The sequence below is a fragment of the Cytobacillus gottheilii genome, from assembly GCF_018582665.1.
Taxonomy (GTDB): Bacteria; Bacillota; Bacilli; order Bacillales; family Cytobacillaceae; genus Cytobacillus; species Cytobacillus gottheilii.
On sequence record NZ_CP071709.1, the window covers coordinates 2508677 to 2624019 of the forward strand.

The window sequence follows — 115343 nt, forward strand, 5'->3', positions numbered from 1 at the left end:
GTTTCAACGATTACTTCACATGGACCTGGCTATTTAAACAAGGATTTAGAAAAGGTAGTTGGTGTACAAACTGATAAACCTTTCAAACGTTCCCTGCAGCCATTTGGCGGTGTACGCATGGCTGTGCAAGCTTGTGAATCATATGGATTTGAAGCAAGCAAAGAAATGGAAAAAATCTTTACAGAATTCCGTAAAACACACAACCAAGGTGTATTTGATGCTTATTCAGATGAAATGAAATTAGCTAGAAAAGCGGCAATTATTACCGGACTTCCAGATGCTTATGGCCGCGGCAGAATCATTGGTGACTATAGACGCGTAGCTTTATATGGAGTTAACCGCTTAATTCAAGCTAAGAAAGAAGATATCAAAAATTTAAGCAGCGTAATGTCTGAAGAAACAATTCGTCTTCGCGAGGAGCTTTCAGAGCAAGTGCGGGCTCTCAATGAATTAAAACAACTTGCTGCAAGCTATGGCTTTGACATTTCAGAACCTGCAAACAATGCGGCAGAAGCATTCCAATGGCTATACTTTGGTTACCTTGCTGCCATTAAAGAACAAAATGGTGCGGCAATGAGCCTTGGACGTGTATCTACATTCCTTGATATTTATATAGAAAGAGATATCGAGAATGGTACCCTTACTGAAGTTGAAGCACAAGAAATTGTTGATCATTTCATCATGAAGCTTCGTTTAGTAAAATTTGCACGTACACCTGATTATAACGACCTATTCAGCGGAGACCCTACTTGGGTGACTGAATCAATCGGCGGTATGGCAATTGACGGCCGTCCGCTTGTAACAAAAAACTCATTTCGTTTCCTTCATACATTAAAGAACCTTGGACCAGCACCAGAGCCAAATTTAACGGTTCTATGGTCCAAAGATCTTCCTGAAGGATTTAAGAAATATTGTGCGATGATGTCAATTGATACGAGTTCTATCCAATACGAAAATGATGACATCATGCGACCAGAGTATGGTGATGATTATGGAATTGCCTGCTGTGTATCTGCAATGGAAATCGGCAAACAAATGCAATTCTTCGGAGCACGCGCCAATCTTGCAAAAGCATTATTATATGCGATTAACGGCGGCGTAGATGAAAAACTGAAAATCCAGGTAGCTCCTACCTTCTCTCCGATTACTTCTGATGTACTTGATTATGAAGAAGTAATGCAAAAGTTTGATAATGTTATGGAGTGGCTCGCAGGATTATATATCAACACTTTAAATGTAATTCACTACATGCATGACAAATACAGCTATGAGCGAATTGAAATGGCATTACATGATACAGAAATTCTTCGCACGATGGCAACAGGTATCGCTGGATTGAGTGTTGTAGCTGATTCATTAAGTGCCATTAAACATGCAAAAGTTAAAGTAATCCGTGATGAAAATGGAGTGGCTGTTGATTTTGAAACAGAAGGTGAATATCCACAATACGGAAACAACGATGATCGTGTAGACAGCATCGCGGTTGATATTGTAGAAACTTTCATGACAAAGCTTCGCAAACACCAGACATACCGCAATTCATTGCATACAATGTCAATCTTAACCATTACTTCTAACGTCGTTTATGGTAAGAAAACTGGCAACACACCTGATGGCCGCCGTGCTGGTGAACCATTTGCACCTGGTGCAAACCCAATGCATGGCCGTGACCGTAAAGGAACACTTGCTTCCTTATCATCTGTAGCAAAGCTCCCTTACGATTACGCACAGGATGGTATTTCTAATACCTTCTCAATCGTCCCTAAAGCTCTTGGTAAAGATGATGAGTCAAGAAAAAGCAACCTTGTTTCCATCCTTGATGGGTATTCCATTAAAGAAGGCCACCATTTAAATGTTAACGTATTTAACAGAGAAACACTTTTAGACGCTATGGAACACCCTGAAGAATACCCGCAGCTAACCATTCGTGTCTCAGGATACGCAGTAAACTTTATTAAACTAACAAAAGAACAGCAACTAGACGTAATCAACAGAACCTTCCACGAAACAATGTAACAAGAAAAGCGAAAGCGCCTTGCTCAGCCCCGACAAGCATAAGGCAAGACAGACGGAAGGTCGTTCTTTGACCTTTTGACTGGATTGACTTATGACCTCGAGGGGCTAGGCGCTGCAGCTAGACAACATGAAATGCGGAAGGCGCTCGCCTAGGGACGACAAGCTTAAGACAAGATGGCTAGAAGGTTGTTCTTTAACCTTCAGGACAGATTGGCTTAAGACCTCGAGTCCCTAGCGCCTGCAGCTGGACAAACAGAAAAGCGGAAGCGCTCGACCTTCTTACAATGAGAAATCAGCTTCGCCTGATTTCTCCCCTTCTATACTCTTGAATCATGAAAGGAAGATCACAATGAACGGAAATATACATTCTATAGAAACCTTTGGAACAGTTGATGGACCAGGCATTCGATATGTCATTTTTACGCAGGGGTGCCTTCTGCGCTGCCAATTCTGTCATAACGCAGATACTTGGGAGATTGGCACAGGTAAACAAATGTCTGTTTCCGAAATCATTGCTGATTTAAAGACATACCTTCCTTTCATTGAATCATCAGGCGGAGGTATTACAGTCAGCGGCGGAGAACCTTTATTGCAGCTGCCCTTTTTAATCGAATTATTCAAGGAATGCAAAAAGCTTGGTATCCATACTACTATTGACTCTTCAGGAGGATGCTATTCCACCTCCCCTCATTTCCAGAATCAATTAAAAGAAGTACTGAAATACACAGATTTAATATTGCTTGATCTTAAGCATATTGATAAAGACAAACATAAGAAATTAACTGGATTAACGAACGAGCATATTTTGTCATTTGCCAAATTTTTATCAGAGCAACAGATCCCTGTTTGGGTTCGGCATGTACTTGTTCCAACAATATCAGATTCTGAAGAAGATTTGCTCAATTTAGGCCGCTTTATTAGCACTTTAAATAACGTTAAAAAGGTAGAAGTATTGCCTTATCATAAACTTGGTGTTTATAAATGGGAAGCACTTGGATTAGACTACCCTTTAAAGGATATTGAACCACCAAGCGAAGAAGTAGCTGAGTGGGCTTATCAGCTATTAACATCACAATAATACGAAAAAGCATTCCTCTTGATCAGGAATGCTTTTTTCATACATGTATGAGTGATTAGTGTATATTTCATTTACTGTCCATTGTACAGAAAACATCAACATAATTAATGATTAATAATTAGTCTGCCGTTTTTATATTCAATATGATAACCTGTATATTCATCAAAGTTAACAGTAATGCTGGCACCTGTACGAATAGCTAGATTAATATTATCTTCCAACCCTTTGTCCTTATAAAAACTGTGTTTTTGAATGGCAAAGCTTTTATACTCCGGATCAATAGACAAACTGCCGGTTGAAAACCCACCGATTGGCTCGCCATTCTTAATCAGTGTAAATACATCAGAATTTTTAATACCATACAAGGATGCATCAATGTTTGCAGCAGCATCGATTAAATCTGCAAGATTACTATATTTTGTTTTATCTTCAATTAAATGATAGGTATCTCCTTCTGGAGATACAATTGTCTCAGGATCCTCATTTTTGTCTTCCGTCTTTCCTTCTTGCTTTTCATCATTAGCTGGCTCGGTTTCAGATTGATGATCAACTTCTTCTTTTACTGTTTCTTCTGTTTCACTAGGATCTTCCCTATTTAACTCATTATTAGATTCAGTTTCTTCCTCTTCAGTTTCAGGTACAGCATCCTGACTGTCACTTTTAATCTCCTCATTTACTTGCTCTTCGTTTGCAGAAGCATCATCTGGTCTGCCTTCATAATAAAAAGCTCCTGCAGCAGAAAAGAACAAAGCCGCTACTAAAGTATAAATCCATTTTTTCTTCAAAATCATTCACTCCTTTTTGTTGCTTTCATTTGTTTACTTATTAGACGATGCAAAAAACGTAAAAGTTGATAATTTATTTAAAAATATTTCAAAAATGTTACAAAATGATTTCAATATCTATCTATCTTTCTACATTTGACGTAATATTTGATGAAAAGTTACAGATATTTCACTTTAACCTGAATTCTTTGTCTTAAACCTATTTCATTAGGAGTTTAGATTCACCAATCAAAAATAGGACTTTTTTAAAGTACTTTTTAAAAAGGAGATGATAAGCAATCATAGAAAAAAGGACAAAAAAACCCAAACGATTTGATGGAATTAAAGACTCTCTCCAAATCGTTTGGGTTTTGCAATTACATTAAATAATATGTCACAGAATTTACTTCCACCACGTATCAAACATAGATGCTGGCACTTGTCGCTTATGTTCTGTCATCACATAGCGTTTTTCAATTTTTTCAGCAACATCTGCTGGAACTGTTTTGCCTTCCAAATAGTCGTCCAGCTGATCATAAGAAATTCCAAGCTCTGTTTCATCTGCCTGGCCGGGCTTTTGATCAAGTAAATCTGCTGTTGGAACCTTTAAATAAATTCTCTCTTCTGCCCCAAGCTCTTGAAGCAGCTGTTTTCCTTGCCGTTTGGATAAACCTGTTAATGGCAGAACGTCCGCACCGCCATCACCATATTTAGTAAAGAACCCAGTTACCGCTTCTGCAGCATGATCTGTTCCAATGACAAGCAGGTTTTTTTGTCCGCCAAAAACATATTGTGCGATCATTCTCATTCTTGCCTTTACATTTCCTTTATGATAATCCTTGAGTTCATCTCCGGCTACAGACGTGTCATAGGTTTCTTTAACTGCATCCACGGCTGTTTTAATATTAAATGAAAATTCTTGATCTGCCTTAATAAAATCCAAGGCACGCTGTGCATCATCTTCATCCAGTTGTGTACCATAAGGCAGTCTGATTGCTGCAAATGTTGCATCATATCCTTCTGAGCGCAATTCCTCTACAGCTAATTGAGCAAGGCGTCCAGCTAATGAAGAATCCTGTCCACCGCTAATGCCCAGCACATAGCCTTTTGCGTTTGTTTTTTTCAGGTAATCCTTTAGAAACTGAATACGATTTGTTATCTCTTCTTTTGGGTCAATTTCTGATTTTACATTTAATGCGGAAATAATTTCAGACTGCAAGCTCATTTTACAGCATCCTCTCTATTTTTCATTTTGTTTAACTTTCTCTTTAATAGTGGCAATATGATTCATTTTGTTTTCCCAGCAAGCAGGACTTAAATCAACAGGGTACTCTTCAGGATTTAATGCTCGGCGATATTCATCCCAAAGCAGGCTGAGATTTGCTTTTACTTTTTGCTGAATTTTATCAATCTCCGGCTTTTGATAAGTCAGTTCGCCATTACTGAAAACTTGCACATGAAGTTCTTTTGCCTCAAAATTTGTCACAAATTTACTAATATACGTGTGGACTGGATGGAACATTTTTAACCGTTCCTCCTGCTGAGGATCTTCATAATCTAGGGCAATATAATCGCCTTCTGATTTATCATTTGCCTTATTGATTATACGGTAAACTTTTTTAAGTCCTGGTGTTGATACTTTTTCAGGATTCGCACTAATTTTAATGGTATCGGTCATTTCTCCGTCTCTTTCAATACTGACTAGTTTATATACCGCTCCCAGTGCTGGCTGGTCATAGCCAGTAATTAGCTTCGTCCCGATTCCCCATATATCAATTTTAGCACCTTGGGCCTTTAAGTTCATAATGGTATACTCATCAAGATCATTAGAAGCAATGATTTTTGTATCAGTGAACCCAGCATCATCAAGCATTTTGCGTGCTTCCTTTGACAGATACGCTAAGTCACCGCTATCAAGCCGAATTCCTTTAAATCGGATCTTATCTCCAAGCTCTTTTGCCACTTTAATTGCATTAGGCACTCCTGAACGGAGGGTGTTATAAGTGTCGACTAGAAATACACAATCTGTATGGCTTTCTGCATATTTATGAAAAGCCTTATATTCATCTCCATATGCTTGAACTAGGGCATGGGCATGCGTACCAGCTACTGGTATTCCGAATTTCTTTCCGGCCCTTACATTTGATGTAGCCTGAAATCCGCCAATAAAAGCTGCTCTAGTGCCCCAAATCGCAGCATCAAGTTCTTGGGCGCGGCGTGAACCATATTCCATGGCAACTTCATCACCAACAACCTCTTTAATTCTTGCCGCTTTTGTAGCGATCAATGTTTGATAGTTAACAATGTTTAACAGGGCTGTTTCAATCAATTGTGCTTCTGCTAGTGATGCCTCCACCCTTAAAATCGGCACATTACCGAAAACCAATTCTCCTTCTTCCATACAGTTAACTGTACCTGTAAAACGCAATTCACTTAAATACGCAAGAAAATCCTCTGGATAGTTCAATGTTTCACGTAAAAATTGAATATCACTTGTTGTAAATGAAAAACCTTGCAGGTATTCAATCACTCTCTCTAAACCTGCAAAAATTCCATATCCATTTCCAAAAGGCAGCTTGCGAAAAAAGAGATCAAAAACAGCCTTATTTTCATGAATGCCGTCCTGCCAATAAGTGAAAGCCATATTGATTTGGTAAAGATCTGTGTGAAGCCCTAAGCTATCATCTTCAAAAATTGTACCCATGGTGACTCACCTTCTCCTTTAGATTATGTTTGCATTTAAAGTATTTTTAAAATGGGAAAGTGCCCACTCATGTCCTATTTCATTAAAACTTGCAACTGCATCACTATGAATATTGATTTTAAATCCTTTGTTATATGCATCAACAGCAGTATGAAGCACACAAATATCTGTACAGACCCCAACAAGAAGCAGCTCTTGAATACCTCTTTCGCGAAGCAGCAACTCAATGTTGGTTCCGGCAAATGCGCTGTATCGTGTTTTATCTTTCCATATTACATGGTTTTCCAATTTATATTTATCATACACATCTGCAAGCTTCCCATATAAATTTCTTCCTTCAGTTCCAGCTATATTGTGCGGAGGATATAATGCAGTTTCTGGGTGAAAAGGATCTCCTTCGTGATGCAAATCGATGGCAAAAAAGACTGGATCTCCTGCATTTATAAACTCTTCCGTTAATGAAGTGATTTTATCTTCAATCTTGATGGCAGGTTCTCCGCATGGCAATGCACCTGTAACAAAATCATTTGTGTAGTCAATGACTATTAAAGCTTTCTTCACACTGATTCCTCCTTCATTAATATCTTGCGGTATAGATTGGATTTACGATATCCATATCAATAAAGCGATAGAGCTTTGTTCCTTTTTTGGATGTCCGCTGTGTTGTTTTTCCATCTGCTAATTCAATAAACGGCAATGTTTTAATCTTTCTTGCAAAAGATTGCTCATTCAAAATGGCAGAATCCTCTGTGACGGTTGAGAGCACAGCTTGAAGCTCTGAATATGTGAACTCATCTGGCAGAAAGTTTTTAGCTGCGGTTGTCTGAAGCATAACCTTGGTAACCATTTCAAGTGCTTGTTTGATTATTTCCTGGTGATCAAAAGCTAATTCCGATTGCAGCACATCGGCAACTGAAAAAAGGGCAACATCTGCTGCATCATCATTTGCTTGACGGCTTTTTAATAAGTGTTCAGGCACTAGAGCGTAGAAGGCATTTGAAAGAATCCAGCCGCGCGGATCCCTTCCAGGCTGATCAAACACTCCAAAATGCTTCATATGAATATTTTGAATGCCTGTCTCTTCCATTAATTCTCTTTCAGCAGCTTCCAGTCCATTTTCACTATCTTTGACGAAACCTCCAGGAAGTGCCCACTTTCCTGCCTCAATATTTTCTGTTCCTTCAGCAGTCAATTCACTGCGCTTTATAAGCATGATTTTCAATGACATAACAGGAGGTTTAAAAGCCTCTCTTTTTTCAGTGACAATCGTGAAAACAGCAATATCAGCCGTATAGCCATCAGGTGTACGATATTTTTGGTTCATATCCAATTGTTAAAACGTCACCACCTTTTATATTTAACAAAATGTTAATTGTTAATTTTATTATATGCAATCTTCTCCAAGAAAGAAAGTCTTTTACTTTATTTTCCCTATTTTTTTTCTCTTACTCACTAATTTTTGCTTTTTCACGCCTCCCTCTCATTGTGCATAGGATGTATGGATCTTACCCACAAAGTATTGACAACTATATGCCGAAGGAGGCAAGGAACATTGAATCGAAAAAAATGGCTATCTTATGCCATCACAGCATTTGCTGCAGCGGTAGTGTCTATATTTCTATTTTCTTTTATTGATAGTAAGGAAGATCACCCAAGCGGAGAAACGCATGCCAATGAAACCGGGGAATCCGAACCAGCTAGCGGCGGAGAAAGCGGTGTTATAAATAATGTTGAAAATGATGTTAATAGCGATAAAGCAAATATAAATAATTCGATAGATAATCAAATAGAAAACGGAAACAATAATTCAATTGATAACAATATAACTAACAATATTAACGTTAATGTCGACGTAAACGTTCAAAATGATATTACAAACAATACTGATGGTGCATCATCCAATCAAGATCAAAGCATTGATGAGAGTAATGATGCTGAAAATGACCAGAATTCTAGTGAAGAAAGTTCGAATCAAAGCAGCAGCGATCAAAATGCCAGCGGTAACGGAAACGGAAGTGAAGAAGTCGTTTGGGGTGTAGACTCGGCAAGTCTAACCACAAACGACTTGCTTTCCTGTGTACGTGAAAACTTTGGTGATCCAGCAATCTGGGGCCGATATTTAGGGGAAAAGGAAGGTGTATCTGCTGGTATTACCCCTGAAGAAATTGAACTTCTTCATACTGAAGGAATTGAAATCCTAATTATATGGAATCATTTCACCAATGCCACAGGCTACGAAAATGGGCAAAACGAAGCTAGACAAGCAATTGAAGAAGCAAGGCAGCTTGGAATACCAGAAGGAGTTGCCATTTTTGCGGATATTGAACCAAATTATCCGGTAGATAGTGAATTTATTCGCGGTTATTATGAGGGAATAAGTGAATCTTCTTATGTTCCTGGTGTGTACGGGGTATTTGATTCAGAACGAGCATTATTTACAGAATATGCTGCAGCGGCTGAAAATCATTCTGACTTGCAGAATGATATGATTATTTGGACCGCCTCTCCACAGGTAGGGATTACGACGAAGGAAAATGCGCCAGCATATAATCCAGAAGCTCCTGAAGGTTCACAAATCTATGGATGGCAATATGGTCTTGACGCTCAAACATGCAATATTGATACAAACTTATTCCGTGGTGCTTTAAGCGATTATTTATGGAGTTAAATAGTAAACTTAATATAAAAATTAGTTGACTAAAAACCATCCTTTTCTTTATAATGTAAACTAACAAAGAAAGATAGTTTACATATTTAGAAAGGGAGATACATATGAACAGCGAACAAATTAAACTTAGATCAATGATTGTTACCGCTCTATTTGCGGCAGTGATCGGTGTGATGGCACAGATGGTCATTCCTATTCCTCCCGTACCGATTACAGGCCAGACACTGGCAATCGGACTTGCTGCAACTATTTTAGGGGCAAAATATGGCACTTTTTCTGTTCTTTTATATTTAATGATTGGCGCTGCTGGTGTCCCTGTCTTTGCGGAATTTTCAGGTGGGCTTTCTACCATTGTTGGACCAACTGGCGGATATTTAATTGGCTTCATTCCTGCCGTTTTTATAATGGGCTTTTATATGGAGAAAACCGCTTTTACCTTTTTACAGGCAATGATCGCCAATACAATCGGTATGCTGATCGCACTTATTTTCGGTACAGTATGGCTAAAGATTGCTGCTGATATGTCCTGGCTTGCTGCTATTGCCGGCGGATTTACACCATTCATCATTGTTGGTCTTATTAAAGCCGCAATGGCTGCATGGATTGGTGTTTTAGTAAGGAAACGGCTGCAATCAGCCAAGCTTTTACTGCCTACAGAGTATACAGCGAAGAAATCAGCTTAAATAAAACACAAAGTAAGCCAAAGCGTTCTTCAGACGCCTTGGCTTCTTTTTATTTCTGCCTATAAATTAAAGATCGTGCCTACTAGCGAGTAGACTATGACTGTTGAAAAAAGAATGGTCATATGCAAAAGCGAATAGATAAACATTGTTTTTGCCCATTTTTCCGGATCCATTTTATGATATCCGTAAATACTTAAAGCCAGCCATCCGCCTCCAAGCAGAAAAGAAACAAGTGTTAAACCCATGCTTAAAGAGCTAAAAAGAAAGCTTGTTAAGATCAATAAAACCAGATAAAAATTCGTTTGCCAATATGTCCGTTTTATCCCTTTTACAACAGGAAGCATAGGCACACCAGCACGTTTATATTCATCATGTCTGCGAATGCCAATTGCGTAAAAATGCGGCATTTGCCAAATAATCGTAATAATAAATAATCCTAATACCGCTGGATGGGTAATTTCAGGATTAATAGCAGCCCAGCCAATCAATGGAGGTGTAGCTCCAGACAGACTCCCGATTTCCGTATTATAGACGGTTCTTCTCTTGCTCCACATGGTGTATGGCACCACATATAAGAACAAGCCCGCAAAACCGATGATGGAAGCTAATGGTGAGGCTAATGCTAGCGAAATAATTCCTGCGATTGTCATAATGATTGCCAGCCATAATGCTTTAGAAAATGTTATTTCATTTGTAACAGTTGGTCTTTGCTTTGTTCTTTCCATTACAGCATCAATATCCCGGTCATACAGGTTATTAAATGCACCAGCTGCTCCCATCACTAAAATTGAACCAATAAGGGCAAAAAATATATTCGGGATTTGATCTATAAGATCTAAATCATACGTGTATATTGCCAATGTAAGTCCAGCAAACATAGGAATTAGATTCGATTTTATAATTCCTGTTTTAACTGTTGCAGCTAAAATTTTTGTCATTGGTTGTTTCTGTATTGTTATCTCTTCATGTTTATTTGCCATTACCACATATTCTTTCCTTTACATGTAATCACTATATATAAGGATTGTATCATACATTCTAAGCAGTCTGAGGAAAATATGCCTATAAGACAAAAATCATCTAGCTTCACAGAACCATTTAGGCAATACCCCTTAATTCCCTAGTTATAATTAGTTTCTCTCTTTTCAATAACGATCAAGCATGTACTATCTGGTAAAGCAACTTCTCTTCCAAACTCATCCATATACAGTATTTTCTCACCTAAATGAACGGGGTATCCTTCCTGCAAATAATGCTTTAAACAAATAATCTTTGCCTCTTCCCCTAGTGTTTTCTTAATAAATTCATCATATTCTGCCGGTGTAAAGTAGCCAAATTGCTCCTGCACTTCATGTGCAAAGGCTTCTGGTCCCCATGTTAGTGTGTACAATGCCTCCATGCTATCGTTAATCAGCATTTTCACTTCATCTTCCGCTATTATTTCATAAGTAATTTTTCTGCCTTTAAATTCTTTTGCATATTGTTCTAAATAGGTCATCCATTTCTCATCCTTAAAACGGATTCTTCTGAATTCATCTTTATTCTCCGACATGATCCCATCTCTTATAATAATTCTTCCCCCTGGCTTTAAAACTGAGAATGCACTTTGCAGGGCCTCACCAATTACCTCATGGTTAAACCTGCGGCCCTTGAACGGGATATAAGAAAATAGTTCATGTAAAATCGAAGAAAAGATAATCGTATCAACAGATTCAGCAGAAAATGTATCTGCTAACTGAAGTGCATCACCCTTCATGACATGCCATGTGTGCTGCTCTTCATCCTTTTTCTTCAGCAGATTTTCGATCACATTTTCAGCAATATCAATACCTATAATATCTTTATTCGTTGTCTCTCTTTCAATCATATCAAGCATTATGCCGCCGCCTGGACCGATATCGACTATTTTGTTTCCTTTTAAATAATCGAGAATGATCCGCTTATCATCTGCTGCTTTGTTCATACCTTCTAAATATTCCTGTTCATTGTGAAAGCGGTCATACGCATCTCTTCTTAGGCCAAAAAAGTCAAATAACATGATGGTTGCTCTGGAATGCATCAAATCCACTTTTTCTGCCTCTACGCAAAAACGGATTAAAGCTTCGCCAACATCAGAAAATGCAAAGGAAATGAAGGCGCACTGTGCCTCTTTATCATAATCCATCTTAAATGACACATGTGTCTCATCTGGTTTCATGGATTGACGATATTCCAGCAAATATTTCTCAATAACTCGTTTTCGATAAATATTTGTATGTTTAATCCCTTTATAGTCATAATGCATTTGCACCATAAATTCTCCAAAATGAATATGCCTTATCTGTAAAGAAGCTGTATGATCTGCAGCTAATTCCATAATAGTGAATATATCTAAAAGAGAAAAATCATGTAAGGCAGCTGCAGCATACCAAATATCAGCATGTTCAATTAACGCTTCAATAGAAGGGTTCATCTCTCCCTCGATATACTTGCCTTCTGTTAACCTGAAGAGACGTTCTCTGGAGGTTTGCTTTATTTCTCCATCTATTATATGGTCAATGATCTCTGCTGCTTCATCTTTTACTTCACTCCATATTTTTTCAGACACCGCCCTGATAATACACTCATTTAACATCATAAGCATTTCTCTTATTTGTTTGTCATGATAAAACTTCTTTAAGCTAACAATTAATTTTATTGAGGATTGAAGCCGGGATTCCCCTCTTATGTATTGACCAATTAATCCATGTGTGAAAATCAGCTGAAAAGTCAGATCCTTTCGTTCAGGATTTTCATAAAAAACAAGATCGTTAAAGATATGAGCAGATGCTTCATTGTGAATTTGAAGCTGATAGCCCTGATCACTCCATCTTTTCCTTTGACTGTAACTGCCGCCTTTTGAAATTTCACTATAAGCCAGAACTGTAGATAGCATGTAATAAATTTCATCCCGCTCACCTTTTATTTCCTCAAGAATAGCAAGAGTACGATAAACATAATCAAAAAGGTGAGATGAACTCATATGATTCACAGCTTCGACTGACTCATAATTTTGCGTGATCTCTTCTGCTGAAACAATCATATCAAGCCAATCGGGCAATACTCCCGTATGTTCATTATTTTTGTAAGCATGTATAATTTCAAAATGAGTTTGATGCAAAACAATTCCCCCAATGCTTTTATTAACCTTCTATTTATGTTAACTCTATAAATAATTCTTTCGCTGATTCCGAAATAGTTCATTCAAAACAAATGGAGTACTTAGAATGGCAGGAAACAAATAATAACTTAACCGGTAAAATAAAAGAATTAATAAACACAATTCCGCTTGAACTCCATAAAATTCCATCCCTATTAAAAAAACAAAATCGAATGATCCTATTCCACCTGGAATCATGCTGATAATTCCAACACATGAAGATAAAATCACAATAGGTAAAATAGAAAGAAGTGAAATATGCACACCCAAAATATTGGATATTCCCCAAATACAGATCACTACAAAGAGCCATTCGAAGAAAGAGATCAGTAAAAGCTCTCCAAGATAAGACTTTTTAACGTTTTCAAGATTCCATGTACTCTTACGAAGAGAGAAAATAACAAACAATATTGGTGTATAGGCTGCCACAGCAATGACCGCAATTTTTGCCATTTTCATTTCATTTAAAAAACGGCCGTCAAATAAGATAATTAAAAAAGATAAAATAGATAGACCGGTTAAATAAAATAATGACAGCTTGGCAATAATTTTAATATATGGAACGTCATTTTGAACATAGCGCCGAAAATACATTGAACGTAATGTTGCTCCTGCAACACCGCCAAATCCCACTAAATTCGAATATCCATTAGCGGATAACGACATCCAAAACAGTTTCCTATTTGAGATTTCGATCTTGAATAACTTTACAAGAATAACATCATAATAATACATAGGAAAAAGTGCAATGAGACCGAGAATAAAGATATAAATAATATGCTGAACAGACAGCCTGTCCATATACAAATTTAACAAACTCCAATTAAAATCCTTCATAATCCCCTGAGCTTCATAATAAATGATCCCCAAGATCACCAGCGGAATAATCACTTTTGCTATTGTTACAACGTGTTTCTTTTTAATAATAGACAAATTACTCCTCCAATTCTTCCTAGTGAACTTTCCGTCAAATAATTGCAATAAGGAAAGTCAGCCATTTAATGATATAAGGAAAACTTCCCCAATAGCAACCCTAAAAAAGGAATAAACTGATCCTTCCTAAACTGTATTGCTTTACATCTCACAGATAGCTTTTTTGTAACTGACTTTCTTTATGCACAATATAAACTCACTTATAATGGCGATCTTGCCAATCGTGTCAGCTATATCGCTTCTTGCTCCTGCCATTGTGGTTAGAGGAAAATTGCTGTATAATTTGTGATATAACAAACAAATGGTGTGAGAAAAAAGAGGTGAATAAATGACGGATTTTATATTAGAAATTAGCAACAACTATGCACATTACACATTATATGCTAGTTTATTCATCGTCTTTACTGCTAAATTTGCATGGGTTTGGAATACAGAATCCATTCATTTAAAGCCCAATAAATATCAGAAGCAGTTTTCACTTCATATAGAGGATTATATTTTAAAAATTAGTGACTCTTTAAATGTAAACTTTGAATTGCGGTTCCTATTTGTTTGTATCCGCAGAAAAGAAGCACCAAATGACGATACAGCATCACACCTCCCTATCTGTTTCAATCACTAAAATGAAAAACAGAAGGGAATTGAACATACTTGAAATTAAACAAAAAGCTTTTAATGTTTACGATGATTATTTTATCAGCAGCACTGCTTGCAGGCTGTCAATCGCAGGGAAGTGACGGAGGTTTCTTCCATACCGTCTTTGTTAACCCATTTGCTGTTTCCATTCATTATGTTGGCATGTTTTTTAATGATAATTTTGGGATTGCTATTATCATTATTACATTAGCAGTTAGGCTGTTATTAATGCCGCTGATGATGAAACAATATAAGAACCAGCAGGTTATGAAAGAAAAAATGGACCTTCTGAAGCCTGAAATGGAAAAGATTCAAAAGAAGTTAAAAGAAACAAAGAACCAGAAAGAACAGCAAAAGCTTCAGCAAGAGATGATGGGGCTTTACCAAAAGCATGGAGTCAACCCGCTTAACATTGGCTGTCTGCCTATGCTTATTCAAATGCCAATATTAATGGGCTTTTATTATGCTATTCGAGGATCAGAAGAAATTGCCACACATTCTTTTCTTTGGTTTAACCTTGGAGAGTCAGATATATGGATTACAGTATTAGCTGGTATTGTCTACTTTCTGCAATTCAAGCTTACTCAAACAAGTTTGCCTGCTGCTCAGCAGCAGCAAATGAAATTTATGGGATTGCTTTCTCCAATCATGATCGTGTTTATTTCGTTAAATGCACCTGCTGCTCTGCCGCTTTACTGGACGGTTGGAGGCATTTTCTTAATGTTCCAATCCTGGTTAGGACGCAAGCTATATCAGCAGAAGAAAGAACCATCTGGTCTAGTTAATAATGAAGCATAAACAAAAAGCGCAGAGTGATTCTGCGCTTTTTTGCTGCGATTGTATATTTCAGCTTCTCTTCTAACCAGCCATGATTAGCAGCATCCCAGTAAACGCACAACAGATGCCGCCAAAGTAGCTGATACTCAAGTAGAAGAAAAAAGAAGCATAATCTTTATGTTTAAACATGTTTACAAGCTCAATCGAAAGTGTTGAGAAAGTGGTAAATCCCCCCAAAAACCCTATTGCAGATAAGGCATAGAGATCCCCTTTCAAACCGCTGCCTGCAAGCAAGCCCAATAAAAAGGACCCAATCAAATTAACCGAAAGTGTGCCATATGGGATTCTGCTATTGGTTCTGCTTGAAAAGAATATAGACACCCAATACCGGCAAACAGCCCCTAAAAAACCACCTGCAGCAACTAAAAGGATGGTCATGAATGAGTCTCCTCCTTGCGCTTTACTACAAATTTCAATCCCAGAGCAGCTGCCAAAATCCCTCCAAGTGCGCAAGAGAAAATATAAATAAATGCAATTAATTGTTCTCCTTCAGATATTAACCTTGCTGTTTCAGCACTCACTGCTGACAAGGTTGTAAAAGAACCAATAGCTCCAGTTCCTAAGAGAAGCTGATGGTGCCGGTTTATCTTTAACCTTGCCGAATTTGTAACAAGTATGCCTAATAGGAATGAACCTAACATATTGGTTAAAAAAGTAGCAAATGGAAATGAATGAACTGTACTAAATGGCAATGACGCAATAAAAAAGCGCATTACACTTCCAATCATTCCGCCAACGCCAACATATATATACGTCAATACTAAAAACTCCTTACTATATCCCGATTGCCTTTAACTCCCACTTTAACATCTTACATAACTAAATGTATTTTACACATTCTAAAAAAGATAATGAAGAGAAGGAGTGATCCAGTTGATAAACAAAAAAGCACTAATTGGGACAGCTTTTGCAGCCATTATGCTATCAGCATGTGGTGCCAATAACAACAACCTCAATGATACTGCATTTGATGATAGAAACCTAAACGAACCCCTTCGTGTAAATTATGAAAATAATGACCGAATGAACAGAACAAATGAAAATAATGGCAATACACGATCCTATAATATAGATAATAATGGCAATCAAGAGCTTAACGACTACCGTTTAAATGGCGGCGATAGAGTTAACAATGCCGATGATGAAATCAACCGATCTATGAAGGTTGCTGATCGTGTAGCGGACAAAATTACAGATATGCAGGAAGTTGATCGCGCCAATGTCATTGTCACAGATAATAACGCCTATGTTGCAGCTTCACTTGAGGATGTCAGGAACCTAGAGACAAGAGGTACACTGGAAAATAAAATTTCTGATCAAGTTAAGTCGGTTGACCAGGATATCAATAATGTATATGTATCATTTGATCCAGATTTTAATAATCGTATGACAACCTACGCTGATGATATCCGCAATGGGGAACCAGCAGAAGGATTCTTTGATGAATTTAACGAAATGGTGCGCAGAATTTTTCCAACTCAAAATGACTGACCATCTATAGCACCATTCATTTTCCCATGATAAAAGGCAAGCTGAAGTTTTGCAGCTTGCCTTTTCTTATCATTTTAAAATAGAGATGTATATCATAACCAGATGGTTGTGTGCCACTATGTACTAAAAACAAGTACAAGCCTGCATTTTATAATCACTCATTACATCTCTTCAAAGTAATCTTTATAAAAACCGCTAACTTTTCCGGAGTTATCAACGAGGAAATAGAACTCCTCCGTTTCGTTTTTAACATCATACGTTTTTCCAGCTGTTAAGGCTCTGTTCACAATATATTTGGCTGCATTTGTATGAACACATTTTACTTTTTTAAGTGTAGGTTTTTCATTCCATGTTTGATGAATCATTGTATGACACTCCTTCATATTCCATTCTCTCTTAGTATAAAGAATATGAATCATTATCTGCAAGCTGATTTTGCGGTTGTAGAGTCTTTTGAGGCATTATTTTCATCTTTTTGCGAATAGATTGGATCTTATTTTCCTCAAATGTATACATTTCACCTGTTAACACATGTTTAAGAGTAATATATGTTATATTCTGTATGCGATCGACTCTAATGAATTCCATATTTTCATATTGCTGATGGTTGTATTCAATTTCAATTAATCCGATATCTGCAATAGTATTCATTAAATGACCTTCTTTCTAAGCTGTTGGCATCTATCTTTACCACCAGCTCAGCATGTATTAAACATTTTGCACACTGATTTTGCATGATGTGCATGTACATTTTGAATGAATAACTATGGTTTATTAAATGTCTAAACCTAAGCCTTTTAACTGCTCCTCCAGCTGTGCAAAATACTTTTCACTAAGCCTCCCTTTTGCTCCTCTCAGTATTTCTGCTGCGTAATGAAGAGGTGGTGCTATTTCTTCTTTTTTGTTGTAAACATGGAAGGTTAAGACATTTGTAATTCTCCTTCCATCGAACAAGTCTATGTCGACGAAAACCGGTCGATACCATCCCCCATAAAAACCTTCTCTCTGGAACAAATATTCAACACCATCATAGGGAATCTCATATAAAATCCCTTCCGTTTCACCGCCATTTTCCACTATATCTGCTCTTCCTCCATCAACACCTGGAAATACATATTTCATTGAATAGCCTTTTAACATACCAACTCCCCGAATGGTGCGGAAATATTGATCTGCTTTTGCTGCCTTAAAACGTTCCATATCCATGCAAGAACCATAAGCGAAATAAAATATTTTGTCTGGTTTCCTCTCCAATAGTCTATTTAGCTTCCAATCCCCATGAACGATTGGCTTAACTAAAAGATCATCTCGATTAGATACATAAACAAATGCATGTTCTATGCCTGAATCTGTATGGATTTCTTGTTCTATTCGGTTATATAAATTATCCGGATCACCAGGTATATAATCTTCCAGCTCGTCCAGCTCTTTAAATTGCTCAGGATTGATTTCATATAGCTCGCCATATACCTTATTTTCTAAATGTGATCCCTTCATTGTCGGATAGCCTAACCCAGTATCAAATAACTCTCCATATACCCATGCTTGCTGAGCAAGGCATCTGCTGCCTTCTAATAGAAAATGATTTTGTTCGTGCTTTCTCAAGGTTCCATAAACAAACAGTTTGTATTTATCACTCACAAATATAGCCCCCTTACCTTCTTCTCTTTACCTTATTCTCCAGCGTAAAAACAAAATCCTTTTAGAATATCCGCTGTTTAAAGGGGCAGAAATGAAGGTTCAGGAGCTTAATAGACAAAATAGTATTGATCTACTGAGCCATTAAGCACTTACATTGACAATAGTCAAATTTTTTTATAATAGGCAGTTTACAAAATGCAGGTTTCTTCACTTTATTTAAATGAATGTTATCGAGAATGCCCTTTAGTTCTTCTTCTCTTTCTTTTTTAAGCATTTCCATTGTAAAGATATCAATATTCATTGTGGTTGCTCCTTTCTTGCCTCAACACCTTCCATTTCATTATAGTAACGATGCATCCTGTTCACATTGGCACGAAGAATGAACATTCATACATCTTTTGGATGAGGTGAAAGGAACCTATAATGTTATAAATTTTGATGTGTCTTCTTTTCAATAGATTGCTCTCTGAGCTTATATTTTTGAATTTTACCTGAAGCAGTCATTGGATAAGATTCTGTAAATTCAATATAACGCGGAATCTTGTGGCGAGAGATACGGCCAGCACAAAAAGAACGTAATAACTCTTCATTGAGATTGGCATTCTCTTTGAGGATGATCCACGCCGCTACTTCTTCTCCATATACTGCATCTGGCACGCCAACTACTTGCACATCCAAGATGGCGGGATGAGTATATAAAAATTCTTCAATCTCACGCGGATAAATATTTTCACCGCCACGAATAATCATATCCTTAAGTCTCCCGGTTATTTTACAATATCCGTTCTCATCCATAACAGCCAAGTCTCCAGTATGAAGCCAGCCTTCTTCATCAATGGCATTCTTGGTGGCTTCTGGGTTTTTATAATAACCCTTCATTACATGATATCCTCTTGTACAAAGTTCTCCCTGCATGCCAATTGGCAATTCTTTGCTGGTACCAGGTTCTGTAATTTTCACTTCAACCATTGGCAATGCTCTTCCTACCGTTTCAACTCTTAGTTCTAGTGGATCATTGGCTCTTGTTTGCGTAATTACAGGGGAGGATTCAGTCTGTCCATAACAAATGGTAATCTCAGCTGCACCCATTTTATGAATAACATCCTTCATCACTTCAATGGGACAGTTTGAGCCGGCCATAACGCCTGTTCTTAATGAGCTAAGATTATAAGTGGCAAAATTAGGATCATTTAATTCCGCAATAAACATTGTCGGCACTCCATGCAAAGCTGTACACTTCTCTTTCTCTACCGTTTTCAATACCTCTGCAGCATTAAATTCTTGAACTGGCACCATGGCAGCACCTACTGAAACACTCGCAAGTGTGCCAATCACACATCCAAAACAATGAAAAAACGGCACAGGTATACACAATTTATCATCTTCTGTAAGCTTCATACAGCCTGCGATTTGAAAAGCGTTGTTTATAATATTTGAATGGGTAAGCATTACTCCTTTTGGAAATCCTGTTGTACCAGATGTATATTGCATATTAATGACATCATCACTTTGAAGGCTTTTCTGACGCTCCTCCAACTCTTCATCTGTAACAGCTATGCCCATCTCTATTACTTCATCCCACTTGTATGTACCAGGATAGTTATTTTCTCCTATTACAATCACATTCTTTAAATATGGAAATCTCTCAATCATTAGGTTTCCTTTTTCTGCATCTGCCAATTCAGGAACAAGCTCATATAACATCTCAATATATGAGGTATCCCGATATGTTTCCATTAATATTAGTGTTGAGGTATCTGATTGCTTCAGCAAATATTCAAGCTCCGCTTTTCGGTAATTTGTATTTACCGTAATCAACACAGCCCCCATTTTCCCGGTTGCAAACTGAGTCGTTACCCATTCGGAAATATTACTGGACCAAACTGCAAGATGATCACCTTTATTAATTCCAAGCTTCATGAATCCCTTTGCAGCTTTATTACAAGATTCATTGAATTGTTGGTAGGTAAGTCGTAAATTTCGATCAGAATAAATTAGGGCTTGCTTTTCTGGATACAGCGCAGCCTTCTCCTCAAGCAATTGCCCTACTGTTTTGTTCATCAATCCGTTCATATACCCAGCCCTTTCTTTCAATAATTTGTTTATTAAAGCGCTTTCATATTATAATATCAAAAAATTTATAATATTCAATATTTATTATACTTTCTTTGCACTTATATTCTTAATAGATTTTAAAATATCTTATACTACACAAATTATATAAATAAAAAAAATGAAGCTTTATATTCACTTCATTTTTTTGAAACCATTTATAATGGATGCCAATTACGGCTTATTCATATACTACTCCGTTTACATAAAGTGGTCCGTTTTTGAGTGGAGGACTTATTTTGATTTTACATTCTTTTATCAACGATTCTTGTCCATCTTCTGAAAACAGTTGAATTTTAGTCTTTCCAGCTGTTATCTGTGTGATTTGCATAGCATCATTTATGACCATTTTTTCTTGAAATAAAGGACTCAAAGAGCGTGCTGCTTGTTTATAATCAGGTACCGGCCATTGTATCAACTCAATATAACTATTTTCAAGTGTTGGGTGAATAAACCCTGAATTCTTTAATTCTGCTAATCTAATATCATCATTCTCGGCCCATTCGATGAAAAATGGAAATGGTATAGAAGGATCCGTCTCTTCAATAAAAAGCATCTTCCATTGTATTCGTTTTCCATCATCACGTACTCTGCTGCCATCAAATATAGGCAGTGTTTTAAGATTTTGATTGTGCAGATGCTGCTGCAGATTATTAATATTATCTGTTCTAAAGCAAATCTGCCCAATGCCTTCTTTCTTTTTTATTTTCTCTCTAAGATGTTTTACTAAAGGATTATCACTTTCTGCTGCAATTTCATCATGTTCAATTGCAAAGAATTCAATATATGAGGATGCCGTATACAGAAGACTATTGTATGTTCCCCAACTTTGATGGCTTCCTCCTGCTACAGCATGTATTCCTTTATTCTGAAACGTATCTACAATATTCTGTGGTGTTTCTGCTATAAAATGAACGACATGATCTAATGTAATATTCACATTTAGTCCCCCCTCTATTTAAAACATAATCCTTATTTTATCATTCTTAAGGCAAGCAGGATAGGATCCTGGAAATAGTGGTAATTCATTCCTTTTGTAAATTTTACGAACATATTGCTTTTCAAATCTTAACACATCCTTTACAATGAACAAAAGATAGAAAATTCAATCCATTTAACCAGGAGGTATGCACATTGAAAATTATGAGTAATGAACAGTTGGTCGTCTCGTATCGTGATGCATTAAAGTCAGGGTCTGAAGAGGAATGGATTAGAATGTTAAAGTCAGAAATTCAAAGACGCGGATTAAAGCCATTTAAAGATTAATAATACGAAAAGAACGGAAGATCCTCTTCCGTTCTTTTTTATTTTATATTTGGCCATTCTCTCTCTTTTTCTTGTTTAATGAGATATGATTTAAACTTGCAATTGAATCCAGGTCCTCTTTTGTTAAAATTCCTGCTTTTTGAAGCAGTGTACTGTATAGTACGATCTTTTCTTTCCTTCCTTTCATGATCACCACTCCTGCTTTTACTCCATTTTATGCACAACAACCAAAATGTTTCCTTAATGCAACATTTTAAAACCTCATTGATCCTTTATGTAAAACCCATTTTACTGGTTTGATGTCCAGATGGTGTACTCATACTCTAACTGAGAAGGTTTCGATCCTGATCAGGTGTCTCACACGTTTATGTTTCATATTAACAGGCAAAGTAATTAATTAGATTTTCCAAAACTATAGGTTTATAAATCTCTCATAAATAGACGGAAGAATTCCGCTTAAATCGTAAATTTGCTAAATTTGTGCTTAAATAAACGGAGAAACTCCGACTAACTGACCGAAAAACTTGTAAATCAGCGATTTTATTCAACATAGTCGGAAAAACTCCGCTTATTTCGCAATAAAATAGCTTAATTTTTGAAATAAGGGTAAAATCTCCGCTTATTTTCACCGCTACCTCAATTGCAAAACAAGAAAAATTAAAATCAGATAACTATTTCACCTCTTTATAGTGATGACCAAGAACAACAATCGCTCAGTAATGAGCCTAAAATAAAAAACGGAGGCCAAAGGCCCCCGTTTCTCTTAAGCTTCAAATAATAAAGATTCAGGATCTTCGATTAGCTCTTTCACACGCTTTAAGAACGTAACCGCTTCTTTTCCGTCAACAATTCGATGATCGTAGGATAATGCAATATACATCATCGGACGGTTTTCCATTCTTTCTGCATCAATCGCAACTGGACGCAATTGGATGGAATGCATTCCTAAAATACCCACTTGCGGTCCATTCAAAATTGGTGTTGACAGTAATGAGCCGAACACACCGCCGTTTGTAATGGTAAAAGTACCGCCCTGCAGGTCTGAAATAGCCAATTTATTGTCTCTTGCTTTTTTGCCAAGGCCAACAATATCTTTTTCAATTTCAGCGAAATTTTTACGATCCGCGTCTCTGACAACCGGAACAACTAACCCTTCATCCGTTGAAACAGCAATTCCAATGTCATAGAACTTCTTAAGCACAAGCTCATCGCCTTGAATTTCCGCATTTAGCAGCGGGCTGCGTTTTAAAGCAGCGACAACAGCTTTTGTAAAGAAAGACATGAATCCAAGTTTAACATCATTTTCTTCCTGGAATTTATCTTTGCGTTTTTTACGAAGCTCCATAACGTTTGTCATATCGACTTCATTAAATGTTGTTAGCATTGCAGCTGTTTGCTGAACTTCAACAAGACGTTTTGCGATCGTTTGTCTGCGGCGAGTCATCCGAATTCGTTCAACCGGCTTGCTGTCTGCTGAAGCTGCTGCAGGCTGGGATGGTGCTTTTGGTGCCGGTGCCGGCGCAGCTGGTACTGATTTTGCTTCAGGATTAAAACCAGATACATCTTGTGCACGCACTCGGCCTAATGGATCTGCTGTTGGCACCTGAGTTAAATCAATTCCTTTTTCTCTGGCCATTTTTCTAGCAGCAGGTGAAGCAATCGGACGCTGTTTACTGGATGCTGAAGCAGTTTCTTCAGCTTTTTCAGCAGCAGCAGGTGCCTTTTGCTCTTCTTCTTTCGGCTGTACAGCCGGTGCTTCGTCAGTTTTTGATGCAGCAGGTGCAGGCGCTTCTCCGCCTTCGCTAACAACAGCAATCGTTTCCCCAACATTTACTGTGTCGCCTTCTTGTGCTTTTAATTCTGATAACACACCGCTGTATTCTGAGATGATTTCCACATTAACCTTATCTGTCTCAAGCTCAACGATATAATCCCCTTTGTTTATTGCATCACCTGGCTGTTTTAACCATTGTGCAACCGTACCTTCCGTAATCGATTCTGCTAATTCAGGAACTTTAATTTCTGCCACCTTAATTTCCTCCCTTATTGCTTACGTGTTAATGCTTCTTCGATTATTCTCGCTTGCTCCATTTTATGCACATTTGGATCTCCCTCAGCAGGTGATGATCTCCGGCGTCTGCCTATGTAACTTACAGCGGATCCTTCAGGTGCGATCTCATTCAGACGAGGTTCAATAAATGTCCATGCCCCCATGTTCTTAGGCTCTTCCTGAACCCATATGATTTCTTGAAGGTTTGGATAGCGACTCATAATTTCTTTTATTTTTGTTAAAGGGAATGGATAGATTTCTTCAACACGTAAAACATGAAGCCAATCCATATCCTCTTTTTTACTCAGGCTTTCTGCCAGATCAATTGACATTTTTCCTGTTGCTAGAACGATTCTTGTTACGGCCTCATGATTTTCACCTAGTCCGCTTTGTTCAATAACAGACTTAAATTCACCTTCACTCAACTCGATGCCATTTGAAGCAACAAGTGGATTACGAAGCAAACTCTTTGGCGACATGATGACGAGCGGACGAACTTCCTCTTTATTTAAAATAGCCGCTTGTCTTCTTAGGATATGGAAGTATTGAGCTGAAGAAGACAGATTGGCAACAGTCCAGTTATTTTCAGCAGCTAAAATTAAGAAACGCTCTAATCTTGCACTTGAATGCTCTGGTCCCTGACCTTCATATCCGTGAGGAAGGAGCATAACAAGACCAGATTTCTGCCCCCATTTTGCACGGCCCGCAGCAATGAATTGGTCAAACATCACTTGAGCTGAGTTGGCAAAATCTCCATATTGTGCTTCCCACAATACAAGTGTTTCAGGTGCAAAAACATTGTATCCATATTCAAAACCTAGGACAGCCATTTCGGATAATGGACTATTATGGATGGCAAAGGAAGCATTTGCAGACTGCAGCTTATGCAATGGTGAATATGCTTTTCCTGTTGTATGATCATGAAGGACAACATTTCGCTGTGCGAAAGTTCCGCGTTCTGAATCCTGTCCAGTTAAACGAATCGGCGTTCCATCTGCCAGAATGGAAGCATAAGCAAGTGTCTCCGCTAATCCCCAATCAATCTTCCCATTTCCTTCTAAGGCATCTGTACGGCGTTTTAAGATTTTACCCAGCTTGTCAAAAACTTTGAAATCCTGCGGCCATGTTAACAATTCTTCATTCATTTGTTTCAATTTATCAATTGAAACCGCTGTAGAAATAAAAGGAAGCTCTTTATCAACAAATTCAGGAGGATTCATATCCTCGATTTGCACTGTTTTCTTTTTGGCTGGCACTTTTTCATACGCAGCTGTCAGTTTTGCCAGTACTTCGTCTTGAATTCCCTTTACTTCCCCTTCTGAAAGGGAGGATTCTTCTAGAAGCTGTTTTCCATAAAGCTCTTTAACCGTTGGTCTCTGATGGATAATGTTATACATCAGCGGATTCGTTGTCATAGGTTCATCCATTTCATTGTGGCCAAAACGGCGATAGCCAATTAAATCAATTAAAAAGTCCTTCTGGAATTTAGCACGGTATTCACATGCCAATCTGGCTGCTGATACAACAGCTTCAGGATCATCTGCATTCACATGAAGAATCGGGATCTCATACCCTTTTGCTAAATCACTCGCATATCTTGTTGAACGTGAATCATGTGATTCTGTTGTAAACCCGATTGTGTTGTTTGCAATTAGATGAATAGACCCGCCTGTATCATACCCTGTCAATTGACCAAGATTTAACGTTTCAGCAACTACACCCTGTCCCGGGAAAGCAGCGTCACCATGTATAATAATGGACAATGCACTGCTGAGATTTACTTTTGGATAACCGGATGCAGAGCGGTCATCTTGAGAAGCTCTAGTGTATCCTTCCACTACAGCACCTACAAATTCAAGGTGACTTGGATTATTTGCCAATGTCAGCCGTGCAACTGTTGTATTCTCAGCTTTAATTTGCTTATCAAGTCCAAGATGATATTTTACATCTCCTGTCCAGCCATAGCTTATGCCAATGGAACCTTCTGAAGGAACTAAATCTTTATTTGGCGCATGCTGAAATTCTGCGAAAATCATTTCGTATGGTTTACCAAGAACATGTGCCAGAACGTTCAAACGTCCGCGATGGGCCATGCCAATATTGATTGTTTTGGCACCATCACCTACTGATTCTGAAACAATTTCATCAAGCAGCGGCACTAGTGTATCCAAACCTTCTACTGAGAAACGTTTCTGACCAACAAAGGTGCGATGAAGAAACTTCTCAAATTCTTCTACCTCTGTTAAACGCTTATAAACCTTTACTTTCTCTTCTTTTAAAAGGGAAGCCCTTACACTATTGCTTTCAACCTTGCGGCGAAGCCATTCTTTTTCGCTGGCATCGTATACATGGTTAAACTCGAAAGCGATTGGGCCCATATAAACTGATTTTAAATAGTCAATAGCTTCTTTCCCATTTCGAAGAGGGATTTGTGCATCTGTGCAAATTACATGTGCAGGCACATTTATCAAATCATTTTCTGTTAAACCGTATGTGTTTAAATCAAATAACGTTTCTTCAACCGGACGGTCATTAAGCGGGAAAATATTCGCACCCAAGTGACCATAAGAGCGAATATTGTCAGCAAGTTTAATAGCAGCCAGACTCTTTTCCAATTGCCCGGCACTTACTGCAAGCTCTGTGTTTTGTGCAGGTTGAGATAACGTTCCAGTTTCCTGGAATGGTGATCCATTTTCTTCAAAAAACATTCTCATTTCATCGTCTACTGATTGTGGATCTTCTAAGTATTTTTCATAAAGCTCAATTACATAGCCGAGGTTTGGGCCGTGAAAACCAAGACCAAATGGCCCTTCGCCATTAGATGGCTTTTTCATGGAAAATTACCTCCATAACTCTTTTTAAATGTTTTTTATATAATATTAAAATTTTATCCTCATTAAATGGTATTCAGAAACTCCGCTTTAAAAAACACGGAAAAGATTATGAATAATATTATTTTTCAGAGGATAAAACGTTTCCATAGCCATTTTAACACGTTAAAGGCGTAGATACAAAGATAAAAACACGAAAATAGTGGAAAATAAAATATTATTTATTAGAAAAATACTTATATTGAGAAAATGAATTGTCATTCGTTTTTATTTGAATATATTTATAAATTTGAAAACTTATGGTATCCCCTAAAACAAAGAAAACTTGCCAATGGGCAAGCATAAAAATAACGTATTCTGCCTTCAAAGAAAAAGAAGCTCTGTTCTCATCCCTTTAAGGCGACTGTACACAGAATTAAAATGCTATTTTCCAGCTTAGCACATTTCTACTAAATAAAGAGGCTCTACTTTTTTCTGTACAGTCCTGGCAGTCTCTATGATTGATCTTGAATTTCCAGGATCATCAATATGACCGCTGCACATGAAACATTGATTCTGTTTGCATTGATGAGTAACTTCTATCCCATCTTCTGTAGCAATAACCATTGGATCACCCTCACCCATTAATTCCTTAGCATGAAAATGAATTTGCATGTAAAAGCCTCCATCCTTTCTTCAAACACCATTTTTTTGCACATAAAACCGTGTAACATTCAAAAACTTATGTTTAATTATAGTATAAAAATTCTGATTTTTACAGGCGTAAAGATTCAATTTCTACTAAATTTTTCCGTATAAAATACGCTTGAAATGACAAAATAACCTATATATATGAAATAGGAGGAACATCAGTGAATATTGGGCGTGCCATTGAAATATCTTCTGCTGCAGAAACCTTTAACATCACTTATATGGATGAGCCAGTCATCATCCAACATGTAGATGAAAACACTAAAACGGCTAGGATTTATTATAAGAAAGAACCTGAGCGTGAACATGAAGTTCCAGTACTTTATTTAATTGAAGAATGAGAAGTTAAAACAAATCTTGCTGCCTCTTGAGAGAAGGCTTTGGCAGGACATTGGAGAAACTTTCTTTCCATTACTTCCTGTTGATTTAATACCTCTATATCATTCGCAGCTGGTTTTCAAGCAAACAACAGAACTAACCCGAAAGATTAGACAGCCTTTTATGATGACTGCTGCTAATCCTTCGGGTTATTTATTGTTTTTCTTTAACTAAAACCTTTTGCATAACCTTGAACTTAATAGTTTACATAATATTATTATTGTTTAGTCTTTAATATTTGAATGTTTTGTAATTTATTCGTTTTTTGATCTACTCTAATTTTTATTACAATGCCAAATTCCTCTTGTCCTTTTTTCGCCCACAATTTAAATTGCTCAATTGCCGTCTCACCTTCATCAGTTCGTCCCTCATAGCGATAATCGACTATTTGAGCGTCTGGGAATTTTTGTTTCGCAGTTTGCATGGCAAGTCTTCCCCACTGTGCGTAGCCATCTTGAACCACTACGAATTGATGTGCTAACGGCTCTGCAGAGTGAATATTAGCAGAAAAGACTAATGAAAAAATCAGAAATAGACTATTTACCAAAACCATGTTGTTCTGCCTTTCTCAAATGCTCTATTTTAGCACGCTCTCTTTCTTCATCCACTAAAATATAGGCAATTTGTTCTTCTAATAAATGATGCATAATGTCTTTATCATCCATACGATTATCTTTCATCGTAAGCCTCCCATCCTTTTTATATTCAGTTTGAAGTTAGCTCTGTTTTTTTATGCGTACCGGAAAAATTTTTTACGAATTGCTTTTAAAGTATGCAAACATGTTTCTAATCTATGAATTGGTGAAATAGGGTATATATGAACAAAATGGAGATGATCATCTATGCCTGATATTTATAAATGCAAAAATTTTAGCAAGACAGGTAAAATTCAGCTTCCAAGTAAATGGCGAAAAGAGTTCGGCCTGCTGCCCGGCAAGCTTGCTGAACTTACGTATGCAAAGAAACAGGTGGTTATTCAAAAAGCGCGGACAGGTACAACAAATAATAAAAGAATTATTACCGAAGGCGGGGCAATATATATTCCGAAAGAGCTGCAGCTGCTGCTCAATGTAGATTGTGAGCATGAATATTGTCTATTCATTGATGCCATAAATGAAGCATTTATACTGCGGGTTCTTGATGCAGACTAATCAAGCTAAGCTCCACCAGCTTTAATAATTAATAAGCATAGCGGTCCTCTATCAAGAAAAAACCGCACTTATTCAAAGTCTGCATTACGAGTTTGAATAGTGCGGAACTAAATATGTAAGCTGTGTTTCGCTGGAATTTCTAATGATGTCTCAGCCAATTTTGATTGATGAATAGAAATAGGAGCTTAACAAATTCTCTTTCCGATCAATTTTGACAAGGATATACAGAAGTTTGCCCATTCCTTCGGATAAGAATCGTTACCCTTCATTTTGTATATTTTGCCTTTAGTCTCAAGTTTTACATCCCAATACGTATCTTCTAACCTTAAACCATCGTCTTCATAAAATTCTAACCAGTTCCATATGCAGTAACGATACATTTGCCTTTTAAACGCTGCAAGATTCCCTGCTCTTTTAGGAAGTATTTTTGTATTAGAATGCCTGCTCAAATGCCACTCAAAATAATGAAAATGCTGTTGTGCAAAATCTATATTAATTTTATACCAAGGCCCTGGATGACCCCCTAAAGAAACACGCAATCGAATGGGATCTTTATTTGGATCAATCATTATAGATCCATCTTGAACTTTGAATAAATCTTTTTTTCGCGTAATGACTGCCTCTACGTCAGCTATTTGTACACTTTGCCCTATATCTGCTTTTCCATTCTTATCATTTATCTCATCACATAATTCAGGCATTGAGATGGGACCTTTATCGTCTATAATATCTAATATCGTATCAAACATACTCAAACCTCTTCCCCCCAAAGCACTCCTTGGTAAATAACTTAATACTATCTTACCTTTTTTTTCTTATGATAAAACCAAAACCTCGCATGGATATTTTACGTATCTGTTAGCAAAGCTAACACAAGGAGGTGTTACAATGGATAACAAAAACATCGGGAATAATAAGCTGCCGTCGTTCACTAAGCTGGATGATCGAATAATTGCAAAGCATTCTTCAAGTCCATCACTAGTCATTCGCACGAATTTAGACGAGAAAGACGCAACAGAACAAAACCCTTATTTTAATGGATCAAATGAAAAAGAAATTAAAGAATATTTCGAGGAATAGGAAATAGAATGAAAGGAATAGTAATGTAACATCCGGAAAGTTTATCACTTACTATTTCAAAATAAAAAATATACTATTTTAAAAAATGTTTGACATCTATGATTTAATGCGTTAAATTAATAATCAAGTTTTAAAAAAACAAAATACGAACACACTTCTTATCAAGAGAGGTTGAGGGACTGGCCCTATGACACCTCGGCAGCGGAATTTAATTCTGTGCCAACTCCAGCAAGCACGGCTTGAAAGATAAGAAGAGGTCATGACGTTTATTATTTATTGCCCTCTTCTTATTTTAGAAGAGGGTTTTTATTTTAACTAAATAATATTCTTATCTAGAGAGGCGGAGGGACTGGCCCTATGACACCTCGGCAGCGGCTTCCTCCTGAGAGGCTGTGCCAAATCCAGCAAGCAGAACAGCTTGGAAGATAAGGAGAACGGATTGCAGTATTTTTTTGCAGGTCTCCTTCTTTCTTTCAAGAAGGAGACTTTTTTATTTTAAAAGGAGCTAAGGCGCTTGCGCTTTTCTTATGAAACACAACGGAAATGGAGATGAAAAGTTTGATTGAATTTCAGCAGCTCAGAAAGGTATACGAAAGTGGCGGACAGCAGGTTGCTGCGCTTAACGGTATCGACCTAAAAATCAATAAAGGAGAAATATTTGGTGTCATCGGTTTTAGCGGTGCAGGTAAAAGCTCGCTCATTCGCTGTGTGAACCTGCTTGAACGTCCGACATCTGGTCATGTCATTGTAGATGGACACGACCTTACTTCCCTGTCTGTCAAAGAGGTCAGAAATGTTAAGAAGAATATCGGCATGATTTTTCAGCATTTTAATCTATTAAACTCTAAAACTGTTTTTGCCAATGTAGCAATGCCGCTTACTTTAGTGAATACACCAAAAGACCAAATAAAAAAACGTGTACACGAGCTGCTTGAGTTTGTCGGTTTAGCTGACAAGGCAGATAATTACCCTGATCAGCTTTCAGGCGGACAAAAGCAGCGAATTGGTATTGCGAGAGCCTTAGCAACCCAGCCTTCCATATTGCTATGTGACGAAGCAACATCTGCACTGGACCCGCAGACAACAAGCTCTATTTTACAGCTTTTGAAAAAAATAAATAAAGAATACAACATTACTATTTTAATCATTACCCATGAAATGTCTGTTATTAGAGAAATATGTGATCGGGTTGCCGTCATTGAAGCCGGAAAAATTATTGAAGAAGGAACTGTTTTTGACGTCTTCTCTTCTCCAACTACATCAACAGCCAGAAATTTCGTCAGCACGGTCATGAATGATCAGCTTCCAGAATCGATCAAGGAACTGATTCAGCAGCACGCAGGCATGCAAAAAATCTTCCGCATAAATTTTGTCGGAAACAAAGCTGGACAGCCGCTATTATCGGAAATTTCCAAGAAATTTGATATTCATATTAATGTCCTTTTTGGCAATATTACAGAATTGCAGGGAACTCCGTTTGGCAACTTAATTGTAGAGTTCCAAGGTGACGAAAAAGAAATTGCCCGCACCTTAACTTATATCCAAGAAAAGGATATAAGCATTAAGGAGGTGAATGAACATGCTAGCTAATACAGATCAAATTATCGAAGCACTGATTGAAACGATTCAAATGGTCACTTTTTCACTTTTGTTTTCAACCCTGCTTGGACTGCCTCTTGGTATCTTGCTGGTTGTCACGAGAAAAGGTCATCTGCTTCAAAACTTGCCTGTCTTTAATATTTTAAATGGAATCATTAATATTTTCCGTTCAGTACCATTCATTATTTTATTGGTTGCGCTTATTCCAGTGACAAGGCTAATTGTTGGCACATCTATTGGAACAGCAGCTGCAATTGTACCTCTTGTCTTTTATGCTGGGCCATATATTGCGAGATTGGTAGAGAACTCTTTGTTGGAGGTTGACCCAGGCGTTCTTGAAGCTGCTGAAGCAATGGGCGCTACTCCATGGCAGGTCATTTCTAAATTTCTGCTACCTGAGGCTCTAAGCTCCCTCGTCCTTGCGCTCACCATCGCAACCATCGGGCTTGTAGGGGCAACAGCAATGGCAGGAGCAGTTGGCGCCGGCGGTATTGGCGATTTAGCCATTACATATGGATATCAGCGTTTTGATGAAATTACAATGATGATCACTGTAGCCATTCTTGTGGTCATTGTGCAAGGGTTACAAAGCTTAGGGAATTTTACAGCTAAAAAAATTAGACGAAGATAATTTAGGAGGAAATACATCATGAAAAAACTTATACTATCAAGCATATTATTAGCATTTGCGGGTTTTGCAGCAGGCTGCTCCAGCGACAGTTCGGAAACGGTGAAAATCGGAATTAGCGGCACGGATACGAGAACTTGGGATTTTATTGCTGAAAAGGCAGAAAAGGAAGGCATTGACATCGAAATCGTGTCTTTCTCTGATTACGTAGCACCAAACACAGCACTTGCAGAAAATGAATTAGATTTAAACGCATTCCAAACGGTTGCCTACTTTGATGTTTTTATTGAAGAGCATAATTTAGACCTTGTTCCAATTGCTACAACAGTTCTGGCTCCGATGGGTATCTATTCTGACCAATACGAAGACGTTAATGATATTCCTGATGGTGCTAAAATTGCACTTCCGAATGATGCATCGAATCAAGGACGTGCATTAATGCTACTTGAAGATGCCGGATTAATCGGACTGCCAGAAGATTTTAATTCTAACGGCAACTTAACTCAAGTAACCGATAATCCGAAAAACCTTGAATTAGTTGAAATGGTTCCTGCTCAAACTCCAAGAGCATTGCCAGACGTTGCTGCATCTCTTATTAACAATGGAATTGCACGTGATGCAGGACTTACTCCATTGACTGATGCCATCTACCATGAAAGCGAAACGGCAACACCTTACATTAATATTATTGCTGCCAACGAAGAAGACAAAGATAACGAAACCTATAAAAGAATTGCCGAGCTTTACCAGGAAGAAGATACTGCAGAATTTATTAAAGAAGAATACGATGGCAACTTAATCCCTACTTTTGTGCCACTTAGCAACATTGGCTGGTAAACCGTCACACTAAAAATTCATGGAGGTTTTTGCTTTTAGCAAGAACCTCCTCCATTATAAGGAGGAAATACAATGAGCTCATCTACTCAATCAGCAGCTGTTTTAAAAGAGAAAATTATTCAAAATGTTGAAGACAACAAATCTGTATACATAGAAACAAGTCACAAAATTCATGAGAACCCCGAAATAGGAAACGAAGAATTCTTTGCCTCTTCCCTTTTGACTGAACTGCTTGAAAAAGAAGGTTTCACTGTGGAAAAGGCCGTTGCAGGGCATGAAACTTCTTTTGTCGCACGCAAAAAAGGCAGCAAACCCGGACCATCAATTGCATTTTTAGCTGAATATGACGCTTTGCCAGGAATTGGTCATGCATGCGGGCACAATATTATTGGCACGACAAGTACAGCTGCAGCTATTGCATTAAGCAAAGTGATTGAAGAAACTGGCGGTGAAGCTGTTGTATTTGGAACACCTGCTGAAGAAGGCGGACCTAACGGCAGTGCGAAAGGAAGCTTTGTAAAACATAATCTAACAGATGGAATAGATGCGGCTTTAATGATTCATCCAAATAGTGAAACACGTTTAACTGGACCTTCTCTTGCGGTTGATCCGCTTGATTTTGAATATACCGGCAAACCTGCACACGCTGCTGCTTCTCCGCACGAAGGCATTAATGCACTAGACGCGGTTATTCAATTGTTCAATGGAATTAATGCATTAAGACAGCAGCTGACAGATGATGTGCGTATTCATGGAATTATCACACATGGCGGAGATGCTCCGAATATTATTCCTGAATATGCTAAAGCAAGATTCTTTATTCGTGCAGCAACTAGAGCAAAATTAAATGAAGTTACTGAAAAGGTAAAAGCAGTTGCAGAAGGCGCAGCCTTAGCCACTGGTGCAAAATTAAATGTTATTGCTTTCCAAAATGAAGTTGATAACCTACTTGCAAACGAAAAATATGATGAAATATTTAGAGAAGCTGCTGAAGAATTAGGAGAAACTGTCATGGGCGTACGCGAAGGGCTTGGCTCAACAGATGCAGGAAATATCAGTCAAGTGGTGCCAACCATCCATCCTTATATTAAGATTGGTTCAAGTGACCTTATACCTCATACTGTTCCATTCCGAGAAGCAGCTGCTTCTCCAAAAGGAGATCAGGCTTTGATTACAGGTGCCAAGGCACTTGCTTTAACAGCACTCAAACTCGTAACGGAGCCGGAAACTCTTGCAGCAGTTACTGCAGAATTTCATGAAAGAAAAGCCTTAGAAAACAAATAATTCTATCTAAATAATGAAAACAAAGATAAACCCGAACGATTGCAGTATTCATCTTCTGTCTAATCGTTCGGGTCTTTTGCTGCTTTAGCTTAAGCTATGTATTAAATGGAAGTGAATTTTTCTATAAAGTAACCTCTTATGTCTTTCTCGTGTGCTACAATAACGACCAAAATGATAAGGAAAAGCAAAAGAGCTTCTTCTAAAGAAATGTGAAAAACAAAATAAGCTGTAAATGGGATAAGTATAAAAGAACCAAGTCCAGCTATCGTAAAACTTTTAGAAATCGGATAAAAGATAATAAATCCTAGAATAATCAGAACCGCCATGAAAGGCTCAAAAGCAAGAATTCCTCCTATAAAGGATGAAATGCCTTTTCCGCCTTTAAATTGGAAAAGAATTGGCTTAATATGGCCAATAATAGTCAGCAGAAGTGCAAATAGCGTTTCGCTCGGCGATAACTGAAAATAAAAACATACTGCTACAACAATTGCTGCTTTTACTGCATCGCCTAAAAACGTAAAAACAAAAGCCTTTTTTCCATACAAACGTCCTGCATTTCGTGCTCCGGGATTACCAGATCCTGTTCCCCTAATATTCCCTTTTTTAAACAGACTGCTGATTAAAACACCAGTCAAAAGATTTCCAGTAAAATATGCAAACAGATAGATAATGAACACCATAATGTTCTCCTAGCGAAAATATACTTCCCGTATTATAACATGTTCCTTGCCAATTATTTTAAAATGTTTTACTTTTTCTGATCAATTGAAAACGCAGCAAGCTGTTCAATGGTCATATCATCCATAGGAGGATTATGCAGACCTGCCCTAACATCCCGGTAGTATCTTTGCAGCGGATTATTTTGTGCCAAACTATGCGCACCGACAATTCTCATAGACAAATCAACAATTTTCAATGCACTATTTGTAGCTTCATGTTTAACAGCTGATAAAATGGGTGTCATTGTATTTCGTTCCTCAGCTTCACTTTCATCCCACCCTTTTGCAGCTCCATACATGAAATAGCGGGACTTCATGATCTCTAGCTCAATCTCGCCAAGTTTTTGACGAACATTAGGCAATTCAATAATTGGCCTATTAATACTAGAAGGAGAATATTCCTTTGCAAATTGGATGGAATAAGATTGAGCTGCCCGTGCAATTCCTAGATAACACGCAGGAATATGAAGAAGCCAGCCGTTAGCCTGTTTGGGACCCTGCTGCATTTTTTCAACTAGAAAATTACGATCAATGACTACATCCTGGAAAATAACATCATGACTGCCCGTCCCTCTCATCGCTACGCTATTCCAAGTTTCTTCTATTATAATACCCTCTTTGTTTGCAGGGATAATAAAGCTTCCAACTTCCTCCGTTTCTGTAATCGTTGCTGTTACGATCATATAATCGAGTACAGGGGACATGGTTGCAAAGCTTTTCCTGCCATTTATGATCCACTTATTATTGTGCTTCTTTGCAGTTGTATGCGGTTTGCCTCCTCGTGTCGGACTGCCTGTTTGCCGCTCGGTTGCCAACGTATTTATAAGGGCACCATTCAAAACTTCACCAGCTAACCATCGAAGAATGCTTTCATCCCATGCTTTTTTCTCGAATAGGTTGTGAACAATCCCCATATGCCATCCAATTGAAAGGGCAGTAGATCCATCTCTTTCTGCTATGGTCTCCTGCAGATGCAGCAGTTCGGATAATGAGATTCCTTTACCTCCATATTCTGCAGGTACTGTCAATGCAGTATAGCCGGACCTCTTTAACTCAGTCATATTTTCAAAAGGAAACGTTCCTTCCTGGTCATGTATATGTGCCCTTGTTCGAAAGTTTTCAGCTATTTTCTCAAGATAGTGCAAACGCTCTTTGGCATCATTTGTTTGTAAAAAATTCATTATAAATCCCTCTTTTCCTGTCGGATTATATAATTATTTTACTGGATTTATTTTCTGATGTGAACTACTGTGACTTCAAGTTTGTTATCAAAGGTTGGTTTGAATTTATTTATGTTAGAATAATTTTAAAAAAGACTGCATGCCAAGATGCAGTCTCGCTTCCTTCCTAGTTGATTTCTACAAAATTTTTTCTCCTGTAGGAATCCATATCATACGCTGATATGGCATTTGGGGAAAGTGCGTAGATCACGTTGTTAATATAAACGAGTCTATCAATTGTATCTTCCCATTCTTCGTATATTGCATCTTTATCCTGATGTGTCACCATCTCTTTTATTGTAAAACCTTTCTCTACATCAATACCATAAATATAAGCACCCTGAAATGTAAATTTACTATCATACTGATTATCTTTCATGTTTTCATATACCATAATGGGAAATGCGAAAATATCTTTATTTTTATCAAAAAGTAATGCTTTGTGATCATAATTTAAAGGTGAATAGGTTCCTCTTCCGCCAATAATCTCTGTGAATTTTTCCTTCGGATTCTTCATGTCACTCACGTCAAATAGTGAGATTTTAATACCTTCAGTAAAGACGAGTGGATCGCTTCCGTTTTTGCCTGCTTCAACCCTTGTATCATAACCAAATCCAATTAAATGGTTTTCGTCATAAGGATGTAAATAGTTGCTGAAACCAGGAATCTTCAACTCGCCTAAAACTTTAGGAGACCTTGGGTTACTGCTGTCTATAACAAACAATGGATCTGTTTCTTTAAAGGTAACGATATATATTTTATCACCCATAAATCGAGCAGAATATATTCTTTCTCCTCTCGCTAGGTCCTCAAGATTACCTGTCTCATTTAAGTTTTCGTCTAAAATGTAGAGATTATTAGCTGAAGGGGTGGAATCGTTGAAAGTATTCCCTTTTGTTGTTGCTATTCTGAAATAACCATCATGCTCATCCATTGAAAATTGATTCAAAATGGTGCCGTTTATTTCGGCGCTCGCCATCATAACGGCTTTTAGACCTTCAAACTTAAATTTATAAATCGTTGTATCCGGACTAAAATCTTCAAAGCTCTCTTCGCGCAGTGGCATTAATGAATAATCAGCCGAAGCCATATAAAGATAATCTTTTGACATATACATATTGTCACCGCTGCCAATAAAGGAGGATATTACTGCTTCTTTGGTATTTTGGTTCAAATCAAAGACAGCAATATTGGTGAAGTTTTGATCTTTTGATTCTGGTATATAATTGATATTTTTTAAATCCACACGCTCAAAGGATTCCGCTTTTGCAGTATCCTTAAAAATTGGTCGAAGGTCCATATCTGGCTTCTCCTCTAACATCCAAATATCTGGATATTGACTTGTTACCATAAATACTTTTCCTTCCTTCATCCTTGCTGCTGTTAAGGAACCCTCCACTTCAACTTCTCTTATTACTTTTGGTTGTTTTTTACTTTCGATATCATAAACAATTGCTTTTACACTTTGATAATATGCGGGAAAAGAAATGTCTTGAACTTTGTTTTCAGTACCCTTTTTATTTTCTCTATAACTGTGTCCTAATACAACAAGCTGTTTTTCATGCAGAAACAGAGAATGCGGACTAAAATCATGAGTGAATTTCAGTACAGACATGACTTCCATTTCATTAACTGGATGAGCAGATACAATTTGCACTTCGCCATCTGCTGCCCGGTAAATGTATTGACCATCTGTTTTTACCGAATCTGCTTCATCAACACCTTCAACTTGGATATTTGTTTCTGAATACTGTCCGCCTTCCCCGCTGCTTTCCATACTGCTGTCCTCTGCAGAACTTGCATCGCTATAAAGTCCAAACCCTTTTGAACGCCCTTTATCTTCTAACAGTTTTAGGAAATGGTCATTTATTTGAGCAACGGATTCAGCTTTTGGCAATGTAAGCTCAACACTAAAAAGCTGTTCTTTTTGAGAAGCTAATCTTCTTCCGTTCACTGATTGAATGTCCTCTGTCAGTAATAGCTTGTATGAACCTGTTCTTGCTTTATAGCCTGATTCGGGAGGTTTAACAATGATGCTCTTTTGATCATCACTTAAGTTTATGTCAATATCTTGTTTCTCACCTTGATCGTTAATGACAGATACAGTTTGTGAATTAACTGTTTTTTGATCTAACTTTCGTGAAAAATAAATCTTCCATGTTTTATTGCTGAGCACCTCCACATTTTCATTTTCAATCTGGCTTACAACCTTTAGCTGCGTGTTCAGAATAACAGCAGCAATTGCCGCAGGAACAAGCAGCAAAATGCACATAACAAGCCATATCTTTTTCATCGCATTTCCCCCTTTATTCCTTTTGACGAGAACAATTGGAAAATGGTTACAATGAAGCAACAGAATTCTTAGCGGCTTAATTTAGCCATATATAATTGAATTCCGTGTACTCCCCTTTCTTTTCTGTTACTGCCACCACTATAAAAAAGGAGCTTCGTGATTACCGAAGCTCCTTTCAATAAGAATCCTTAATCCTAAATTTTTATTACCAATCTTGTGTACTATCAAGCAAAAGATCTATTTCTATATGTCTGATTAGATGCGAAAGATCTTCATCAGCCATATCGGATGTATCATCTAATATTTGGTCTATGTCCGCATTAAAGATTTTCATAATCAGACTCCTTGTAACATGAATGCTCCATTAAAGAATATTTTGTGACAATAAATTGAACTTTACATTTACAATACAATACGGGGTTAAAGACTTTTTTCTGGGGGTATAGATAGTTGAAAATATTTTACCCAGATATGTACATATTTAAACTGCATTAAAATGAATTTTTATAAGAAATGAATTATAGTAAAAAAACTTTAGTTGCTCTTACAATATGGGTTAAAAGAGCTTATATTACTCTAGGTTTATCGAAAATACTAATAAAAAACAGGAGTTACCAATCATTTACTAGTCTATTTATGAACTTTTTGTGACAAAAACACGTCTCCTAATCATGAACATTTTGTGACACAAATCACAAATGATTGTAATTAACATTATATGAGACTAATATAGAGACTGTTAATGTGAACAATTTATAGTTTAGTAATGATGAAAATTATATTTCATTCATTGATGAAAGGAGCACAATAATGAAACTTAAATCGGCAATCCTCTTTCTAGTTATTACTATTGCCACAGTGCTTACAGGGTGTGAACAATTAATTGTTCTGGATCCAAAAGGCCCGCAAGCAGAAACACAGGCAAATGACATTATCATCTCAGCTAGTATCATGTTATTTATCGTATTGGCTGTGTTTGGTATTTTGGCCTACATGTTAATTAAATACAGAGCTTCAAAGCAAAAAGAAGATTATGAACCGCCGCATATTGAAGGCAGCATACTCGTTGAATCAATTTGTGTTGGTATTCCTGTCCTGATTGTTGCTGTTCTCTCTTTTATGTCTGTGCAAAGCAACTATAAAGTCGAAGCAACTCCAGCGGGATATGAAGATAAAGAACCTTTAGTTGTTTATGCATCATCTTCAGCATGGAAGTGGCATTTCAGCTACCCAGAAGAAGGAATTGAAACGGTAAATTACCTATACATTCCAACTGACCGTGCTCTAGAATTCAAATTATACTCTTTTGGAACAATCAGCAGTTTCTGGATTCCGCAATTAGGCGGACAAAAATATGCTATGTCCGATATGGTTAACACTTTGCACCTTGCTGCAGATGTTCCTGGTGAATATATGGGAAGAAATGCAAACTTTAATGGTAAAGGCTTTGCTGAGAATACATTTAATGTTACAGCAATGCCGCAAAACGAATTTGACGACTGGGTAGAAGAAGTGAAAGATACAGCTTCACCTATTACTGAAGAAAAGTTTGATGAACTACTTGAACCAGGTCATCTTGGTCAATTAACCTTTACCGGTACACATCTTGACTTCCTTCCAGCTCCTGAAGGTGAACATGGCGGACATAATCACGGATCTTCTAGTAATGAAGACGATTCTGATGAAGAAAATCATGAAGATCATGATCATGAAGACCACGATCATGAGGAATCCTGAACATCATCATTAATAGGCAGATTATATATTTAAAGCTAGTAAACTTGTTTGTTATACGTGAAAGGAGATAAAATCGTATGGAATTCTTTGAACGATTCGCCATACCGCATCCAAGCCCGGCAATATACGCTTCCATGGTCGCTATTGGGTTAACCGTTATTGCCATCATCGCTGGATTAACTTACTTTAAAAAATGGGGTTATTTATGGCGCGAATGGTTAACAACTGTTGACCATAAACGAATCGGTATAATGTATTTAATTTCTGCGCTTCTTATGCTGTTCCGCGGTGGCGCTGATGCAATCATGATGAGAGCTCAGCTGTCAATGCCGGAGAACAAATTATTAGATGCACAGCACTATAATGAAATATTCACAACTCACGGAGTTGTTATGATTATGTTCATGGCAATGCCATTTATTATGGCACTGATGAACTTTGTTGTACCTTTGCAAATTGGTGCGAGAGATGTCGCTTTCCCACGTTTGAATGCTTTAAGTTTTTGGTTATTTTTCATGGGAGCAATGCTCTTTAACATCTCATTCGTAATCGGCGGTTCACCTGACGCAGGCTGGACTTCGTACTTCCCGTTAGCAGGAACCGAGTTTAGTGAGTCAGTCGGGACGAACTATTATATGATTGCCCTGCAGATTGCTGGGATCGGTACTCTGGCAACAGGGATCAACTTTATGACAACCATCTTAAAAATGAGAGCACCTGGCATGACTTTAATGAAAATGCCTATGTTCACATGGTCAGCTTTTATCACAAATATTATTATCGTTTTTGCATTCCCAGTACTAACAGTTGCTCTTGCAATGGGTACACTTGACCGTCTATTCGCTTCTAATTTCTTTACAACGAATAATGGCGGAATGGACATGTTATGGGCCAACCTGTTCTGGGTTTGGGGACATCCTGAAGTATATATTTTAGTATTGCCTGCGTTTGGTATATACAGTGAGATCATTTCAACTTTCGCGCGCAGAAACCTTTACGGCTACAAATCAATGGTCGCATCAATGGTTATTATTTCATTGCTTTCGTTCCTTGTTTGGGTTCACCACTTCTTTACAATGGGTCAAGGCGCGTTTGTTAACAGTATCTTCTCAATTACAACAATGGCTATTGCCGTCCCAACAGGTGTAAAAATCTTTAACTGGCTGTTTACACTCTGGAAAGGAAAAATTGTTATTACGACACCAATGCTTTATTCCCTGCTTTTCATTCCGCTATTTACAATCGGCGGAGTTACCGGAGTAATGCTAGGAATGTCAGCAGCTGACTATCAGTATCACAACACAATGTTCTTAGTTGCTCACTTCCATTTAGTTATTATTCCAGGCGTAGTATTCGCTATGCTTGCAGGTTTAACTTATTACTGGCCAAAAATGTTTGGCTTTATGTTAAACGAAAAACTTGGAAAATTAAGTGCGTGGATTATTTCCATCAGTACACTTGTTGCTTTCATTCCAATGTTCTTCTCTGGTCTGGATGGTCAGGCAAGAAGAATGTACACATATTCTGAACAAGCAGGCTTTACAATGTGGAATATGATTTCTTTTGTTGGAGCAGCCGGCCTTGCAATCGGTTTTGCGTTGATTGTCTATAATATTTACTATAGTATTCGTTACGCTCCAAGAGACATCGGTTCAGATCCATGGGATGCAAGATCACTTGAATGGGCTACACATAGTCCAGTACCGGAATATAACTTTGCAATTGTTCCAAATGTTGATTCAACTGAAGCATTCTGGGATGCTAAAAAGAAAGGCCACAAGCTGTTTAAAGGTGAACTCGAAAAGATTCACATGCCAAACAACAGTCCAATTCCTTTCATCATGAGCAGCATCTTCTTTGTATGGGGCTTCTCATTCGTATTTGCAATGTGGATTCCTTTAATTATTGCAACAATCGGAATTTTCGGCTGCATGGCTTATCAGTCATTTGAAAAAGATCATGGCCGCTATATCTCTGTCGAAGAAATAAAAGAAACTGAAGAAAAACTGGGAGGTCCTACCGTATGAAAATAGATCATTCACTCCCTCTTGAATACAGTACACAAGAAAATCAAATGAAGATTTTAGGCTTTTGGATTTTCCTTGGCGCTGAAATCATGCTATTTGCTACACTATTCGCTTCCTATTTTGTTCTAGCACCAAGAACTGGAAGCGGTCCTGCTGGTTCTTCTATTTTTGAATTAACACCAGTGCTGGCTGAAACTATTCTGCTTTTAACAAGCAGTTTCACAATTGGGCTTGCGATTCACGCGATGAGACTGGGAAGAACAAAACCAATGTTAGTCTTCTTTGGAATCACGCTAATTCTTGGTCTTGCGTTTTTAGGTGTTGAGATTTACGAATTTAATCATTATATTCATGTGGGTGCTGCCTTGCAGACAAGTGCATTCACCTCCATCCTTTTAACAACATTAGGGACGCATGGAGCTCACGTAACATTTGGTCTTGTATGGGGATTATTCATCATGATTCAAATTAAGAAGAATGGTTTAACACCTCAAACTGCTAATAAATCTTTTATATTCTCTCTTTACTGGCACTTCCTGGATGTAGTTTGGATCTTTATTTTCAGCTTCATCTACTTGAAAGGAATGATGTAATATGAAAGAGTTATTTCCTATAAAACAAGTTATGGGCTTTATCTTCTCTCTTGTTTTAACAGCAGTAGCTTTAGCCGTTTATTTCTTTGATATGTCTTTTACTGCGGGAATGACAATCCTGCTTGTCACAGCATTTATACAAGCAGGTCTGCAGCTGGTTATGTTTATGCATGCTGGAGAATCAGAAGACAAAGCTCATATTTACACAAATGTCTATTATGGAATCTTTATTGCCATTGTTACAATACTAGGTACTTTACTGACAATGGTATGGGGTTATGTATAAACTGCAGAAACAAAAAGGAGCGACTAATGTCGCTCCTTTTTATCTTTTGAATAAAAATCCGCGTGGCGTTTTTTCCGATTTTTCTAATGTTTCCTCTGTTGCTACAAAGAATACACCCATTAAGAAAATAAAGATCGCTCCCATTACTGTTCCGATTCCTATTGGGGTAAGAATACTGGAACCGCTTTCAAGGAAACCTATCGTAAATAGAATAATGCCAATTGATAAAATTGAAATTCCACAGTATCTAATTGCCTTTAACATGGTTCGATGTTTACTCATATCCATCACCCTCCTGTACCTCTATAATATTCTTTTGTTCACAAAATTGTCAATTTATTTTCACAAAATGTTCTATATTTATATATTGACTTTTTTCGACCTCATTAAACATCTTTCATTTCATTGGAAAATATAGGATGAAAGCTCAAAATATTTAGCTGAGTGTATATACTGCCTGCACTTAACCAATAATTACCACGTTTAAAAGCATTGTATTGCTAACACTTAGGAGACAAGTAGTCTATAATATATATAGATATATAAGGAGGTATTAGGTTGAAATCACTTTTTAGAAAAGGCTCTTCATTTCTTTGGTTAGCAGCAGCTTCAGTCGTGATTTTAGCATTATTGTTTACTTTCATGAATACGAAAGGTACAGAAACAACGATCCCATTCTCTCAAGTTGAAAATATCATTTCTGCATCAACAAATGAGTCATCCATTAATGAATATAAAAGTGGAAAATTAATCATCGCAGCCGATGATCAAGAATATATTTCACATGTTCCCCCAAATAGTGATATGGTAAACAGCCTTGTTGAAAATTATGACTTACAATACAGCTATTCAGCATCAAACCCTTACACAATTATGATTTTAATTTTTCTAGTCTCCGTTATGGCTGGATTTGGTTTTTACCTTTTCAAATCTGGTAAAGGCGGATTAGGCGCAGCTAACTCAATGAAGCAAAGTGTTTCTAAGCCGAAGGAGCTGCCTACTATTTCCTTAGAAGACGTGGGCGGTATTCAGGAGGAAATGAAAGATGAAATCCTTCAAACACTTGCAACCCTTAAAGACCCTGAAAAAGCATTACGCCTGGGAATTAAACCGCCAAAAGGCATATTATTATACGGTCCCCCTGGTACAGGAAAAACTTTGCTTGCTCAAGCGATTGCCAAAGAAATTGGCGCTACGTTTTTTAGTACAAGCGGTTCTGCATTTAATGAAATGTTTGTTGGTGTTGGTGCTTCGAGGGTACGCTCCCTTTTTCAAAATGCCAGAAAACAAACTCCTGCAGTCGTATTCATTGATGAAGTAGACTCGCTTGCAGGGAGAAGAAAACAGCATGGCGGTGAAGAAGGAGAAAAGACATTAACTGAATTGCTTGTTCAGTTAGATGGAGGTCTCTCAAACGAAGGGATCCTTTTTATCGCAGCAACGAATAGACGGGATATGTTAGACGAAGCATTTTTGCGGCCTGGCAGAATTGATTTTTCTTTCCATGTTCCTCTCCCAGATACAAAAGGACGTAAAGAAATTATTGATATCCACTCTAAAAACAGGCAGTTAGCTCCTGATGTCGCTGCGTTTTTAGGTCAGCTTGCTGAAAGCACATCTGGTTTCTCTGGCGCTGACTTACATTCTCTTTTTGAAACAGCCAGCCGACGGGCAGCTAAGTCCGGCCAAGAGAATATATCACGTGAGGATCTTGATTTTGCATTAGACAGAACCATTTTAGGAACCAGCAGCCGAGCTTTACAAGATGCCGATACAAAAAGAAGAGTTGCTATTCATGAAACTGGTCATGCTATTGTCGCTGCCATTACGAAACCCGGTTCAGTTCGTAAGGCTACTATAATCCCGCGCGGTCAGGCGCTTGGATACGTTGCTCCAATTACGAAGGAAATGCAGCTGTCCACTGCTTCAGAGCTTTTAGATCAAGTAGCAATGATCTTAGCCGGCGGAACTGCTGAGAGATTATTATTAGGTGAACACAGTATTGGAGTCAGCGGTGATGTAAAACAAGCTAAATCAATTATTGAGCAAATGGTAGACACCGGTTTGCTAGAAGACGGCTTTACACTCACATTTAGTACGAAGCAAAAAGAAGAAAAAATGCAGGAACTATTTCAGAAAGCTTTATTTAAAGCAGAAACCATTATTAAGAATAATCGTCCTCAATTTGATGAGCTTGTTGAGGCATTACTAAAATATGAAACACTTGAAGGCAATGAGGTTCAAAGAATTGCAGATCATGTCAGCACTGAGCAAACTGAACACTTAGTTATTGTTTAAATGATCTTTAACAAATTCACCAAACCGTCTTTAACATTGAGAGGTCTCCCTCTATGTGGACCCTAATCCACATAAAGCGGAGGCTTTTTCAATTGGATCAATTATATGACATTAAATCTAGTTTCATAATCTGATAAAACCTCTACTACTTCATCTCCTTTTAAAGTTAAAACAAGTCCTACTTTTCTACTATAAGGAATAAAATTACAGTTTTTTCAATTAAAAACAAGGATTTTACAGATTTATGTCTAATCCAATAAGAGTATATTCTGTAGTCGGAGGTTTTATTGTGTATGAGTTTGTTGCTGAATTAGCCTTACATTTTTTTGTTATGATGATGATTCCGTTAAGCTGCTTTATTTTATATAGAAGGTGCATGGATACCAAAACCACTATTCTATTTGCGATTGCCAATTTTGCTGCACTATTTTTAACTATGTCATTCCCTGCTAATATTTCAGGGAATATTCATTTTGATTTAAAATTTATTCCCTTATTCATCGTTTTTTTCTATATACGCCCTGCTATTGGAATCTTGTTTGTTGTATTTATTATTTTATTTAAATCCTTGGTTAATCCAAGTGAAGTGCTTTTTTTACTTTTAAACTATGGAATTGCTTCAGTCATTTTTATAATCATGTCTACTTTTTACAAAAGATTTTCTTTTATGCAAAAAATTATTTTTGGTGCATGTTTTTATATTCCAATTACACTGACAAGATACTTAGCGATTGTCAGATCTGGAGATACGGATGAAATACTGAATTTAATTTGGTTTTCCATTATGTCCGCCATAACATTAACAATGGTTATTTATCTTATCGAATTAAATAACATACAGCTATCTATGATGGTACAGCTGCAAAACTCAGATAAAATGAATGCAATTAGTCAATTAGCTGCTTCTGTAGCACATGAAATTCGTAATCCAATGACTTCTGTAAGAGGCTTTTTGCAGCTCATTAAAAGTGACAATAACCTTACAGAGGAGCAAGGAATGTTTATTTCCATTTCGCTAGAAGAATTAAAGAGAACAGATCAAATTATTAATGATTTTCTTTCTCTCGCACGCCCAGAGACAAAAAGCAATGAACTTATTTCCTTAACCAAAACAATAGAAGAAGTCTTTAGCTTTATGAAACCGTATGCAAATATTTCGAATGTCCTTATCGAATGCGATATTGAACAAGATCTCTTTATATTAGGAAATTCACATGAGATGAAGCAGGTACTCATTAATATAACAAAGAATGGTATAGAAGCGATGCAATCAGGAGGAAGCTTAACTATTAAGGTCTATCAAAGTGATGGAGAAGGTGTGGTAGATATTATTGACCAGGGGATTGGTCTTTCAGAGCAGCAGCTCACACAATTAGGACAGCCTTATTATTCAACAAAAACAAAAGGAACTGGTCTAGGACTCATGATTTCCTTTGACATCATTAAACGTATGAATGGGGAATATAAAATTAAAAGCAAAGAGAGATGCGGAACAACATTTTCTTTACTATTTCCACTCGTACCTGCCAAGGATTATCGCGGCATTTCGACAAAAATTAGTTAATATAAAAGAATATGCGACAAATTCGATTCTATTTATTGTTTATTTTACATATAAAAAGGTGTTCATGTACTAAATTGTCTGATTATGCGCTTTCCCGAGAAATAATTTTCAAATTTTCAAAAATATCCTTATGAATGTTGTTCGAAAATACTTAACCTTTAAGCATAATTTATCATAAAACGATCAATCACTGTCTATACTAATTCATGAGCCGTCCACAATCTTTCACGCAGCGACTGCGGGACTAACCAAAGTAATCTGTGGGCGGCTCTTTTTTTGTGCATAAATTTATATCCCTTTATCAATAAGTTCGTATCCGGGAATTAATTCAGATAACCGGACAATATCAGCACTCTGCTGGTAAACAGGAATATATTCCTGCAATACTTCCGCCATTTTTTTCCCGGTTATACCAACATGACCAATCGCAATTAGCTGTTCCCTTTTTACGATCTTCTCTGCTAACATATTTGCCTGTTTTGTTATATGCTGTCTCGTATATATATCATCAAAGAAAATGTTATTTTCTAAATAAGGCACCTCTAATTCTGACGCAATCTTGCCGACTACACTCTTTCCGGTCGTTTTACTATCCAAATAAAATAGCCCGTGTTCCTTGCAAACCTGCAGAACGATTCGCATAATCCGCTCATTCTCTGTCACCTTAGAACCCATGTGGTGATTCATGCCAACAGCATGCGGAACATCTTCAATTGCTTTTTCCACTCTTTTACGAATCTCCTGGTCAGAAAGATCTGTCGTAATAGCTCCAGGACCAAGCCAGCTCTTCTTCCCTTTCTTCGGCTCCATCGGCAAATGCACAATAACTTCATGACCCTTGTTAAAGGCGGTTTCCGCATCTTCTTTTGTTGATTCAAGAAAAGGCATGATGGCAATTGTAAGCGGGACTTTAAGACTTAGGATTTCTTCTGTTCCCTCCATTTTATTGCCAAGATCATCAATTACGATTGCTAATTCGTTCTTTTGTTCCTCCGCAGCAACTACTCCCGGAACGATCAGAAAAAAGAGCAGCCCCAATGTTAAACTCATTTTTATCTTTTTCATAGAATCACCTCTGATGTTTAGCTTTCCCAAATACCAGAGGAAAATTTCCATATCTTTATTTCGAATATATTGTTTGATTTACTGTGTATTTTTTTATGGTTTCACGATTTGGTTCATAACCTATCCCAATGCTTGACGGGACTTCAATTAACCCATCAACGACAACAACCTCCGGGTTAATAATGTCTTCCTCCCAATAACGTGCAGAACCGGCCGTATCACCTGGCAAGGTGAAATTTTCTAAGGAGCTGAGAGCAATATTAAATGCTCTTCCAATCCCTGCTTCAAGCATGCCTCCACACCAGACAGCAATTCCATTCTCTTTGCAGTATTGATGAATATCTCGTGCTGAACTTAGACCGCCAACTCTGCCAATTTTAATATTTATGATCTGACAGCTCCCAAGCTCTACTGCCTTTTTCACATCATCAAGACTTTGGATGCTTTCATCAAGGCAGATAGGTGTCTTAATTGCTTTCTGCAGCTTAGCATGGTTGATTATATCATCAGCACCTAACGGCTGTTCAATCATTAACAGATTAAACTCATCAAGCTTGCGCAGATGGTCAGTATCCTTTAAAGTGTAGGCTGAGTTTGCATCTGCCATTAATGGAACATCAGGAAAGCGCTCGCGGACTGCTTTTATGATTTCTACATCCATTCCAGGTTTAATTTTAATCTTGATTCTCTTAAAGCCCTCTTCCAGGTAACCTTCAATCTTTTTAAATAGTTCTTCTTTGGATTGCTGGATGCCAATACTTATTCCTGCTTCAATACTCTTCCTGGTGCCTCCAAGTGCATCTGAGAGAGAAAGATCCGATCTTTTTGCATATAAATCCCAAACGGCACCCTCGATGGCAGCCTTTGCCATATAATTTCTTCTGATTGGGGAGAATATCACTCCTACTTCATCTGGGTGGCTGATTTCTCTGTTCAATAACAAAGGAATCAAATAATCCTCAAGAATGTGCCAATTTGTTTTAAATGTTTCTTCCGTATAAGTTGGATCAGGCAATGCAACGGATTCACCCCAGCCGCTGTTCCCCTTTTCGTCAATTACCTCAATAACAGCAATATCTTTATCTTGGATCGTTCCAAAACTAGTATGAAATGGTTCACGAAGTCGCATTCGGACGTGATTCATGATGACTTTTGTAATAATCAATTGAAAACACCTCTATTATCAGCTCTGTACTTTATCAATCGTATGAAGAATGGTTCTTGCCAGTATTTCAATCCCTGTAAACATACTATCTTCATTAAACCTCATTTTTGGATGATGCAGTCCTGGCTGCAGATCACATCCTAAGCCAAGCATTGTTGCCTTAAGGTGCGGACGGTTATTTGTATAATGATGGAAGTCCTCACCTCCAGTTGTTACAATGGGAGGCATTAATTTCTCTTTACCTATCGATTCGGCAATCGCTTTTTCCATAATCTTTATTGCTTCTTCACTTTTTGTTGCTGCTGGCATTGTTGCACAAATCTGTGAATCAATTTTCACATTATGAATTAGGCTGATCCCTTCTAAAATCATGTTGATTTTAGTTATCAACTGTTTCATCATTTCATTTGTTTGTGCCCGTAAATCGATTGTAAATGAAGCACGGCCAGGAATTATATTCGCTGAATCTCCTCCAGCATGTAATTTCGTCATTTTAGCCGAATACGGAACTAAAGGGTTAATATGAATATTATTGATTTCATTCACAATAGCAGCTGCAACCTCAATAGCATTTTGTCCCAGATGCGGACGAGCTGCATGAGCATCACTTCCATTGATCTCTCCATTTAGGAACATTGAAGCTCCATGCAGAATTGCTCCGGCTGCAAATCCATCGCTCAATTCTTGAATTGGCCGCAAATGGACGCCATATAAGTAATCAACATCGTCCAATACACCTTGCTCTATCATTTTTAATGCGCCTGTGCCCTTTTCCTCTGCCGGCTGAAATATAAACTTTAATTTGATATTGTCATTATTTAATTTTTCTATTTTTTCCAGCAAGAGAAGTACACCGATCACCATGGTCATATGGGCATCATGACCACAAGAGTGGTTCGCCTTAAATACACCATCCACTTCTTGCCATAAAGCATCCATATCTGTTCTAACAGCAATACAAGTACTTCCGCTTCCAACTTCCATAACCAAACCTGTATTTTCCTTAAAATTACTTACTTTATAGCCTCTATCCTTTAAAAAGGCGGTTATAAATTTTGTGGTTTCAACTTCCTGCCAGCTAACTTCAGGATGCTCATGCAAATGCTGAAATATTTCTTTAATCTCATTTCTTAAGTTTTCAAGCTCTTTTATCATTGAACGAACCCACCTTTTTTCTCTATACTATCTATATTGTGTTAATAGCCGACCCTATTATTTAGGATCGGCTATCATTTCATTATTTCCTATGCATTTTGAATTCAAGAAACAGATCATTATAGCGAGATAGCAATCTAGGTCCCAGATTTTCATAAACCTCTAATCTGGCTGTCATTTCCTCATCTGGATAGAAGCGCTCGTCTCCTACAATTTCTTCATCAAGCAAAGCAACTGCTGCTTTGTTTGGTGTTGAATATCCAACATATTCGGTATTCTGAGCTGCGTTTTCAGCATCCAGGATAAAGTTCATAAACTGATGTGCACCATCAATATTCTTAGCTGTTTTCGGAATAACCATATTATCAAACCACAGGTTAGAACCCTCTTCAGGCACAACATATTCTAAATTATCTTTCTCCCACATAAGCTCTGCAGCTACACCTGACCAAACAAGGCCAATGCTTGCTTCATCGTTTTCCATCAGCAGTCTGATTTCATCCCCAACGATTGCTTTTATATTTGGTGTTAAGGAGTCCAATTTTTCTTTTGCTTCCATCAAATGGTCATCATTTTTATCATTTAATGAATAATGCAGGCTATTTAAGCCCATACCCATGATTTCCCTGGCACCATCGATAAGAAGGATTTCATTTTTTAAACGCGGATCCCACAGATCATTCCAGCTTGTAAGAGTCATTCCTTTCTCTTCAAGCATATCTGTATTATACACAATTCCTACTGTGCCCCAGAAATATGGAATAGAATACTCATTGCCAGGGTCGAAAGAAAGATCCATAAAACGTTCATCTATATTTTTTAAGTTTGGAATCTTACTATGATCCACAGGCAAAAGCAAATCTTCTTCTTTCATTTTTTCAATCGTATATTCAGAAGGAACAGCAATATCGTAAGTAGTACCGCCCTGCTGAATCTTTGTTAGCATGGCCTCATTGGAATCAAACGTCTCATATATTACTTTAATGCCTGTTTCTTCTTCAAACTTGTCGATCAGCTCAGCATCGATATAATCTCCCCAGTTAAAAACAGTCAGTACATTCCCTTCCGTTAAACCTTGTGCAGAATTTAATCGATTAACGATATATAACAGTATAAATGAAATCGCAAGTACCGCAACAAAAGCTCTAACTAGCTGTTTCACTGTCTCACCCCCATACCGCGAGGCTTTTCACTTTTTTTCGTAATAAAGTAATAGCCAACTACAAGAAGCATGGTGAAAACAAATAATAAAGCAGAAAGTGCATTAATATTTAGAGATACACCTCGTCTTGCCAATGAATATATTTCCACAGATAGAGTTGTAAATCCGTTTCCTGTAACGAAAAAGGTAACCGCAAAATCATCTAAAGAATACGTCAATGCCATAAAGAACCCTGCAAAAATACCTGGTGTAATGTATGGCAGAATGACCTTAGTCAGAACATCAAATCGACTTGCTCCAAGATCTAATGCAGCATAAATCATCGATTCACTCATTTCTTCCAGTTTTGGCAGCACCATTAAAACAACAATTGGCACACTAAATGCAATATGCGCAAGAAGAACTGAAATGAACCCGAGTTTAATGCCGATCATAGTAAAGAGGATCAGGAACGAAGCACCAATGATAACGTCAGGACTAACAATTAATACATTGTTTAAAGAAAGAAGTGTATTTTTAACTCTTCTTTTTCTTGCATATAAAATAGCTAAAGCACCTGCGACACCAAGAATGGTAGACACGGTAGCTGACAATAATGCAATTATGACAGTATTTAATACAATTGTAAGCAACCTGGTATCCTGGAATAACTCCCTGTACCAGTTAAGTGTAAAGCCTTCAAATTGGTACATGGTCCCACCGCTGTTAAACGAGTAGAAAATCAAATAGAAAATAGGTGCATACAAAATGAAAAAAATTAAAACCAAATACACTTTTGATAAGATTGAATTCTTTTTCATTTTAGAGTACCCCCTTTTTCCTAGTACCCGTAAAGATCATAATGAGCACCATAGCCAAAATTAAAAACACAGCAATGGTTGACCCCATGCCCCAGTCTTGCGTTACAAGGAAATGCTGTTCTATCGCAGTTCCAAGCGTAATGACACGGTTTCCTGCAATCAGTCTAGTCAGCATGAATAGTGATAGTGCAGGAATAAAGACGATTTGGCAGCCTGCTTTTACTCCATCTAATGTTAATGGGAAAATAACACGTGTAAATGTTGTCCATTGTGAGGCACCAAGATCACTTGATGCATACAGCAAAGATGGATTTAATTCATCCAGCGCATTAAAAATCGGCAAGATCATGAATGGCAGGAATATATATACCGAAACGAAAATAAAACTAAAGTCAGTAAAGAGTATTTGCTGGCTTCCAATTCCAATCACTTCTAAGATACTGTTTGCTGCCCCATATGTTCCAAAGATCCCTAAGAAAGCATAAGCTTTCAAAAGAAGATTGATCCAGGAAGGAACAATAATTAACAGCAGCCAAAGCTGCTTATGCTTTGTCTTAGTCAGTAAATAGGCAGTTGGATATGCGATTAATAAAGTAAATAAAGTGATAAGGAACGCATACCAAAATGAACTGAAGGTCATTTTTAAGTAGACTGGCGTAAAGAATTTCTGATAGTTAGAAAGCGTAAATTCTCCTTCTATATTGAAAAAAGAATAATATAAGACCAGAAACAGAGGTGCAATGACAAACAGTGCGATCCAAATCACATAAGGAATCAGGTAGAAATTACGTGATCTGTTCTTCATCCGTTTACCTCTTCGTAAGCTTCCAGACGCTTATCAAATTCTTCTTCTGTTTCACCATGTCTCATGACATGAATGGCCTCTGGTTCAAAAAATAACCCTATTTCCTCTCCAACAATGGCCTTCTTTGTTGAATGAACAAGCCATTCGTTTCCTTCTGAATCATAGCAGCTGATTTCGTAGTGTACACCTCTAAATAACTGTGAATCAACTTTAACCTGCAGCTTCCCTTTTTCCGGGAGTGTGATCTCAAGATCCTCTGGTCTGATGACAACATCAACATCTTCCGATTTATTAAACCCAGCATCCACACAATCGAAGGTTTTTCCAGTGAATTTTACAACATAGTCTTCCAGCATTGTTCCGGAGACGATGTTCGATTCCCCAATAAAGTCTGCAACAAACCGGTTAATTGGTTCATCATAAATATCTGTAGGTGTGCCGCTTTGCTCAATTTTACCGCCATTAAGAACAAATATTTCATCAGACATAGCCAATGCTTCTTCTTGGTCATGAGTTACAAAAATGAAGGTAATGCCTAAGTTCCGCTGTAATTCGCGCAGCTCATACTGCATTTCCGTTCTAAGCTTCAAATCAAGTGCTGAGAGTGGTTCATCCAAAAGGATCACTTCGGGCTCATTTACGATAGCACGCGCGATGGCAACACGCTGCCGCTGACCGCCTGACATTTCTTTAATTTCGCGATTCTCATAGCCTTCTAAGTTGACGAACTTTAAAGCTTCTTTTACTTTACGTGTAATTTCATCATTTTTGATTTTCTTAATTCTTAATCCAAACGCTATATTCTCAAACACATTTAAATGTGGAAATAAAGCATAGTCCTGAAAAACAGTATTAACTTGACGTTTATTTGCAGGCAAATTGTTAATAACCTTGCCATTAAAATAAATATTGCCTTTTGTTGGCTCAATAAAGCCGGCAATTAGCTTAAGAACAGTTGTTTTTCCACAGCCAGACGGACCAAGCAGTGTATAAAACTTTCCTTTTTCAATTTCAAAAGACACATCCTGCAGAACAGGAGAATCGTCATCATACTGTTTTGTCACATGTTCAAAACGAATTATCGTATTCTCTCCCATTTATTTCTCCTTTTTATATAAATAATTCATGATTGCTGTTTCTTCAATAAATGACAATGTTCAACAATCATACTAATATCATATTTTAGTTTAATAAAGCGTTAATATCAATAAGGATCGTAAAAAACTTGACAAATAATTGATTATTATTTAATATCGCAAACTATGTCGCTATTACGCAGTGTTTTTAAGTGATTTCCACTCCTGGGTACTGCTTTCCGGCGGGGCAGGTGCTGAGCCTCCTCGTCCGCTTGCGCTCCTGCGGGGTCTCAGCTCCCCACTCGTCCCGCAGGAGTCTCGCACCCATCCGTTCCAATCAACAGGCATATTGCTAACTAATTCTCTAGTTTTTTTTCTGACATCACACTTTTGCATATGAAAACAATTTAAAATAATATAAAATAATAGTAACAATCTTTATATTGTTGAAACATCTCTTGAGAAGTAATGAGCAAGTTGTGCTATGATGAATAAAAAGATAACACTTTCATAACTTTTAAAAGGGGATCTTATCTGCACTGGGGGAAAACAACATTAATGAATACATTTAAAGCATGGGTTGAGAATAATGGTTTAAAAAGGTTTATCATATTTGGCATTCTTGTTGTTGCTTTGTTTTTACTAAAAAGCATGATTAATGTCATTTTGCTTACGTTTATACTCTCGTTTCTCATGGACAGATTAGTGAATTTAGTTCAGAAAAGAGTGAATATTAATCGCACTGTAACGGTTCTAATACTCTATTTGTCCATTATCGGACTACTTTCTGTCGGTATAGTTAAATATCTGCCTGTAATCATCTTTGAGATTTCTCAGCTCGTTAATCAGCTTGAGCTGTTCTTTACTCAAGAGCATGATAATCCTATATTGAACTACTTAACAGAAATGCTGGCAAGAAACGAAATTACAAGCTATCTGGAACAAGGATTTACATTCCTGCTGAAGTACTTCTCTGACGTTAGCAAAATTGGAATGCACATCATGATTTCATTAATTTTAAGCTTATTCTTCCTTATTGAAAAGCCAAAACTAGTTCAATTTACAAAGAAGTTTAAGAGCAGCAAAGTAAGCGCATTTTATAATGAGATTGCTTTTTTTGGTTCAAAATTTGTTAAAACGTTTGGTAAAGTAATTGAGGCTCAATTTATTATTGCAACTGTAAACTGTGTACTGACTACATTTGCACTTTGGATTATGGATTTTCCACATCTAATGGGCTTGTCAATTTTAATCTTCTTCCTAGGATTAATCCCAGTTGCAGGAGTGATCATATCTTTATTCCCGCTATGTACCATCGCTTACACGGTTGGCGGACTAATGCACGTGATCTATATCTTAATCGTCATTATGATTATCCATGCGATTGAAGCTTATATATTAAACCCTAAGCTTATGTCATCAAAAACAGATTTACCTGTTTTTTATACATTTATCGTCCTGATCTTCTCTGAGCATTTCTTTGGTGTCTGGGGACTGATTGTCGGTATTCCGGTGTTTGTATTCTTGTTAGATGTTTTGGAGGTTCAAGAAGTCCGAGATAAAAAACCGCCAAATATCGTACAGTGATTGTTGTTAAGGTTTCATACAAAAAGCCAGATAGGTATCACCGTTAAATGGTGTTGCTATCTGGCTTTTTCTTATTATAATTACTTCATTAATATCAGTAATTGTCGCGAGCTACATATGTGCCTGCGATTAAATCATGCAAACCTCGTTTTTGTTTTCCTGCTCCTACCATGATGGCGCTGACAATCATTGATATCCCAAACGTGACCATTGTTAGCAGGTATAACCCAATCACTTCACGTAAAATCATCGTGAGCAGCGTCAGTTTTTTCCCATCCATTCTTTTGATCCTTATGCCGCAGATTCTTTTTCCAATAACATATCCTCCCCATAACACCGGCACAATCGTTAAATAAGCTTCATTGAGGAGCGTATATTCCCATGTCTCTGTCCAATCCGTGTTAATGTCTCCTGTTATTAAGAAGAAGATAAATGCAATTGGAATATGAATAATTAGACCATCAAGAAGTACAGCTCCAAGTCTGATCCAAAATCCGGCGTGTTCTCTAAAATCATGTTCGTCATTCATTATGTGTCACCAACCCCATTTATAATTACTCAGCAGCTCTAATCCTTACTATAAGCCCTATTACTCTAGTAAATATCAGCTTCAGCTCATAATCAATTCGACAAAAGCTAACAAATCCCTTTGAATTTTTTTAAGGGATTTAATTTTAGTACAATTCATCATATGATTGCTGGTTTTAACAAATCACTAAAACACATAATTAACTGATCATATTTTGCATATGCCATTCTTTTTCATAATGGCTGAAGTAGGTTGTTTTGTTTCTCTTTTTTCTCTGGCAATTATTATTTGATGGTCACTAAATATAAAAAGCCGAAGAATTCTGTTTCTACAGTGAATTCTCAGGCTTTTAAATTAATTGTACATTCTTATTCCGCGCAAATCATAAATTCTTGATCTTTTATAAGTTTAGTGATCCATATGAATGCAGCAGAAAAATTTGATTAATTTCCTAAACCATCCCATAAATTCCGTGCTTCATTTAATTCAGCTAAAGCACCGCCTTGCTCATGCGCTTGAATATATCCTTCTGATTTTTCTATACAAGTCGTAAATGAATCAAGCTCGTCTCTTTCAACACTATATTGTATTCTTTTTTTTACAATGTTATATGCTTTTTCTAGTTTTTTTAATTCTGCTGAAGCAATATCCCATTGTTCTGAGAGTATATTTGATTCAATCGCTCCGATATAAAATAAAATATCTTCATCTTTAGAAAATGGCTGTTTTAAAGTCATTCCTGACTGCATTATAGCTATAAAAAAGAGAAGAATGCATATTGGCAACAGTTTATATAAAATAAAATGTCTCATATTATTGAAGTCCCTTGTAATCACTTATATCTGTGAAATGCTGAAAATCGTCATGATAGCCGTCTATAAATAAAGAACCAGAAGGATCAAGGATCGCAAGAAATATGTCAGATGTTTTTCTGATAACCTTGTTCCCTTACTTTATCCTCCAGCCAATTCTTTGTATGTTTAACAGCCTGCAGATTATTTTCTATGATAACTCCATCATAAATCAATTCAGTTCCTAATCCTTTATAAGCTGGTTTCAAATGGACATCTTCTGCAGTTAGAGGCATATATTCCGATTTTTTCAACACAGAGATTTGTCCATCTTTCTCGATTATTGCATACTCAATCTCCGCAAGATTAAAAACGCCCTTCTCTCTTAATTGCTCCTGTAAGTCAGAAATTCGATATCTGAGTTTCTTCATCACTCCGTCCATTATTTTACCATTCATAATAACGATGGCTGGTTCTCCGTCTAAGTAAACAGAGGCTTTTCTCCATTTCAAGGTGACGACTTGGAGGATTAACACCATAAAGGTCCAAGTAATAAGTCCAATCCAATGCGGCCAAGCTTCACTTGTTAAGTCTGTCGTCAAGTTTGCCGCAATCGAGCCAATTGTTATGCCTAATATATAATCAAAGAAAGTAATCTGGCTCACTTGCTGTTTGCCGAGAAAACGGGCGAATATCAGCAGGGAACCAAACGCAATAATTGATCTCACCGCTACGACAGCTGCTTCATTCATTCTATCCACTCCATATATTGGATATAGATAGTATAAGTCATTACTTTATATTCCATTCTCTTAATTCAACAATTGTGTATAGTAAAGAAGGTTTTTTGCGAAGAAGGGGATCTAAAAATATAAAAACCACAGTTAACTACTGTGGCAAGAGGATTTACTGATGATGATAAGAGGATTTCACCAAATAACGATCTAAAATAAAATTCCCGAATGGTATAAATGCTACCGCTACCGAACTAAGAACCCAAATAAATGACCATTTTATTTTTATTGTTACAAAAGCAATAACAAAAAGATATAAAATAAAGAAAAAGCCATGCAAAGAACCGGCAATCCGCACTGCCTCTGGAATTCCAGCAGCATACTTTAAAGGCATCGCAATAAATAACAGAACTAACAAGGAAGCGCCTTCAATAAATCCCATTAAACGAAATTGACCAATTGTATCTTTAATCATCATTTCATTCTCCTTATATATCATATTCTTTAGCGTTTTTTAATAGTCGGTTCACTTGGTGTATGTACTATAATCATTAACAGTGGAAAGACGCTTTCTGAAACGTCTTTCCCTTTATTTAAGATAATTCCAACATGATGGGACAATGGTCACTGCCCATAATATCGCAATGTATATCAGCATCTATAATTTGCTCTTTAAGGCTATCAGATACTAAAAAATAATCAATACGCCAGCCAATATTGCGTTCTCTTACTTTCGCCATGTAGGACCACCATGTGTATGCTCCTTCTTTGTCAGGATACATATATCGAAAAGAATCAATAAATCCACTTGAAAGTAAGTTTGTCATCTTACTTCGTTCCTCTGCGGTAAACCCGGAGTTGCCATGATTCGATTTTGCGTTTTTTAAATCGATCTCTGCATGTGCAACATTCAAATCACCACAATACACAACAGGTTTGACTGAATTTAACTCTATTAAATATTTGCGAATTTCTTCTTCCCACTCAAGTCTATATGAAAGCCGTGTTAAATCTCTTTTAGAATTTGGCGTGTACACATTGACAAGATAAAAATCTTTAAATTCGAGGGTAATGATTCGTCCTTCCTCTTCAGAAACGTTTTCACCAACCCCATAAGAAACGGATAACGGCTTTTCTTTTGTAAAGACAGCAGTTCCTGAGTATCCTTTTCTTTCTGCATAATTCCAATATTGATGATATCCTTCTAGCTGCAGTTCAATCTGACCGTCCTGCAGTTTAGACTCCTGAATGCAAAAAATATCAGCATCCACATTTTGAAAATAATCTAGAAAACCTTTTTTTACACATGCTCTTATTCCATTTACGTTCCAAGAAACCAATTTCATGCTGTTAATAACTCCTTACTGTGCAGCTTATTTGAAGAAAACAACGGATAGATAAACTAGAGCCGGAATAAAGATAATCATGCCATAATAATAAAAAAAAGGGATGCTCCGGTCCCGCTCACCGGCAGCCTTAGCAAAAATCCATTCCAAAGCTCGCGTTAATAAAAAAACCATAACAATAAATAAAACCGTTTGTACCCTGCTGAAATCTAATAAATTTGGAATTAGAATAGCAAAAAAGAAACCAATACAAACAGCAATAAATTCTGTTAAAGTATTTCTTGTTTTAAACAACCAATCTACTAAATTCACAGGATCCTCCTAAATAACTTAACGATGTATAAAAATAGTTTACATGATAAAGAGTATTTTTAAAAGGTTAGCATTTATAATAAATTCATTAGGCTGCTTCTAATCATACAATTTTTTTCTGCACCTTCTTTTTGATATGATAATATCTACTGAAGAATCACTGTCTATATTATGAGTGGTGTTTGAAAGGAGAAGATGTAATGCTTCATGAATTTCATTTACATACAAATTGGCCAGGAACGAGGAATGACATCGGAGATTTAACAACAAAAGGGTTAACCACCAAAATTTCTATACCGCCAGAAATGGATGGACCAGGTATAGGAACAAATCCGGATGAAATGCTCCTTGGAGCTGCCGCTACATGCTATATCATTACATTAGCCGCCATGCTGGAGCGAAGCAAAATCAATAAGAAGATGCTTTCAATGGACTCAGTTGGCATGGTGGAAGTAGAAAAGGGAATTATTACTTATAAAAAGATTATTCATAAGCCGGTGCTGGTATTAGAGTCAGATGCATCGGATAAACAAAGATTATTAGCAGAAAAACTCGCACATAAAGCAGAGTCTTCCTGTATGATTTCAAGGGCTTTGAAAGGCAATGTAGAAATCGAGTTAGAGCTAACCATTAGAATTGCATAGTATAATTCACTCAAAAAAAAGCGAAAAATGCTGCAAGAAGGCATTTTTCGCTTTCTATTTTTCTATTTATTATGCAGCTGTCCGCTTCTTTGCATACACATACGTGACAGCAAGCGCCAATACAAGGACACTGCCTTTAATAATATCGAATGCATAGTAAGGAAGATTTAAGATGGTCAGTCCATTTAAGAGAATTCCAATAACAGCAGCTCCAAAAAAGGTCCCAAGTGCATTTGGTTTACCTGCTCCTAATACCGAATATCCTACAAACACTGCTGCCACAGCTTCCATTAATAGAGGGGCACCAGCATCAATCTGACCAGATCCTACTCGAGCTGTAAATAAAATGCCTGCAATTGAAGCAAAAATTCCGGACACAACATATGCAGCCAGTTTTACCCTACGAACCTTTACCCCTGACAACGTTGCTGCTTCTTCATTTGAGCCAGTCATATAAAAAATCCGGCCCCATCTCGTATGATTTAAGAATAAATAAGCTGAAGCGATCAGTCCTATCATAAGCCAAACTGGCACAGGAAGCCCCGCTACCTTGCCTTGCCCAATCCAAAGGAAGGCTTCTGAAAGTTCTCCAATAGCCGTTCCTCCAGAAGTGAGCGGCATATGATTATAAATAGAGTACCCTTCTGTATAGGTGCGATGCAGCCCGGCCACGATATACATGGTACTAAGTGTGGCAAGCAAGTCCGGAATCCCTATGACCACAATTAAAAGAGTGTTAAATAACCCAACTAATGCCCCAACTGCTATTGGCAAAATAAGAACAAGCCATAACGGCATATCATACCACACCATTAATGAGGCTGTTATAACGGTAGACAATGACATAGTGGAACCAACCGACAAATCAAATCCATTCACAACTAATGTAAAGGTCACTCCGAGCGCCAGAACGGTTACAATGGATATAGATCTTAAAATATCTGTAAAATTTCCGTAAGATAAAAAAGCAGGACTAATTATGCTAAAGTATATAATAATGAAAATAAGTAAAAGAATGGCTCCATATTTAAATAGAAATTGTATGCTCTTTTCTTTCATCTATTAGCTCTTCCCTTCCCCCGCTGGCATACAGCAGCACTTTTTCCTGTGTTGCTTGTGACCGTGAAAACTCCTTCACAAATGCCCCATCATACATAACGAGCACCCGATCACAGATGGCCAGTAATTCATGAATTTCACTCGAAAAATAAATGATTCCTTTTCCTTCCTCAGCAAGCTGATGAATCAAACTAAAAATTTCTCCTTTTGCCCCAATATCTACGCCTTTAGTAGGCTCATCAAATAAATAGATTTCAGCCTGAACAGACATCCATTTCCCAATTGCAATTTTTTGCTGATTGCCTCCGCTCAAATGGTGTAATCGTGTTTCTGTGCTGCCTGTTTTCACATTTAATGCTGATATTACTGAGCTGGCAAATGCTGATTCTTTCGCTCTCTGTAAAATTGAGCCTCTTGAAAATCTTTTTAGATTTGGAAAAGTAGTATTTATACGAAGTGACTCTTGTATAAACAAGCCTTCCTTCCGTCGCTCCTCTGGCACAAGCACAATACCTGATGTGATCGCATCTTGCGGATGTTTGTTATTCAATTTCCTGCCAGACTTTCTTAACATTCCGTTCTTTAACGGTGATGCGCCGGCTATCGCTTTGGCCAGCTCTGATTTCCCAGCTCCAACTAAACCTGCTATTCCTAACACTTCTCCCTTTGAAACAGTAAAAGACAAATCCCGGAGCTTTCTTCCATCAGAAATTCTTTCTGCCTCAAGCAAACAATCTCCAATTGATTTACCCTTTGTCTCTGCAAATTGTTCTAATACTTTTCCAAGCATAGCTTCTACTACCTGCTCTTGAGACATCGTTTTTGTTAGTCCAGAGGTTATATTCCTGCCTTCCTTCATGACTGTTATCCGATCACTGATCTTAAACACTTCCGGCAATCGATGCGAAATATAAATACAGCCTACTCCTTGTTCTTTTAAGTGAGAGATGATATGAAATAAGCGATCTGCTTCGAAGACAGATAAGGGAGCAGTCGGCTCATCAAAAATAATAATCTTTGCTTGTGAAATCATAGCCCTGGCAATTAACACCAGCTGTTTTTCAGCCAATGAGAGCTCGAATGCCGGCCGCTCTACATCAATTGTATCTGCTTGCAGCTGTGTTAAAACCAGCTTCGCTTCTTTATGCAGCTTCTTTTTCGAAACCCACATACTCTTTTCAGCTGCGAAGGTATCGAGCAAGATATTTTCAGCAACAGATAAATCAGGAACAATGGCAGTATCTACTTCCTGATACACACAAAAGACACCATGGTCTTTTGCAGATTTAGGATGTTTAAAAACAACAGCTTGGTCATGCAGTACAATGTCTCCAGCATCAGGCTCATAAACACCAGACAAGATTTTCATCAGAGTGCTTTTACCCGCTCCATTAGCACCCAGGAGAGCATGAACCTCACCCATTCTCAAATTAAAGGAAGCTTTATCTAAAGCTTTTGATTTTCCGAAGGTTTTCTCAATATGATTCATTCTCAGTATTTGTTCGTTTGCCAAAGAATTTCACCTCTACATGTAAGGAGCTGCCTACATGTTATTTTCATAGACAGCTCAGATTTAAATAGAAAGATAGTTTGTAACTATTTATTTGCCTTCCAGTTCTTTAAGATCAGCTGTGTAGCCTTGATCACTTACTCCCCAGCCATCAATATACTCGTGCAGTTCTCCAGTTGTAATAGAATGATCAGGCAGTTTGCTTTTTTCAACAAATACAGGATCTAAAATGATTTTGTCTTCTGGTGATTCTCCATTGATTTTCTGATATAAATAGCGGACTTGAATACGTCCAATATCCTTTGGATCAACAGCTGCTGTTGCTGCCCATGGGCTATTTTCTGCTTGAATCATCTGCAGGTCCTCATCACTCATGTCGATGCCATAAACTTTAATGTCCGTGCGACCTGCCTGTTCAAGCGCACGAACGGCTCCTTTGGCAAATTCATCCCAGGCAGCCCACACTGCTGTGATATCTCCTTCATTTGGAAACTGCTTTAATATTGCTTCCATTTGTGATTGAGTGTCCAGCGCTGTATTGGCAGTTGCAGCACCAAATGATGCAACTTCTTTTATGTCCGGGTTGCTTTGCATAAATTGTTCATAAGCAATTTGCCGGCGTTCCATTGGAGCAAAGCCTGCTACCCATATTTTTACGATATTCGCCTTTCCTCCAGCATCTTCTGCAAGCTTATTTAATGTCATTTCAGCCATTTGCTCATCACCCTGCTGTAAGACAGGAACTCCCTCAACCTCTACGTCAGCATCAAAAACGACTACAGGAATATTTGCTTCCTCTGCCTTTTCAATGCCTGCAGTCAAGGCTTCTTTTGTACCGTGATCAATTAAGATCCCATCAAATTTTTGGTTGATTGCTGCATCCAAATTAGAAGCCATTTTCGCCAAATCACCTTCAGAAGTAAAAACGGTCACATCTCCTCCGAATTTTTCTGCCTGCTCTTTTACACCTTCAATGTATTGAGCTGAAAATGTTCCTAAATTGATTTGCATAATGAGAGCTATTTTTTTATTGGCTAGAGGATGCTCTTTTTCATCTGCAGAAACCTTTCCGCCTGCAGGCTCACTTGCGCTTTCCCCTTTGGGCTGACACCCTGTTAATAAGACAAGTAGTGAAATAATCGTTATAAACACCAGTGTTAAAGGTTTTTTCATTGTGATACTTCCTCTCCAATTTGCTCACCAAGGGTATTGTGAATGTTTTTTTGATAATCAGGATAGATAATCCCTTTTTCTGTTATAATCCCCGTTATGTATTCATTAGGGGTCACATCAAATGCAGGGTTATATACCAGCGTTCCTTCTGGCGCAATTCTGCTTTCTCCAATATGAGTTATTTCTTTCTCATCTCTTTCTTCAATTGGAATTTGTGTACCGTCTGCAAGATTTAAGTCAAACGTTGATGATGGCGCAGCAATATAGAACGGAATTTTAAAAGCTTTTGCTAAAATAGCCAATCCCAATGTACCGATTTTATTGGCACTGTCTCCATTTGCTGCTATACGATCAGCACCTGCAATGATGGCCTGCACTCCTTTTGCCTGAATTGTGTGAGCGGCCATGCCATCGGTAATTAATGTCACCTCTACCCCTGATTGCTGCAGCTCCCAAACCGTTAGACGGGATCCTTGAAATACGGGTCTTGTTTCACATGCATAAACATGAAACTCCTTGCCAATTTCTGCACCTAAATGAAAAGGTGCCAGTGCTGTTCCATATTTTGCAGTGGCAATAGAACCTGCATTGCAAATGGTCATAACATTTCTGTAATCACCAAGTACAGACAGTGCATATTCACCAATCTTCCGGCAATGTTCCTCATCCTCTTTGTGAATAGCTATTGCTTCAGCTAAAAGGATCGCCTTTGCTTCCTCCACTGTTTTCGCAGTCTCTGCTTTTTTCATTAGTCTTTCAAGAGCCCAAAATAAATTCACAGCAGTTGGCCGGGAACCTGCTAAGTAAATGTATTGTTCATGAAGCTCCTGTTGAAAGTCCTCTAACTTTTCTGCTGAGAATTGACTTGCTCCGATTGCCAAACCATATGCAGCTGTGATTCCGATGGCAGGTGCTCCTCGAACCTTTAAACTGATAATCGCATCAAAAACTGCTTCTATTGTGTCTAAATGTATATATTCAATAACATGCGGCAGCTTTTGCTGATTTAAAATGGTTAGTTGATCTTGATTCCAAAGAATTGAAACTGGAATTGTCATGATATTTCCTCCTCCAATCTGCCAATGAGGTCTGTAATAGAAGTCCATTGGCTTCTGTTTAAGATGAGTGTCGTTCCAAGTTCAATGGCCCTTTTCTTAAACAAAATTCTTTGATCTTTAGGCTCAATTCCATCCAGGTCTTTTACATGAGATAGTCCGATTGTTCTGCGGATCAGTTCACAGCCTGCGAACCCTAAAGTATCCCTGAAAACTTTTTGTAAAAAATCCTCTTTCACTCCTTCTGTTTTAGAAAAAGGTTCAATATTATGACTTTCCCATAATTCAGAAAACGTGGAATAAAAAACATCCCAAGTCGTTCTTATGTGAGTATGAATCATGTCTCTTTTTACACCTGTTCTGACAATAGACTGAAATAGTAAGTTGCCGATAAACTGGCCGACATCAAAACCAATAGGACCATAAAAAGCAAATTCCGGATCAATGACCTTTGTTTCTGCAGGGCCCGCAAAAATACTGCCCGTATGCAAATCTCCGTGTAAAAGGGATTCTGCTTCTGTTACAAATGACCTTTTCAATTTAGCTGCTTCAACCTTTAGCTCTGTGTTTTTCCATAGTTCGTAAACTAGTTCAGCAAGCTCCGGTTCATAATCATTCGAATCATGGTTAAAGAATGGATCTGTAAAAACTAAGTCCTCCGTGATTTTACATAGTTCCGGGTTTGAAAATTGTGCTGCAAGACGTTTCTTTTCAAAAGGATGAAGTGCAAAATCAGAGGTGAAAAAAAGTGTCTTTGCTAAATATTCTCCAATATCCTGTGATAGATTAGGATACTCAGCTCCGTTGATCAGTCCAATTCTAGCTATTTCTAAATGTGATAAATCCTCTATAACGGTAATGGCTAAATGTTCATCTGCTGCAAACACTTTTGGAACTAGATGGGGCACATATTCACCATGTTTTTTTAAAGCGTTTGCTTCGATCGTTGACCTCTTAATCGTCAGCGGCCAGCTTTCTCCTACAACTTTTGCATATGGAAGTGCCTGTTTAATAATGACACTTGAGCCTGTTATCCTATCACTTATCTTGAAGACATAATTTAAGTTCCCATCACCTATTTCAATGCAAGATAACGATGCGTGTTCAGGAAAAAGGTTCAGTTCTTTTGCTAAATGAATTGCTGTATCCTCTGTTAAGCTTTCGTATGATTGTTTTGCTAATATGGCCATGCCGCCACTCCTCTCAATGTAATTGCTGAGTTTTATGAAGCCGGCATTTTTTTTCGCAAAATTAAAAATGCCTCCTTCATCAGAAAGAGGCAATCGAAATTATCTATCGCCTCTTATCTCTCAGAAAGATTTCTCTCTGAATGGAATTAGCACCGTGCCCTCTGGCGCGATTTAACTGCGCCTCGTCTCACAACGATATTACGGTCGGTTGCTGGGCTTCATCGGGCCAAATTTCCCTCCGCCAGCTCTGGATAAGAGTGTAAATCACATATTCAAGTTGTTTACTTGAGGAAAATGTTAGCACCACTTTTCTGAATATGTCAAATGTTTTTTTATTTACTAAGCCACATATGTTTGAAAAATTACTTCTGCATACAATATTTTGATCATTTTTCAGCTGCATCCTCCATACTATGTATCTTAAACAGCTACCCTAAAAGGCACTAGCGTTGTTTAACTTATTCTCAAGAATAATTTCAGTTTTCGATCGTATAATCTGATAACCTCAATTTTAAAAATTCATAATTGACAGAATGAATTGGTGATGTAATAATACGGGATATATTCAGTTAATTTATAAAATTTCATTTTCTTATCAAGAGCAGGTGGAGGGACGAGCCCGATGATACCCGGCAACCGATCCAAATGAATGGACACGGTGCTAATTCTTGCAGCATTAGCTGGAAGATAAGAAGCTGTTAATACTTTTATTAACCTCTTCTTATGTGAAGAGGTTTTTTGCTTTTCAGCTATTATCCTAATGCTGCACAAAACCCTATAATCAAAGTGTTTAGGAGAGATTTATATGAGTGAAATCATTGCAACCTATCAAATATACGGAAAGCCCGGAAAACTGGAAGCTAAACTTGAAAGTATTGCCCTTGGATTAACTGTAGGATCTTGGACAGATCTCCCCGCTGTCGATCAGGAACAGTTAAGAAAACATAAAGGCAGAGTTGTGTCAGTGAGAGAATTCTATGATGATGAGCACCCTTCCCGCTTTGGTGAAGTAAGGGCAGAAGGAAAAATTGCTTATCCTTCCGCCAACTTTACCGCTGATTTGCCTGCCATTTTAACAACTGTTTTTGGCAAGCTCTCTTTAGACGGAGAAATAAAACTTTTGGACCTTGAGTTTGATTCAGATATAACAGCTCACTTTCCTGGTCCCCGCTTTGGAATTTCCCAGATAAGAGAGTCGCTTGGAGTATTTGATCGGCCACTTGTCATGAGTATTTTTAAAGGAGTTATTGGCAGGGATTTACCTTTTTTAAATGAACAGCTGAAAAATCAAGCATTAGGCGGAGTAGATCTTGTAAAAGATGATGAAATCTTATTTGAGAACGAGCTTACTCCTTTTAATGAACGCATTGTGTCATCGAGAGAAATTTTGCAGAATGTTTACGAGGAAACTGGACACCGAACTCTATATGCAGTCAACTTAACTGGGCGGACATCTAAGTTGCGTGACCAAGCCAGAAAGGCAAAGGAGCTCGGAGCAGATGCACTTCTTTTTAATGTTCATACATATGGGCTGGATGTACTCCAGGAATTAGCTGAAGACGATGAAATTGCCTTGCCTTTAATGGCACACCCTGCGTTTAGCGGAGCATTCATTTCTTCAGACTTCTATGGATTGTCAAGTTCATTAGCGCTTGGAAAACTAGTCCGCTATGCAGGAGCAGATTTTTCCTTATTCCCTTCCCCATATGGAAGTGTTGCAATGCCCCGAGATGAAACCTTAAGGATCGCTCAGGCATTGCGGGAGGAATCTTCCTTGGCGGCAGCATTTCCAGTACCATCTGCGGGCATTCACCCCGGTTTAGTGCCTAAGCTAATCAATGATTTTGGAACAGATTGCATTATCAATGCCGGCGGAGGAGTACACGGCCATCCCCAGGGCGCCATTGGAGGAGGTAAAGCATTCCGGCAAGCTGTCGACGCAGTATTAAAAGGCATTACACTTGAGGAGGCAGCATCTCAGCATAAAGAATTAAAATCGGCTTTAGACTTATGGGGAGTTGTATGAATGTGAATCCAATTATATTTTGCGATTTTGACGGCACGATTACTGAAAGTGACAATATTATTATGATTATGGAAAAGTTCGCTTCTGCTGAAGCGAATGAAATCAAAAATGCCATCTTAAACGAGGAGCTATCCATCCAGGAAGGTGTCAAACAATTATTTTCACTGCTGCCCTCCTCTCTTAAAGATGAAATTATTTCTTATGTTTTAGAAAATGCAAAAATTCGTGAAGGCTTTGGTGAATTTATTTCATTTACTCAAAAACACGATATTCCGTTATACATTGTCAGCGGGGGAATTGATTTCTTCTTACATCCTGTATTAGAACCCTATGGACCTTTTGAGAACATATTTTGCAATCATGCAGAGTTTTCGGGTGAGAAGATTAACATCGTTTATCCTCATTCATGTGATGATTTATGTTCTTCCCAAGGATGCGGATGCTGCAAGCCATCGATTATTCGTTCACTTTCAGATCAAGACATGGAAACAATTGTGATCGGAGATTCAATTACCGATTTGCAGGCAGCAAAGTTGGCAAACCATGTATTCGCCAGAGACTTTCTTATCAAAAAATGTGAACAATATGACATTCCTTACCAGTCATTCCATAACTTCTACGACATTATTAATAAATTAGAAGAAATGATTGAGGTAAAAATATGAATCTATATGAACAAAAGTGGAATGAATTAGCAGACATAAAAGATGAATTGGCTCAAAGAGATTGGTTTATGGGCACAAGCGGAAATTTAGCCATAAAAGTAAGTGATACTTCTTCACATTTTTATGTAACTGCAAGCGGTAAAGATAAAAAACAAAGAACGAATGAGGATTTTTTACTGGTCAATTTAGAAGGTCTGCCAGTTGAAGATACAAACTTAAAACCTTCTGCTGAAACATTGCTCCATTCTGCTATATACCGTCAAAGTAATGCCGGCTGCAGCCTGCACGTACATACTGTGGCTAACAATGTAATCTCAGAACTTTATGGAGAGAATGGCCAAGTGGAATTTCAGGATCAAGAGCTAATTAAGGCTTTTGATTTATGGGAAGAAGATGCCGTTCTTACCATCCCTATTATCAATAACTATGCCTCTATCCCGCGTTTAGCTGAAGCATTTAAGGAACATATAAACAGTGATAAAGGAGCTGTTCTAATCCGTAATCATGGCATCACCGTTTGGGGCAGGAACGGATTTGAGGCAAAAAAATTATTGGAAGCAAGTGAATTTTTATTTCAATATAAATTAAAACTTTTACAATTGACGGGAGGAAAAAATTAATGGCTACTATTCAATTTCAAAATTCAGAGGAAGTTATTTTAGAGCAAGCAGAGGTTGCGGCATTTTTAGAAAGTCAGGAAGTTATCTATGAAAATTGGAATATGGCTAAACTGGATGGTGAATTGCATGAAAAATTCAATCTATCAGATGATGATAAACAGTCGATCCTTGACGCTTTTCATGATGAAATTAAAGAGATTTCTGAAAAACGGGGATATAAAGCTGCGGACATCATTTCACTATCTGAAAACACTCCAAATTTAGAAGAGCTGTTAACAAATTTCCAGAGAGAGCATCATCATACAGATGATGAAGTTCGTTTTATTGTGAGTGGCCATGGAGTCTTTGTTATTCAGGGAAAAGACAGCCGGTTTTTTGAAGTCCATTTAAATCCTGGTGATTTGATTTCTGTACCTGAAAATACTAGACATTACTTCACGTTAGCTGATGATCGTAAGGTTGTGGCAATCCGACTTTTCATTACCCAAGAAGGCTGGGTGCCAGTTTATGAGAAAGACGAAGCAAAAGCTTAAGTGTTAAAACAAAAACCAACAGGCCCAATTTGGTCTGTTGGTTTTTTACTGTACATTATGATGAAAATACTTCAACAGGTTTGCCTAGCGCCCACTTACGAATCGCTTTGGCAACTCCATCATGATTATGATGTTCTGTTACTGCATCTGCTGTTTGCTTAAGAATCTCTTGAGCATTGCCCATGGCTACACCCCAGCCGGATTCTTTAATCATGGCAATATCATTTAAGCTATCCCCGCATGCCATGACATTGTCAATGGAAACGCCAAGTTTTTCACATACAGCCTTTATCCCCATCGCTTTGTTGATTCCAAGTGCATTTACTTCTAAATTGGTTAAGCTTGAATTTGTAACTTCAAGAGCACCTTTTTCGGATAATTGTATTTTTATTTCTTCTCTAATATGGTCATCCTCAATATCAAAGCCAAATTTCAGCCAATTAATCTCTAACAGGTTATCAGGCATTTCATTATGCCAAACCCCTTCACAGCCAATTGCCCAAAACTTTGTGCTGTGTGTTTTTGATAATTCCCACATCCATTGAACTAATTCAGCATCTACATTATTTCTTTGTACCAGCTCTCCAGACGGCCCCCAAATTTCACTGCCATTTACCGTAACTAAATAGGAATTCAGCTGCAGGGATTTTGCGTATTCATTGCAGGATAATTTAGATCTTCCAGTACTCAGGATAATATGTATCCCTTTTTTCTTAGCTTCTTTTATGGCAGCCCTATTTTCAGGAGAAACTTCTCCATCACTATTCAGCAGTGTGCCATCCATATCAAGGGCGATTAATTTAATTTCTGGTGTGTTTTTAGAACCCAACATGTCTTAGCATACCTCCCTTTTCTACACCTATTATAAAAGGAAAGGTCAACATTTTTCTAAGAATCAGCTTTTTTTTACATTATTTACAAAAAAATCAGAAAAGAATAATATAAAATTTACATATCTTCACCATTTTCTTCTTTAAACAGCTCAAGTAAAAAGCGATCGCGATTATCCAAGAAATACTTTGTTATTTGAAAATGATCGGTATCTTCATAGGCAACCTTCCTAATTTCCCCGTCATCAAAACTAAAAATATCTGCATCTGGATAACCCAGAAGAATGGGTGAATGTGTTGCAATGATAAATTGACAATCTTCTGTTTTCGTTAAATCATGAATGATTCGCAAAAATGCCAGCTGCCTTGCAGGTGATAAAGCGGCCTCTGGTTCGTCTAACAAATAGAGTGCCTCTCCATTGAAACGATGCTGGAATAAGGTTAAGAACGATTCACCATGTGATTGATGATGAAGAGATTTCCCCCCATATTGGTTATATATCATTGGATGCTCTTTTGCTAACTGATCAATATGTGAAGCAAACTGATAAAAAGATTCAGCACGCAAAAAAAATCCATTGGTCGCTTTAGGCATCCAAGACAAACGAATATTCTCCCCAAGTGCAGATTCAGCTTGATCGACATCAAATAAATTATTTCTGCCTCCGCCCGCTGTGTTAAATTCACATTTATCTGCAATAGCTTCAAGAAGTGTCGATTTACCTGATCCATTCTCACCAACGAAAAAAGTAACTCTTTTCTCTAACTGCAGTTCTTTGAAGTTTTTTATGGATGGAATCGTAAATGGATATTTACTTAAATCATCATCTGCTCCAAAAAGCAGTGAAACCCGCTTTAAAAACATTATCCTATTCTCCCCCCGCTTAAAATAATCGTTCTCAGTATGAATGTTCATCTAATTATTCTCTATGTACCATTTCATTATATCAATGATGGCAGGGAATGAAGCAAGTAAAGCGGCAATATGTTAAAATAGTAACATATTTTTCGAGACTTGAAATAAATGTAGGTAAGAAGGTTTGTTATGAATAGCATTAAGAGCAAAAATATCATTTTAACACTAAGCTTAGCTGTCCTGGGAGCTCTGCTCTTCTCATTTATTGGCATACCTGTTCCATGGCTGCTTGGTCCTTTAGCTGCCACTTTGCTCTTTTCTTCTTTTAGTAAGGTAACTCCTGTTTTTCCAGCGAAGTTTCGGGATATTAGCATCATGATTATCGGCTATTCAATGGGGCTTTCGTTTACTAAGGAGAGTATGATCCAGATGGGGACCAGCTTGCCGTATATGCTGACATTCACGGTTGTTTTGATCCTTTTTTGCGGCTTTACTGCCAAACTCATCTCAAAAATGACCGGGATTGATTATCCTTCTATTTTAGTTGGAAGCATACCGGGAGGCTTATCGCAAATACTCGTATTTGCTGAAGAGGTAAAGGGTATTGATCTTACAGTAGTCACCTTTTTACAAGTAACAAGAGTGATCATGATCGTTGTTACTGTCCCTTTCCTGCTCTTTGGGCCATTATTTCACCAAAATGCTGCTGAAAGCTATTCTGCTTTAAGCTCCAGTGGAATGGATAACTATTTACCCTTGCTTATATACATTCCTGCAGCGATTCTTTTTACACTTTTAGGCAAGCGAATAAAATCCCCAACCCCTTATTTGCTTGGTCCTCTTGCAGCAACCGCCTTATTAGGATTAACCGGTCTCGAAGGCCCTAGTATTCCTGCGATTGTTTTAGATCTCGCTCAGCTTTCAATCGGCTGTTATGTGGGCATGCTAATGAAGCCGAAACATTTAGAAAATAAGCGGAAAATTTTTATTCTGGCAATCATCAGCAGTATCGTGCTTATTGGCGGCTCTTTATTAATGAGTTTTGGATTAAGGCAAATCCTGCCGCTCTCTGCACCAACAAGCTTTCTAAGCCTTGCACCAGGCGGGATGGACCAGATGGCGATCATGGCACATGAAGTCAACGCAGATCTTTCAACAGTAACAAGCTATCAGCTCTTTCGCATATTTTTTATATACTTTATTATTCCGCCTTTTTTGAAGTGGTTGTTTCGAAGGCTGTCACAGTGACGCCCCGGAATTCCTCGTATTTTGTCGAATATCCACGCTCTTTGTTGGATGCAAATTAAGCTGCCGATTATGGCAGCTTTTTTCGTTTGTTTCGGACACTGAATTCCTTTTTTCACCAGTTTTTCGTTCTTCTTGCTGAATTTCGTCTTGTTTTTAGAGGTTTTGTCGTCATGCAGGAAAAAGACAATAGAGTTGCTGAATAAGTTAACGTATAAAACGGGAATTCGGAATCAGGTTCCGAATCATTCATACTATCTATCTAACATTGAAAGGGCGAAAACCTATGACTAACCAATTTACTAAAGCATATACGATTAATGAGGTTTCAAAACAAATTGGAGTACCTGCTGGTACACTAAGACAGTGGGAAAAAGACCTAAAAGGGTTATTACAGATTCCCCGCTCCAAAAATGGGGCACGGTTTTATACCGATCATGAAATAAAACTGCTGACGAAAATTAAAGAAATGCGTGATAATAATTTGAGTCAAAAAATGATCCATCAGCTGTTACACGCCCACCTTCAGCTCGAAGCAAGCAAATCAGATGAAATAAAAGAGTCTGAAAATCAAATAACAGCCATTGAAGAATTTAAAACAGAACTATTAAGTGAAATAAAAAACGAAATCGTCATGAGTATCCGCAAGGAAGTGGTTGATGAGGTCAAAAGAGAAATTTCAAAAGGCGCTCTTTATACGGTAAAAAACCTCTCAGATTCCATTTATAAATCCAGTGAAAAAACGAAGGCTGAGATCCATTCTCTCTCCGATCGAATTCAGCAGTCTTCGGAACAAACCTCCGAAGTAGTCGGAACGTTGTCTAAACGGGTTTCGAGAGCTTCGAAACGTCATTCCGAACACTTTCATGCATTGACAAAAAGAATATCTGAATCATCCGAAGCCTCCTCTGAGGAATTTAAAACAATGATTCACTATATATCCAGTTCAGCTGAAGTGACGAGCGGTGAAATGAGCACATTAATTGAAACATTAAATGCAGATCGGGAAATATACATAGAGTCAATCCAAAAAGAACGAGAAATGTACTGGCAGCAAGTTCGTGAAAGAGAAGATCGTTTTCAAAACTTCATTGAATCTTTTCGAAAAACTGCTGCAGCTGAAGAAGCTCCTCAAAAAAATTGGTGGCAATTTTGGAAATAACCGTTACTCTTACATGTTTTAGCGAAAAAAGGGTAATTGCTAATAATATACAATCCCTTTTGCACGGGTTTCATCAAAAAATTTTAAAGTGCTGGTTTGTATCGCTGGCTGTTCACACAATAGGATTAATTCAGAATGGGAAGGTGATCGCAAATGTCCACACAAAAAAAATCAGCTGATAAATATTCTTCTAAGCAAAAAGATCGTTTTCAGCTGGATGAGCTGCAGAAGAAAATGGACGCGGTTAAAATGAAGCTTGAGCAGCTTGAATATAAAATTAACGAATTAATGTCAAATGATATTAAATAGCTGTAAACCAAATGGGTGTAGTCCAAGTTGAAACAGCCTTTGATCAGTTCGCGGATCGTGATCGAGATTATAGCATGCTCATTGACGCAGGTGACTTCACAGGAGACGAAGTAATAGAATATCTGCAAATCCTGAGTATGAATATGATTGATATCGTTATTTACACACATCCGGATACAGACCATATCGGACAAATGGCAATAGGAATAAAATCAAAAAAAACGAGCGGTCCAATCTGGACCGTTCGTTTTTAAAGTATATTTTTTCCATAGAATATCTCATCCATCTCTGTCTGCAGACGTTCTGTAATTTCTTTTTCTTCTTGGTCAGTAAGTTTGTCCTTAGTATATCCGAATAAATAATTGTTCAAGTCGAAATCTCTAATCTTACATTTTGTATGAAAGGTGTGCGCTTGATATATATTTACATCGATCATATCAAATTCTTCTTTAACTTCTTCAGGGATATAGTTTTGGATCGAGCTAATATCATGATCAATATATAGCTTCTGACCATCCTTATCCCTAGTAAACCCACGCACTCGATAGTCAATCGTCATAATATCTGTATCAAAGGAATGAATTAAAAAGTTTAAAGCCTTCAATGGAGAAATTTCTCCGCACGTTGATACATCGATATCTGCCCGGAAGGTACTAATTCCTTCATCAGGGTGATATTCAGGATATGTATGAACCGTAATATGACTTTTATCAAGCTGCATGACAACAGAATCTGGCAGCGGCCCAGGGGACTCGTCAAAAGATTCAGTTGGAACCTCTACAACCGGCCCTTCTGAAACTAGTACTGTCACACTAGCTCCCTGTGGAACATAATCCTGCTGAGCAACATTTAGCACATGTGCACCGATAATATCGGATACAGTTTTTAAAATATAGGTTAATCTTTCTGCATTATATTGCTCATCAATATATTCAATGTATGCTTCTCTTTCCTCTTTGGTTTTCGTATAACAAATATCATACATGTTGAAGCTTAATGATTTTGTTAAATTATTAAATCCATGCAATTCAATTCTTTGTTCTGGTGTCAGTTTCATTTTATCCCTCTCTTCATTCATAACAGGTTTCTTCTTTCTCTTATGTTACCCATTTAAATGCTGAAAAAACAAAAGGTTCATGACTGTGTTTTAAATTCTTTCGATTAAGGGTAAAAAAGGAAGGAGGAAAAACGTCTAAATCCTCTTGTATAACGACAATTTACATGATGTAATGAATTAATCATTTCTAAGCAGGTGAACAAGTGCGTAAATTAATTCTATTAACTATTTTTGTTGCTGTTTTGTATACAGCTTGGCCGACACTCACAAATGAATCTGAGCAACAAGCAGATGCCTCTGTTCTGGAAAATCTAAAGAATGATTTCTTTGCATTAAAAGAAAATGAAGAAGTCTCCTCGTTTTTCAGTTCATTCTTACAAAATGCAGAGGATCTCTTCAGCGATATTGTTGCTTCACTCAAGGACATCTCCGATCAAGAACAGGAGCAAGAAGCACTGCCAGTTGATAAACCCGATCTAAACGCACCAGATGCTGAAGCTTTTTCGATCCTGAATCTAGAGATCGGTGATTCCCGATCACAAATTGAAAATAATTTGGGCAAACCACAGCGGACGACAACAAACGAGTATGGTCAAGAATGGCACACCTACCATGACAATTACCACAACTTTGTAATGGTTACTTATCTGGATGATGCCGCTGCAGGATTATACTCAAACCAAGATGTCATCTCTTCAACCTATGACATTGCATTTGGTACTGCGGAAAAAGAGGTTCTTGAACAGTTAGGAACTCCATTATCGAAAATAAGAAAAGGTTTTACCTACTATCAATTTGAGGAAAACCGTGACTATGATATTTTTGAATTAAATGACAGCTATGTTACCGTTTTTTATGATCAGCATAATGATGATAAGGTTAAAGCACTGCAAATCATTAGTCATTCTCTCGAATCTGAAAAGGACGGCTTTTATGGTGAACCGAATGAAGAATTAATGGTTGGTTTTGAATATCAGTTGTTTGATATCACGAATGCAGAAAGAGTGAGCAGAGGAATTAATGCACTAACATGGGATGACCATGTAAAAGAAACAGCTCGTAAACATAGTGATGATATGGCCGAGAATAATTATTTTGACCATAACAATTTAGAAGGGCAATCTCCATTTGATCGAATGAAAGAGGATCAACTTGTCTTCCGGATTGCTGGTGAAAATCTTGCATCAGGTCAATTCAGCAGCATATTTGCACATGAAGGGTTAATGAACTCACTAGGACATAGAGAGAATATCCTTCGTGAAGATTATGAATATCTAGGTGTAGGAGTATCTTTTAATGAGAATCTTCAACCGTATTACACAGAAAACTTCTATACGGATTAACTTAAAATGTTGTTTCAGTTTGGAGGAATTCTTTAGAGAATTCCTCCTTTTATATGGGAATGAATTTCCGATCAAACCCAACAGCAAACGAGTAGGAGGGAGCGATTAACTCCCGACCTCTCACACCACCGTACGTACGGTTCCGTATACGGCGGTTCAATTAAGATGAGTAACGCAAAATTTCATAACGAACTTGCAGACTTTTCAGCCCTTGGCTTTCCCAATAGGAATTGCCGAGGGTTCTGTGTAATATGGGGCTTTTCGAAATACGCCAGTACCCTTTTCGGGTGTTTCCCCACTCGTATGCTTTTCCATATGGCACTTTCAGCCGAGTAAGATTTCTGACCCTTGTTTGAGGTTTCTTCCAATCCTTCCATAGACACATCCTTAATCTTCTTTTAATCCAGCTATCTAATGATTTAAATGTGGAATTTGTATCTGCTAAGGCAAAATAACCGCACCATCCCATTAGATATTGGTTTAACTTCATGATTCTGTATTCCATGGAATATGGCATCTTCCTTGAAGTAATTTCTCGTATTTTCTTCTTCATTCGAACTAGACTTGTTTTCGCAAGACGAACCTTTGGTTCTTTGTGATTCGTGAAACTAAAACCTAAGAACTTTCGATTCCAAGGGCGGTCTACTGCTGATTTCTTTTCGTTTACTTTTAAACGAAGTTTTCCTTCGATAAATCTTTGTACACTCGCCATTACTCTTAGCCCCGCACGTTCTGTTTTCACATAAATATTGCAGTCATCTGCGTATCGAACGAACTTATGTCCACGTTTCTCCAACTCTCTATCAAGTTCATCAAGAACTATGTTTGAAAGTAAAGGACTTAAAGGTCCACCTTGTGGTGTTCCTTCTTCTGTACTTGAAACCACTCCATTGATCATGACACCAGCTTGGAGGTATTTACGAATAAGTTTTAATAATGGTTTATTTGAAATTCGTTCCGCTAATGTCGCCATTAGTCGGTCATGATTGACCTTATCGAAGAATTTCTCTAAATCCATATCAATCACCCATCGATAACCTTCCTTCAAATAACCCTTTGCTTTCCGAACCGCGTCATGGGCGCTCCGATTTGGACGGAATCCATAACTGTGGTCCGAAAATGTTTTGTCATATTCCTTCGATAAAATCTGCGAGATAGCTTGTTGAATCAAACGGTCTGTCACGGTTGGGATCCCTAGTAAACGCACACCACCATCTGGTTTCGGGATTTCGACTCGACGTACTGGTTGCGGTTCATAAGTTCCCTTCAAAATCTGCGATTTAATGGTTTCCCAATTTTCGAGGATGTGCTGTCGTAGGGTTTGTACGGGCATCATGTCTACTCCATGGCTTCCTTTATTCGCTTCTACTCGCTTTAGCGCTTGTATCATATTTGGCCGTTCCAGAATTTGATCCAACATCGCCATTTCGTTCCTTTCCGTGATTAGCTTATCTTCTTATGCCCACCTGAACTCCACCCTCCGCAAATACCCTCGTGGAATTCACCACTACTTTCTAAGCGTGAGGTTCTGCTGTTTTCTGTGTTTATTCGTTCTAGGTGGAAAGCCAAGGGCTAATCTCTCTTAATTGTTCAGTCCTTCCGAGTAATTCTAGACTTACTCGTACTATGACCTCTGCTGACTTCTGACAGTTCAGCTACTTGTCACCAAGTAGGTTATGAAGGGAACTTCACGTTTCTGTCAGACCTCCCCGGGTAAGCGCATGCACTTTCACACCATCTGTCCGCCTCATTTACTGAATATGACCTTCGACAGAAAGAACTTTGTTTTGTTATGCAAACTCATTCAATCATACCTAGCCTTATATGAGATTCGTGTTCCTCGGACCGGTGTTTTGCCTCCAGCTTCCTTCAGATTCCGCGTCACCACGGACACCCTTGCTTTTAGCTAACCTCTACTTCTGTCTTCGAGGTTCGGGACTTACACCCTATAGTTCATGCGCATGCCGGGCGCACACAAAAAAAAAGAGACAGCTATTATATAAACAGCTGCTCTTTTAGGTTTATTTTGCCGGTACCTTCTTTTCAATCTTAACCTGGTCAATTCGATTATCTATAACAGTTAAAATTTCAAACTCCAAGTGCTGATAATCGAACTTCTCACCTTCTTCGGGAAAATAACCTAGTTCTTTCAGCAAGAAACCTGCTAGGATGTCCTCGTCTTCTGGAATTCTGCTTTTAAACACATCATTAATGCGTCTAATCGCCAATTTGGCATTACAGATAATATGAGTATCTGTTAATTCATCAATCAAAATAGTTGCATCTTCATCCGTTTCATCTTCGATTTCCTGTCCAAGCATCGCTTCAATTATATCCTCATGGCTGATAATTCCGCGGGTACCGCCGTATTCATCCAACACAATCGCCATATGCTTACGCTCTTTTGTCATCAGTTTAAATACTTTTTCAATCGAGTGGAATTCATAAACAAAAAGCGGTTCATTATCTGTATAGTCATGAAGTGTTTTGCCGTCCTCTACAGACCAGGACAATAAATATTTTGAATGAAACACACCGATAATATTATCCATATTTTCTTTATAAACGGGATATCTTGTGTAATGATTGTTTAGCACAATATCCCGGGCTGAATCAAACTCTGAATCATATGGTATGCCTATGATATCCATCCTGGGAGTTTTAAGAGCGTCTCTTACATCCAGACTGTAAAAATCAATAACCCCTTTAATGGTTTGTGTTTCTTCGTTCTTAAAGGTCCCTTCTACAGTTGCAATGTCTACCATTGTGATCAAATCTTCTCTTGAAACTGAAACTGCATCAGGATCTTCTTTTGAAACTAACCTTATCACCATTCTTGTGAATCTTGAAAGCAAGAATGTCAAAGGTTTTAAGACAATCATTAAGATTCTGATTACTGGATATACAATAAAAGCAACTCGGTCTGCCAGAGATGCAGCAATCGACTTTGGCAGAACTTCAGCAAAAATAATAAGCGCAACTGTTAGAATCCCTGTTGCAATTCCGACATTAAAATTATATTCAATTGCAATGACAGTAACTAAAGTCGGAAGCATAATATTGGCAATATTATTACCAATAAGAATTGCTGTAATAAGCTCATCTGGCTTAGACACTGTCTCGAGCAGCTTTGCAGCTTTCGTATCATTATTTTCAGCACGTGTTTTTAATTTCATTTTGTTGACTGCGGTTAATGCGGTTTCACTTCCGGATAAGAAGAAAGACATTAACATGAAAAATATTATTGCAATAACCAAGAACTCTTCCCCATTTCAATCAATTTTATTGTTTGTTACCCTTCTTTTTTAATATAATAACCTTTTTCTTTCACCAATTTCCAATAATTACACTGCAAAGTACTGTTATTCAACAGTACACTATGTGATATATTCCTACTATATTTTATTCTTACCTTTAAAAAACAAAATACTCATTCCTTCTTTATCACTGCAGTTTACATATCATCCCATTCATCAAAAAAAATATTATTTAAAAAAACTTTATAATGTTGAAGGGAATTAGGCAGCTTTCTTCGTCTATAAATGTGGCAAGAATCATTATAAAAGGAGCAAAGAAAAATGGAATTTGATTTATTAACAATCTTAAAAGCAATTATCTTAGGAATTGTAGAAGGTTTAACAGAATTTGCACCTGTCTCTTCAACAGGACATATGATCATCGTGGATGATATGTGGCTGCAGACTGAATCTTTTTTATCAAAATATACGGCCAATACCTTTAAAGTGGTCATTCAGTTAGGTTCGATTTTAGCAGTTATTATTATTTTTAAAGATCGTTTTATTGATATGCTTGGATTATCAAAGAAAAAAGCGGAAGCAGCGGCAGACCGTAATCGACTAAGGCTCTCTACAGTGATTGTTGGTTTAATACCGGCTGGAATATTAGGGGTTTTATTTGAGGATTATATTGATGAGCATTTGTTTACAACAAAGACGGTTGTAATTGGTCTGATTATTGGGGCATTATTTATGATTGCTGCTGATTTATTATCATCTAAAAAGCCAAAGGTTAACACAGTTGAGGAGATTACATATAAACAGGCCTTCTCGATTGGTCTAATACAGTGTTTTTCACTATGGCCTGGTTTTTCACGTTCTGGTTCTACCATTTCAGGCGGTGTAATATTGGGATTAAGCCATCGTGCTGCAGCTGATTTTACCTTTATAATGGCCGTGCCCATTATGGCTGGTGCAAGCTTTTTATCCCTGTTAAAAAATTGGCAGTACTTTACCATTGATGCTCTGCCCTTTTTTATTGCTGGCTTCATTAGTGCCTTTCTTTTTGCACTGTTATCCATTAAATTCTTTTTGAAGCTCATTAACAAAATTAAACTGATTCCATTCGCTATTTATCGTATTGTTTTAGCATTGGTTATTTACTTTATTTTTCTCTAAGCCAGAACATGTTTTCTATTAGATCTCGTATTAATACCGTTTTGAATGTAACCAATATTCCAGCACTCTCAGACAGCTAGTATTTAGGAGTACTTGTAAGCTAAAAAAGATATTTTATGTATCTCCTCCCTATTAAGCATTTTTTTTGGTCATAGCGTACACAATTGTTAGAATGTATGTACCTACAATAATTCAGAAAGAAGCTGAGAGCAGATGACAAACGTAAAATATTCTGTATTGGATTTAGCGCCTGTCGTTGAAAATAGTACAGTCCAAGACTCCTTAATGAATACATTAGACTTAGCACAGCATGCAGAAAAATGGGGTTATGAGCGCTTCTGGCTAGCTGAACATCATAATATGCCAGGCATCGCAAGTTCTGCAACATCTGTCGTAATTGGCCATGTTGCTGCTGGAACTTCAACTATTAGAGTAGGATCCGGCGGAATTATGCTGCCCAATCATGCTCCATTAGTCATTGCAGAACAATTTGGTACACTAGAGTCACTTTTCCCCAATCGAATTGATCTTGGATTAGGCCGTGCGCCGGGTACAGACCAGGTAACGGCAATGGCTTTAAGACGGGATCGCCGCAGCGATGGGAATGACTTTCCTGAACAGCTGGAGGAATTGAGAGCCTATTTTGATCCTTCTTTAAGTGAACATACTCCGGCAGTACATGCCGTCCCTGGTGAAGGACTTTCCATACCAATTTGGCTGCTCGGATCAAGCGGTTTTAGTGCTCAGCTTGCGGGTCAGCTAGGATTGCCTTTCTCGTTTGCAAGCCATTTTTCACCTGAGAATACAATACCGGCTATTAATTTATACAGAAGAAGCTTTACTCCATCCTCTGTTTTAAGTGAACCTTATGTGATGGTTGGTGTGAATGTTATTGCAGCAGACGAAGAACAACAGGCTAAAAGAATAGCTACATCTATGCAGCAATCTTTTCTTGGTTTAATTCGAAATGAACGCGGAAAATTAAGAGCACCAATCGATGAGATTGAAACTGTTTGCACGCCTTATGAAAAGGCTATTCTTGATAAGCAGTTAGGTGGCTCAATTGTTGGTGATGCTTCTACTGTTGAAGAAAAATTAACTGCATTTATTGCAGAAACTGGCGCTGATGAGATTATTGTCAATGCACAAATCTTTGATCATACAGACCGATTGCGTTCCTATGAGATCGTTTCAGAAGTAATGAAGCAGCACAACGCAAAATAAATTTGCAAACAAAAAGGCTATTCCAGTTCTGTTATGGACTGGAATAGCCTTTTTCATTATCTGAGACGGTGTATATGTAAGTTTATAACGATTTACTTTTCTTGTTTGGAGGATAATTCATCTACTAATCTTTCAGCCAATCGTCTATAAAGGTTACTCATTTGTACAATTGATGTGATGAGAAGAATTTGCTGCAGCTCTTCCTCACTTTCATGACAAGAGTGCGCTATTTGATCACGAGCTTCTTCCTGCTTTAATTCCGCATGACTTTGAAAATCGGTAATGTTTTGATTAAAGATTTTGAGGTAACTATTATAAAAGCCTTCTAATTCGAAATCTGAATCGTCTTCTCTTTTATTTAAGCCATCCAGCGTTGTTTTAATATCATTAATGGATAATCCACCTTTTAATTGATAGATTAAGCTGATCAAGATGATATGTTCCTTGGAATATTTCTTGTTTTTTACTGGAAAAAACAACTTTCCCTTAGCATAATTATTAATCATCGTTTTTGTTAGGACTTTCTCATCTTCATTGCGTTTAGCTTCTGCATATTTATTTTCAAAGAGCTGAATGACCTGATCCATATATAAATCGATCTGCGGAATTTCCTCTAATGATATATACTTCTCCAGCGCCATCTTCCTTACTATCTCATTCATTTCCTTCATTTGTTTAACCCTCTATTTCGATGTATTATATCGTTCATATTACTTTAAATTTTTCAGTATGTAAATGTTGACTACATATCAAAATACGTATATCATTATATGTAGTTATCGATACTACATATAATTGTTTTAAAAGAAGGAGGATGCAAAAATGACATCTTATATTCGTGAACCTATTAACGGACTTACCCACCTTGCCGGTGCAATCCTTTCTTTTATTGCCTTAATCGCTATGGTAATAAAAGCATCAATGACAACTACTTCAGCAATTGCTATTACTGCTGTCATCATTTTTGGAATTAGTATGATTTTGCTGTATTCCGCTTCAGCGACCTATCATATGGTCATCGCAAAAGACCGAGTGATCGCTTTTCTTAGAAGACTGGATCATTCTATGATCTTCGTATTAATTGCCGGCTCCTATACTCCTTTTTGTTTAATTAGTTTAAACGGAGTTACCGGATGGGTGCTGTTTACGATTGTATCCGTTATTGCCGTATTGGGTATTGTCTTTAAAATGGTTTGGTTTAATTGCCCGCGCTGGTTATCGACTGCCCTTTATATTGGTATGGGATGGATCATTATTTTTGCGTTTGCACCTTTAAGTGAAACGTTAAGCACAGCGGGTGTTTTCCTATTAATCTTTGGTGGTGTATTATACACGATTGGCGGAGTCATTTATGCCGTTAAGCCCAAATTCCTAGAGTTTAAACATTTAGGTTTTCATGAGATCTTTCACATTTTTATTATGCTTGGAACAACCGCTCATTTCTTAAGCGTGTTTATGTACGTTTTGTAAAGTATTAGATCTTCTCCATATGTTTCGTAAATATAAAAGAGGGAATCCAGCAGCCTTGGATTCCCTTTTTCGTTTCCTAAATTGATAAATATAATCTTAAATCTTTGTAAAATATGGTTCATATCTTGGATTTGCATAGAAAGGCGGTCTTGGGCCAATCATGGCCAGGTTAAATGGCGTCTCATTATCAGCATAAAAAACTTCCTCTTTTTCATTTGATTCGTCGATCAGTAAGTATTTCACTTCTAAATTCACATAATAAGGCAACATCCTTCACATCTCCTCTCTTACATCCAGTCTTGAGCACTATATGCAAATCCACCTATTATTGAGCAAGTCTCCTTTACTGCAACACATAGGCACAAATTAGGCATATGCATCATAAGTTAATCTGACTGCAGGAAAAGGAGGCTTTACCGTGCCTAATAACGATTATGAAAAACTAGGTAAGCAAGACTACCCTATGTATCCGAATTTCGGAAAAATTACAAGATATGAGGAAGTACCGCTCGCAGTACCAGAGCAGCGTCAATACCGGCAGCCTGGTGAAGAAGGCTTAATGGTGCCAAAACCGATCATTGAAAATCCAAATTATACTGGAAGCGGAAAACTTAACGGTAAAACAGCTTTAATCACTGGCGGAGACAGCGGAATGGGAGCAGCCGCAGCCATTGCGTTTGCTAAAGAAGGTGCTGACGTTGCAATCGCCTACTTGGATGAACATGATGACGCTAATCGAACGAAAAGACGAATTGAGGCGATTGGCAAACGCTGTCTACTATTGCCGGGTGATCTGCGAGAAAAACAACAATGCATAAAAATTGTAGAAGATACGGTAGCCGAGTTCGGGAAGCTGGATATTTTATGCAATCATGTCGGCATTCAATTTCATCAAAATAGCTTAATGGATATCAGCGATGAACAGTTTGATGATACATTTAAAGTGAATATTTATTCTCATTTTTATACGACTCGTGCAGCACTGAAATACTTAAAGGCAGGAAGTACTATTATCAATACAGCCTCCATTGTAGCTTATGAAGGCAATGATTTGCTGATTGATTATACAGCTACAAAAGCAGCCAATGTGGGATTTACCCGTGCACTGGCGAATAACTTAGTAAAGGAAGGCATTCGTGTTAATGCACTGGCTCCGGGTAAGGTATGGACACCACTCATCCCATCTAGTTTTTCGGCTGATCAAGTAGCACTGGCTGGAAATCCAATGAACAGAATGGGTCAGCCATTTGAACTAGCTCCTGCATTTGTTTTTCTAGCCTCTGATGATTCCCGCTTTATGACGGGGCAAACCTTGCATGTGAACGGCGGACAATGGACTTCCTCCTAAAAAGGACAAATAAATATAATAAAAAAACCAGCACAACATCTGCTGGTTTTTTTATGTATTCTATGAAGGATTATAATCATTGAATACGTAATCAATGTGTAGTTCAAGTCAATGAATATTCTGCCTGATGACATCCATATATCTTTGAAAATAAACATTCTGCGCTATTACCTCATTAGCCGATATTGAATCCAGTGCACTTTCAATTACAAAATGCCTTACCTTCTTTACTTCAAATAATTCCTCTTTAATAAATTCAATCAGCTCTGTCAGCCGATCCTTTTCTTCAGCACTAAAATGGGAATTATGGATAATATTTTGAAGCTGTGCATGAAGCAAATCAATACGTTCATTTAGTTCCAGCTCTTCCTGTGAATGTGTCGGCAGCCATTTATTTATAATCGCAGGATCCAGCAGCTGTGCTTCATGAAGTGATACTTCCTCGACCATATATAAGATTCGATTCACACTATATTCGATTACTTTTTCAATATGGTCGTTATCTGCTTCTTCATCTAATCTGTTATATTGAATATTTTGATGGACTATTCCTAAAAACATGACTGCACAATCAAGTAAATATGGCTTTTTATCTTCGCCGCAAATATCACTGAATCGTTTCATTAACCAGCGTATCTCCATTACTTGGCGATGCTTAATAAAACGGACAAGATCGGCATCCTTACTTGCAAATATTTCACGATATAAATTCAAGAGCTTATTTCGTTTATTATTCTTCATTTGAATAACCACTTGCTTGCAAAATACCTCTTTATTCTTCAAATCCTCTCCTATAAGCATGGCACTTCGTTCGTCTTCAAGTTTTTCATGAAGCCATTTTATAATCTCAATTAATAATTCGCTTTTAGAGGAAAAATAATTATAAAAAGTACCTTTAGAAATCCTGCTGCTTTCTAATATTTCTTGTATAGAAGTTGCTTGAAAGCCTTTTTCAATAAAGAGATGATGAGCTATATCCATAACATGAAGCTTTCTCTTATTCAAAAAACATCACCTTTTCAACGAAATTCATACCCTTTATTTTACCGCAGTGAGAGACTATTGCACAAACAAAAATTTATGAAGCTAATATAAAGAAAACCTAAGCTTTAGGCAGCATAGGTTAACTGAATGAACTAAAAATAAAAGCTATGAGGACTGAAAAAAATATGACGATCAAAATCATGATCATAGCGAAGATGATAATAAGAATCCAGCCAATCACCTTTTTTCCTGTCTGTACAAAATAAATACCTAAAGCCAATATTCCGAAGAAAAAGCCAAATATCCCCCATAAAACAGGACTTTTCCCGTATTTTGGCGCGTTAAGAGCTAGAAAGATAGCGATTGCTACATGCCCTAAAAAAGATATTAAAATTTCCATATATAAAAACTCCTCTTTGTATAACAAACCATTATAAATATTATACAAGGACTTTTCACTATATGACAATAATATTCAGTATCCCTATTCAAATCTTCGTACCCTTTAAGCAGAACAGGAGCAGAAAGTAGTAAATTTATTAGAGAAAAATTCCTAATTTTGTTACACACTAGGTAAAGAATATAAATATAATAAAAAAACACACTGAGCAGAAGGATGCATAGCCTCTTTTGTTCAATTATGAAAGGAGATGCATGATGGATCAATTCATTTATTCACATTTAGATGAGCAGAAAGGGGCCTCCACTGCACAAACTGGAAGCTATTCAATCTCAACAGAAGAAGGTATTGAACGCCAAACACCGAAGCTGGCGATGAAAGAGCCAGAATTTAATATAAACGGTACAGCTCTTAACAGTATATAAATGACAAAATGAACTAGTTGTAAAGTTTGTCCAATTTAAAACATATATATCAAATATCCGCGTACACGTGTGGAAATACAAATAATTGGAGTTTGATTATGTTTTTTGGATTGCTCATTATTTTTGCGCTCGTTATGTTATTACCGTTTACTGTAAGAGTCGTTGAGGAAAACTTAGAATTTTTCTTGTTCTTGATGGGATTACTGGCAGCTTTCGTGAGCGGAGTGTTTGACGGCGCCCTTTTCGTTAAGGCTGCTAGTGATCCAATTAATATTGCCATTGCCGTATTTATTGCTGGGTTGTTATTTAAATGGCTGCAGGTGCCTTTGGAAAAATCAATCATCCGTTTTAGTCAGAAAATGCCGTTCCGCTTATTTGCTGCAAGTGTTGTGGTCTTACTTGGCATTATTTCCAGCTTTATAACAGCTATTATTGCTGCATTAGTTCTTGTCGTTGTTGTAAGTGCGCTGAGGCTTGATAGAGCTTCTGAAGTTAGATTTGTTGTACTGGCATGTTTTGCGATTGGATCTGGGGCAGCCTTAACTCCTATTGGCGAACCATTAGCAACGATTGCTGTGAGTAAATTAAAGGGTGACTTTTTCTTATTGTTCACCTTAATTGGACCTCAGGTGATCGCTGTTATTATCTTCTTTGCCTTTCTGACCATTTTATTTGTTCATCCCCCAGCGGATGGAAAAGCTTCATTCAGCAAGAGACCGAACTCAGAAAACTATGAAGAGATATTTGTTCGAGCATTAAAGATCTACTTTTTTGTCATGGGTTTAACCTTCCTTGGTGCAGGTTTTGAACCGTTAATCAATCACTATTTACTTAATCTTGATCCCTATTATTTGTATTGGATTAATATTATTTCCGCTCTCCTGGATAATGCCACACTTGCTGCTGCTGAAATTAGTTCTTCCATGTCACAGTTTACCGTGCAAATGATCTTAATGGGGCTTTTATTAAGCGGAGGCATGTTGATACCAGGAAATATTCCTAATATCATCTCTGCCGGCAAATTGCAGATTACTAGCAAGGAATGGGCTAAATTTGGACTGCCTGTGGGATTTGCTGCAATGCTCGGATTCTTTATATTTGTTCTAATAACTGCAGCAGCAACATAGAAAAGTCTGTTAGCATAGAAAAACAGCTTCATAGACTTATCAATTTATAGATATTTATTTTAGCAGTTTTACCTAATTCATCAAAAAAACCCAAACGATTAGACAGACGATAAATGCAACGTCTTTTAATCGTTTGGGTTTTCCATTTAAGCCGCCTCTATATTGCAGGTTTTTATTCTGATATTTAAGGCTCTGCATTACCTTCTAAACATCGGCAAGACCATTGCTTATCGTCAGCTATTTATTGCCTTCTCGTCAGCTGGGAAAACAATACCCATTTGCTTTCTGGCCTCATCCATGATTTCCAACACTTCAAGAGATGTTTTGAATGAATTAATTTTAGATTCTGTTTCCCCATTTTTAATTAGGTCAATGAATGCTTTTGTTTCATAATACATAGGATCAAATGATTGTGATACCGTTAGATCTTCTGCTTCGCTGCCTCTAAGTACAATTCCAGCCTTTTGAGGTGAACTGATTCGATCAATCATAATGCTGCCTTTCTCTCCTTGTATTTCAGCAGGCAGATTAGAATCAGCAATCTTTGAAAAGAAGACAACTGCCTCTTTATCTTCATACTTCATGATAATGCTGCCTTGACCATCAACTCCGGTATCTAGCTTTATACAGGAAGCCTGTATTTCTTTTGGCTTTCCAAACAATCTAACAAGAGGATAGATGGTATATACGCCAATGTCCATTAAAGAACCGTTCGAAAATGCTGGATTAAAAGCATTTAGAACTTGACCATTTTTATATGCATCGTACCTTGATGAGTATTGGCAATAGCTGGCGAAATATTTACGAACTTGTCCAATTCTTTCTAAATGCTTTTCTACCTCGTTGAAAACAGGCATATATGTAGATTTCATCGCTTCCATAAGCAGCACGTTATTTTCTTTTGCGGCTTGAACCATCTGTTTAAACTCAATCGCATTGGATGCAATGGGCTTTTCACATAAAACATGTTTTTGATGGTTTAAGAAAAGAATGGCCTGCTCAGCATGCAATGAATTGGGAGTAGCTATGTAAACAGCATCAATTTCGTCGCTTTTTGCCATTTCATCCAGATCTGTAAAAATCGTGCTTACATGATACTGATTTGCAAATGTCTTAGCCTTTTCTTCCGTTCTAGAATAAACAGCTTGCAATTTAAAATCCTGAATCTCGCTAGCTGCCTTTAAAAAGCTTTCAGTAATCCAGTTCGTTCCTATCACACCGAATTTAATCATAATCCACCCTCCAAATGTATGTGCAATCTTTTGTTTTCACTTAATTGAACTAATAATATCGTAACACATTACCATATATACATTTTAGTGGAAGAATGATCTGTCATCAAGGTTTTAAGGATGATGCACTGATGTGCCAGCAGGCTCGACTAAATTTAGGTAAGTAATAATTTTTTTAAATGCACCTACTCTAATACTCCACTTTCTGTTATGTTGACCTCAGGCACGATATGAATGGAAATCGCAGGATAAAGATCATCCCATTTTTTCACATCCCAATTTCGGCTTCTCGTTCTAACTTCTTCGCCTACTCCCAGCGGATCAATACCTAATTCTTGAAATTGCTTAACTAGTGCATCTCCTCTTTCTTTTAAATCCTTCTCAAAAGCCTTTTCAATTTGCTGCTTTTTGATTTTCTTTAATCCACCATCAATATATTCACGAATATACGCTTTTATCTTTAAATGAATAGTAATATCACTCATCTCCATTGGTTTAGAGACTTTATAATTTAACGTTGTTCCCATTGAAGAAATAGATACTTTTTCATGATCATTAATTTCCAGCGAAAAAGAATCTCTCTTGCTTTTATGCTCCATTAGGACTCTTAAAAGTGAGAAATCTTTCTCATCAACATGTCCAACCAGTCGGTCGCTATCAAACAATCCAATTGCCTTCAATGTCAATTCATCCTCCGATAGGCCAATTATTGGCGCAATAGGATCCAGTCCTTCAGCATAGTTGCCATACATAAAAAGATGAAGATTTGTTTTTGGAATAACACCAGCTTCCATATTTTGTTCAATTAAGTCTGATAAAAAAATGCCATTATCTGTTTCACCGTATTGCTGTTCTAAAATCTCTTTCGTACTGCCATCAGCTACTCCAATCATCACGTTAGATCCAACAGAAGGATCCCTGGTAAGAGAATCTAAGATAGGTGAAATACCTTTTTCTGCTAATTCTCTACTATATAGTGCTACTTCAAGTTTTCCGCTTACCAATGGTTTTTCTGATTTCAAATTCAGTTTATCTCGTACTTCTTTACTTAAATTATCGGTAGTTGTCAGAGTCTTATTTTTCACTCCGCCCCCACTTTCGTATACTGGATATACAACAGTAACTTCATATTGATCTTCATCTACTAAATCATAGCCCGTTGCAGAAGAAAGCTGGATTTCATCGAGAATTTGCGTATCAATATTCATACAGCCATTTAGAAAAACAATAACAGCAAGCAAAAAGAGCTGAAAGATTTTCTTCATTTCTTCTTCTCCTTCAGTTTATTCCAAACAAAAGAATATGCACTTAAAACTGGGATGTAAACAAATAGCAAGAATAGGCCAAGTTTAGCTGATACATTATTCATCATGTCTATTCTTTCTCTGCCACTCATGAAAATGGTTAAAATGTATACGATTAATAAAATAATGAGCAGTACCTTTTTTTGTTTAATGTTTACTACTTTCCCGATCCCTTCCGCTGCCGCCCAAACCAATAAGCAGATATTCGGTAAAATCATTAGCACCCATGATGTAATTCCGATATATTCAAACCTTTCTACAAAAGGCAGTTCAACAATTTTCCAGAGAGATAAAGTAGCCCATATGTGATGACTTAACTGCTTTTCACTAAAATACCCTATAGTAATAACCATTAGAAATAAATAGATGAGGCAGGTAAGGATGTTCCCAAAATGAGCCCATTTTTGCGAGCTTTTTGCATTTTTTATATAAGGGTAATACATGAGCAAGCTTGAAAATCCCAGGTAACTTAACGACATATCCCTCGTCGCAAGACCCATTTCTTTTATTGAATGATTCCAGATGGGCAGCAAATTGCGCAAGTGAGTATGCTCGAGAGGAAATAAAAAAGTCAAATATAAATACATAGGGATAATGGTTCCTAATACACATATACCAGCAACTACTCGGAATCCTCCTGTTAAGCAATAGTAGATGAGCAAAATAAAAATAAAGGCAAATACATAAATATTAATTGTCGAGAACACCCAGACTTCCACAATTTCCACAAAGCTGCTCAAAACAGTAACTGTTAACAAGATCCAATTCATTATCCATATTAGTCCTAATAATGAACCAATATATTTGCCAAATAGTTTTTTCTGAATCTGTATAATGTCCATTTGGTGGCGGTTTAATAGCGTGTACAGTATAAATATTACTGCACTGACGATTATTGCAGCGGCTATAACAGCAATCCAGCTGTCATTTCCTCCTGATTTAATCACAATCCGCTGAAAACCTAAGATCCCCACTCCAACTTGAATCGCATGTATTAAAAAGAAAACTAGAAAAGGCGAAACTTGTTCTTCCTTTTGTACCATAACAATCGCTCATTTCTCATAAATTCAATTTCACTCGTTTTTGTGTTTTGCTTCTGATTGATTAAATTTCACCGTATCTTCTGTCTGCGCCTGGATTGGTCGCTTGGATTGATACTTAAAAGGCAAGCGGATGAGTGCATCCTTCAAATCAAATACGCGCAATGGGAAAAGAGGTTCAAGAAAAGGTCTTCCTAATGAGGAAAGGCGCAGAAGATGGATCAGTAAAAAACAAAAACTGATAGCAACGCCAATCAGACCTATATAATGGGACATGAGCAGAAAGGGAAATCGTATTAATCGAATTGTGTTGCCCATTTGATAGACAGGGGTAGTGAATGAAGCCAAGGCTGCTAAAGCAACTATAATTAGCAGTACATTACTTGTTAATCCCGCTTCTACAGAGGCTGTACCAATGACGATCCCGCCAACGATACCAATTGTTTGACCTACCTTTGTCGGCAGCCTTGCACCTGCCTCACGAAGTAATTCAATCGCCAATTCAAGTATAAGAGCTTCCAGTATGGGAGGAAGCGGGATAGCGGTTCGTGATGTTACAAGTGTACTAACCATATCCTTAGGGATAAGCTCATAATGGTATGTTAAAACGGCTACATACAAGGGTGTAACCAAGATAGAGAATAAAACGGCAAAAAAGCGGACTAATCTAAAAAATGATGCCACTAGCCAGTTTAAATAGTAATCCTCAAATGCTGAGAAAAATTCAAAAATGGTTGTAGGTCCAATTAAGGCATGCGGAGCCCCGTCCACTATGATGGCAACTTTCCCCTCTCCTAATACGGCTGCCATCCGGTCTGGCCGTTCTGTATCGATAAATTGAGGAAAGGGAGAATGCTGATTATCCTGAATAAGCTGGGTTAAATAAGAACTATCAGCAATTTGATCTATATTCAAATCTTCTATACGCTGAAGAACCGTATTATAATTTTCTTTGTTGGCAATGCCCTCAATATATAATACGCCCACCTTCGTTTTTGAGAGTCTTCCTACTGTTCTCTCCTTGACAACTAAATTAGAAATTGGCAATCTTTTTCTAATCAAATGAATGTTCGTCTGATAGCTTTCCACAAAAGATTCTTTAGGACCAACCACGCTGAATTCAACCTCTGGCGGAGCTACCTGTCTCTCCTTTGCAGACTTAGCTTTTACAAGACAAAACTGCTTGTTACTTATACTGTTATGAATACAAACTGATCCTTGAAGCAAAGCATCCTGAATAAGCGTTACATCTTCGGATATTTTAAGATCTTCAAAAGGAAGCAAGGCGGTCAATTCCTCAATACTTACTGCTTTTTGAACATTGTGAAGAATATCTTTGTGTAATATATCCGCCTCTGTAAGTGTTTCATAAAATCCAATACAAAAGGTTACATGTCTATTTGTTACAAACGACTGTTTAAAATCATCTGATGCGCTTAAATCATTAAATACCGTTTGAATGGTTTCTGCAGCATTTTTATTCTCTGCTGAAGTTTTATCCTTTTTTCTTGTTCTGAACATATATTCACACTCCAGAAAGAGAATGTTAGCAGTAATGCCATTATTTACATTCGTTAGTATGAGATAAAAACAATAAAAAAAACCGGAAAAATCAGCAGATTTTCCGGTAAAAAGATACTTTATTTATCAATTATTGATTTAACAGCTCTGCCATTCCTGCCAATCGTTGTTTTTGCTTTTAACAATGAAGAAACAATTGCTTCCTCAACCATATCAGCGGTAGCAGCAAAGATATCGTCCATAATCCCTTGTTCTTCACGAATGCTTAGCCCTTGGTCGATAAAAGAATCGGCAGAGAAGTGGGGCACTTTATTAGCTGTTGAAAAGGCAATGACAATATCTCCGCTTCCATGGCTTATATGACTCCCCGTCCTGCTCAGCCCTACAGTGCTCCTTTTGGCAACTCGTTTAAGCTGTCTGTCGCTTAATGGTACATCTGTCGCAATGACAATTATAATGGAACCATCCTCAGGTTTATGAATTGAATCTTGATTTATATCATTTATGTATTTACTATAATGAAAATCTCTAGGGTTACCAAAATTACTTAACACGAGACAGCCTAACATAAAATCTTGATCACTTGTATAAGGAATCCTCCTGGAAGCAGTGCCAATCCCTCCTTTGTACCCAAAACAAACCATCCCCTTGCCTGCCCCGACTGCGCCCTCTTCACATACATCACTTGCCTCCTCAATTGCAGCTATGGCATGATGCGGTTTTACCGGTAATAATCGAATTGAATTCAAATAGCTGTCGTTACATTCACCTGTAATAATATTAATTGTTCCTGTTGTATCACCTATCTCCTCGTTTTGCTGCAGCATATATTGTAATGTTCCTTGTGTTACAGCTGAAACACCGAATGTATTTGTCAGCATAATAGGCGATTCCAATAATCCAAGCTCATTAAGCTGTACAAGTCCTGTTGTTTTACCGAAACCGTTTATAATATAACTTGCAGCGATTACTTTTTCTTTAAAAAGATTGCCGCTATGCGGCAAAATGGCCGTCACTCCTGTACAGGCGAATTCATTGGAGGACTCATACTGCTCGTCAATGGTCACGTGCCCGACCTTTACTCCCTCCACATCTGTTATGCAGTTTTTCGCCCCGCTATTATACCTTCCAATTTTAATGGTACTCATCCTTTTTCCCCTTTTATCAGTTTGAAGTAATTCACCACACACAGAAAAACAGCCCCCTATAAAGCAGGGACTGTTTGAATAAATTAATTTAATTGTTCTGTCAGGTCATTTAATTCTTCTGTCAATTTCATGAATAATGCCTGGTCACGATTTTCGAGGGTCTTATCAATTTCATTGCGAAGCTTTTGGATTTTATACGTCAGCAATGCTTCATTTAACACCTTTTCCGCTAGGTGTGAGACCATGTTTTCCTCAGACTGATGCGGTGAATAGAGCGTGTGCTTTTCCATTTGAAATCAACCCCTTGACTTTTTTCAATTATAGCAAAAGTTTTCTGATTTTTCAATTCTTTTTTCTTCCTGTATTTATAAGTTACCACAGCAGCCTTGTACTTAAACATTTAGAATAATCAAGGATATTTTTGGCTTTTTGATATGCTTTTCTATCAGTTTCCTGTAAAATAGTGTTTGTTGTATTTAGGAAAGCTAAATATGTTAAACAGATATTTCCAATAGGAGGAGTATGTATGGGGCAATCAAAACAAGCAGAACATGCAGGCACACAAGGAAAGCCCGAGAAAATCTGGACAAAAGACTTTATATTTATTTGTCTGGCCAATTTCTTTGTATTCCTCGGATTTCAAATGACATTGCCAACATTGCCGCTATTTGTTGAAGAGCTAGGCGGAAATGATCAGCTTATAGGAATTGTTGTAGGCATATTTACTTTCTCTGCTTTATTGCTGAGACCTTATGCTGGTCATGCATTAGAAACGAAAGGAAGAAGATATGTTTATTTAATTGGTCTAGCTATTTTTGTTTTATCTGTTGGATCATTTGGATTTGCAGCAAGCTTAACTCTTTTGCTCGTCATTCGGATCATTCAAGGAATAGGCTGGGGGTTTTCCACCACTGCTTCAGGAACGATCGCAACAGATATCATACCTGCTAAACGCCGTGGTGAAGGAATGGGGTATTATGGTCTGTCCGGTAATATCGCCCTTGCCTTTGGACCGACGTTAGGCCTGGCATTTGTAGGTGTTTTATCATTTCAGCAATTATTTCTAATTTGCGGTGCTTTAGGGTTAACTGCATTGCTACTCGCACGTAATATTAATTACAAAAAAGTGGAAGAGCAGCCTGTTACTGAAAAAAGAAAATGGGATGTATATGAAAAGAGTGCACTGCAGCCTTCATTGTTATTATTCTTTATTACAGTGACTTTCGGCGGCATCGCTTCATTTTTGCCAATCTATGCAGCACAAAGCAATGTGACTGGGATTGAGTGGTATTTCCTGCTGTATGCAGTGGCATTGCTAATAAGCAGAACATTCGCAGGCAGATTATATGATCAAAAAGGGCATCGGGCTGTATTTATTCCAGGAGCACTGCTGATTATTGCGGCAATGGGCTTACTTGCATGGCTGCCAAATAGTCTTATTCTATATGCAGCTGCTGTTTTATATGGTTTAGGTTTTGGCACCGTTCAGCCAGCACTTCAAGCATGGTCTGTTAAGGAAGCACCAGCAAATCGCAGAGGCATGGCAAATGCTACTTTCTTTTCCTTTTTTGATTTGGGTGTGGGAATTGGTGCCATAACATTTGGTCAAGTGGCACACTGGCTTGGTTACAGCAGTATTTATGTTGTGTCCGCTATATCTGTTTTTATATCACTACTTCTATATATCAGCTTTATTGTGAGGAAAACAGCCTAATAAATTAAGTAAAGTGGCGTCTGTAACTGACGCCACTTTTTTGTATTGTATTTTAAAGGATGAAAAAAAAGGTTATGACTTGGTTTTAATTATATATAGAAATTTTATAAGTTCTTCAGTAATTAATTATTCGATCGTATCATTCTTAATCATTGTTACAAATAGTCCATTGTCCGTATTAAAGAATCTTTCCATTTCAAAGCCAAGTTTTTTATAAAGTTTAATAGCTCTCTTATTGAAATGAGCAACCGTTAACCTTAACGGCAAACAAGGATTGGCACGCTGTATAAATTCCAAAATCAGTGTACAAAAGGCTGTTCCATGACCATGTCCAGTTAGATCTGGCTTCATTCCCAATCCTACATCCACACAGTTATCTGCATATGCATTAGCCTGGTGACCTGCAGGAACCTTTGCAGCATTGCCTACACAAAAAAATCCGTATAATTCATCAGTATTATTCACAACAACAAAATAAGTGCCATCTAATAGCTCTTCTAACTGACCTTCCTCTTGCTCAATATTATAAAAATCATATGGTTTTTCGTAGCTCCATTCTAATATCTCTTTGGCATATCCCTCCGTCATGCTGCGTATAAGTAAATTCATCTGTCATTTACTCCCCTTTACAAAAGCTGTCTCATTAGAGTGTGCTATCTTCATTGCCATTCTTCTCTTCATATTTTAGCTTCATTTCTTAGATCTTCACACTATTTTAATCCACTTTTTAGTCAATTCAAACTATTGGCTCATCTGACTTTAAACCATACTCATTTTCAGGGTAAAAAGTCTTATGAGTTCTATCCTTTTCATTTTAATGTTTACTTTACTTTTTTTATCCGGGCTTGGTGCATTGTCTTCAGCCTTACAGCAAGATCACCTTGATAACAAAAGTCGAAATTTACACCTATGCTTCATCGGCTGGCATGCGGGGTGTTATCTTTTCCTCGCATTTCTCCGAGTGTGGTTCACTCTGCTTCAGTCCACCTGATTTTATCCAATTAAACACAAAAAAACCCGAACCATTAAACAGATCAAAATACCTGCTAATAATTCGGGCTAATTATTGAATGTAACACTTAGTCTAAGTTTCTTGCCAGTGTACTGTTTAAACCATTACCTTACAAATATTGTTGGTAAATTCCACAGGATCTTCAATTGGCAAGCCTTCAATAAGTAATGCTTGATGATAAAGAAGGTTTGTATACAATGCCAGTTTTTCTTGATCTAGGCTGAATGCCTGCTGCAGAGCGTTCATTACCTCATGGTTCGGATTAATTTCCAATACCTTTTCTGCTTGTACATTTTGGTTGTCCGGCATCATGCTAAGGACTTTTTCCATTTCTATCGTTACTTCTCCATCAGCAGTGAGGCAGACTGGATGTGTTCTTAACCTTTTAGATAGACGGACATCCTTTACTTTTCCTTCCAGCAATTGCTTCATGCTTTCGAAAAGATCTGCGTATTGCTGGTTATTTTCCTCATTGTCATCCTGCTCGTCTTCTTCAATCCCAAGATCTGCGCTGGATACAGACTTAAATTCCTTTTCTTTATAGGTCATTAGCATTTTAATCGCAAATTCATCCACGTCATCAGTGAAATATAAAATTTCATAGCCTTTATCGGCTACAAGCTCAGTTTGCGGTAATCTGCTAATGCGTTCATTTGTCGCACCAGTAGCATAATAGATGTAATTTTGATCTTCAGGCATTCTGGCAATATATTCATCCAACGTAACGAGTTTCTTTTCTTTAGAAGAATAGAACATTAACAGATCCTGCAATGCTTCCTTGTTAGCACCAAAATCATTATATACGCCGAATTTAAGCTGGCGGCCAAATGACTGATAAAACTTTTCATATTTCTCCCGGTCATTCTTTAATAGACCTTGCAGTTCACTTTTAATTTTTTTACTGATATTTTTGGCAATCAGCTTTAACTGACGATCCTGCTGAAGCATTTCACGGGAGATATTTAAAGAAAGATCCTCAGAATCGACCAGGCCTTTAACAAATCCAAAATGGTCCGGAAGCAGATCTGAACATTTATCCATAATCAATACACCGCTGGAATATAACTCAAGTCCTTTTTCAAATTCCTTTGAATAGTAGTCAAACGGAACGGTTTCAGGAATATATAAAATGGCATTATATCTGATCGTTCCATCAACGTTAATATGTATGGATTTTAGCGGCTGATCAAATCCATATCGCTTTTCATGATAAAAAGATTCATAATCTTCTTCTGTTAACTCACTTTTATTCTTTTTCCAGATTGGAACCATACTATTAATGGTTTCTTCTATTGTTTCATCTTCGTATTCATCCTCAGTGCCTTCCTTGAGGGTACTTTTTTCTGTATCCATTTTGATTGGATAACGAATAAAGTCTGAATATTTCTTTATAATAGATTGCAGACGATAGGTTTCTAAGTAGTCATCGTAATTTTCTTCTTCGGAATTATCTTTAATATTTAAAATAACCTCTGTACCTACATCTTCTTTTGTCCAAGGCTCGATTGTATACCCGTCTGCACCCTCAGATGTCCATTTAAACGCCACGTCACTATTCAGAGATTTTGTAATGACCGTAACAGTATCTGCAACCATAAACGCTGCATAGAAGCCAACTCCAAATTGGCCGATAATATCAAAACCATCTTTAATTTCATTTTCAGACTTAAATGCTAAGGAACCGCTTTTAGCAATCACGCCTAAGTTATTTTCAAGTTCTTCTTTTGTCATCCCTATTCCAGTATCACGAATGGTTAAGGTACGACCTTCTTTATTAGGAATTACTTTTATGTAATAGCTGTCTTTATTAAATGTTAGATTTTCATCTGTTAGAGCTTTATAGTAAATCTTATCAATCGCATCACTTGCATTTGAAATCAATTCTCGCAGAAAAACTTCCTTTTGAGAATAAATAGAATTAACCATCATTTCTAAAAGACGTTTAGACTCTGCTTGGAATTGCATTTTTTCCATAGTAAACTCCCCTTTCTCATTCTATGTTAGCACTCTAAAAGCAAGAGTGCTAACATAAATTATTTATCATACCTATTTACGGTAAGTCAATAGAGTTTCACTAATTTTAGGAAAATACTTTTAAAGCGAAAAAGGTGAGAAGCAGCTGCTCTCACCTTTTTTACTTATTTTAATCCTGTATTAGCCTTTACCATAACTTCTGCATATTTCTTTTCATCTCTCTTATTGGAGACTATCGTGCCAATGTAAGCTCCGAGAAAACCTGCTGGTATGGATACAATAGCAGGATTTGTTAATGGGAAAATTGGTTCTCCTGTAAGAATCGCAGCCCCAGCTTCTGGACTTAAAACACTTGGGCTAATCGCAACAAGCACTAACGCTGTGATTAATCCAGTGATTACTCCAGTCATGGCACCTGCAGTGTTAAACCTCTTCCAATAAATCGTAAAGATGATCACTGGCAAGTTCGCACTTGCTGCTACACAGAACGCCAATGAAACAAGGAAAGCAACATTCATCTTTTGAGCAAATAGTGCCAGTAAAATAGATAAAACGGATACCGCAACAGACGCATATCTGGCAGCTAGCATTTGCTCTTTTTCCGTAATCTTGCCCTTCTTAACAATCTGTCCGTAAATATCATGTGCAAAAGCTGAGGCACCTGATAATACTAATCCTGCAACTACTGCTAATATCGTGGCAAATGCAACAGCTGCGACAAAACTCATAAGCAGATCGCCGCCAAGTGCCTGCGCAAGCAGTGGTGCTGCCATATTTCCAGCTGAATTGGCTGCCATAATGTCTGTTGAACCTACAAACGCTGCTGCTCCAAAACCTAGGAAAATGGTTAAAATGTAAAAAATACCGATTACCCATGTAGCCGTTACAACAGAGCTTCTTGCTGTTCTAGCATCTTTTACGGTGAAGAATCTCATTAAGATATGAGGCAAACCAGCCGTACCCAATACAAGTGCTGCCATCATTGAAATCGTGTCTAAGGAATTCGTATATCTGACTCCAGGATTTAAGTAGCTCTCCCCATGCTCTGTTAGCGTTTTTATTTGTTCGAACATAGAAAATATGTTGAAATTGAATTCGGCTAATACAAGAACCGAAATAATAACAGTACCAAGCATAAGCAAAACTGCTTTAATAATCTGCACCCAGCTGGTTGCTGTCATTCCGCCGAATAAAACATATGTGGTCATCATAACGCCAACCAACAATACCGCTATCCAATAGTCAATGCCTAACAGTAATTGTATAAGTGCACCTGCGCCAACAAGCTGCGCGATCATATAAAAAATAACGATAGTAATTGTGCTTAATGCTGCTACTCCGCGTACCTTTTTTTGATCAAAACGCGCATTTATCATATCCGCAATTGTGTATTTCCCCAAGTTGCGCAGAGGTTCTGCCACAATATATAAAACAACTAAATAGGCAACTAAATAGCCAATTGAATAAAAGAAACCGTCAAAACCAAACAAGGCAATTGCTCCCGCGATCCCCAGAAAAGATGCTGCAGATAAATAATCACCTGCAATAGCAAGCCCATTCTGCCAGCCTGTCAGGCCACCTCCAGCCGTATAAAATTCACTTGTTGTATTTGTCCTCTTGGCAGCCCAATAAGTAATCACTAGCGTCACAGCAACGATTAAAACAAATAAGCTTAATCCAATCGTACTCATATTGTTTGATCTCCCTTATCTGTATACTGATCAACAATTTCATCTGCCTTCTGGTCAAAACCTGCAGCTTTTCTTACATAAATCATACATAAAGCCCATGTCATAATGAATTGTGCAAAAGCGTAAACCCATGTCCATGTGATTGAACCGATGGCTGGCTGATTCAGTATTGTCGTATAAGATGTCAAGATCGGCAAAGTAAAATAAAAGACTAAAAAGAATATGGTCATTGGGACGAGGAATTTTTTCTTTTGCTTTATAAGCTGCTTAAATTCTGAACTATTGGCAATTTGGTTATAGTTTATATGTTCTTCATTTTTTTGCAGCTCTTTAGCCGTATTTTCCATTTTCGTTTCACCACTCCTTTTATCTGAAATATATAATTATTCTAAAAAGTTTGACATAAGTTTACAATAGTACAGACTTCCTATTTTGTAAGCGCTTTTCCAATTCATCCTCTATTAAGTGCTTTGTGCTTCACATTATAGGATCATTTTGATGATGATTATTGGCAGAAAAAAAACAGAACAGCTCCATTTTGCATGGCGCTGTTCTGCTCTGATTAAAAATTGCTATTTTATAAGAGATACTCTCATTATTCATTATATTTAAATCGTTTTATCATGGTGATTATGTCTATTATTTAAGTAATGAACAACAAAGGTACATAAGAAGGCTAATATAATAATTGAGAAAAATACCATATGACCTATTTCAATCCCAAAAACGCTAAGAAGCATTTTTGCTGCAATAATCCCTATTAGGATAAAAGCTGTGTTTTCAAGCTCAGGAACTCTTTCTATTAAGTATAAGAACCCTTTTGCAACTGTTCTCATCATTAATATACCAAGCATACCGCCAATCAGAAGGATCCAAACCTCTTCAGAAACAGCGAAGGCTGCTAAAATACTATCAACTGAGAACGCTAAATCTAATAATTCTACTGAGATTACGGTTGCCCAAAAAACACCGAAGGTTCTAGTGAGCCAGCCTTTGTTCTTTTTCTCTGTAACCTCTTCATCATTCTCTCCCAGCCAAAAGTGTTTGACAACTAGCCACGCTAGGTAAGCCGCGCCAAGTACTTTAATCCACCAGAACTTAATAAGCAGCATGCCTAATCCTATAAATAAAAATCGGAAGAAATATGCACCGAAAAGTCCATATGTTAATGCTTTCTTTTGCTGATCTTTTGGCAGCGGGCGAACCATTACAGCCAGGACAAGAGCATTATCTGCCGATAGAAGCCCTTCCAGCACAACCAGCGTGCCAATGTACCCCCATGACACAGGATCGGTTAAAACTTCACCCCACATGTTCCAGTCAAAAAATGAGGCATATGTGTCCAATAATTGCTGCAATATCTCCATTACAAAGACTCCTTTTGTTTAATGAATATGTTTATACTCTAGCTTTTATAGCTATTATTGGGATATTATACTCCTATTTTTTTGAAATTGCATATAAAATTTTTAAGCACACCTCATGAGCATAAACCATTTTGATTCACTCTTAATATAATGTATAAAATCCAAATTTATTATACAAAATAAGGAAAAATGTGAGGTGCATAGCAATGGGATTGTTTGGTTCCTTTCAAAAATGGAAAAATGCAAAGTATGAAGAACATATGTCTAGAATGAAAGAAAATAATAAATGCCCAGATTGCAATGGCAGGGGATTTCTAATTTTTCCGGCAAGTATGTATCTGTATAATAGTGAATCTATAAATTGTCATGGCTGCAATGGAACTGGTTTATATACAGACTGGGGGCAATCTGGCGAATTATAAAATGGGACAAAACTTTCATCACTATTGCAAAAACGAATATAATAGTATTGCTGTAGCTGAGAACAAGTCCTATCCATTGAGCTGAGGATACTCGCATTCCGAGGAGGGGTAACTGAGCTTTCTCGGAATGCCTGCCAATTTCACATTCTATCACAGCCTTCATTCTAAGCATGACTTTGAATGGCCTTAATTTTAAAACGCTTCTGAATAAGAAGCAATCTCCCCATCAGAGCAATTCCTGCAGCCAGCAGCCCCACTGTTAATCCAATCCAATAGCCTGTTGCCCCCATCTCTGTAAAATGTGAAAGATAATAGCCAAGAGGCAGACAAATCCCCCAATAAGCAATTAAAGTAATGACAAATGCAATATTCACATCTTTGTACCCGCGTAAAGCTGCCAGTGCAGTAACCTGCAGCGCATCTGATACTTGAAAGAATAAAGCGTAGATTAAAAAACTGCCGGTTAATGCTATAACTGCTGGTTCATTTGAGTAAAACCCTGCTACCTGTTCCCGGAATAAAACGACTAATAATCCTGTAAAAAGAGCAACAAGCATGGCCATGCCAATTCCCAGCCAGCTATAAACTCTTGCATCTTTATAACGCTTAGCTCCCACTTCAAAGCCAACTAAGACCGTTAATGCCATTGATACGCTAATCGGAATCATATATAAAAAAGAGACAATATTTAATGCGGTCTGATAGGAAGCTATCGTTGTAATGCTAAACTTGCTGATTAAGATGGTTACAGCAGCAAACATGCTCGTTTCAAAAAAAGTTGATAAACCCATTGGCACACCTATTTTTAAAATCTCAGCACATCCTTTAGGATCGAAGCCGCGCATATTCTTCAAAATCCTAAACTGAGAAAAAGGTTCTTGTTTAATAATGATTAACAAGGTCATGGCAAGGATGAACCAATATGTAATGGCTGTTGCATATCCTCCTCCTGCTCCTCCCAGTTCTGGAAAACCGAATGCTCCAAAAATGAAAACATAGTTCAGAACTAAGTTGATTGGCAACGCCAATAATAAAACCACCATAATAACTCTAGTTTTACCAAGTGCATATATAAACGAACGCAATACATTAAAGAGAAAGAGCGGCAAAATCCCAAAGCTAAGTCCTATTAAATATTGGTATGCCGTTTTATGAACATGGTGCTCCAGATTCATAAAAAGCAGTAATTCATTTAAGAATAAACTGCCAGCTGCAAGAACAATAAAAGCGATGATTATGGCTAAATACACACCATTTTTAACAATTGAGGCAACATCGTCTTTCTTTTTTTCACCAAATTTTTGTGCAGCAAGCGGTGACACGGCTATTAATATACCGCTTAAGCCTGTGAAGATGGGATTCCAAATAGATGTCCCAATGGCAACTCCAGCAAGATCAGCTGAGTTATACTTTCCAGACATAATGGTATTAAAAAACACCATTGAAAACATCCCAAGCTGAGTGATTAATATAGGAAGTAAAAGAACCGTGATTTGTTTGATTTTTTCCATCGTTGAATTTGTCTGATGCATGGTGTACTCCTTGTTTAGAACTTATTTAGGATCTCGAAACAACCTTTATTATCTTATAAGCTATTCTCCTTTGGCAATAGAGAATGAAAAGCTTTTAAATAAACGAAATTCTAGAGTCCCCCCTTTTATCCAAAACGTTCTTATTGCGGGTTGCAATAAACTATCTTATGATAGTAATAATTTATATTTTATCTAGATGCGTTAGGCTGTTTTTACTAATTCTTTATGAGTTTTTAACAATCTCCTCATTCAATAGCGACCTGAATTATTCTGTAATAAATATGATGGTTCTTCATCATATCCCGACATAATTCAACTTCCGTTTTGACCTCATAAATAAAACAGTCTGACATTCAGTAAAGGAGTACATTCTTATGCCATCATATATTGATCAAGAAAATGGCGTCTTTCCATCTGTATGCTCTCTCGATTGTCCAGATCAGTGCGGACTGCTTGTTCATAAGAAAGACGGAAAAATCACGAAAATTGAAGGTGATCCCAATCACCCAGTAACACAGGGAAGTATTTGCAATAAAGTAAGACATATGACACACCGCTTATATGATGAAAATCGCTTGCAATACCCTTTGAAACGAATTGGAAAAAAGGGGGAAGGCAAATTTGCCCGTATTTCATGGGAGGAAGCAATTTCCGAGATAACCTCCCGCTGGAAAAAACTCATTGAGGACCATGGCTCTGAAAGTATATTGCCTTATAGTTTTTATGGCAATATGGGTATTATTACTTCTGAGGGAATGGACCGCCGATTTTTTAACGCACTAGGTTCTTCGCAGCTTGACCGCAAGATATGCCAATCAGCCGGGACAAAAGGCTATTCGTATACAATGGGAGGAAATATTGGCGTTGACCCAGAGGATACGATTCATGCAAAACTGATCATCTTCTGGGGAATTAATGCAGTGAGCACCAATATGCATCAGGTCATGCTTGCTCAGAAGGCCAGAAAAAACGGTGCAAAAATTGTGGTAATTGATGTGCACAAAAACCAAACCGGCAGGCTTGCTGATTGGTTTATTCCCATCAAACCAGGTACAGATGGAATGCTTGCTTTAGGACTTATGCATATTCTTTTTAAAGAAAATCTAGTTGACGAAGCATTTATGCAGGAGCATACAACTGGCCATGAACAGCTCAGAAAACATGTTAGACAATATACTCCTGAACAAACAGCTGAGATCACTGGTGTATCATTAGAAGACCTCTATGAGCTAGCCGAGTTGTACGCAACATCTGCTTCAGCATTTATTCGTATTGGAAACGGACTTCAGCATCATGATAATGGCGGAATGGCAACAAGGGCTATTTCCTGTCTGCCTGCGGTCACTGGCCAATGGGCTAAAAAAGGCGGAGGAGCCATTAAATCGAATTCAGGTTTTCTTTCCCACAATGAAGATCAGCTGCAGCGTCCGGATTTACTTACAAACAAAAATACACGCGTAATCAATATGAACCAGATTGGTGTTGCCTTGCTTCAAACCGATGATCCAGTACGTTCCATGTTTGTTTATAACAGCAATCCGGCTGTTGTTGCTCCAAGTGCAAATAAAGTGCGGGAAGGTCTTCAGCGTGATGATTTATTTTTGGTAGTTCATGATTTGTTCCTGACTGAAACGGCGAAGATGGCAGATATTGTCCTGCCTGCGACTTCATCCTATGAAAATACTGATTTTTTAGCATCCTATTGGCATCATTATGTTCAGCTGCAGCAGCCAGTAATTGAACCGTTCGGTGAGGCAAAATCCAATACAGACGTATTCAGGCTGCTGGCCGCAGAAATGGGCATAACTAATGAAGCTTTTTCAGCAACCGATGAAGAACTTATACAGATGTCTTTAAACTATGAGGAAAATCCTTATATCAGTCATATTACATTTGAAGGATTAAAGGAACATCAATTTATGAAGGCTGATCTAAATCTGTCATTATTGGAAAACCTTCCGACTGCGAGCGGCAAAATTGAACTTTACTCCGAAAAAATGATCGAAGATGGATATGATCCATTGCCAGTATACGTACCTATAAAGCCTGATGGTGACTATGAGTTTATGTTTATACCAGGACCAAACCATAACTTTTTAAACAGCACTTTCTCGAATAATGATAAACACCAGAAACTTGAGAAAGAGCCAAAGGTTCATTTAAATAGTGCAGATGCGGGCAGACTGCATATAGAAGACGGAGAAATGGTAAAGGTATGGAATGACAGGGGAATGTGTGAATTAAAAGCTGCCGTAGGAGAAACTGTTTTGCCAGGTGTCGCTGTTACACAAGGACTATGGTCAGATCAGGACGGAAAAATACAGCTCGTTAACGCATTAACACCTGATCGTCTCTCTGATATGGGCGACGGTGCAACTTTCTTCTCTGGACGAGTCAATGTAAGTAAAATTGTTTAAACCTAATGCAAGTTGATTTTCTTTTCTGAGATTTTTATTTCTTTCATTTTTATGGTACTATTTACAACAGAATAGGAAGTGATAATAATGATAAAAATTGAAATCCCAGAACCAAACCTTGTGATTACAAAAAAACAGCCTGATCAATCGTCTTCAGTCATCAGCAATGACTACGGATTTGTTGATTATCATAAAATCCCAAGAGATAAAGGCGGTCTCATTCTATTTTTAGATGCCGATGAAAATTTAATGTTTGTAGGTAAAGCACGTAAATTAAGACAGCGTGTGAAGAAGCATTTTGAAGATAATGTTTCTCCAATTAAAAAGTACCGTGATGATGTCTATAAAATTGCGATCATCCTTGTAGAAGATGCAATGGAACGTGAAATTTATGAAACTTACATCATCAATACTTTACATGCTGAATACAACATTGATAAAGTTTTTTATAAGTAAAAGAGCGAATCGGTAGAATTTGAGACAAGTTTTAAACTGATTAAGCACAAAAAAAATGCCTTGCATCTATAAATTGCAAGGCATTTTCATTATTCTTCTTTTCTCTCTTTCCCCTTTTTAAACATATAAGCAATATAAGCAATATATAGAGGGGTTGCTATATAAATTAAATATGGATATGAATTGTATGTTCCTTTATATAAAACAAATAACAAGCATCCCAAAAAGATCGTTACAATTGTTCCGTATTTAGGCAGAGGTATTTCTTTAAAGCTTGGGATTCGGATTCTGCTTACCATAAGAAAGCACAGGGCGGTAAATACAACGGTTGTGACAATGTTAGGAAGGTTATGACCAAACAATGTGAGAATGGCCAGAATACCACCAGCAGCTGTTATGGGGACTCCAATAAAGTAATGCATATTGGTTTTACTCGTACTAATATTAAATCGAGCAAGTCTAAATGCCCCAAATAACGGAAATAGTCCTGAAATAGCCATACCTAGCATGCCAAATTGAGAAAAATATGTATAATAAACCAGAAATGAAGGTGCAACCCCAAAAGTCACGATATCTGCAAGAGAATCTAATTCTTTTCCTAATGTACTATCTGCCTTTAGCATTCGGGCAGCACGTCCATCCATACTATCAAGCATCATACCAATAATAATTAAGATTGCGGCATTGTTATATTGTCCATATGCAGCAAATCCTATAGATAAAAAACCGCAATATAAATTCCCGAGTGTCATCATATTCGGGATCATTTTAATAAATCTCACTCTGTATCAACTAACTCCCTTCACGTACTTATAAATGCAATACTCTTTATTCTTAACCAAAATACACTTTCTCACTCAGCAACTTTTTCCTTCAAATATTATACCATTTATATAGTCATTATTTTACTGAGATCATCCTGTTTCATGAAAATATTCAGAAATAGAGCATATGGCAAACGAAACATAGGTCTAATTACCCTTTTCTTTGTGATGAAAGACAGATTAAATGTTTGTATATTATTAATTTTTTGTAAAATATGAAAAAAATGAAACAAAACAAGTGCTTCAATCGTCATACATACAAACACTTCTGCTGCTCAATAAGCCTCAAGTCTTAGACTATATTAAATCTCTGGCTCCTTTTTTACATTAAGGTCTATTGATAGGATGTTATTATAATATGACAGGGTAATTTACCATCTAACTGCTAAGTGCGATTTTAATAGAAATCTTCTTTCCATTAAAGTATTCATTAAACTATCAGTAGTAATCTCAATACATACAGATTAAATTGCCTTATAAGGAGATATGATTATGGAACGCAAAATCTATTTGATTTTAACTGATACAGGAACCATTTTTACTAGATTAATAAAAATGTATACACGAAAGCCTTACAATCACGCTTCCCTATCCTTTGATTCGCATTTTCTGCAAGTTTACAGTTTCGGGCGAAAACGTCAAAGGAATCCATTTATCGGAGGATTTGTTAAGGAAAGTGTTTCGAAGGGTTTATTGCAAAATGCATCATGTGCAATATATTCCTGCCATGTTACGGAAGAACAATATCAGAAAATGCAGGAATTTATCTCTAAGATTGAAATGGAAAAGCACAGATATAGGTATAATCTGCTAGGGGTATTTGCGTTGCCTTTTCAAAAGAAAATTAATCGTTCTCATGCTTTTTTCTGTTCTCAGTTTGTCTCTACCGTTCTTTCTGAGGGAAATGTTGTCAATTTGAATAAACCTGCATGCTTTGTTACGCCGCATGATTTACAGCACAGTAATCCTTTTCAGCTTGTCTTCCAAGGAAGGATGTCTGATTTCATTAATGTGTCAGAACATCATTATCAGGCTGCACTTAGTGATAATCATGATTGGTTCGGTTTATTATGGAGAAAAATTTGGAGCATTTAATTTTTCTCCACTTTATTTGTTTTGCTTTTTTAGTTAACTATATGAGACATTTTTCTACTTAAGCACAACTTTCCATTTTATTTTGTCACTCTAAAAACTCTATAGCCCAGCACCTCGGCAAAATGTAAAGTAAGTTCTTGATGTACAGCCATCATTTCCTCTAGCTCTTTATTTAAGTGAATACTTGGAGGACTGCTGTCTTCCTCTCCGGGAATATACTCTTCAAGCTCCTGCAGTATGGTTTTCCCCTCTATGATTTCGACTGTATTAAATCCAGCCCCCGCTAATTTTTTCTTCCAATCATTTTCTGTGTACAGGTTTTTCATTCCATAAAATTGTGTGAGTTCATCCTTCTCTATATCTAGTAATTCCTCTTCTATTGTCATTTCATTCATCAATAAAATTCCTGTAGGCTTTAAGACTCGTTCATATTCTAATAACGTTTGTTTTACATTTGTAAAAGCTGTGATTGATTCAGCCAAAATATAGTCAAAAGATTTATCTTTAAATGGCATACTTTCTACATTCCCTATATGCAGATCAATTGAAACTGAATTCTCCTGAAAATTTTTCCGCGCTAGATCTGCCATCTGTTTATTTTGCTCAATTGCAGATACATGACAGTGAAAGTTTTCAGCTAAATAAATGGATGTCTCTCCCCTTCCGCAGCCAGGATCAAGTACGGATGAAGTGGATGTAATCGGTAAGCTTTTTATAAGCTCCTGTGTAAGTCTGCGGCCTCCTGGATGTGCATTTCCTATCTCATAAGCAGCTAACATATCATGATAAGTATAAGACACGTGACAACTTCCCTTCTCTGTTTAAGATCTGTTGTATAGTATGAGGTCCAAAATGTTTTTGATTATCGTTTTACGCCTAAAAACTTCCGCATATGCACCACAGCAAAAACCTAACCATTTTTATTTTTTGGACATAATCTAATCTTGTACTGGAAATATGAGCGTGGAGGTGTATTTTATGGGTCATTATGAAACTTGCAGAAGAGGAATTGGAAGGCCTGTGCAAATTAGAATGAGCAATGGAGCTGTTCACCGAGGAGTGATCGACCGCGTATCTCCTGGACGTGTATTCCTTAGACCTTTAGGCGGCCGTAATTATGGCGGTTATGGCTATGGATGGGGCTGGGGTGGATTCGGAACTGGACTTGCTATTGGAGCGATTGCTGCAATCGCCTTTCTTCCGTTTTTCTGGTAAAATTAAATCTCTTTTTTAAGGAATTAATTTTATTTATAGCAAAAAACGCAGGAATCATCTATATATGAGATGATCCTGCGTTTCTAAGTAATTTCTTTACAACTTATGATGCTGTATCCTGTTCGGCAAGCAGCTCTTTTAATTGTTTTCGCATACGATACAGTCTTGTTTTCACCGTATTTGGATTCATTTCTAAGATTTCTGCTATTTCTCTTTCTTTTAGACCATCTTTCATTTTTAAAAGAAACAATTGCTTTTGTTCTGGAGAAAGTGAATTAAGATATTGATATATTTTTGCTTGCAGCTCGTTTGCTTCAGCCTCTTTTTCAACATTCTGCGCCATAACTGCATATACATTTTCCAATTCAGTATATCCGTCTACTTTTTCTCTAGTTTTCTTTTCTTTCCGCAAAAAGTCAATAGCTGTTCGAGTCGTGATCGAAGCAAGCCAAGCACCCAGTTTAGCAGGGTCGGCAACAGAATCCAAATGTTTATAGGCTTTAATTAGTGCCTCCTGAACAACATCTTGTGCTAAATAATAGTCTCTTGTAACACCGTAGGCAATTTGAAACAGACGCTTTTGATGCAGATCACAAATTTCTCTCATTTCAAGATGTTTTGACATTTCTGCTGCCTCCCCTCTACCAATCAAATTCAATTATGTTCAAAGTGTCTTACAATGCTTGCTGGTGCATCCTTGCCTGCCAGCTCTTTAACATCATATTTACCCTCAGCATATACATAACAAATGACATATTCATTTTGTGGTGAATATGAAGCGTTATTTAAGAGAAAGTCTATATCCTGTTTATCTGTCAATTTAAGTGCATTTTCATGCTTAGCCATTTCTTTAAAAATATCTGAATAGGTGTAGCCAAGCCATAATTCTTCAGGTATCATTTCTTTCTTTAAAATATAAGCATATTGAATATCTTCAGCTGTAATACGTGATTGTTCCAGTAAATCATGATCTTGAATCCAGTTCTTGAAATGCTGATCATATGTCTTCCATTCCATATAAATAGAATTGTCACTATCTTTTATGCGCAACTCAATGAAAGCAATTGGCTCTTTGCTGGATGTCATATTCTCATAGCTAGCTGATTGAATATCTTCTTTTAAAGCTCGCATCGCTTCCTGAATTTCATTGTTGTCAGTAATGGAAGTTCTTTTAGGAAGTGTTCCATTTGCATCAATTATTAGTTCACTGACGTTCTCTGGATCTGCTTGGAAAATTGAGTTCGTATTCGTTTTATACTCCTGCGATTCTTCAATTTTCTTAATGTAAGTTTCATATTGATTAAGGTCAACTTGATAACTTCGTACAACTTTTTCTCCATTTTTCAGCAGATATGTCATATAGACAGTTGGTTCATGGCCCACTCCTGTGTAATCTCTATTTTTAATAATATTTTCATGCAGTTCACGAACTGCTTCTATATTATCAGCTTCCTTTAAAAAGACGGGCATTTCATTTTCTAGAGAATCCTGGTAATAATAATAACTTTCACTTAAGTGGACACCTTGTATATCATCATAGGCAGGAATTCTTTTTTCAAATTGAGTTAAATCAAGCTTAAATAAAACCGCAGCCCCTACCATTACAATAGCAAATATGAGAAACCCTTTTACCTGAAATGTTATTCGCCAAGATTTCTGAAGCACCATCTCAGCAATTACATATCCGATGATAGCCCCAATTACATATCCTGCTACGATCCAGGAAGTCATTTGCTGTATTTCCCCACAATACAAACCGCCTAATAGCATCATGCAAAAGGTTACTCCATATTTAAACACCGGTTTTAAAAATGGGTAAACAAGTGCATGTGAAACAGCTTCAATTGGCCTTTTAACATAAGAAAAAAGAGCTAATATATATAAGCAAACTGCTGTGATGCTATATAGGATTAATTCTAATGAATCGACCTCTATATAACTTATCTGTGCAAAAAGCACAAGCGGCGAAAATCTTTCCAGCTTGGTATCCAGTATGTAATCTGCTGAGAAACCAGTAAGAAAATAGGAAAGATTGGTGGTGATTAACATCAGCATGCCTAGAGGCAATAATAATCCGATATATGTGAGTGCCCCTTGAACGGCAGAGATACCGGATATGGTTCCAATAAATACCCCCATTAGAAAGAATAATATATGAAACAGCAGCATGATTAAAATCCAGCTGCCAACATCATTCAACGAAAATAGTTCTTCTAATTGAAAAGGCTCATACATTGCTAAAAGAATCAATGTTATAAAAACTAAGGGCAATATTAAATATAAAATACCTGTTATTGTATATTGGTGGAACAGAGCTTTTCTCGTAATAGGTAAACCGTGCACATAATCACTATATTGCCGGACCTGCAGGAAACGGAATAGAAAGATTGCCATAAGCACAGGAATTCCCATTGTAAAAACGATTTGCACACCCTGCTGAAAAGAAAATAAATTGTCGATAAAAAGATATTGGCGCTCTTCCTCTGTAAACGCCATTAACTGTAATGGCAGTGCAAAGAATAATCCAGCAAACTGCAATATTGAAATCCACCCTACACTTCTAAATATCAATTTCTGCAATTCTTTATTAATCAAGGATGTTTTGTACGGCATAGCCTGCATCCTCCATTTCATAAAGAAAAATCTCTTCCAGTGTTAATGGCAATATATCAAGTATAACTGGATGGTATGTCTGTATTTTCGTCAGCAGTTCTTCCTCTAACCCTTTAACAATACAGATGAAAATGCTGCCGCGCTTTTCTTGATGAACAATGTCTAATGATGAGATTAACTGCTGCGGAATTTCCCCTTTAAAAGCAAGCTGAATTTTGTGAGTATCTGATTTTAAGTCATCTAAATCTCTTTCTAAAATCATTTTCCCTTTATGCAATATACCAACATGATCACAAATATCTTCAACTTCCTTTAGATTATGAGAAGAAATTAAAACGCTCATTTCTCTGTCTGCAACATCCTCGAAAATAAGACTTTTTACTTTTTTCCTCATAACTGGGTCTAAACCATCCATAGGCTCATCTAAAATCAGAACACTTGGCTGCGCAGATAATGCTAAAATAAATGCTGCCTGCCGCTGAATTCCTTTTGAAAATTTATGAATTTTCTTCGTGACGTCTAAGTTAAAGTCTGCGGCTAGCTGTTTAAACCTTTCCTCGGACCAGTTTGGATAAAAACTGCGATACACCTTTCCCATTTGTTTCAAGGTATACTGTGGAATAAAAAATGGTGTATCCTGTATGATAATGATTTCCTGTTTTAAAGATGGATTTTCATAAACTACTCTGCCGTCTATGAGAATACTTCCTTCACTTTGTTCATAAATGCCTGCAATCATTTTTAAAAGGGTCGTTTTCCCTGCCCCATTTGAACCGAGAAGCCCGTAGATCGATCCTTTGTTTACATGTATACTTACATTTTCAATTGCTTCAATTTCTTGAAATTCCTTACGCACATTACTGATTTTGATCATCTTCGAGCACCCCTTTGGACGCGATTTCGATATTATTAACCATATTTATTAAGTCCCCGGCATTCATACCTAAATAAAGAGCCTCAGACATCAGTTTATTTAATTCACTTTTTACCTTTTCAAGTTTCTCTGATTGAATATGTAAACTCGGAGGGCTGACAAAGCTGCCTCTTCCTTTTATGGAATAAATATAGCCTTGTGTTTCCAGCTCTCGGTAAGCTTTTTGGATGGTGTTCGGATTGATGGTTAACTGCTGAGCAAGCGTGCGAACGGAAGGAAGCTGCTCGTCGGTTTTAAGTATCTCTGAAATAATTAGCTCCTTCAGCCGCTCAACTAATTGTTCATATATCGGTTTACGGCTTCTCACATCAAGCTCAAACATAAGCACCCTCCCAACTGTATGTAGTGTACTACGTTACATAATACAGTTAATACAGATTGATTATATTATAATATCCTGCAAATGGAAAGAGATTTTTTAAAAATATCTTAAGGGTTCGTTATTTAGTTATTTAAACACTAAAAAGATCCTTAATTTTTCAGCTAAGGATCTTGTCTCATTTTTTAATATTAAATCGGATTAGATTATTTAGGAGCGGGTATCTATATAATAGAAAAACCCGACTACTTTGAAGAAGTCAGGTTTTAATTCTATTATCGTACGCGCATAACACGTCCATTAAATGTGTCTGCCCAATATCCGCTATTCATGTTAGCAATCGCTACACCAGTACTGCTTTGAGAACCAATGAACTTGCCGCCGCCAAGATAAATACCTACATGTCCGTCCGTTTTATAAGTATTAAAGAATACAAGATCGCCAGGCTGCATTTGGCTAGTTGGTACACGAGTACCAGTGTTCTTTAGTGAATCTGTACTTGCTCCTACACTAATTCCTGCTTGAGCAAAAGCCCAGGAAACAAATCCTGAACAGTCAAAACGGCCATTTGCGATGTCATATGCATTTCTGCCGCCTCCAAATACATAAACTGAGTTGCCAATATATTTGTATCCAGCATTAATAACCGTACTAATGTCGCCACTTGGCTTAGCAGTAGAAGTCCCGCCTGAATACGAAACATTGCTGCTCACAGCTGCGTTTGAAGATGAAGAAGAGCGTGTGATGCTTTCTTCAATTTGTCTTTGCATTGCTGCAAGTTTTTGATCTTCTGTATTTAATTCTGCTTTTTTAGCTTCTGCAGATTTTTTCTTCTGATTAAGCTGCTTTTTCAGCTCATCGTTTTGTTTACTCTGCTCCTCTAATTGCGCACGCATACCTTCAAGTTCAGCTTTCATGCCATTTAGATCTGCCAGTTTTTCATCCACAGTTACTTTTTTATCAGCGATTTCCTGTTTATCAGCATCATGCTCAGCAATTATGCTCTGATCTGCTTCTACAATTTTGCTTACAGCGCCAACACGA

General features: G+C 37.4%; 118 protein-coding genes and 4 riboswitches (2 of these 122 running past the window's edge). Of the genes, 44 read left to right on the forward strand and 74 right to left on the reverse strand.

Features of this window, described 5'->3' with window-relative positions:
- Both pflB and pflA read left to right on the forward strand, forming a co-directional pair.
- Positions 1-2016 carry the 3' portion of a formate C-acetyltransferase gene (pflB, locus tag J1899_RS12345; protein ID WP_214474030.1) on the forward strand. It extends 210 nt beyond the left edge of the window, so 2016 of the gene's 2226 nt are visible here — the last part of the coding sequence; the start codon falls outside the window, past its left edge; it ends in the stop codon at positions 2014-2016.
- 349 nt (positions 2017-2365) lie between these two features.
- Positions 2366-3094: a pyruvate formate-lyase-activating protein gene (gene pflA, locus J1899_RS12350; protein ID WP_066445162.1), complete on the forward strand. Its 729-nt coding sequence runs from the start codon at positions 2366-2368 to the stop codon at positions 3092-3094.
- 104 nt (positions 3095-3198) lie between these two features.
- Here the strand turns inward: pflA and J1899_RS12355 are convergent, their stop codons facing one another.
- The 5 genes from J1899_RS12355 to J1899_RS12375 all read right to left on the reverse strand — a co-directional run bounded on the left by J1899_RS12355 (position 3199) and on the right by J1899_RS12375 (position 7886).
- Positions 3199-3879: a hypothetical protein gene (locus J1899_RS12355; protein WP_214474032.1), complete on the reverse strand. Its 681-nt coding sequence runs from the start codon at positions 3877-3879 to the stop codon at positions 3199-3201.
- A 382-nt stretch (positions 3880-4261) separates the two neighbouring features.
- Positions 4262-5083 (reverse strand): NAD(+) synthase, encoded by an 822-nt coding sequence (nadE, locus tag J1899_RS12360; protein WP_214474035.1) that lies wholly within the window; start codon positions 5081-5083, stop codon positions 4262-4264.
- A gap of 15 nt (positions 5084-5098) precedes the next feature.
- The gene (locus J1899_RS12365; RefSeq protein ID WP_066445153.1) at positions 5099-6562 is read right to left on the reverse strand and encodes a nicotinate phosphoribosyltransferase; all 1464 of its coding nucleotides are present in this window, start codon (positions 6560-6562) and stop codon (positions 5099-5101) included.
- 18 nt (positions 6563-6580) lie between these two features.
- Positions 6581-7123 (reverse strand): cysteine hydrolase family protein, encoded by a 543-nt coding sequence (locus J1899_RS12370; RefSeq protein WP_066445151.1) that lies wholly within the window; start codon positions 7121-7123, stop codon positions 6581-6583.
- Positions 7124-7139: 16 nt separating this feature from the next.
- Positions 7140-7886, reverse strand: a complete 747-nt coding sequence (locus tag J1899_RS12375; RefSeq protein ID WP_066451581.1) for an NUDIX domain-containing protein — start codon at positions 7884-7886, stop codon at positions 7140-7142.
- A 228-nt stretch (positions 7887-8114) separates the two neighbouring features.
- On the opposite strand from J1899_RS12375, the gene J1899_RS12380 reads away from it, so the two are divergent.
- Entirely contained in the window at positions 8115-9230 is a 1116-nt protein-coding gene (locus J1899_RS12380) for a glycoside hydrolase domain-containing protein (RefSeq protein WP_246586472.1), read from the forward strand.
- A 104-nt stretch (positions 9231-9334) separates the two neighbouring features.
- The gene (locus tag J1899_RS12385) at positions 9335-9913 is read left to right on the forward strand and encodes a biotin transporter BioY (protein WP_066445147.1); all 579 of its coding nucleotides are present in this window, start codon (positions 9335-9337) and stop codon (positions 9911-9913) included.
- A gap of 59 nt (positions 9914-9972) precedes the next feature.
- On the opposite strand, the gene cyoE is transcribed toward J1899_RS12385, so the two are convergent.
- The 3 genes from cyoE to J1899_RS12400 all read right to left on the reverse strand — a co-directional run bounded on the left by cyoE (position 9973) and on the right by J1899_RS12400 (position 14024).
- Positions 9973-10893 carry a heme o synthase gene (gene cyoE / locus J1899_RS12390; RefSeq protein WP_066451579.1) on the reverse strand — a complete coding sequence of 307 codons (921 nt, stop codon included), beginning with the start codon at positions 10891-10893 and terminating at the stop codon, positions 9973-9975.
- A 140-nt stretch (positions 10894-11033) separates the two neighbouring features.
- Positions 11034-13052 carry a class I SAM-dependent methyltransferase gene (locus J1899_RS12395; protein ID WP_066445144.1) on the reverse strand — a complete coding sequence of 673 codons (2019 nt, stop codon included), beginning with the start codon at positions 13050-13052 and terminating at the stop codon, positions 11034-11036.
- Between the two features lie 45 nt (positions 13053-13097).
- A complete protein-coding gene (locus J1899_RS12400) occupies positions 13098-14024 on the reverse strand; it encodes a lysylphosphatidylglycerol synthase domain-containing protein (protein WP_066445142.1) in 927 nt (308 codons plus the stop codon).
- A 328-nt stretch (positions 14025-14352) separates the two neighbouring features.
- On the opposite strand from J1899_RS12400, the gene J1899_RS12405 reads away from it, so the two are divergent.
- Together J1899_RS12405 and yidC are read left to right on the forward strand one after the other, a co-directional pair.
- Positions 14353-14646: a hypothetical protein gene (locus J1899_RS12405; protein ID WP_066445138.1), complete on the forward strand. Its 294-nt coding sequence runs from the start codon at positions 14353-14355 to the stop codon at positions 14644-14646.
- A 29-nt stretch (positions 14647-14675) separates the two neighbouring features.
- On the forward strand, positions 14676-15458 hold the full coding sequence (gene yidC / locus J1899_RS12410) for a membrane protein insertase YidC (RefSeq protein WP_246586473.1): 783 nt from the start codon (positions 14676-14678) through the stop codon (positions 15456-15458).
- A gap of 60 nt (positions 15459-15518) precedes the next feature.
- Here yidC and J1899_RS12415 read toward each other — a convergent pair whose 3' ends face one another.
- Together J1899_RS12415 and J1899_RS12420 are read right to left on the reverse strand one after the other, a co-directional pair.
- A complete protein-coding gene (locus J1899_RS12415; protein WP_066445134.1) occupies positions 15519-15875 on the reverse strand; it encodes a fluoride efflux transporter FluC in 357 nt (118 codons plus the stop codon).
- Complete coding sequence (locus tag J1899_RS12420; protein ID WP_066445132.1) at positions 15872-16255, reverse strand: fluoride efflux transporter FluC; 384 nt, start codon at positions 16253-16255, stop codon at positions 15872-15874. Before J1899_RS12420 ends, J1899_RS12415 begins: the two co-directional genes overlap by 4 nt.
- A 115-nt stretch (positions 16256-16370) precedes the next feature.
- On the opposite strand from J1899_RS12420, the gene J1899_RS12425 reads away from it, so the two are divergent.
- Entirely contained in the window at positions 16371-16988 is a 618-nt protein-coding gene (locus J1899_RS12425; RefSeq protein ID WP_214474041.1) for a YhcN/YlaJ family sporulation lipoprotein, read from the forward strand.
- A 161-nt stretch (positions 16989-17149) separates the two neighbouring features.
- Here the strand turns inward: J1899_RS12425 and J1899_RS12430 are convergent, their stop codons facing one another.
- From J1899_RS12430 to J1899_RS12455, 6 genes are all read right to left on the reverse strand, one after another.
- Complete coding sequence (locus J1899_RS12430) at positions 17150-17353, reverse strand: DUF6501 family protein (protein ID WP_066445130.1); 204 nt, start codon at positions 17351-17353, stop codon at positions 17150-17152.
- A 31-nt stretch (positions 17354-17384) separates the two neighbouring features.
- Positions 17385-17639 carry a hypothetical protein gene (locus tag J1899_RS12435; RefSeq protein WP_066445125.1) on the reverse strand — a complete coding sequence of 85 codons (255 nt, stop codon included), beginning with the start codon at positions 17637-17639 and terminating at the stop codon, positions 17385-17387.
- Positions 17640-17762: 123 nt separating this feature from the next.
- On the reverse strand, positions 17763-18629 hold the full coding sequence (locus tag J1899_RS12440) for a gamma-glutamylcyclotransferase (RefSeq protein WP_214474045.1): 867 nt from the start codon (positions 18627-18629) through the stop codon (positions 17763-17765).
- Between the two features lie 130 nt (positions 18630-18759).
- Positions 18760-18930: a hypothetical protein gene (locus J1899_RS12445; RefSeq protein ID WP_214474047.1), complete on the reverse strand. Its 171-nt coding sequence runs from the start codon at positions 18928-18930 to the stop codon at positions 18760-18762.
- A 125-nt stretch (positions 18931-19055) separates the two neighbouring features.
- Entirely contained in the window at positions 19056-20693 is a 1638-nt protein-coding gene (locus J1899_RS12450) for an AMP-binding protein (RefSeq protein WP_214478829.1), read from the reverse strand.
- Positions 20694-20922: 229 nt separating this feature from the next.
- Positions 20923-21681: a VOC family protein gene (locus J1899_RS12455; protein ID WP_214474048.1), complete on the reverse strand. Its 759-nt coding sequence runs from the start codon at positions 21679-21681 to the stop codon at positions 20923-20925.
- Between the two features lie 203 nt (positions 21682-21884).
- Here J1899_RS12455 and sda point away from each other — a divergent pair, with 203 nt between their 5' ends.
- Positions 21885-22007 carry a sporulation histidine kinase inhibitor Sda gene (gene sda, locus J1899_RS12460; protein WP_371806975.1) on the forward strand — a complete coding sequence of 41 codons (123 nt, stop codon included), beginning with the start codon at positions 21885-21887 and terminating at the stop codon, positions 22005-22007.
- A 43-nt stretch (positions 22008-22050) separates the two neighbouring features.
- Here the strand turns inward: sda and J1899_RS12465 are convergent, their stop codons facing one another.
- The 4 genes from J1899_RS12465 to J1899_RS12480 form a co-directional block, all read right to left on the reverse strand.
- Complete coding sequence (locus J1899_RS12465) at positions 22051-22194, reverse strand: hypothetical protein (protein ID WP_214474049.1); 144 nt, start codon at positions 22192-22194, stop codon at positions 22051-22053.
- A 576-nt stretch (positions 22195-22770) separates the two neighbouring features.
- Complete coding sequence (odhB, locus tag J1899_RS12470; protein ID WP_214474050.1) at positions 22771-24036, reverse strand: 2-oxoglutarate dehydrogenase complex dihydrolipoyllysine-residue succinyltransferase; 1266 nt, start codon at positions 24034-24036, stop codon at positions 22771-22773.
- A gap of 14 nt (positions 24037-24050) precedes the next feature.
- Positions 24051-26891 (reverse strand): 2-oxoglutarate dehydrogenase E1 component, encoded by a 2841-nt coding sequence (locus J1899_RS12475; RefSeq protein ID WP_214474052.1) that lies wholly within the window; start codon positions 26889-26891, stop codon positions 24051-24053.
- A 432-nt stretch (positions 26892-27323) separates the two neighbouring features.
- Entirely contained in the window at positions 27324-27542 is a 219-nt protein-coding gene (locus J1899_RS12480) for a hypothetical protein (RefSeq protein ID WP_066445106.1), read from the reverse strand.
- A gap of 197 nt (positions 27543-27739) precedes the next feature.
- Here J1899_RS12480 and J1899_RS12485 point away from each other — a divergent pair, with 197 nt between their 5' ends.
- Complete coding sequence (locus J1899_RS12485; protein WP_214474053.1) at positions 27740-27919, forward strand: H-type small acid-soluble spore protein; 180 nt, start codon at positions 27740-27742, stop codon at positions 27917-27919.
- A 254-nt stretch (positions 27920-28173) separates the two neighbouring features.
- Here the strand turns inward: J1899_RS12485 and J1899_RS12490 are convergent, their stop codons facing one another.
- Both J1899_RS12490 and J1899_RS12495 read right to left on the reverse strand, forming a co-directional pair.
- Positions 28174-28509, reverse strand: a complete 336-nt coding sequence (locus tag J1899_RS12490) for a DUF3889 domain-containing protein (protein WP_214474054.1) — start codon at positions 28507-28509, stop codon at positions 28174-28176.
- A complete protein-coding gene (locus J1899_RS12495) occupies positions 28493-28636 on the reverse strand; it encodes a hypothetical protein (protein ID WP_180320213.1) in 144 nt (47 codons plus the stop codon). The genes J1899_RS12490 and J1899_RS12495 overlap by 17 nt, the downstream gene beginning before the upstream one ends.
- 162 nt (positions 28637-28798) lie before the next feature.
- On the opposite strand from J1899_RS12495, the gene J1899_RS12500 reads away from it, so the two are divergent.
- Positions 28799-29107: a hypothetical protein gene (locus J1899_RS12500; RefSeq protein ID WP_066445102.1), complete on the forward strand. Its 309-nt coding sequence runs from the start codon at positions 28799-28801 to the stop codon at positions 29105-29107.
- Between the two features lie 185 nt (positions 29108-29292).
- Here the strand turns inward: J1899_RS12500 and J1899_RS12505 are convergent, their stop codons facing one another.
- Positions 29293-29862, reverse strand: coding sequence for a hypothetical protein (locus J1899_RS12505; protein WP_214474055.1), 570 nt, complete (start codon positions 29860-29862; stop codon positions 29293-29295).
- A 133-nt stretch (positions 29863-29995) separates the two neighbouring features.
- Between J1899_RS12505 and J1899_RS12510 the strand changes: the two genes are divergently transcribed.
- From J1899_RS12510 to J1899_RS12530, 5 genes are all read left to right on the forward strand, one after another.
- Positions 29996-30187 carry a hypothetical protein gene (locus J1899_RS12510; RefSeq protein WP_066445097.1) on the forward strand — a complete coding sequence of 64 codons (192 nt, stop codon included), beginning with the start codon at positions 29996-29998 and terminating at the stop codon, positions 30185-30187.
- 155 nt (positions 30188-30342) lie between these two features.
- Positions 30343-30440: riboswitch (SAM riboswitch) on the forward strand.
- 72 nt (positions 30441-30512) lie between these two features.
- Positions 30513-30619, forward strand: a riboswitch (SAM riboswitch).
- Between the two features lie 126 nt (positions 30620-30745).
- Positions 30746-31777 (forward strand): methionine ABC transporter ATP-binding protein, encoded by a 1032-nt coding sequence (locus J1899_RS12515; RefSeq protein WP_214474056.1) that lies wholly within the window; start codon positions 30746-30748, stop codon positions 31775-31777.
- Positions 31767-32417 (forward strand): methionine ABC transporter permease, encoded by a 651-nt coding sequence (locus tag J1899_RS12520; RefSeq protein ID WP_066445092.1) that lies wholly within the window; start codon positions 31767-31769, stop codon positions 32415-32417. The genes J1899_RS12515 and J1899_RS12520 overlap by 11 nt, the downstream gene beginning before the upstream one ends.
- An 18-nt stretch (positions 32418-32435) precedes the next feature.
- Positions 32436-33251 (forward strand): MetQ/NlpA family ABC transporter substrate-binding protein, encoded by an 816-nt coding sequence (locus J1899_RS12525; protein WP_214474058.1) that lies wholly within the window; start codon positions 32436-32438, stop codon positions 33249-33251.
- A 72-nt stretch (positions 33252-33323) separates the two neighbouring features.
- On the forward strand, positions 33324-34535 hold the full coding sequence (locus J1899_RS12530) for a M20 family metallopeptidase (protein WP_214474059.1): 1212 nt from the start codon (positions 33324-33326) through the stop codon (positions 34533-34535).
- Between the two features lie 101 nt (positions 34536-34636).
- On the opposite strand, the gene J1899_RS12535 is transcribed toward J1899_RS12530, so the two are convergent.
- The 4 genes from J1899_RS12535 to J1899_RS22745 form a co-directional block, all read right to left on the reverse strand.
- Positions 34637-35215, reverse strand: a complete 579-nt coding sequence (locus tag J1899_RS12535; RefSeq protein WP_214474060.1) for a glycerol-3-phosphate acyltransferase — start codon at positions 35213-35215, stop codon at positions 34637-34639.
- A gap of 68 nt (positions 35216-35283) precedes the next feature.
- The gene (locus tag J1899_RS12540) at positions 35284-36435 is read right to left on the reverse strand and encodes an acyl-CoA dehydrogenase family protein (RefSeq protein WP_214474061.1); all 1152 of its coding nucleotides are present in this window, start codon (positions 36433-36435) and stop codon (positions 35284-35286) included.
- A 166-nt stretch (positions 36436-36601) separates the two neighbouring features.
- Complete coding sequence (locus J1899_RS12545; protein ID WP_214474062.1) at positions 36602-38767, reverse strand: beta-propeller domain-containing protein; 2166 nt, start codon at positions 38765-38767, stop codon at positions 36602-36604.
- 205 nt (positions 38768-38972) lie between these two features.
- Positions 38973-39101, reverse strand: a complete 129-nt coding sequence (locus J1899_RS22745; RefSeq protein WP_281420578.1) for a hypothetical protein — start codon at positions 39099-39101, stop codon at positions 38973-38975.
- A gap of 476 nt (positions 39102-39577) precedes the next feature.
- Here J1899_RS22745 and qoxA point away from each other — a divergent pair, with 476 nt between their 5' ends.
- From qoxA to qoxD, 4 genes are all read left to right on the forward strand, one after another.
- Positions 39578-40504 carry a cytochrome aa3 quinol oxidase subunit II gene (gene qoxA, locus J1899_RS12550; protein ID WP_214474063.1) on the forward strand — a complete coding sequence of 309 codons (927 nt, stop codon included), beginning with the start codon at positions 39578-39580 and terminating at the stop codon, positions 40502-40504.
- 77 nt (positions 40505-40581) lie between these two features.
- Positions 40582-42531 carry a cytochrome aa3 quinol oxidase subunit I gene (gene qoxB / locus J1899_RS12555; protein WP_214474066.1) on the forward strand — a complete coding sequence of 650 codons (1950 nt, stop codon included), beginning with the start codon at positions 40582-40584 and terminating at the stop codon, positions 42529-42531.
- Positions 42528-43124, forward strand: coding sequence for a cytochrome aa3 quinol oxidase subunit III (gene qoxC, locus J1899_RS12560; protein ID WP_066445068.1), 597 nt, complete (start codon positions 42528-42530; stop codon positions 43122-43124). Before qoxB ends, qoxC begins: the two co-directional genes overlap by 4 nt.
- A gap of 1 nt (position 43125) precedes the next feature.
- Entirely contained in the window at positions 43126-43410 is a 285-nt protein-coding gene (qoxD, locus tag J1899_RS12565) for a cytochrome aa3 quinol oxidase subunit IV (RefSeq protein WP_066445065.1), read from the forward strand.
- Positions 43411-43449: 39 nt separating this feature from the next.
- Here qoxD and J1899_RS12570 read toward each other — a convergent pair whose 3' ends face one another.
- On the reverse strand, positions 43450-43692 hold the full coding sequence (locus tag J1899_RS12570) for a hypothetical protein (protein WP_066445063.1): 243 nt from the start codon (positions 43690-43692) through the stop codon (positions 43450-43452).
- 276 nt (positions 43693-43968) lie between these two features.
- Between J1899_RS12570 and J1899_RS12575 the strand changes: the two genes are divergently transcribed.
- Both J1899_RS12575 and J1899_RS12580 read left to right on the forward strand, forming a co-directional pair.
- Positions 43969-45708, forward strand: coding sequence for an AAA family ATPase (locus J1899_RS12575; protein ID WP_246586475.1), 1740 nt, complete (start codon positions 43969-43971; stop codon positions 45706-45708).
- 244 nt (positions 45709-45952) lie between these two features.
- Positions 45953-47272 (forward strand): ATP-binding protein, encoded by a 1320-nt coding sequence (locus tag J1899_RS12580; protein WP_214474068.1) that lies wholly within the window; start codon positions 45953-45955, stop codon positions 47270-47272.
- Positions 47273-47560: 288 nt separating this feature from the next.
- Here J1899_RS12580 and J1899_RS12585 read toward each other — a convergent pair whose 3' ends face one another.
- The 7 genes from J1899_RS12585 to J1899_RS12615 form a co-directional block, all read right to left on the reverse strand.
- Positions 47561-48337, reverse strand: coding sequence for a divergent polysaccharide deacetylase family protein (locus tag J1899_RS12585; RefSeq protein WP_214474070.1), 777 nt, complete (start codon positions 48335-48337; stop codon positions 47561-47563).
- 55 nt (positions 48338-48392) lie between these two features.
- The gene (menC, locus tag J1899_RS12590) at positions 48393-49502 is read right to left on the reverse strand and encodes an o-succinylbenzoate synthase (protein ID WP_214474073.1); all 1110 of its coding nucleotides are present in this window, start codon (positions 49500-49502) and stop codon (positions 48393-48395) included.
- An 18-nt stretch (positions 49503-49520) separates the two neighbouring features.
- On the reverse strand, positions 49521-50657 hold the full coding sequence (locus J1899_RS12595; RefSeq protein WP_214474075.1) for a M20 peptidase aminoacylase family protein: 1137 nt from the start codon (positions 50655-50657) through the stop codon (positions 49521-49523).
- 82 nt (positions 50658-50739) lie between these two features.
- The gene (locus tag J1899_RS12600) at positions 50740-51819 is read right to left on the reverse strand and encodes an ABC transporter substrate-binding protein (RefSeq protein WP_214474077.1); all 1080 of its coding nucleotides are present in this window, start codon (positions 51817-51819) and stop codon (positions 50740-50742) included.
- Entirely contained in the window at positions 51816-52619 is an 804-nt protein-coding gene (locus J1899_RS12605; protein ID WP_214474083.1) for an ABC transporter permease, read from the reverse strand. The genes J1899_RS12600 and J1899_RS12605 overlap by 4 nt, the downstream gene beginning before the upstream one ends.
- Before the next feature lies 1 nt (position 52620).
- Complete coding sequence (locus J1899_RS12610; protein WP_066445045.1) at positions 52621-53424, reverse strand: ABC transporter permease; 804 nt, start codon at positions 53422-53424, stop codon at positions 52621-52623.
- Entirely contained in the window at positions 53421-54521 is a 1101-nt protein-coding gene (locus J1899_RS12615) for an ABC transporter ATP-binding protein (protein WP_066445041.1), read from the reverse strand. The genes J1899_RS12610 and J1899_RS12615 overlap by 4 nt, the downstream gene beginning before the upstream one ends.
- A gap of 537 nt (positions 54522-55058) precedes the next feature.
- Between J1899_RS12615 and J1899_RS12620 the strand changes: the two genes are divergently transcribed.
- Entirely contained in the window at positions 55059-56087 is a 1029-nt protein-coding gene (locus J1899_RS12620; protein WP_214474085.1) for an AI-2E family transporter, read from the forward strand.
- A 94-nt stretch (positions 56088-56181) separates the two neighbouring features.
- Here the strand turns inward: J1899_RS12620 and J1899_RS12625 are convergent, their stop codons facing one another.
- From J1899_RS12625 to J1899_RS12650, 6 genes are all read right to left on the reverse strand, one after another.
- Entirely contained in the window at positions 56182-56616 is a 435-nt protein-coding gene (locus J1899_RS12625) for an RDD family protein (RefSeq protein ID WP_214474087.1), read from the reverse strand.
- Between the two features lie 443 nt (positions 56617-57059).
- Positions 57060-57428, reverse strand: a complete 369-nt coding sequence (locus J1899_RS12630) for a DUF4363 family protein (RefSeq protein ID WP_214474089.1) — start codon at positions 57426-57428, stop codon at positions 57060-57062.
- A gap of 107 nt (positions 57429-57535) precedes the next feature.
- The gene (locus J1899_RS12635) at positions 57536-58159 is read right to left on the reverse strand and encodes a DUF421 domain-containing protein (protein WP_214474091.1); all 624 of its coding nucleotides are present in this window, start codon (positions 58157-58159) and stop codon (positions 57536-57538) included.
- A 154-nt stretch (positions 58160-58313) separates the two neighbouring features.
- A complete protein-coding gene (locus J1899_RS12640) occupies positions 58314-58616 on the reverse strand; it encodes a DUF3817 domain-containing protein (RefSeq protein ID WP_214478831.1) in 303 nt (100 codons plus the stop codon).
- Between the two features lie 118 nt (positions 58617-58734).
- Positions 58735-59487: an exodeoxyribonuclease III gene (locus J1899_RS12645; RefSeq protein ID WP_214474093.1), complete on the reverse strand. Its 753-nt coding sequence runs from the start codon at positions 59485-59487 to the stop codon at positions 58735-58737.
- Between the two features lie 27 nt (positions 59488-59514).
- Complete coding sequence (locus J1899_RS12650) at positions 59515-59799, reverse strand: hypothetical protein (protein WP_214474095.1); 285 nt, start codon at positions 59797-59799, stop codon at positions 59515-59517.
- Positions 59800-59999: 200 nt separating this feature from the next.
- On the opposite strand from J1899_RS12650, the gene J1899_RS12655 reads away from it, so the two are divergent.
- On the forward strand, positions 60000-60443 hold the full coding sequence (locus tag J1899_RS12655; protein WP_214474097.1) for an OsmC family protein: 444 nt from the start codon (positions 60000-60002) through the stop codon (positions 60441-60443).
- A 69-nt stretch (positions 60444-60512) separates the two neighbouring features.
- On the opposite strand, the gene J1899_RS12660 is transcribed toward J1899_RS12655, so the two are convergent.
- The 5 genes from J1899_RS12660 to mtnK all read right to left on the reverse strand — a co-directional run bounded on the left by J1899_RS12660 (position 60513) and on the right by mtnK (position 66430).
- Positions 60513-61502, reverse strand: a complete 990-nt coding sequence (locus J1899_RS12660; protein ID WP_066445016.1) for an ABC transporter permease — start codon at positions 61500-61502, stop codon at positions 60513-60515.
- On the reverse strand, positions 61471-63015 hold the full coding sequence (locus J1899_RS12665; RefSeq protein WP_343216718.1) for a sugar ABC transporter ATP-binding protein: 1545 nt from the start codon (positions 63013-63015) through the stop codon (positions 61471-61473). The genes J1899_RS12660 and J1899_RS12665 overlap by 32 nt, the downstream gene beginning before the upstream one ends.
- Positions 63016-63102: 87 nt before the next feature.
- Positions 63103-64185 (reverse strand): sugar ABC transporter substrate-binding protein, encoded by a 1083-nt coding sequence (locus J1899_RS12670; protein WP_214474099.1) that lies wholly within the window; start codon positions 64183-64185, stop codon positions 63103-63105.
- Positions 64182-65243, reverse strand: coding sequence for an S-methyl-5-thioribose-1-phosphate isomerase (mtnA, locus tag J1899_RS12675; RefSeq protein ID WP_214474101.1), 1062 nt, complete (start codon positions 65241-65243; stop codon positions 64182-64184). Before mtnA ends, J1899_RS12670 begins: the two co-directional genes overlap by 4 nt.
- Positions 65240-66430, reverse strand: coding sequence for an S-methyl-5-thioribose kinase (gene mtnK / locus J1899_RS12680; RefSeq protein WP_214474103.1), 1191 nt, complete (start codon positions 66428-66430; stop codon positions 65240-65242). The genes mtnA and mtnK overlap by 4 nt, the downstream gene beginning before the upstream one ends.
- Positions 66431-66540: 110 nt before the next feature.
- Positions 66541-66688, reverse strand: a riboswitch (SAM riboswitch).
- A 331-nt stretch (positions 66689-67019) separates the two neighbouring features.
- A riboswitch (SAM riboswitch) is annotated at positions 67020-67124 on the forward strand.
- 111 nt (positions 67125-67235) lie between these two features.
- On the opposite strand from mtnK, the gene J1899_RS12685 reads away from it, so the two are divergent.
- The 4 genes from J1899_RS12685 to J1899_RS12700 are packed head-to-tail and all read left to right on the forward strand — an operon-like array spanning position 67236 to position 70274.
- The gene (locus J1899_RS12685; protein WP_214474122.1) at positions 67236-68456 is read left to right on the forward strand and encodes a 2,3-diketo-5-methylthiopentyl-1-phosphate enolase; all 1221 of its coding nucleotides are present in this window, start codon (positions 67236-67238) and stop codon (positions 68454-68456) included.
- 2 nt (positions 68457-68458) lie between these two features.
- Positions 68459-69121, forward strand: coding sequence for a 2-hydroxy-3-keto-5-methylthiopentenyl-1-phosphate phosphatase (locus J1899_RS12690; protein ID WP_425514976.1), 663 nt, complete (start codon positions 68459-68461; stop codon positions 69119-69121).
- Positions 69118-69741 carry a methylthioribulose 1-phosphate dehydratase gene (locus J1899_RS12695; RefSeq protein ID WP_214474141.1) on the forward strand — a complete coding sequence of 208 codons (624 nt, stop codon included), beginning with the start codon at positions 69118-69120 and terminating at the stop codon, positions 69739-69741. Before J1899_RS12690 ends, J1899_RS12695 begins: the two co-directional genes overlap by 4 nt.
- The gene (locus J1899_RS12700) at positions 69741-70274 is read left to right on the forward strand and encodes a 1,2-dihydroxy-3-keto-5-methylthiopentene dioxygenase (protein WP_214474144.1); all 534 of its coding nucleotides are present in this window, start codon (positions 69741-69743) and stop codon (positions 70272-70274) included. Before J1899_RS12695 ends, J1899_RS12700 begins: the two co-directional genes overlap by 1 nt.
- A gap of 55 nt (positions 70275-70329) precedes the next feature.
- Here J1899_RS12700 and J1899_RS12705 read toward each other — a convergent pair whose 3' ends face one another.
- Positions 70330-71106 (reverse strand): Cof-type HAD-IIB family hydrolase, encoded by a 777-nt coding sequence (locus J1899_RS12705; RefSeq protein ID WP_214474147.1) that lies wholly within the window; start codon positions 71104-71106, stop codon positions 70330-70332.
- 116 nt (positions 71107-71222) lie between these two features.
- Entirely contained in the window at positions 71223-71969 is a 747-nt protein-coding gene (locus tag J1899_RS12710; RefSeq protein ID WP_214474149.1) for an AAA family ATPase, read from the reverse strand.
- A 180-nt stretch (positions 71970-72149) separates the two neighbouring features.
- Between J1899_RS12710 and J1899_RS12715 the strand changes: the two genes are divergently transcribed.
- From J1899_RS12715 to J1899_RS12730, 4 genes are all read left to right on the forward strand, one after another.
- A complete protein-coding gene (locus J1899_RS12715) occupies positions 72150-73208 on the forward strand; it encodes an AbrB family transcriptional regulator (RefSeq protein ID WP_066444989.1) in 1059 nt (352 codons plus the stop codon).
- A gap of 283 nt (positions 73209-73491) precedes the next feature.
- Positions 73492-74367, forward strand: coding sequence for a MerR family transcriptional regulator (locus J1899_RS12720; RefSeq protein ID WP_214474150.1), 876 nt, complete (start codon positions 73492-73494; stop codon positions 74365-74367).
- A 153-nt stretch (positions 74368-74520) separates the two neighbouring features.
- Positions 74521-74676, forward strand: a complete 156-nt coding sequence (locus J1899_RS12725) for a hypothetical protein (protein ID WP_156495761.1) — start codon at positions 74521-74523, stop codon at positions 74674-74676.
- 11 nt (positions 74677-74687) lie between these two features.
- Entirely contained in the window at positions 74688-74930 is a 243-nt protein-coding gene (locus tag J1899_RS12730) for an MBL fold metallo-hydrolase (RefSeq protein WP_214474152.1), read from the forward strand.
- Here the strand turns inward: J1899_RS12730 and speD are convergent.
- Positions 74927-75733 (reverse strand): adenosylmethionine decarboxylase, encoded by an 807-nt coding sequence (gene speD / locus J1899_RS12735; protein ID WP_066451569.1) that lies wholly within the window; start codon positions 75731-75733, stop codon positions 74927-74929. The two genes, J1899_RS12730 and speD, sit on opposite strands and share 4 nt — an antisense overlap.
- 203 nt (positions 75734-75936) lie before the next feature.
- Between speD and J1899_RS12740 the strand changes: the two genes are divergently transcribed.
- Complete coding sequence (locus J1899_RS12740; RefSeq protein WP_214474155.1) at positions 75937-77076, forward strand: CAP domain-containing protein; 1140 nt, start codon at positions 75937-75939, stop codon at positions 77074-77076.
- A gap of 160 nt (positions 77077-77236) precedes the next feature.
- Here J1899_RS12740 and ltrA read toward each other — a convergent pair whose 3' ends face one another.
- Both ltrA and J1899_RS12750 read right to left on the reverse strand, forming a co-directional pair.
- A complete protein-coding gene (gene ltrA / locus J1899_RS12745) occupies positions 77237-78496 on the reverse strand; it encodes a group II intron reverse transcriptase/maturase (RefSeq protein WP_214474158.1) in 1260 nt (419 codons plus the stop codon).
- Positions 78497-79097: 601 nt separating this feature from the next.
- Positions 79098-80333, reverse strand: coding sequence for a hemolysin family protein (locus J1899_RS12750; RefSeq protein ID WP_066444979.1), 1236 nt, complete (start codon positions 80331-80333; stop codon positions 79098-79100).
- 321 nt (positions 80334-80654) lie between these two features.
- Here J1899_RS12750 and J1899_RS12755 point away from each other — a divergent pair, with 321 nt between their 5' ends.
- Together J1899_RS12755 and J1899_RS12760 are read left to right on the forward strand one after the other, a co-directional pair.
- Entirely contained in the window at positions 80655-81491 is an 837-nt protein-coding gene (locus tag J1899_RS12755; RefSeq protein ID WP_214474161.1) for an undecaprenyl-diphosphate phosphatase, read from the forward strand.
- A gap of 213 nt (positions 81492-81704) precedes the next feature.
- The gene (locus tag J1899_RS12760) at positions 81705-82715 is read left to right on the forward strand and encodes an LLM class flavin-dependent oxidoreductase (RefSeq protein ID WP_214474164.1); all 1011 of its coding nucleotides are present in this window, start codon (positions 81705-81707) and stop codon (positions 82713-82715) included.
- 92 nt (positions 82716-82807) lie between these two features.
- On the opposite strand, the gene J1899_RS12765 is transcribed toward J1899_RS12760, so the two are convergent.
- Positions 82808-83386, reverse strand: a complete 579-nt coding sequence (locus tag J1899_RS12765) for a DUF1836 domain-containing protein (protein ID WP_066444968.1) — start codon at positions 83384-83386, stop codon at positions 82808-82810.
- Between the two features lie 151 nt (positions 83387-83537).
- Between J1899_RS12765 and trhA the strand changes: the two genes are divergently transcribed.
- Positions 83538-84185, forward strand: coding sequence for a PAQR family membrane homeostasis protein TrhA (gene trhA / locus J1899_RS12770; RefSeq protein WP_066444963.1), 648 nt, complete (start codon positions 83538-83540; stop codon positions 84183-84185).
- Positions 84186-84281: 96 nt separating this feature from the next.
- Here trhA and J1899_RS12775 read toward each other — a convergent pair whose 3' ends face one another.
- The gene (locus J1899_RS12775; RefSeq protein WP_156495759.1) at positions 84282-84455 is read right to left on the reverse strand and encodes a hypothetical protein; all 174 of its coding nucleotides are present in this window, start codon (positions 84453-84455) and stop codon (positions 84282-84284) included.
- Positions 84456-84648: 193 nt separating this feature from the next.
- Here J1899_RS12775 and J1899_RS12780 point away from each other — a divergent pair, with 193 nt between their 5' ends.
- Positions 84649-85533, forward strand: a complete 885-nt coding sequence (locus J1899_RS12780; protein WP_066451567.1) for an SDR family oxidoreductase — start codon at positions 84649-84651, stop codon at positions 85531-85533.
- Positions 85534-85641: 108 nt separating this feature from the next.
- On the opposite strand, the gene J1899_RS12785 is transcribed toward J1899_RS12780, so the two are convergent.
- Both J1899_RS12785 and J1899_RS12790 read right to left on the reverse strand, forming a co-directional pair.
- Positions 85642-86538 carry a TetR/AcrR family transcriptional regulator gene (locus tag J1899_RS12785; RefSeq protein ID WP_066444960.1) on the reverse strand — a complete coding sequence of 299 codons (897 nt, stop codon included), beginning with the start codon at positions 86536-86538 and terminating at the stop codon, positions 85642-85644.
- 118 nt (positions 86539-86656) lie between these two features.
- Positions 86657-86917: a hypothetical protein gene (locus J1899_RS12790; protein ID WP_214474167.1), complete on the reverse strand. Its 261-nt coding sequence runs from the start codon at positions 86915-86917 to the stop codon at positions 86657-86659.
- 257 nt (positions 86918-87174) lie between these two features.
- Between J1899_RS12790 and J1899_RS12795 the strand changes: the two genes are divergently transcribed.
- Both J1899_RS12795 and J1899_RS12800 read left to right on the forward strand, forming a co-directional pair.
- Positions 87175-87342, forward strand: coding sequence for a hypothetical protein (locus J1899_RS12795; RefSeq protein WP_214474171.1), 168 nt, complete (start codon positions 87175-87177; stop codon positions 87340-87342).
- A 98-nt stretch (positions 87343-87440) separates the two neighbouring features.
- Positions 87441-88469, forward strand: coding sequence for a DUF1646 family protein (locus tag J1899_RS12800; RefSeq protein WP_214474174.1), 1029 nt, complete (start codon positions 87441-87443; stop codon positions 88467-88469).
- 233 nt (positions 88470-88702) lie between these two features.
- Here the strand turns inward: J1899_RS12800 and J1899_RS12805 are convergent, their stop codons facing one another.
- The 6 genes from J1899_RS12805 to J1899_RS12830 form a co-directional block, all read right to left on the reverse strand.
- Positions 88703-89701, reverse strand: coding sequence for a Gfo/Idh/MocA family protein (locus J1899_RS12805; protein WP_214474177.1), 999 nt, complete (start codon positions 89699-89701; stop codon positions 88703-88705).
- Positions 89702-89886: 185 nt separating this feature from the next.
- Positions 89887-90966, reverse strand: coding sequence for a Ger(x)C family spore germination protein (locus J1899_RS12810; RefSeq protein ID WP_214474188.1), 1080 nt, complete (start codon positions 90964-90966; stop codon positions 89887-89889).
- Positions 90963-92048: a GerAB/ArcD/ProY family transporter gene (locus J1899_RS12815; RefSeq protein ID WP_214474190.1), complete on the reverse strand. Its 1086-nt coding sequence runs from the start codon at positions 92046-92048 to the stop codon at positions 90963-90965. Before J1899_RS12815 ends, J1899_RS12810 begins: the two co-directional genes overlap by 4 nt.
- Positions 92049-92078: 30 nt before the next feature.
- A complete protein-coding gene (locus J1899_RS12820) occupies positions 92079-93566 on the reverse strand; it encodes a spore germination protein (protein ID WP_214474201.1) in 1488 nt (495 codons plus the stop codon).
- 119 nt (positions 93567-93685) lie between these two features.
- Positions 93686-94714 (reverse strand): DmpA family aminopeptidase, encoded by a 1029-nt coding sequence (locus J1899_RS12825; RefSeq protein WP_214474203.1) that lies wholly within the window; start codon positions 94712-94714, stop codon positions 93686-93688.
- An 83-nt stretch (positions 94715-94797) separates the two neighbouring features.
- Positions 94798-95004, reverse strand: a complete 207-nt coding sequence (locus J1899_RS12830; RefSeq protein ID WP_151572673.1) for an IDEAL domain-containing protein — start codon at positions 95002-95004, stop codon at positions 94798-94800.
- 236 nt (positions 95005-95240) lie between these two features.
- Here J1899_RS12830 and J1899_RS12835 point away from each other — a divergent pair, with 236 nt between their 5' ends.
- Entirely contained in the window at positions 95241-96428 is a 1188-nt protein-coding gene (locus J1899_RS12835; protein ID WP_214474205.1) for an MFS transporter, read from the forward strand.
- A gap of 126 nt (positions 96429-96554) precedes the next feature.
- On the opposite strand, the gene J1899_RS12840 is transcribed toward J1899_RS12835, so the two are convergent.
- The 5 genes from J1899_RS12840 to J1899_RS12860 form a co-directional block, all read right to left on the reverse strand.
- Positions 96555-97037 carry a GNAT family N-acetyltransferase gene (locus J1899_RS12840; RefSeq protein WP_214474213.1) on the reverse strand — a complete coding sequence of 161 codons (483 nt, stop codon included), beginning with the start codon at positions 97035-97037 and terminating at the stop codon, positions 96555-96557.
- A gap of 499 nt (positions 97038-97536) precedes the next feature.
- Positions 97537-99414, reverse strand: coding sequence for a molecular chaperone HtpG (gene htpG / locus J1899_RS12845; RefSeq protein WP_214474216.1), 1878 nt, complete (start codon positions 99412-99414; stop codon positions 97537-97539).
- Positions 99415-99578: 164 nt separating this feature from the next.
- A complete protein-coding gene (locus J1899_RS12850; RefSeq protein ID WP_214474224.1) occupies positions 99579-101105 on the reverse strand; it encodes a solute symporter family protein in 1527 nt (508 codons plus the stop codon).
- Complete coding sequence (locus J1899_RS12855) at positions 101102-101452, reverse strand: DUF485 domain-containing protein (RefSeq protein WP_180320211.1); 351 nt, start codon at positions 101450-101452, stop codon at positions 101102-101104. The genes J1899_RS12850 and J1899_RS12855 overlap by 4 nt, the downstream gene beginning before the upstream one ends.
- A 261-nt stretch (positions 101453-101713) precedes the next feature.
- Positions 101714-102472, reverse strand: a complete 759-nt coding sequence (locus J1899_RS12860) for a TerC family protein (RefSeq protein ID WP_066444920.1) — start codon at positions 102470-102472, stop codon at positions 101714-101716.
- Between the two features lie 206 nt (positions 102473-102678).
- On the opposite strand from J1899_RS12860, the gene J1899_RS12865 reads away from it, so the two are divergent.
- Entirely contained in the window at positions 102679-102894 is a 216-nt protein-coding gene (locus J1899_RS12865) for a methionine aminopeptidase (RefSeq protein WP_066444917.1), read from the forward strand.
- Positions 102895-103058: 164 nt separating this feature from the next.
- On the opposite strand, the gene J1899_RS12870 is transcribed toward J1899_RS12865, so the two are convergent.
- Entirely contained in the window at positions 103059-104426 is a 1368-nt protein-coding gene (locus J1899_RS12870; protein ID WP_214474227.1) for an MATE family efflux transporter, read from the reverse strand.
- A gap of 374 nt (positions 104427-104800) precedes the next feature.
- On the opposite strand from J1899_RS12870, the gene J1899_RS12875 reads away from it, so the two are divergent.
- Together J1899_RS12875 and J1899_RS12880 are read left to right on the forward strand one after the other, a co-directional pair.
- Positions 104801-106843, forward strand: a complete 2043-nt coding sequence (locus J1899_RS12875) for a molybdopterin-containing oxidoreductase family protein (RefSeq protein ID WP_214474228.1) — start codon at positions 104801-104803, stop codon at positions 106841-106843.
- A gap of 87 nt (positions 106844-106930) precedes the next feature.
- Positions 106931-107299, forward strand: a complete 369-nt coding sequence (locus tag J1899_RS12880) for a nucleotide excision repair endonuclease (RefSeq protein WP_066444909.1) — start codon at positions 106931-106933, stop codon at positions 107297-107299.
- An 89-nt stretch (positions 107300-107388) separates the two neighbouring features.
- On the opposite strand, the gene pssA is transcribed toward J1899_RS12880, so the two are convergent.
- Positions 107389-108081, reverse strand: a complete 693-nt coding sequence (gene pssA, locus J1899_RS12885) for a CDP-diacylglycerol--serine O-phosphatidyltransferase (protein WP_066444906.1) — start codon at positions 108079-108081, stop codon at positions 107389-107391.
- 534 nt (positions 108082-108615) lie between these two features.
- On the opposite strand from pssA, the gene J1899_RS12890 reads away from it, so the two are divergent.
- Positions 108616-109218, forward strand: a complete 603-nt coding sequence (locus tag J1899_RS12890; RefSeq protein WP_246586476.1) for a hypothetical protein — start codon at positions 108616-108618, stop codon at positions 109216-109218.
- A 77-nt stretch (positions 109219-109295) separates the two neighbouring features.
- Here J1899_RS12890 and J1899_RS12895 read toward each other — a convergent pair whose 3' ends face one another.
- Positions 109296-110018, reverse strand: coding sequence for a class I SAM-dependent methyltransferase (locus tag J1899_RS12895; protein WP_214474231.1), 723 nt, complete (start codon positions 110016-110018; stop codon positions 109296-109298).
- Positions 110019-110196: 178 nt separating this feature from the next.
- Between J1899_RS12895 and J1899_RS12900 the strand changes: the two genes are divergently transcribed.
- Complete coding sequence (locus J1899_RS12900) at positions 110197-110433, forward strand: hypothetical protein (protein WP_214474234.1); 237 nt, start codon at positions 110197-110199, stop codon at positions 110431-110433.
- A gap of 103 nt (positions 110434-110536) precedes the next feature.
- Here J1899_RS12900 and J1899_RS12905 read toward each other — a convergent pair whose 3' ends face one another.
- From J1899_RS12905 to J1899_RS12925, 5 genes are all read right to left on the reverse strand, one after another.
- Complete coding sequence (locus J1899_RS12905) at positions 110537-111058, reverse strand: RNA polymerase sigma factor (RefSeq protein ID WP_214474237.1); 522 nt, start codon at positions 111056-111058, stop codon at positions 110537-110539.
- 29 nt (positions 111059-111087) lie between these two features.
- On the reverse strand, positions 111088-113046 hold the full coding sequence (locus J1899_RS12910) for a DUF6449 domain-containing protein (protein ID WP_214474240.1): 1959 nt from the start codon (positions 113044-113046) through the stop codon (positions 111088-111090).
- Positions 113021-113920, reverse strand: a complete 900-nt coding sequence (locus J1899_RS12915; protein ID WP_214474244.1) for an ABC transporter ATP-binding protein — start codon at positions 113918-113920, stop codon at positions 113021-113023. The genes J1899_RS12910 and J1899_RS12915 overlap by 26 nt, the downstream gene beginning before the upstream one ends.
- Entirely contained in the window at positions 113904-114302 is a 399-nt protein-coding gene (locus J1899_RS12920; RefSeq protein WP_214474246.1) for a GntR family transcriptional regulator, read from the reverse strand. The genes J1899_RS12915 and J1899_RS12920 overlap by 17 nt, the downstream gene beginning before the upstream one ends.
- Before the next feature lie 272 nt (positions 114303-114574).
- A protein-coding gene (locus J1899_RS12925) for a coiled-coil domain-containing protein (protein ID WP_214474250.1) crosses the window boundary here: on the reverse strand, positions 114575-115343 show its 3' portion. Its footprint extends 437 nt past the window's final position; the window shows 769 of its 1206 coding nt (coding positions 438-1206); the start codon falls outside the window, past its right edge — the gene reads right to left on this strand; the stop codon is at positions 114575-114577.

Coding starts and splice junctions, on each gene's coding strand:
- J1899_RS12490 (WP_214474054.1), bottom strand. CDS start 28,509: ATGGTTTTGGTAAATAGTCTATTTCTGATTTTTTCATTAGTCTTTTCT.
- J1899_RS12415 (WP_066445134.1), bottom strand. CDS start 15,875: ATGACCATCCTTTTAGTTGCTGCAGGTGGTTTTTTAGGGGCTGTTTGC.
- J1899_RS12670 (WP_214474099.1), bottom strand. CDS start 64,185: ATGAAAAAACCTTTAACACTGGTGTTTATAACGATTATTTCACTACTT.
- J1899_RS12920 (WP_214474246.1), bottom strand. CDS start 114,302: ATGTTTGAGCTTGATGTGAGAAGCCGTAAACCGATATATGAACAATTA.
- J1899_RS12595 (WP_214474075.1), bottom strand. CDS start 50,657: ATGATAAAAGAGCTTGAAAACTTAAGAAATGAGATTAAAGAAATATTT.
- J1899_RS12365 (WP_066445153.1), bottom strand. CDS start 6,562: ATGGGTACAATTTTTGAAGATGATAGCTTAGGGCTTCACACAGATCTT.
- nadE (WP_214474035.1), bottom strand. CDS start 5,083: ATGAGCTTGCAGTCTGAAATTATTTCCGCATTAAATGTAAAATCAGAA.
- qoxD (WP_066445065.1), top strand. CDS start 43,126: ATGAAAGAGTTATTTCCTATAAAACAAGTTATGGGCTTTATCTTCTCT.
- J1899_RS12780 (WP_066451567.1), top strand. CDS start 84,649: ATGTATCCGAATTTCGGAAAAATTACAAGATATGAGGAAGTACCGCTC.
- J1899_RS12720 (WP_214474150.1), top strand. CDS start 73,492: ATGACTAACCAATTTACTAAAGCATATACGATTAATGAGGTTTCAAAA.
- J1899_RS12840 (WP_214474213.1), bottom strand. CDS start 97,037: ATGAATTTACTTATACGCAGCATGACGGAGGGATATGCCAAAGAGATA.
- J1899_RS12890 (WP_246586476.1), top strand. CDS start 108,616: ATGGAACGCAAAATCTATTTGATTTTAACTGATACAGGAACCATTTTT.
- J1899_RS12730 (WP_214474152.1), top strand. CDS start 74,688: ATGGGTGTAGTCCAAGTTGAAACAGCCTTTGATCAGTTCGCGGATCGT.
- J1899_RS12865 (WP_066444917.1), top strand. CDS start 102,679: ATGGGATTGTTTGGTTCCTTTCAAAAATGGAAAAATGCAAAGTATGAA.
- J1899_RS12630 (WP_214474089.1), bottom strand. CDS start 57,428: ATGAGACATTTTATTTTATATAAACTGTTGCCAATATGCATTCTTCTC.
- J1899_RS12540 (WP_214474061.1), bottom strand. CDS start 36,435: ATGAATTTTTTACAAACAAATGATGCCAAAGAGCGTTTGCACTATCTT.
- J1899_RS12520 (WP_066445092.1), top strand. CDS start 31,767: ATGCTAGCTAATACAGATCAAATTATCGAAGCACTGATTGAAACGATT.
- J1899_RS12640 (WP_214478831.1), bottom strand. CDS start 58,616: ATGATTAAAGATACAATTGGTCAATTTCGTTTAATGGGATTTATTGAA.
- J1899_RS12860 (WP_066444920.1), bottom strand. CDS start 102,472: ATGGAGATATTGCAGCAATTATTGGACACATATGCCTCATTTTTTGAC.
- J1899_RS12825 (WP_214474203.1), bottom strand. CDS start 94,714: ATGAGTACCATTAAAATTGGAAGGTATAATAGCGGGGCGAAAAACTGC.
- J1899_RS12700 (WP_214474144.1), top strand. CDS start 69,741: ATGGCTACTATTCAATTTCAAAATTCAGAGGAAGTTATTTTAGAGCAA.
- qoxA (WP_214474063.1), top strand. CDS start 39,578: ATGAAACTTAAATCGGCAATCCTCTTTCTAGTTATTACTATTGCCACA.
- J1899_RS12870 (WP_214474227.1), bottom strand. CDS start 104,426: ATGCATCAGACAAATTCAACGATGGAAAAAATCAAACAAATCACGGTT.
- J1899_RS12535 (WP_214474060.1), bottom strand. CDS start 35,215: ATGGTGTTCATTATCTATCTGTTTGCATATTTTACTGGAAATCTTTTG.
- J1899_RS12820 (WP_214474201.1), bottom strand. CDS start 93,566: ATGTTCAGAACAAGAAAAAAGGATAAAACTTCAGCAGAGAATAAAAAT.
- J1899_RS12810 (WP_214474188.1), bottom strand. CDS start 90,966: ATGAAGAAAATCTTTCAGCTCTTTTTGCTTGCTGTTATTGTTTTTCTA.
- J1899_RS12725 (WP_156495761.1), top strand. CDS start 74,521: ATGTCCACACAAAAAAAATCAGCTGATAAATATTCTTCTAAGCAAAAA.
- J1899_RS22745 (WP_281420578.1), bottom strand. CDS start 39,101: ATGAAAATCTTTAATGCGGACATAGACCAAATATTAGATGATACATCC.
- J1899_RS12525 (WP_214474058.1), top strand. CDS start 32,436: ATGAAAAAACTTATACTATCAAGCATATTATTAGCATTTGCGGGTTTT.
- qoxB (WP_214474066.1), top strand. CDS start 40,582: ATGGAATTCTTTGAACGATTCGCCATACCGCATCCAAGCCCGGCAATA.
- mtnK (WP_214474103.1), bottom strand. CDS start 66,430: ATGGCCATATTAGCAAAACAATCATACGAAAGCTTAACAGAGGATACA.
- J1899_RS12625 (WP_214474087.1), bottom strand. CDS start 56,616: ATGAATGACGAACATGATTTTAGAGAACACGCCGGATTTTGGATCAGA.
- J1899_RS12475 (WP_214474052.1), bottom strand. CDS start 26,891: ATGAAAAAGCCATCTAATGGCGAAGGGCCATTTGGTCTTGGTTTTCAC.
- J1899_RS12445 (WP_214474047.1), bottom strand. CDS start 18,930: ATGAATATTGATATCTTTACAATGGAAATGCTTAAAAAAGAAAGAGAA.
- J1899_RS12905 (WP_214474237.1), bottom strand. CDS start 111,058: ATGTCAAAACATCTTGAAATGAGAGAAATTTGTGATCTGCATCAAAAG.
- J1899_RS12655 (WP_214474097.1), top strand. CDS start 60,000: ATGCTTCATGAATTTCATTTACATACAAATTGGCCAGGAACGAGGAAT.
- J1899_RS12915 (WP_214474244.1), bottom strand. CDS start 113,920: ATGATCAAAATCAGTAATGTGCGTAAGGAATTTCAAGAAATTGAAGCA.
- speD (WP_066451569.1), bottom strand. CDS start 75,733: ATGAAACTGACACCAGAACAAAGAATTGAATTGCATGGATTTAATAAT.
- J1899_RS12635 (WP_214474091.1), bottom strand. CDS start 58,159: ATGAATGAAGCAGCTGTCGTAGCGGTGAGATCAATTATTGCGTTTGGT.
- sda (WP_371806975.1), top strand. CDS start 21,885: ATGAGTAATGAACAGTTGGTCGTCTCGTATCGTGATGCATTAAAGTCA.
- J1899_RS12430 (WP_066445130.1), bottom strand. CDS start 17,353: ATGATTCATCAAACATGGAATGAAAAACCTACACTTAAAAAAGTAAAA.
- J1899_RS12510 (WP_066445097.1), top strand. CDS start 29,996: ATGGATAACAAAAACATCGGGAATAATAAGCTGCCGTCGTTCACTAAG.
- J1899_RS12660 (WP_066445016.1), bottom strand. CDS start 61,502: ATGAAAGAAAAGAGCATACAATTTCTATTTAAATATGGAGCCATTCTT.
- J1899_RS12850 (WP_214474224.1), bottom strand. CDS start 101,105: ATGAGTACGATTGGATTAAGCTTATTTGTTTTAATCGTTGCTGTGACG.
- J1899_RS12795 (WP_214474171.1), top strand. CDS start 87,175: ATGGATCAATTCATTTATTCACATTTAGATGAGCAGAAAGGGGCCTCC.
- J1899_RS12530 (WP_214474059.1), top strand. CDS start 33,324: ATGAGCTCATCTACTCAATCAGCAGCTGTTTTAAAAGAGAAAATTATT.
- J1899_RS12760 (WP_214474164.1), top strand. CDS start 81,705: ATGACAAACGTAAAATATTCTGTATTGGATTTAGCGCCTGTCGTTGAA.
- cyoE (WP_066451579.1), bottom strand. CDS start 10,893: ATGGCAAATAAACATGAAGAGATAACAATACAGAAACAACCAATGACA.
- J1899_RS12585 (WP_214474070.1), bottom strand. CDS start 48,337: ATGAAAAAGATAAAAATGAGTTTAACATTGGGGCTGCTCTTTTTTCTG.
- mtnA (WP_214474101.1), bottom strand. CDS start 65,243: ATGACAATTCCAGTTTCAATTCTTTGGAATCAAGATCAACTAACCATT.
- J1899_RS12910 (WP_214474240.1), bottom strand. CDS start 113,046: ATGCCGTACAAAACATCCTTGATTAATAAAGAATTGCAGAAATTGATA.
- J1899_RS12545 (WP_214474062.1), bottom strand. CDS start 38,767: ATGAAAAAGATATGGCTTGTTATGTGCATTTTGCTGCTTGTTCCTGCG.
- J1899_RS12830 (WP_151572673.1), bottom strand. CDS start 95,004: ATGGAAAAGCACACGCTCTATTCACCGCATCAGTCTGAGGAAAACATG.
- qoxC (WP_066445068.1), top strand. CDS start 42,528: ATGAAAATAGATCATTCACTCCCTCTTGAATACAGTACACAAGAAAAT.
- trhA (WP_066444963.1), top strand. CDS start 83,538: ATGACATCTTATATTCGTGAACCTATTAACGGACTTACCCACCTTGCC.
- J1899_RS12375 (WP_066451581.1), bottom strand. CDS start 7,886: ATGAACCAAAAATATCGTACACCTGATGGCTATACGGCTGATATTGCT.
- J1899_RS12710 (WP_214474149.1), bottom strand. CDS start 71,969: ATGTTTTTAAAGCGGGTTTCACTGCTTTTTGGAGCAGATGATGATTTA.
- J1899_RS12610 (WP_066445045.1), bottom strand. CDS start 53,424: ATGAAGAACAGATCACGTAATTTCTACCTGATTCCTTATGTGATTTGG.
- J1899_RS12580 (WP_214474068.1), top strand. CDS start 45,953: ATGTCTAATCCAATAAGAGTATATTCTGTAGTCGGAGGTTTTATTGTG.
- J1899_RS12620 (WP_214474085.1), top strand. CDS start 55,059: ATGAATACATTTAAAGCATGGGTTGAGAATAATGGTTTAAAAAGGTTT.
- pflA (WP_066445162.1), top strand. CDS start 2,366: ATGAACGGAAATATACATTCTATAGAAACCTTTGGAACAGTTGATGGA.
- J1899_RS12385 (WP_066445147.1), top strand. CDS start 9,335: ATGAACAGCGAACAAATTAAACTTAGATCAATGATTGTTACCGCTCTA.
- J1899_RS12900 (WP_214474234.1), top strand. CDS start 110,197: ATGGGTCATTATGAAACTTGCAGAAGAGGAATTGGAAGGCCTGTGCAA.
- J1899_RS12880 (WP_066444909.1), top strand. CDS start 106,931: ATGATAAAAATTGAAATCCCAGAACCAAACCTTGTGATTACAAAAAAA.
- J1899_RS12605 (WP_214474083.1), bottom strand. CDS start 52,619: ATGAAAAAGAATTCAATCTTATCAAAAGTGTATTTGGTTTTAATTTTT.
- J1899_RS12855 (WP_180320211.1), bottom strand. CDS start 101,452: ATGGAAAATACGGCTAAAGAGCTGCAAAAAAATGAAGAACATATAAAC.
- J1899_RS12500 (WP_066445102.1), top strand. CDS start 28,799: ATGCCTGATATTTATAAATGCAAAAATTTTAGCAAGACAGGTAAAATT.
- ltrA (WP_214474158.1), bottom strand. CDS start 78,496: ATGTTGGATCAAATTCTGGAACGGCCAAATATGATACAAGCGCTAAAG.
- J1899_RS12775 (WP_156495759.1), bottom strand. CDS start 84,455: ATGTTGCCTTATTATGTGAATTTAGAAGTGAAATACTTACTGATCGAC.
- J1899_RS12685 (WP_214474122.1), top strand. CDS start 67,236: ATGAGTGAAATCATTGCAACCTATCAAATATACGGAAAGCCCGGAAAA.
- J1899_RS12755 (WP_214474161.1), top strand. CDS start 80,655: ATGGAATTTGATTTATTAACAATCTTAAAAGCAATTATCTTAGGAATT.
- J1899_RS12695 (WP_214474141.1), top strand. CDS start 69,118: ATGAATCTATATGAACAAAAGTGGAATGAATTAGCAGACATAAAAGAT.
- J1899_RS12645 (WP_214474093.1), bottom strand. CDS start 59,487: ATGAAATTGGTTTCTTGGAACGTAAATGGAATAAGAGCATGTGTAAAA.
- J1899_RS12800 (WP_214474174.1), top strand. CDS start 87,441: ATGTTTTTTGGATTGCTCATTATTTTTGCGCTCGTTATGTTATTACCG.
- J1899_RS12480 (WP_066445106.1), bottom strand. CDS start 27,542: ATGCAAATTCATTTTCATGCTAAGGAATTAATGGGTGAGGGTGATCCA.
- J1899_RS12805 (WP_214474177.1), bottom strand. CDS start 89,701: ATGATTAAATTCGGTGTGATAGGAACGAACTGGATTACTGAAAGCTTT.
- J1899_RS12705 (WP_214474147.1), bottom strand. CDS start 71,106: ATGTTGGGTTCTAAAAACACACCAGAAATTAAATTAATCGCCCTTGAT.
- J1899_RS12465 (WP_214474049.1), bottom strand. CDS start 22,194: ATGAAAGGAAGGAAAGAAAAGATCGTACTATACAGTACACTGCTTCAA.
- J1899_RS12570 (WP_066445063.1), bottom strand. CDS start 43,692: ATGAGTAAACATCGAACCATGTTAAAGGCAATTAGATACTGTGGAATT.
- htpG (WP_214474216.1), bottom strand. CDS start 99,414: ATGGAAAAAATGCAATTCCAAGCAGAGTCTAAACGTCTTTTAGAAATG.
- J1899_RS12875 (WP_214474228.1), top strand. CDS start 104,801: ATGCCATCATATATTGATCAAGAAAATGGCGTCTTTCCATCTGTATGC.
- J1899_RS12790 (WP_214474167.1), bottom strand. CDS start 86,917: ATGGAAATTTTAATATCTTTTTTAGGGCATGTAGCAATCGCTATCTTT.
- J1899_RS12495 (WP_180320213.1), bottom strand. CDS start 28,636: ATGAAAGATAATCGTATGGATGATAAAGACATTATGCATCATTTATTA.
- J1899_RS12715 (WP_066444989.1), top strand. CDS start 72,150: ATGAATAGCATTAAGAGCAAAAATATCATTTTAACACTAAGCTTAGCT.
- J1899_RS12405 (WP_066445138.1), top strand. CDS start 14,353: ATGACGGATTTTATATTAGAAATTAGCAACAACTATGCACATTACACA.
- J1899_RS12615 (WP_066445041.1), bottom strand. CDS start 54,521: ATGGGAGAGAATACGATAATTCGTTTTGAACATGTGACAAAACAGTAT.
- J1899_RS12815 (WP_214474190.1), bottom strand. CDS start 92,048: ATGGTACAAAAGGAAGAACAAGTTTCGCCTTTTCTAGTTTTCTTTTTA.
- J1899_RS12765 (WP_066444968.1), bottom strand. CDS start 83,386: ATGAAGGAAATGAATGAGATAGTAAGGAAGATGGCGCTGGAGAAGTAT.
- J1899_RS12835 (WP_214474205.1), top strand. CDS start 95,241: ATGGGGCAATCAAAACAAGCAGAACATGCAGGCACACAAGGAAAGCCC.
- J1899_RS12435 (WP_066445125.1), bottom strand. CDS start 17,639: ATGAATACTATTGCAGATATCGGATTAATTGAAATTGAATACAACCAT.